This window comes from Rathayibacter sp. AY1H2 (genome assembly GCF_002931985.1).
GTDB lineage: Bacteria > Actinomycetota > Actinomycetes > Actinomycetales > Microbacteriaceae > Rathayibacter.
This window is the reverse complement of sequence record NZ_PSUV01000002.1, coordinates 223,279-306,628: the sequence shown is the minus strand read 5'-3', so window position 1 is coordinate 306,628 and position 83,350 is coordinate 223,279. Positions and strand designations below refer to the sequence as shown.

Sequence of the window (83,350 nt, the reverse complement as noted above, 5' to 3'; positions counted from 1 at the left end):
GACGCCGGTCCGACGCTCAGCCTCTGGAAGAGGTCGAGGTGCATGCCGAGCGCGTCCGCGAGGATCGCCTTGATCGTGTCGCCGTGGCTGACCGCCGCCCACACCGCGCCGGCCCCGTGCTCCTCCGCCACCGCCGCGTCGTGCCGGCGGATCGCCGACACGGCCCGGGCCTGCATCGCGAGCATCCCCTCGCCGCCGGGGAACACCACCGCGGAGGGCTGGTTCTGCACCGTCGCCCAGAGCGGCTCCGTCGCGAGATCCCGCAGCGAGCGCCCCGACCAGTCGCCGTAGTCGCACTCGGTGATGCCCTTGTCGATCACCGTCGCCGGCGATCCCGTCTGCCGCTCGAGGACGAAGCGCGTGGTCTGCCGGCACCGCTCGAGCGGGCTCGACACCACGGTCGCGAGCTCGACCGCCGCCAGCCGCTCCCCGGTGCGCGCCGCCTGCGTGCGTCCGACGTCGTCGAGCCGCACTCCGGCGGTGCGTCCGGCGAGGATCCCCGCGGTGTTCGCGGTGGTGCGTCCGTGCCGGACGAGGAGGAGCGTGGGCATGGGGCCAGCGTAGGCGGCCGTGCTCCGCCCCGCCCCGTCGAGCCGCCGGGGCCGCGCCGGTGCGTTCCGCGCGACTCCATCGCGGGACGGATGCCCCGACCGCAGCGCCTGCCTAGGGTGGAGGAGCGGCCGCCCACCGCGGCCCGGAAGGGACACACATGGACGGGACGACGCCCCCCGGCATTCCCCAGGACGGCACGGACACCGAGAGCCCCGCCGCGCGCACCGCCGCCGACGGCACCGACTCCGCGCACACCGACTCCGCGCACACCGACTCCGCGACCCCCGCGTGGGCCGCCCCCGAGGCCTTCGGCCGCCACGGCGAGGTCGCTCTGCGGATCCGCGGCCTCCGCAAGCGCTTCGGCGACAAGGAGGCCGTGAAGGACATCGACCTCGACGTCCCCGCCGGCTCCTTCTTCGGGCTCGTCGGCCCCAACGGCGCGGGCAAGACGACGACCCTCTCGATGGCCACGGCCCTGCTCCGCCCCGACAGCGGCGTCGTCACGATCCACGAGGTCGACGTCTGGAAGGACACCCTCGAGGCGAAGCGGCTGATCGGCGTCCTCGCCGACGGCGTCAAGCTGTTCGACCGCCTCACCGGTCTCCAGCTCGTCACCTACTACGGCCTGCTCTGCGGGCTCGAGCGCTCCGTCGTCGTCGAGCGGACCGACGACCTCCTCGCCCTGCTCGGCCTCGATCCGGCCGACCGCACGCTCGTTGTGGACTACTCCGCGGGCATGACCAAGAAGATCGCGCTCGCCTGCGCGCTCGTGCGCGCCCCGCGCCTCCTGGTGCTCGACGAGCCGTTCGAGTCGGTCGACCCGGTCTCGGCGGCGAACATCCGCGACATCCTGACCGGCTTCGTCGCGTCGGGCGGCACGGTCATCGTGTCGTCCCACTCCATGGACCTCGTCGAGCGGATGTGCGACCGGGTCGCCGTCATCGCCGACGGCCGCGTGCTCGCCTCCGGCACCCTCGAGGAGGTCCGCGCCGGCTCCAGCCTCGAGGAGCGCTTCGTCGAGCTGGTCGGCGGCCGCACCCACCAGGAGGGACCGGCATGGTTGCGCATCTCCTGAGGCTGCGGCTGCTCCTGCTCCGCAACTCGCTGACGCGGAACGTGTGGCAGCTGATCGGCGTGATCCTCGGCGGTCTCTACGCGATCGCAGTGCTCGGTCTGGTCGCGGCCGGCCTGGTCGCGCTCGGAGGCACGGACCCGGCGTTCGCGAACGTCGCGATCGTCCTCGGCGGATCCGCTCTGATCCTCGGCTGGGTGCTCGGGCCGATCTTCCTGTCCGGCTCCGACCAGAGCCTCGACCTGCCCACCCTCGCGACGTTCCCGATCCCGCTGCGGACCCTCCTCCTCGGGCTCGCCGCCGCGGGCCTCGCGGGCATCCCCGGCGTGGTGACCACGCTCGGGGGGCTCGCCTCCGCCGCCGCCTGGTGGAGCCGTCCGATCGGCATCCTGCCCGGCCTCGTCGCCGCGGTGATCGGCGTCGCGACCTGCGTGGTCGCGTCCCGCCTGATCGGCGCGCTCACCACGGGCCTGGGCTCGAGCCGCCGCTACCGCGAGGTGATCGGCGGCGTCGTGCTCGTCGTCGTCATCCTGCTCGGACCTCTCTTCTTCGGCCTGACCAACGTGATCCGCGACGGCCTGGACATCCTGCCCGTGATCGCGGGCGCCCTCGGCTGGTCGCCGCTCGGCGCGATCTGGGCCGTCCCCGGATCCGTCGTCGCGGGCGACTGGGTCGCGGCGATCGCGCGCCTGCTGATCGGGCTCGCGACGCTGGCCGTCCTCGTCTGGGCGTGGGCCCGGGCGCTGCGGCACGCGCTCGCGGAGCCCGCCGCGTCCGGCGCGCACTCCGCCTCCGGATCCGCGGGCCTCGGCCTGTTCGGGCGCTTCCCCGGCACCCCGACCGGCGCCGTCGCCGCGCGTGCCCTCGGATACTGGTGGCGCGACCCGCGCTACAGCCGCGGGCTCCTCGTCATCCCCGCCGTCGTCGTCCTCGCGGTGTTCTACTCCGCGATCGGCAGCGGCGGCGATACCTTCGTGCTGCTCTCGGCCGTGCTCGTCGGCCTGATCTTCGGCGTGACCCTCTGCGCCGACGTGTCGTACGACGGCACCGCCTGGGCGGCGCACGTCAGCTCCGGAGTGACGGGGTCGGCCGACCGCGCCGGTCGCGTCGTCGCCGCCGCGATCATCGGCATCCCTGCGGTCGTCGTCGTGGCGGTAGGCACCGCGCTGTACGCGGGACGCGCCGACGCGATCCCGGCCGTGCTGGGCATGGCGCTGGCCCTCGTGCTCAGCGGGTTCGGAGTGTCGAGCGTCGCCTCGTCGCTCGTCGTCTACCCCGTGCCCGGGCCGGGGGACAGCCCGCTGAAGACGCCGCCGGGCTCCGGGATGATCTCGAGCGTCGTGATGCTGGGGAGCATGGCCGCGACCGGCCTGCTGGCGCTCCCGTCGATCGTCCTCGGCGCGATCTCGCTCATCGGCGGCGACCCGGCCTTCGGCCTGATCGGACTGGCGGCCGCCCTCGTGCTGGGCACCGTCTTCGCGCTGGTCGGCATCCGCGTCGGCGGTCGGATCGTCGACCGCCGAGCGCCGGAGCTGTTCGCCGCCCTCGTGACGATCGGCTGACGCGGGTGGCGGGGCGCGGGTGGGCGGTTCCCGCCCGCTCCCCGTCTCCGCCCCGCTCCTCGCCCCCGCGAGTGCGCGAAAGTTGTCGCACTCGAGCTCGAGTGCGACAACTCCTGCACACTCGCGGGAGCCGGCGAGGACCGCGCGCACCCGCGAGTGGCCGCGCGCCCGCGAAGGCCCGCACACGGGAGCCGCGGCAGAATGTGGACATGCGCAGCCTCGAAGTCCTCCTCGATCCGGAGTCGGAGGCTCGCGTCCGCGGCCAGTGGGAGGCGCTCGAGGCGGCCGGCATCCCGAGCCTCGCGCTGCACACGTCCGCCAGCAACCGCCCGCACCTCACCCTCGTCGCCGGGCCGGAGCTGACCGCCCCGGAGCCGGGCGCGCTCGGTCCGCTGCCGGCGACGGCCGACCTCGGTGCTGTCCTCCTCTTCCCGCACGCCGGGCGCTTCGTCCTCGCCTGGGGAGTGGTCCGCTCGCCCGCCCTCGACGCGCTGCACGGCCGTGCCACGCGCCTCGTGCCGGGCGGCGTCGACACCTCGCTGCCGGACGCCTGGACGCCGCACATCAGCGTCTCGCGCCGCCTCCGCGCCGAGCAGCTCGGCGACGCCGTCCCCCTCCTCGGCGAGCCGTTCACCGTCGGCCTCGCGGGCGTCCGCTTCTGGGACGGCGACACCCGCACCCTCACCGACCTCTGATCCGGGCGCCGCAGAAGCCCCCCGACGCTCCTTGCAGCCGCCTCCCCAGGTCCCTCCCTGCAGCCCTTCTCCACAGTTCCCCGGACCCCCGGGGCGGCGTCGGAGGCGGCGGGTAGAGTTCCCCGGGTGACAGAGCCCACCGCGACAGCCCTCCCCGCCCCGCCGCTCGCCGACCCCTCGGCGGAGTCCCGCGGCGGCGTCCGGAGCGATGCGGCGAGCGGCGCCCCGGGATCCGGATCCTCCGAGGCGCAGGCGATCCTCGAGAAGGTCTTCGGCTACGGCTCCTTCCGCGGCGAGCAGCAGGCCATCGTCGAGCAGGTCATCGGAGGCGGCGACGCCGTCGTCCTGATGCCCACCGGCGGCGGCAAGTCGCTCTGCTACCAGATCCCCGCCATCGTGCGCCCCGGCACCGGCGTGGTCGTGTCCCCGCTCATCGCGCTGATGCAGGACCAGGTCGACGCCCTCCGCGCGAACGGCGTCCGCGCCGAGTTCCTCAACTCCACCCAGGACGCGGGCGAGCGCAGCCGCGTCGAGCGCGCCTACCTCGACGGCGAGCTCGACCTGCTCTACGTCGCTCCGGAGCGCCTGGGCAACGAGGGCATGAAGCAGTTCCTCGCCCGCGGCCGGATCGCCCTCTTCGCGATCGACGAGGCCCACTGCGTCAGCCAGTGGGGCCACGACTTCCGCCCCGACTACCTCGCACTGGGCGAGCTCGCCGAGCGCTGGCCCGACGTCCCGCGCATCGCCCTCACCGCGACCGCCACCGAGGCGACGCACCGCGAGATCACGTCGCGCCTGCACCTCGGCGCCGCCCGCCACTTCGTCTCGAGCTTCGACCGCCCGAACATCCAGTACCGGATCGTCAACAAGGTCGAGCCGCGCAAGCAGCTGATCGACTTCCTGCGGCGCGAGCACGCGCACGACGCGGGCATCGTCTACGCCCTCTCCCGCAAGAGCGTCGAGGCGACGGCCGAGGCGCTGCGATCGGCGGGCTTCGACGCCGTCGCGTACCACGCGGGACTCGACTCGCGGGTGCGCGCCGCCGCCCAGTCGCGGTTCCTCCGCGAGGAGGGCGTCATCGTCTGCGCGACCATCGCCTTCGGCATGGGGATCGACAAGCCGGACGTGCGGTTCGTCGCGCACATCGACCTGCCCAAGTCGGTCGAGGGCTACTACCAGGAGACGGGTCGCGCCGGCCGTGACGGACTGCCGTCCACCGCCTGGCTCGCCTACGGCCTGCAGGACGTGGTGCAGCAGCGCCGGATGATCGACGAGTCGCCGGGAGACCTGGCGCACCGTCGGCGGATGTCCGCGCACCTGGACGCGATGCTCGCGCTCTCCGAGACGGTCCAGTGCCGCCGGGTGAACCTGCTCGCCTACTTCGGCCAGGAGAGCACCGCCTGCGGCAATTGCGACACCTGCCTCGAGCCGCCCGCCTCCTGGGACGGCACGGTCGCGGCGCAGAAGTTCCTGTCGACGGTCGTCCGCCTCAAGCGGGAGCGCAACCAGCAGTTCGGCGCCGGTCACATCATCGACGTCCTCCGCGGCAAGACCACGCCGCGCACCACCCAGCACCAGCACGACGGCCTCGCCACCTGGGGCATCGGCGCCGAGCTCAGCGACACCCAGTGGCGCGGAGTCGCCCGCCAGCTCCTCGCGCAGGGCCTGCTCGGCGTCAACGACGACGGCTTCGGCACGCTCGTGCTCACGCCCGCGTCCGGCTCCGTCCTCGGCGGCGAGCGGAAGGTCGAGCTGCGGCAGGAGCCGGAGAAGCCGGCCCGCTCCAGCGGATCCTCCCGCTCCGGGCGGTCCACGGTCGCCGAGTTGTCGGGCGAGGCTCAGCCGCTGTTCGAGCGGCTCCGGGAGTGGCGCGCCGCGCAGGCCCGCGCGCAGGCGGTCCCGGCCTACATCGTCTTCAACGACGCGACCCTCCGCGAGATCGCGACCGCCGAGCCGGCGACGATGGACGCGCTCAGCATCATCGGCGGCGTCGGCCAGAAGAAGCTGCTCACCTACGGCGAGGCCGTTCTCGCCGTCGTCGCGGGGGAGAGCCCCGAGATCGCCGTCCCGGAACCCGGTGAGGAGGCTCCCGCTCCCCGCCGCGCGCCGGCCGCCCGTGGCGGGTCGTCCCGCTCGCAAGGGGCGAAGCCCTCGTTCGGCCGCGAATCGTCCGGTCCGCCGGTGTCCGCCGCGCAGCCGCCGGAGGACGACTGGGTGCCGCCGGACGAGCCCGACTGGGAGCCCGGCTGGGACAGCTACTGATCCATCGCTGAGGCGCGCGGTTCACCGCCCGCGACGGAGGCGGGCGCCGGCGCGAGCGATCGTGTTCCGGCGCCCGCGTCGGTGATCGTGCCCACCTCGGCACCGACGCGAGCGTCCTCGGTCCGAGGCGCCGGCGAGCGCCCTCAGCCGCCCGCGCCCGTCGACGCCATCCACCCGCCGAGCAGCGTGCAGCAGAACGACACCGCGAGGCCCGCCACCGGCACCCAGAACGCGATGCGCCGCCGCACCAGCAGCACGATCGAGACGACCAGCGCCGCGACGAACGGGACCCACACTCCTCCCGCGGCGAGGACCATCCCGCCCTCGATCATGCCGATGTCGCAGGCGTTCGATCCGCCGCACGAGTCGCTGGCCATCGCGAAGAACAGCCCGAAGAACGACAGCAGCAGCGTCACCGCGGAGGCCACGAGGATCAGCACGATCGTCAGCACCAGATCCCAGACGCGGACCGGACGGCGATGCGGCACCCCGGATCCCGGCGCCCCGGATCCCGGAGTACTGGTTTCCGGCACCCGGTATTCCGGCGCGGCCGGAGGCCCGGGAGGCGCTGCCGCGACGTCCGAGGGCGGCGCACCCGGAGTCCCGAGAGGCGCGGGCGAGCCGACCACGGGTGGCCCGGCCGCCGGCTGTCGGGCGGGCGGAGGGGGAGGCAGCGGCGGCTCGCTCATGCCGAGAGACTAGCGACGCGTCCTCCGATGAGGCGCCCTCCTCGGCAGAAGCAGCCCGTTCAGCACACGGACGGGCCGTCCCCTCCTCCGCTCCCGTCGGCAGGGACAGCCCGTCCAGCGCACAGACGAGGCGCCCCGTCTCCGCCTGGTCGGTTCCGACAACGCGCTTCCGCCTCCGCCCGGCGCCGTTTGTGCCCGGGCGACGGAACGTTTCCGCCGCGCCGCCGCGCGACCTACCGTGCGAGGACCGCCTCCGCTGCCGCGCCCGTCGGCGCACGACGCACCGGAAGCGGCCCGAACCGCAGACGGTCGAAGGGACACGAACACCATGGTCAGCACCGCTCCCCACCCCCGCTCCGCCGCCGACGCCGCCGACCGGGCGGCCACCGGGCGCACGCGGGCCCGGCGCTCCCGCTCGGGCTCCATCGCGCCCACGCCGCCGGTGGACTCCCTCGGCTCCGAGGTCGACGCGCGCCTGGACGAGGACGGCGCCCCCTCCGTCGACGTCGCCGCCCTCGGCGAGACCCTGCTCGGCGCCTGGCGCGAGCAGCGCCTCGCCAGCCGCGCCCTGACCGCCCGCCCCGAGCTGCACCGCACCGACGGCCTCCCGATGAAGGAGCACCGCCTCCGCGTCTCGGAGCAGATGCGCGTGCTCGCGGCCGAGGGCGGCGTGCACCGTGCCTTCCCGATCGACCTCGGCGGCGAGGCCGATCACGGCGGCAACATCGCCGGCTTCGAGGAGCTGGTCACCGCCGACCCCTCGCTGCAGATCAAGTCCGGCGTGCAGTGGGGGCTCTTCGGCGCCGCGGTCCTGCACCTGGGCACCCGCCCGCACCACGAGAAGTGGCTGCCGGGGATCATGAGCCTCGAGATCCCGGGCGCTTTCGCGATGACCGAGACCGGGCACGGATCCGACGTCGCGTCGATCGCCACGACCGCCACCTACGAGGACGGCGAGTTCGTGCTGCGGACGCCGTTCCGCGCGGCCTGGAAGGACTACCTCGGCAACGCGGCGGTGGACGGGCGCGCGGCGGTCGTCTTCGCGCAGCTGGTCACCCGCGGGGTGAACCACGGCGTCCACGCCTTCTTCGTCCCGATCCGCGACGAGCAGGGCGCGTTCCTGCCCGGCGTCGGCGGGGAGGACGACGGCCTCAAGGGTGGTCTGAACGGGATCGACAACGGCCGCCTCCACTTCGACGGCGTCCGCGTCCCGCGCGAGAACCTGCTGAACCGCTACGGCGACGTCGCCGCCGACGGCACCTACTCCTCGCCGATCGCGAGCCCGGGCCGCCGTTTCTTCACCATGCTCGGCACGCTGGTGCAGGGCCGCGTCTCTCTCGACGGAGCCTCGGTCGCCGCGGCGAAGATCGCGCTGACGGTCGCCGTCACCTACGGCGGCCAGCGCCGCCAGTTCACCGGCGGCGGCGAGCGGGAGGAGGTGCTGCTCGACTACCAGCGGCACCAGCGCCGCCTCCTGCCGCGCCTGGCCACCACCTACGCCGCCGCCTTCGCGCACGAGAAGCTGCTGACGGCGTTCGACGAGGTCTTCTCCGGCGCGAACGACACCGAGCAGTCGCGGCAGGACCTCGAGACCCTCGCCGCGGGGCTGAAGGCGCTCTCGACCTGGCACGCTCTCGACACGCTGCAGGAGGCGCGCGAGGCCTGCGGAGGCGCGGGCTTCCTCGCGGAGAACCGGCTCACGCAGCTGCGCGCCGACCTCGACGTGTACGCGACCTTCGAGGGCGACAACACCGTGCTCCTCCAGCTGGTCGCCAAGCGCCTGCTGACCGACGTCGGCCGCCGCTTCAAGGGCGCCCAGCCCGCGGAGCTCGCGCGGTACGCCGCCTCGCAGGTCGCGGGGGCGACCGTCGACAACTCGGGTCTGCGCCGTCTGGCCCAGGTCGTCGCCGATCGCGGATCGACGGCCCGCTCGGTCGGCCAGCTGCGGGAGGACGAGCGCGAGCTGCTCACCGGCCGCGTCGAGAGCATGGTCGCGGGGATCGCCTCACGGCTGCGCCCGGCGTCGAAGCTGCCCTCCGACGAGGCGGCCCGCCTGTTCAACGCGCACCAGAGCGAGCTCATCGAGGCGGCGCGCGCGCACGCCGAGCTGCTGCAGTGGGAGGCGTTCACGGAGGCGCTCGCCGGCGTCGAGGACGCGGGCACGCGCACCGTCCTCACCTGGCTCCGCGACCTGTTCGGCCTGGGCCTGATCGAGAAGCACCTCGACTGGTACCTCATCCACGGGCGCCTGTCGTCGCAGCGAGCGGTCGCGGTGACGTCCTACATCGACCGGCTGCTCGCCCGCATCCGCCCGCACGCCGCCGACCTGGTCGCGTCGTTCGGCTACGGGCCCGAGCACGTGCGCGCGGCGATCGCGACCGGCGCCGAGGCGGAGCGCCAGGAGGAGGCGCACGCCTGGTATGAGGCCGCCCGCGCCTCCGGCACCCTCCCCACTCCGGAGAAGCGCCGCTGAGCCCCTCCTCGAGATGCCGCTCCGGTACGCGACACGTCGCGCGAGGCGCACCGGAGTGGCATCCCGTGGCGACAGGACGGGGAGGGGCGCGTCAGGACGCGAGGAACGCCAGCGCCTGGTCGCGCTCGGCGCGCAGCTCGAGCACGGACTCGTCGATCCGCGCGCGGGAGTGCGCGTCGATCTCGAGCCCCTCGATGATCCGCCACTCGCCGTCGACGGAGCGGACCGGGAACGAGGAGATCAGCCCCTCCTCCACCCCGTAGGAGCCGTCCGACTCGACGGCGGCCGAGGTCCACGACGTGCCGTCGACCCAGTCGCGCACGTGATCGATCGCGGCGGAGGCGGCGGACGCGGCCGAGGAGGCTCCGCGGACCTCGATGATCTCGGCGCCGCGCTTGGCGACCCGCGGCTCGAACTCCGTGTGCAGCCACTCCGCGTCGACCAGCTCGGGCACCGGCCGTCCGCCGACGGTGGCGTGCGTCGCGTCGGGGTACTGCGAGGCGGAGTGGTTGCCCCAGATCGCGACGCCCTCGATCGCGTCGACGGGGGCGTCGAGCTTCGCGGCGAGCTGCGCGACCGCCCGGTTGTGGTCGAGGCGCGTCATCGCGGTGAAGCGGCCGGCGGGGATGTCCGGGGCGCTGCGCCGCGCGATCCAGGCGTTGGTGTTGGCCGGGTTGCCGACGACCAGCACGCGGATGTCGGAGGCGGCGTGCGCGTTCAGCGCGGCGCCCTGAGGCCCGAAGATGCCCGCGTTCGCGGCGAGCAGGTCGGCGCGCTCCATGCCCGCGCTGCGCGGCCGGGCGCCCACGAGGAGGGCGACGCTCGCGCCGTCGAACGCGGCGGCCGGGTCGTCCGTCGCCTCGATCCCGCGGAGGAGGGGGAAGGCGCCGTCCTGCAGCTCGAGCGCCGTGCCCGCGGCCGCGCGGAGGCCGGAGGGGATCTCGAGCAGGTTCAGGCGGACGGGGACGTCCGGCCCGAGGAGCTGACCCGAGGCGATGCGGAAAAGGAGCGCGTAGCCGATGGCGCCTCCCGCTCCCGTGACCGTGACCGTGACCGGAGTGCGCTGCTGGTTCATGCGCCGAGCGTATTCCCGCCGGCTGGGGGAGGGGGAGGAGTCAGCCGGACGGCGGGCCCTCGGCGGGAGGCGCCGTCGACCCGCGGAGCACGAGCTTGTTGCGCAGCCGCACGTGCTGCTCGGCCACGCTCCCGCCGTCGATCAGCGTCAGGAGCGCCCGGGCGGCCGCGCGCCCCACGCGGTGCAGCGGCTGCCTCACCGTCGTGAGCGCGGGGACCACCCGGGAGGCGTCGGGCACGTCGTCGTAGCCCACGACCGAAAGCTGCCCCGGCACCGAGAGGCCCAGCGCCCGGGCCGCCTCGATCACGGCGATGGCGGAGGCGTCGTTCGCGGCGAGGACCGCCGTCGGGCGGTCGGGCAGCAGCAGCAGCTCGTGGGCGGCGGCGAGGGAGGGGTCGTGCCGGTAGTAGCCGACCCGTACGAGCGCGGGGTCGTAGGGGAGGCCGGCGTCCGCGAGCGCCCGCTGGTAGCCGGCGCCGCGCCGGTGCGACGACTCCAGGTCGGGGCGGCCCGCGACGAAGCCGATGCGGCGGTGGCCGAGCCCGATCAGGTGGCTGGTCGCCAGCTGCGCTCCGCCGAAGTCGTCGGTCGCCACCGAGTGCAGCTCGGTCTGCGCGGTCAGCGGATCCACGACGACGAGCGGCAGGTCCGACGGGGGGATCACGCCGGAGGGAGTCACCAGGATCGCTCCCGCTACGTGCGCCTCGGTGAGGCGCCGCAGGGACTCCTGCTCCCATCCCGCCCGGCCCCGGCGGCTCGCCCCGCTGCCGGCGAGGAGGTCGAACCGGGTCCCCCGGAGCGCCGTCGCCACTCCCTGCAGCACCTCCGTGCCGAACGGCTCGAAGTCGCCCAGGAGCACGCCGATGACGCCTGAGCGCTCCGCGCACTCCGTCGTCACGACCTCCTGCTCGGCCTCCGCCGTCGCCGCCCCTGCGGACATCCTCGTCCCCTCCCGCCGTCCCCGCCCGGCCGCGGCGGAACGCGGTGATCGCCTCGCTGCGCTGCTCCGGACGGTTGAGAACACGTCCTTGCAATCGGGAATGTTCCCGGTAACATTGCCCGCAAGACTAGCTGAGGGAAAGCTCAGCAGTCGAGAGAGACGAGTATCGGGCAGCCTTTCTCCCCTCAGTGCTGAGGGGGTCGAGAGCTGGAGCTCGCGTGGCCACGCTGTGGAAGCCGCCGCGCACGAGCCGTCCGCCGCTCTCCGCGCGTCCTGCGCTCCAGGCGCGGCCGAACGCCCCTCGGGCTGCGCCGCGCTCCGTCCTCTCGCGGCCTCGGGCCGCGCCACCACTCCGCGCCGTCCGGCGCTCGACCTGATCGGCGACGATGCCGATCGAGTGAGGAACACCATGTCCACGCGACGCACCCCCCGACCCCTCTGGCTCGTCCGCTCGGGCGCCGCTCTCGCCGGCTGCCTGCTCCTGTCCGGCGTCGCCGCCGCGGCCGCGGCCGCCGACACCGAGTACGGCTCCGACGACGTCGACGTGAACGTCAGCATCGAGGAGCTGGAGCAGCCCGGCGCCCTCTCGATGTCGATCGACGGCACCTCCGCCACGCTCACAGAGGAGGGCTCCACCCCGACCGTGCGCGCGTTCACCGGGCAGCTGCCCGACGTGACCGTGACGGACACCCGGACCGTCGACGAGATCCCGGCCGGAGCCGGCTGGTACGTCCTCGGCTCGGCGAGCGCCTTCACCGGCGACGCGGACCAGGAGGACATCTCCTCCGACCACCTCGGCTGGACGCCGGTCCTCGTGGACGGCGGCGAGTCGGGCCTCGTGTCCGAGGGCGACCCGGTCGACACGATCCTCGACGAGGGCGCCGACGCCGTGGGGCTGTTCGACCAGGAGCTGCTCGCGCTGTCGCTCGACTCGCAGGAGACCGCGACGGACGGGTCCTGGACCGTGTCCGCGGGCCTCACCCTGAAGACCGAGGCCGACGTCGCCCCCGGCGACTACTCCTCCGTCCTGACGCTGTCGCTGTTCGAATGACCCCGATGCGCGCAGTCGCCTCCACGGCGATCGGCGCCCTCCTCGCGGCGGGCCTGCTCGCCTCCGGCGCGGCTCCGGCGACCGCGGCCGGCGCGTGGTCGCCGAAGGCCTCCTACACGTCGACGGACCGCGGCGACGGCACCTACTCCGTGCCGCTGCTGAACGCCGACGTGCCCGACGTCAGCGTCGAGCGCGTGCCCGCGTCCGAGAACGACGAGGGCCGCGACATCTACTACATGATCAGCACCACGATGCACCTGAGCCCGGGCGCCCCGATCATGAAGTCCTACGACCTCGTCAACTGGGAGATCGTCAACTACGTCTTCGACCGGCTCGAGATCGGCGACCGCTTCTCGCTCCGGAACGGGCAGAACTCCTACGGCAACGGCCAGTGGGCCTCGTCGCTGCGGTACCACGACGGCCGCTACTACGCGGTCTTCAACACCAACAACCTCGGCGGCTCCTACCTCTACTCGACCGACGACATCGAGGACGGAGCCTGGACCCGCACGGCCCTCGGCCGCGCCTTCCACGACCCGTCGCTGTTCTTCGACGACGCGGACGGCGGCACGCCGTACATCTTCTACGGCTCCGGATCCACCAGCGCCGTGAAGCTGAGCGAGGACCTGACGACCGTCGTCGCCGAGTACCCGAACATCCTCCGCACCTCGGACTACCCGGGAGCCGGCTACCTCGGCGGCCTGTTCGAGGGCGCGCAGGTGCAGTACATCGACGGGCAGTACTACATCGTCATCATCACCTGGCCCTCGGGCCAGGGCCGCCAGGTGGCGCTGTTCCGCTCGTCCGAGCTGCTGGGCCGCTACGCGACCGCCGACGGCAGCAACCCCTACGAGGGCAGGGGCGTGCTGAACTCCAGCGGGTTCGCCCAGGGGAGCCTCGTGCCGATCGCGAAGGAGGACGGCTCGACCGCCTGGCACGGCATGTTCTTCCGCGACAGCTTCCCGACCGGCCGCATCCCCGGGCTCATCCCGGCGACGTGGAAGGACGGCTGGCCGTCGTTCGGGACGAACGGCTCGGTGCCGGTGGGCGGGAGCTTCCCGAAGCCGATCCGCCTCAGCCCCGAGGAGGAGCTGTTCGAGCGGCAGAAGAGCATCGTCGTCTCGGACGACTTCGACAACGACGCCCCGGCGAAGGCCTACCAGGACGAGTCGTGGACGATCCCGCCCGCGCCCGCCTACGACGCGTCGCTGCTCGGCGTGCAGCTGCTCCAGAACCCGGGAGCGGAGTCGGGGACGGCGCCGTGGGCCGGCCAGTTCGGCGCGACGCTGTCGGCCGACACGACCGACCCGGCGTCCGGCACCGCCGCGCTCCGCGTGGGCACCCGCACGCTCAACGGCTCAGGCCCGAGCCAGGTGCTCGCGAACAAGCTGCAGCGCGGCGTGACCTACACCGTGTCCGCGAAGGTGAAGTACACGACCGGCCCCGCGTCGGTCCGCTTCAACCTCTGCGCCGACTTCGGCGCGGGACCCGTGACGATGGCCTCCGCCGCCGTCACGCAGGGGCAGTGGACGACGATCACGGGGACCTACACGGTGCCCGAGACCGCGAACGTCGGCAGCGTGAAGTTCGCCGTCGAGACGCCGTGGGGCAATCCGCAGCCGGCGTCCTCGAGCACCGAGTACCTGCTCGACGACGTCTCGCTCGTCGGTGCCGCTCCCACCCTCGAGCGCCCGACGGCCGCCGAGATCGAGCCGAACGGCTCGACCCTCGCCCTCCCCTGGCAGTGGAACCACGCCCCCGACAACCGCTACTGGTCGCTGACCGAGCGCGAGGGCTGGCTCCGCCTCACCAACGGGAAGGTGCTCAGCGGAACGGCCGCGCACACGCGTCTCTCGGGCTCGCCCGAGATGACGTACCTGGAGGAGGCGCGCAACACGCTCTCCCAGCGCATCGTGGCTCCGAAGCAGTCGGCGGAGGCGGCGTTCGACGTCTCCGGGATGAAGGACGGCGACGTCGCCGGGCTCGCGGCCTACAACCGCGGCTTCTCCTACGTCGCGGTCAAGCGCGTGGACGGCGTCACCACCGTCGGCGTCGTGAACCGCAGCCAGCCGTTCGCGACCACGTTCGATCAGGCGGCCGTCGAGTCCTTCCTCCCCGGCACCACCGCCGCTCTCGGTGACGCCTCGCAGGTGCGCCTGAAGGCCGATCTCGAGCTCTCGGCCCCGGCCGGACAGCTCTGGACGACCTTCTCGTACAGCCTCGACGGGACGAGCTGGACGAAGCTCGGCAGCCGCGTCGGCCCGCAGACCCTCGACGGTCAGCTCACGCACTTCATGGGCCACCGCCTCGGGCTGTTCAGCTACGCGACGAAGACCGCCGGCGGCCACGTCGACGTCGACGAGTTCCTCCTGAGCGACACCCTCTCCTCGGAGGGGAAGGCGCTCGACCGCTCGCAGCTCGACGCGGCCGTCGCTCACGCGGCGACGCTCCGCTCCGACGACTACCCGGCCGACGCCTGGTCCGACCTCCAGTCGGTCCTCGCGAAGGCGCAGGCGGTCGGCACCGCGGGAACGCAGAACCAGATCGACGCCCCGGAGCGCGCGCTCAGCTACCAGCTTGCCCGCCTCGGGACGCTGAAGGAGGCGTCGCTCGATGTGACCGCCGCCGCCGCGACCCGCTGCATCGCGGGGAAGGTCGTCGTGACCGTGCGGGCGACCAACGCCGACGACGTGCCCGTCGCCCTCCGGATGGAGAGCGCCTCCGGCACGAAGACGGTCGCCGCGCTCGCACCCGGCGCCACGACGAGCCACGCCTTCACCACGCGGGCGGCCTCGGTCCCCGCCGCCGAGGTGGTCGTGACCGCGACCGCCACCCTCGACGGCGAGCCGGTGACGACCACGGTGAGAGCGCCCCACCCGGCCGCGTCCTGCGGCTGAGCACTCCGGGGGCGGCCCGCGCGGCCGCCCCCGCCCCCGAACGCGTCAGCGGCACCCGTCGCCGACGATCTCCTGCACGACACGATCAAGGAGGATCCGTGAGATCACCACAACGAGAAGCCGCTCCGAAGGGGCGGTTGCGGCTGAGGCTGCTGGCCACGGCCGCGCTGACCGCGCTCCTGGTGGCCCCCTTCGCCGCCCAGACCTCGTCCGCCGCTGAGGCGGAGCTCATCGTCAACGGCGGCTTCGAGAGCGGCATCAGCAGCTGGTTCGTCAACAACGGCAACGCCGCCGACGCCGGCACCATCGCGACGACCACGGATGCGCGCACCGGCACCGCCGCAGCGCTCGTCACCGGCCGCACGACCACTGGCGCGGGCGCCATGCAGGACCTCAGCGGCAAGGTCGTCGCCGGCCAGACCTACCAGGTCAAGGCGCAGATCAAGTACGAGAACGCCGCGAGCCCCGCGACCAAGCAGTTCTTCGCCACCATGCACTACGGCGGAGGCACCTACACGAACCTCGCGAGCGTCACCGCCACGAAGGGGCAGTGGGCGACGATCAACGGATCGTTCACCATCCCCGCCGGGCAGAGCGTCGCGACCGCGCGCCTCTTCTTCGAGACGCCGTGGACCGCGACTCCCTCGGCCGCGCCCGAGACGCACCTCATGGACTACAAGCTCGACGACGTCTCGCTGGTCGGAGCGGCGCCGCCCGCGCCCGCCTCGCGCACCATCGAGGTCGTGGGCAAGATCCCGGGCGACCACAACCCGCTCATGGGCTGGAAGTTCGGCGCCGACGGCTTCGGCTTCGTCGAGAACGGCCGCGTGTACATGTACATGACGAACGACACCCAGGGCTACGCTCCGAACCCCGCCACGGGCGTCTCGGCGGGCATCGACTACGGCAAGATCAACCAGATCACCGTGATCTCCTCGGACGACCTCGTCAACTGGACCGACCACGGCGAGATCCAGGTCGCCGGCTCCACCGGAGTCGCGCCCTACACCGGCAACTCGTGGGCTCCCGGCATGGCGAAGAAGACCGTGAACGGCGTCGACAAGTACTTCCTCTACTACGCCAACGGCGGCGGCTCCAGCAACGTGATCACCGGCGACTCGCCGGTGGGTCCGTGGACCAGCCAGCGCACCTCCACGCTCATCAACGCGTCCACCCCGGGCGCCGAGGCGGTCGCGTGGAAGTTCGACCCGGCACCGCTCGTCGACGACGACGGCCAGGGCTACCTGTTCTTCGGAGGCGGACCCGCCTCGACCGCGCTCCCCGCGGCCGAGCGCTTCAACAACCCGAAGAACATCCGCGTGATCGAGCTCGGCGACGACATGATCTCGACCCAGGGCACTTCCGCCGTCGTGGACGCGCCCGTCGCGTTCGAGGCGGCCCAGGTGTTCAAGCGCCAGGACAAGTACTACCTCTCGTACTCGTCCCACTTCGGCGGCAACGACTTCGGCGGCAACCAGACCCGCGAGCCCGGCTACCCGGGCGGCGGCGAGATCGGCTACATGATCTCGGACGACCCGATGTCCTGGCCCAAGGAGAACTACGCCGGCGTGATGTTCCCGAACCAGAGCCGCTTCTTCGGAGCCGGCACCGGCGGCAACAACCACCAGTCGGTCTTCGAGCTGGGCGGCAAGTACTACTTCACCTACCACGCGCCGACGCTCAACAAGCGGATCAACGGCGACACCACCCAGGGGTACCGCAGCCCGCACATCCAGGAGCTGCAGTTCAACGCCGACGGCACGGTGCAGCAGGTGGTCGGCGACTACAAGGGCGTCGACCAGGTGAAGGACTTCGATCCGTACCGCACCTTCCCGGCCGAGACCATCGGCTGGAGCAAGGGCATCGCGACGGCGCCGCTCGGCACCCCCGCCGCGGGCGCGACCCAGAACCTCGTGCTGAAGGACCTCGACAACGGCGACTGGACCGCGCTGTCGGCCGTCGACTTCGGGGACACCGGAGCCGCGACGTTCACCGCGAAGGCCAAGGCGCTGCAGGCCGGCGGCACCGTCACCGTCCGCCTCGACTCCGAGACCGGGCCCGTCGCGGGCACTGTCGCGGTGAACGGGACGACCGGTGAGTGGAAAGACGTCAGCGCAGCGCTGACCGGAGCGACCGGAGTGCACGACGTGTTCTTCAGCTACTCCGGACCCTCGGGCGACCTGTTCGAGCTCGACACCTTCGCCTTCACCGAGGGCGAGGCGGCTCCGGCGCTCGACATCACGGCGAGCGCGGCGACCCGCTGCATCGCGGGCAAGGCGATCGTCACCGTCCAGGCGAGCAACGGCTCCGACGTCCCCGTCGGCGTGACCTTCACGTCGACGTCCGGCACGAAGTCGTTCACCTCGGTGGCGCCCGGCAAGACCGTGTCGCACGCCTTCACCACCCGTCAGGCGAACCTGCCCGCCGGTGCGGTGACCGTCGAGGCCACGGCCACGATGAACGGCGCCCCCGTCGAGACGGAGGTGAGCGCTCCGTACGCGGCGCGCCCGTGCTCGTAGCGCACGGCTGAACCACCGGGGAGCGCCCCCGGCCCTGCGGGGCCGGGGGCGCTCCTGCGCGTGCGGGGGGATCTCGATACGCCCCTCCGGGGCTGCTCGATCAGCGTGTCCGCCGTCCTGCTGGTCGAGCAGCCGCGCGGCGGCGTCTCGAGCCCCCCGTTCTGTCAGCGGCTGTCGGCCAGGCGCATCGTGCCGCCGGCCTGGGCGGCGAAGGCGCGGGCGGTCGCCGCGATGGTGCGCTGCATGACCCGCGCCGCGGCGGTCGGCGCGAGGTCCGCCGGGCGCGCGAGGCTGATCGTCCGGGTCAGCGTGGGCTTCTCGAGCGTCGGCTCCTCGATGCGGATCGAGCGCAGCCCCGGGCGCCCCTGCAGCACCATCGCCGGGACGACCGCGACGCCCAGGCCCCGCTCGGCGAAGCGCAGCACCGCGTCCATCTCGGCGCCCTCCAGCACCACGTCCGGCTCCAGGCCCGCGGCGGCGAACGCGGCGTCGGTCGTGCGGCGCAGGTCGTAGCTCGAGTTGAAGACGATCTGCGGGAGGCGGGCGACCGCGGCCAGGTCGAGCGCGCCGGTCGCGGCGAGGGGAGGCTCCGCGGCGGAGGAGACCACGACGAGCTCCTCGACGAGCAGCGGCGTCACCGTGAAGGCGCCGGGAGCGGCCGCGGTCGAGGTCGTCACCAGCGCCAGGTCGAGCTCGCCCCGTGCCAGCCGGTCGAAGAGGCTCCGCGACCCGTCCTCGGCGAGGTGCAGCTCCACGGCGGGATGCGCGGAGTGGAACGCGTGCAGCACCTCCGCGACGAGGCTGATGCAGAGCGTCGGCGTCGCGCCGAACCGCACCCGGCCGCGCTCGAGTCCCGCCAGCTCGGCCAGCTCGCGGCGCACCGATCCGGCGTCGGCGAGCATGCGCCGGGCGAGCGGCAGCAGCAGCTCCCCGGCCGGTGTGAGGGTGCTGCCGGAACGCGCCCGGTGGAAGAGCTCGGAGCCGAGGTCCTGCTCCAGCGCGGCGATCCGGCGGCTCAGCGAGGGCTGCGCGAGATGCAGCTCCTCGGCGGCGCGGGTGAAGCTGCCGAGGCGGGCGACCTCGACGAATCCGGTGAGCTGCTCGAGATCCACATGCATACCCTATGCGCATGGCCGTGCCCAGCATTATGCATTGGAGTAATCGAAGCGCCGTGCCTAGCGTGGAGGCATGACCACTTCAGAGACCACCGCACCGGAGCGTCGGATCTCCACCTCCGTCCTCGTCATCGGCACCGGCGGATCGGGCCTGCGCGCCGCGATCGAGCTCGCCGAGGCGGGCGTGGACGTCCTCGCGCTCGGCAAGCGCTCGAAGTCGGACGCGCACACCTCCCTCGCCGCCGGCGGCATCAACGCCGCCCTCGCCACGATGGACCCCGACGACAGCTGGCAGCAGCACGCGGCCGACACCATCACCGAGTCCTACCAGCTCGCCAACCCGCACACTGTCGAGATCGTCACCTCCAACGCCGCCCGCGGCATCCAGGACCTCGAGCGCTACGGCATGCCGTTCGCCCGCGAGGACGACGGCCGCATCTCGCAGCGCTTCTTCGGCGCGCACACCTACCGCCGGACCGCCTTCGCGGGCGACTACACCGGCCTCGAGATCCAGCGCACGCTCGTCAACCGGGCCGCCCAGCTCGAGATCCCGATCCTGGACACCGTGTACGTCACGCGGATCCTCGTCAACGAGGACGGAGCCGTGTTCGGCGCCTACGGCTTCGACCTCGTCGACGGCACCCGCTACCTGATCCACGCGGATGCGGTGATCCTCGCCGCGGGCGGGCACAACCGCATCTGGCGCCGCACCTCCTCCCGCCGCGACGAGAACACGGGCGACTCGTTCCGCCTGGCCGTCGAGGCCGGCGGTCGCCTGCGCGACCCCGAGCTCGTCCAGTTCCACCCGTCGGGCATCATCGAGCCCGAGAACGCGGCCGGCACGCTGATCTCCGAGGCCGCGCGCGGCGAGGGCGGCATCCTCCGCAACGGCCTCGGCGAGCGCTTCATGGGCAAGTACGACGCCGAGCGCCTCGAGCTCTCGACCCGCGACCGCGTCGCCCTCGCCTGCTACACCGAGATCAAGGAGGGTCGCGGCACGCCCAACGGCGGGGTCTGGCTCGACGTCTCGCACCTGCCGCGCGAGACGATCATGACCCGGCTGCCGCGGGTGTACCAGACGATGCTCGAGCTGCAGATGCTCGACATCACGAAGGACCCGATCGAGATCGCGCCCACGGCGCACTACTCGATGGGCGGGGTCTGGGTGCGCTCGGACGACCACAGCACCGACGTCCCCGGGCTCTACGCGATCGGAGAGGCCTCCAGCGGACTGCACGGCGCCAACCGCCTCGGCGGCAACTCGCTGATCGAGCTGCTGGTGTTCGGCCGGATCGTCGGGCAGGCGGCGGCGGAGTACTCCGCCTCGCTGACCGCCCAGACCCGCTCGGCCGCGTCCGTCCAGGTCGCCCGCGACGAGATCGCCGGCCTGCTCGCGGCCGACGGCACCGAGAACGTCCGCGCCCTGCAGCGCGCGATCCGCAACACGATGACCGAGCACGCCGGAGTCGTCCGCGACGAGGAGGGCCTGCTCGCCGGGCTCGCCGAGCTGGACGCGATCGAGGCGCGCATCGCCGACATCGGCGTGCACCCGGACATCGCCGGCTTCCAGGACCTCGCCCACGCCTTCGACCTCAAGTCGGCCGCGATGGCCGCGCGGGCCACCCTCGAGGCAGCGCTCGAGCGCCGGGAGAGCCGCGGCTGCCACAACCGCAGCGACTACCCGGACATCGACCCGGCCCTCCAGGTGAACCTCGTCTGGTCGCCCTCCACGGGGATCACGCGCGAGGAGATCCCCGCGGTGCCGGAGGAGATCCAGGCGCTGATCAGCGGCGAGGTCGCCACCGCGGGCAAGCTGCTCGAGTAGCCGGAACCGCGACGGCACGACGCCGGTCGCCCTCACCGTCTGCTCGCCGGGCACCACCGGAGCCCAGGCGCCCCCCGGGATCCTCCTGGGGACCACGGACAAGGTCACCGCCCTGGATCCCGCCGGCTCCTGGGACCTCGGCTCGGCGACGCTGCAGAACCAGGTCTTCTCCTGGCTGCTGACCTCCGCCCCCGGATCGACGGATCCCGTCCCGGACCTCGCGGCCTCGGCCGAGTTCACCGACCCCACCCACTACCGCGTCGCCCTGCGCGAGGACGCCGCCTTCGCCAACGGCAATCCGCTCACGGCCTCGGACGTGGTCTTCACCTTCGAGCGCCAGGTGGCGATCGCCGCTCCGAACGGCCCCTCGTCGCTGCTCTCGGACATGGTCTCGGTCGAGGCGGAGGACGACTCCACCGTCGTCTTCACACTGGCCACCCCGGACAACGCCCTCTGGCCCCAGATCCTCACCAGCCCCGCCGCCGCGATCGTCGACGAGGACGTCTTCTCGGCCGACTCCCTCACCACCGACGACGACATCGTCGCCGGCGACGCCTTCAGCGGGCAGTACTCCATCACGAGCTACACGCTGAACTCGCTCGTGCAGCTCACCCGCAACGACTCCTACGACGGCCTCCTCGGCGCCGCCGCCAACGAGTCCGTGATCGTCCGCTACTACGCGGACGAGAGCAACCTCAAGCTCGACATCCAGCGCGGCGAGATCGCGGTCGCCTACCGCACGCTGAACGCGACCGACACGGAGGACCTCCGCGGCGAGGAGGGCCTGACGGTGCACTCCGGTCCCGGTGCCGAGATGCGCTTCCTGGTCTTCAACCCCGAGACCATGCCCTACGGCTCCGCCACCTCCGAGGCCGACGCCGACAAGGCGCTCGCCGTCCGCACCGCCGTCGCCGACCTGATCGACCGCGACGAGCTGTCGGACCAGGTCTACAAGGGCACCTACGCGCCGGTCTACTCGATCGTCCCCAGCGCCCTGACCGGATCGACGCCGGCGTACGAGCAGGCCTTCGGCGACGGGAGCGGCGGTCCCAGCGCGGACGAGGCCGCCGCCGCGCTCCAGGCGGCCGGGATCACCGGTCCCGTCGACCTCAAGCTGCAGTACAACACCGACCACTACGGCTCCAGCACCTCGGACGAGTACGCGCTCATCAAGAACCAGCTCGAGCGCAGCGGGCTGTTCACGGTCGACCTGCAGTCGACGGAGTGGACGCAGTACGTGAAGGAGAAGTCGACGTCCTACCCGCTCTACCAGCAGGGCTGGTTCGCGGACTACCCGGACTCGGACAACTACCTGAACCTGCTCTACGGCACCGACGAGGCCCCCTCCATCCTCGGCACCGCCGTGAAGGACGACGCCTACAACGAGGTCGTGCTGCGCGAGCGGAGCCTGGCCCCGGCGACGAGCGCACCGCGGCGATCGAGGAGGCGCAGCGCCTCGCGGCGGAGAAGGCGATCACCGTGCCGCTCCTCGAGGGCACGGAGACCGTCATCGCCTCCTCCACGATCTCGGGCATCGACGACACGCTCGACGGCTCCGGCCGATTCCGCTTCGGGCTGCTCCGGAGCGAGTGATCGGGGCGCGCTGATCGGCCGGACGGGCCGCAGTGCCGCAGGAGGGGAAGACCCTCGGCGGCCGCTGCGGCCCGTCCGCGCGTCCGGGTACGGCTCTGCCAGGACGCGGCACCCGGGTCAATCAGCGCGCCAGCGCCGCCAGCTCCGCCCGGGTGCGGGCCCCGGCCTTGCGCAGCAGGTTCGACACGTGGAACTTCACCGTGTTGCCGCTGATGCCGAGGTGGTCCGCGATCCGCTGGTTCGAGGCGCCGAGCGTGATCAGGTTCAGCACCTCCCGCTCGCGCGCACTGAGCTCGGCGAGGTCGAGCCCGTCGGGCTGCGCCGGCGGATCGAGGGGGAGGCGGATCGACAGGGTCGACCCCCAGCCCGCGGTCGACGCGACCGAGAGCTCCCCGTCGAGCCCGCGCACGCGCTCGGCGATCGGGCGCAGGGCGTCGTCGCGGGTCGTCAGCTCGCCCCGGCCGTCGTCGCGGATCTCGATGAGCAGGTTGAGCCCGTCGCAGTCCCACTGGATCCGCACCCGGCGCGTCTGCTCCGACTCCACGAACGCCAGCACGGCGCTCCGCACGATCGCGCGGGCCGCGTGCGCCACCTCGCCGGGGAGGGCGCGCCCGGTGGCGGGCGGCTCGACGAACTGCACGTCGAGGTCGCCGAAGCGCACGAGCGGGCGCAGGTCGCTCCGGAGCCGCGCGAACGCGCCCACGACGGGCTCCAGCATCGCGCTGCGCTGCTCGTCCGAGGCGGTGCGCAGCTCGACCAGGGCGTTCGCGGCGATGTCGATCGCGACGGTGCGGGCCGCACGGTCGTCGAGGCGCTCGGCGCGCAGGGCGGCGAGCACCGACTCCAGCGCCACCGCGTGCCGGTCGGCCTGCTCGGCGACCGTGCGGGCGTGCTGCTGCAGCAGGGTGCGGGAGGCGGGGGACTCGGCGGGATCCATCCCCCGAACCTACCCGTCCTACCCGCGAGTGGCACCGCTCACCCGATCGGGTAGGTGGGCCTCCTCGATCAGGTGGCGCGCGGATCCGGTCGCCGGGCGCACTGTGGACTCATGCCCGCTGACGACCGCACCACCGACCCCGCAGAGGCGCTCGCCGTGATCGCCGCCGAGGTGTCCGCCGCGACCTCCTCGCTGACGACCGACCGCCTCGAGCCCGTCCTCGAGCTGCTCGCCGGCGCCGACCGCGTCTTCATCCACGGCGCCGGCCGCTCCGGCCTCGCCCTGCGGATGACCGCCATGCGCCTCATGCACCTCGGACTCGTCGTGCACGTGGTCGGCGACGTGACGACCCCGGCGATCCGCGGCGGCGACGTGCTGCTCACCGCGAGCGGCTCCGGCACCACCGGGGGCATCGTCCGCGCCGCGCAGGCCGCCGTCGACGCCGGAGCGCGGGTCGCGGCGATCACGACCGCCGCCGACTCCCCGCTGGCCGGGCTCGCCTCCGCCGTGGTGGTCGTGCCCGCCGCCGACAAGCTCGACCGCTCCGGGGCCGCCTCGGCGCAGTACTCCGGCGGGCTCTTCGAGCAGGTCGTCGTGCTCACCGGCGACGCCCTGTTCCACGCGCTCTGGCAGCGCCGCGGCGACAGCGCCGACGAGCTCTGGCCGCGCCACGCGAACCTCGAATGACCCGACTCCCCACCTCGACAGGAAGAAGAACCCCGTGAAGCTCCAGTTCGCCATGGACACCCTCAGCACCGACGCCGCCCTCGAGCTCGCCGCTGCCGCCGCCCCGCACGTCGACATCCTCGAGCTGGGCACCCCGCTCATCAAGAGCGCCGGCCTCTCCGCCATCACCGCCATCAAGGAGGCGCACCCCGACAAGACGGTCTTCGCCGACCTCAAGACGATGGACGCGGGCGAGCTCGAGGCCGACATGGCCTTCGCGGCCGGCGCCGACCTCGTGACGGTCCTCGGCGTCGCCGGCGACAGCACCATCGCCGGCGCGATCGCCGCCGGGAGGAAGCACGGCAAGGGCGTCGTCGTCGACCTCATCGGCGTGCCCGACAAGGCCGCCCGCGCCCGCGAGGTCGTCGCCCTCGGCGCCGAGTTCGTCGAGATGCACGCCGGTCTGGACGAGCAGGCAGAGGAGGGCTTCACCTTCGAGACCCTGCTGCGCGACGGCGAGTCCTCCGGCGTGCCGTTCTCGGTCGCGGGCGGCGTGAGCACCGCCACCATCGAGTCGGTGCAGCGCGCCGGCGCCCTCGTGGCCGTCGCGGGCGGGGCCATCTACGGCGCCCCGGACGTCGGCGAGGCCGCCGCGGCCCTCCGCGCCGCCATCGTCTGACCCGTCGGCGCCGCCGCCCCCGAGGCCCGCTGATCCGGGTCGCGAGGGCGGCGGCGCCCGCGTCCGCGCGGGAGGCGGCAGCGCATCCCCGCCGGACGCCCGGCCCCTCTCGACTCGCCGACGGCGCGGTCCTACAGTGGCTGCGACGACCCTCGACTCCCGCCGCGGGACCGACGGCGCCGTCGCGAGCGGAGGGAAGCCGTGTCCTCGACCGCCCCCGTGCCCGGACCCGCCGTCGACGCCTCGACGAGGCTCCGCGACTTCCACCAGATCCTCCTCAACACCGCCGTCGCGAACGTGACGACGAGCTTCCTCTGGTTCGCGCTCACGTTCTGGGTGTACCTCGAGACGCGCTCCGTCCTGGCGACCGGGATCATCGGCGGCGCCTACATGCTGCTCGTCGCGGTCTTCGCGATGGCCTTCGGCACGATCGTGGACCGGCACCGCAAGTTCCGCGTCATGGTGTTCGCCGGCGCGGTCACGCTGGTGTCCTTCGGCGTCGCGGGCGGTCTCTTCCTCGCGCTGCCCGAGGCGGCGCTCCTGGACTTCCGCGCCCCCTGGTTCTGGGTGTTCTCGGGCACGATCCTCTTCGGCGCCGTCATCGAGAACATGCGCAACATCGCCCTGTCCACGACGGTGACCCTGCTGGTCCCGGTGGAGGGGCACGCCCGCGCGAACGGCCTCGTCGGCACGGTCCAGGGCCTCGCCTTCGTGGTGACGAGCGTCTTCAGCGGCCTCGCCATCGGCCTGCTCGGCATGGGGTGGACGCTGGTGATCGCGATCGGCCTCTCCGCCGCCGCGCTCCTGCACCTCCTCTTCCTGCGCATCCCGGAGGACCGGCCCGCGCCGACGGGGGAGAGGGCGCCGCTGATCGATCTCCGCGGCAGCATCACCGCGGTGCGGGCGGCGACCGGGCTGTTCGCGCTCATCGTCTTCTCGACGTTCAACAACCTGATCGGCGGCGTCTACATGGCGCTGATGGACCCGTACGGCCTCGAGCTGTTCCCGGTCGAGCTGTGGGGCGTGGTGCTCGGAGTGACGGCGACCGGCTTCGTCATCGGCGGTCTGCTCGTCGCGAGGTTCGGCCTCGGGAGGAACCCCATCCGGACGATGCTGCTGCTCGTGATGGCGATGGGCCTGATCGGCGCGGTCTTCACCCTCCGCGACTGGTGGTGGCTCTACGCCGGCGGCATCTGGATCTACATGACCCTGATCCCGGCGGTCGAGGCCGCCGAGCAGACGGTGATCCAGAAGGTCGTCCCCTTCGAGACCCAGGGGCGCGTCTTCGGCTTCGCGGCGGCGTTCGAGTCGGCCGCCGCTCCGATCACGTCGTTCCTCATCGCCCCGATCGCCGAGTTCGCGCTCATCCCGTACATGGAGTCGCCGGCCGGGCGCTCGGCGTTCGGCGGGCTGCTCGGCGACGGCATCGGCCGGGGGATCGCGCTGGTGTTCCTGGTCGGCGGAGTCGTCATGATCATCGCGGCCGGCGCGGCGATGCTCACCCGCTCCTACCGCGTCATGTCGGCGCAGTACCTGCGGGAAGCCGCGGCGAGCGGGGAGGCGGAGCCCGTCGGCACGGAGGCGCCGGAGACGCACCGGACCGCGCCGAGCACCGTCGAGCAGAACCGCTAGCGCCCGCAGACGCCGCCGTCATGCGCCTCTGGGGGGTCCGGCGGACCGGACGGCGCGGACACGAGGAAGACGTGCCGGACGCCCCCTCCCCAGGGTGCGGCGTCCGGCACGTCGGCTGCGACCACCCGGTCGAGGGGCCCTCCTCGACTCCCGAGCGCTCCGCTGCCCCGCGCCTCCGGAGGGAGACATCGGGGCATGCGGCGCCGGCGGGGGGGGGAGGGCTCTGGTTCCCCGCCCCGCCGGCGCCGGCCGCCCGCGAGGGGCGGCGAGGATGCTCGTTCGGGCGTGCCTCGAGTGACGGCTACATGCCGTCACTGAGCATGGACTGCACCAGCTTCACGTGGCGATCGAGGTTCAGCTGGCTGAACTCGCTGTTGTAGTTGAGGCCGTAGTTCAAGATGTGACCCGGGGTGCACTGGATTGTCGCGTCCGGTCCGTCCCAGGTGCGCAGCAGTGCCAGGGCCGAGTCCCAGCTGCTGTTCTCGCAGTTCGTGTTGAAGGTGGTCGACGTGCCCAAGCCCACGGTGTGCGAGATCTCGTGCATGGCGGTGCCCTCCACCATGTAGACGCGCTCCTTGCCGAAGCGGATCTGGCCGTAGATGTTCGCATCGGCCGTCGGGGTTCCGGGGCTGTACGAGACGGTCAGGGAGCGGGAGATGTTGCTGAGGCGGTTGTAGCGGGCCACGGCGCGGTCCATCGCGTCGGTGATGCGGGCGTAGGCGTCGGCCTCGTCAGCGGTCGGGCTCGCGACGCGGTTCAGCGTCCAGGTGATCTTCTGCACGGTCGGATCGGTCAGTGCCCAGCGCTGGGCCTTGGAGCCGGTGCAGGTCCACTGCTGAATGGGGGAGCCGTCGAGCTGGCGGAAGTCGTTATTGTCGAGGCAGAGGTCGCTGTGCCGATTGGCGATCTCGGCGTAGCCTCCGCCGACGGAGGTGATCCGCCACTGCTGGGCGGTGCTGCCGTTGCAGCTCCACTGCCGCACCTCCGAGCCCGGGGTGGTGCCGAAGTCGAAGTTGTCGAGGCAGAGGTTGCTGAAGGTGTTCTTGATCTCGGCGTAGCCTGTGCCGAGGTCGGTGACCTGCCAGCGCTGGTTGCTCCCCTCGGTGCAGCTCCACTGCCGCACCTCGGCTCCGGGCTGAGTGCCGAAGTCGAAGTCGTCGAGACACATGCTGCTGTGCTGGTTGCGGATCTCCTGCGCCGATCCGAGGCCGACCGGGGCGGTGGCTGCAGAGGCGGGCGAGCTGATGCCCAAGGTCGTGATGCCGACGACGGCCGCGATCAGGGCGCCGATCAGGCGCTTGGAGGGGTGGGACTTCGTTGTCCGGGACATGGGTGCCTTTCACAGACATCCGGCGTCCCCGAAGGGACGCGGGTGAGGGTCGCAGGAAGGAGCCGTGTCCGAAGGGGTCGGAGCACGGCAGAGGATGCGCCGGAGCGACCGGGATGGTGATCCGGTCGTCCCGCCGCGGGACGCGTCAGCGCCGACGCTCCGAGTGGGATGGGAAGCTGATCACGACCTGCATGTTGACGTGGACAACCATCGACCGGTCGCCGAGCCGGTGTCAAGTGCCGGTCTCGAGCGGATCCGGTCCGAGCCCCGCCGGGCGAGGGTGATCCGTCCACGCGGATCCCCGTGCTCCCAGGGAGAGAGCGCTCACACCCGCCGTCGCTGCGGCATCGCCCGGGAATCCGCCATTGTTACCGTTAACAAAAGTCGGTACGGTGTCACCTGAAGTGGGCAAGCGCGTCCTCGCGCCTCGCGTCCCACTCCGACCGGTTCGAAGGCGAACCTGAGAGGAACGTCGATGATGACGACAGCACCACCCTCCCGCCGCACCCTCCCGCCGCAGGCCCACGCCCGGCCCCGATGACTGTCGGCCCGGCCGACACCTCCCACGCGGTGACCGCGGTCGGCGCCCGCAGCGCGCGACGTCTCGTCCTCGCACCCACGTCGACCTCCGCCTCCCGATCACGGGTCGCCAGGCCCGCGTCCCGGGCCGCCTTCCGGCGATTCCCTCCCCGCCAGACGGACGCCGGACTCACCACTCCGCCGGCCGATCGCGCGGGCTCCGTCCTCCCCCTCCGACCCCTCACCTGAAGGACCCCCCATGTCACGAACCCCCCGGCAGGAGCGCACCCGGCGCTCACGCCTCCCCCGAGCGGGCGCCGCGCTGACGCTCGCCATCGCCTGCCTCGGCGGCGTCCTCGGACCGATCGGCGCCGCCGGCGCCGCAGAGACCGTCCCCGCTCCCGCGCTGCAGTACTCGTTCGACGGCATCGGCGCGACGCTCGCCAACGGAGCCGTCGTCGCCGACTCCGCTCCGGGCAACCACCCCGGCACCCTGATCAACTCCGGCGCGACCAGCGTCGCGGGCCCCTCCGGCGCCTCCACCGACCGCGCTCTCTCGCTCCCGGGCGGATCGAGCACGTCGGCCGCGCCGCACGTCCGGATCGCCCCGGGCCTGATCCCCGCCGGCACGCAGGACGTCACGATGTCCGCCTGGCTGCGCTGGAGCGGTGCTCCGGACTGCACCTGGCCCTTCACGCTCGGCTCCAGCGTCGACTCCCACGTCCTCTCCACCACGAAGTGCGGACCGGCCGGCTTCGGCGCGATCAAGAGCGGCTCCGAGGTGCGGGCCGCAGGCAACACTCCGGTCGCCGCGAACCGCTGGGTGCACATGGCGGTCGTCGTCAAGGGCGGCCAGTCGGTCTCGACCTACTTCGACGGAGCTCTCGTCGGCCAGGGCAGCACGACCTTCACCGCCGCGTCCGCGATCGGCACGTCCACGTTCTCCGGCTTCCTCGGCAAATCGTTCTACGGCGCGGACGCCTACTGGGCCGGTGCCATCGACGACATGCAGGTCTGGACCTCCGCGCTCACCGCCGGCCAGGTGCAGCAGAGCGCCGCATCCGTGCACTCGGTGCTCGCGAACCAGGACGCCGCCGTCTCGCTCGGCGACACCTCGAACGTGACCTCGAACCTCGCCCTCCCCACGACCGGCGCCAACGGATCCACGATCACCTGGACGTCGAGCGCCCCCGGCGTCGTCAGCACCAGCGGCGTCGTCACCCGGCCCGCCGCGGGCAGCCCGGACGCCACCGTCACGCTGACCCCGACCGCCGTCCACGGCGGCATCACCGTCGTCGGCCGTGCCACCACCGTGTTCGTCCCGGCGTACGCCGCCGGTGACAGCGCCGAGGCCGAGCTCGCCCGGGCCGTCGCCGACGGCATCAGCAACGATCCCGCTCTCGCCGGACCGGTGCGCGGCAGCCTGAACCTGCCCTCGACCGGAGCCGACGTCGCCGCCACCGCCGCGCGCGCGAACAGCTCCAGCGCCGTGGTCAGCTGGACCTCGTCGAACGAGGCCGTCATCACCTCCGCCGACAAGGGCACCGCGCCGAACGTCGTCGCGAAGGGCTCGCTCACGCGTCCGTCCGCCGACACCACCGTCACCCTCACCGCGACGGTCACGGTGCCCGGCACCACGCCCCTCGTGCGGACGCTCACGCGCACCGTTCCGGCCGCGGCTCCCGTGGCCGCGAGCGACCTCGACGCGTACCTGTTCGCGTACTTCACCGGCGACAGCATCGAAGGCGAGAAGATCCGCTTCGCGACCTCCGACGGCAACGACTCGCTCACGTGGAAGACCCTGAACGACGCCCAGCCGATCCTCACCTCCACCATGGGCACGAAGGGGCTGCGCGACCCGTTCGTCTTCCGCTCGAAGGAGGGCGACCGCTTCTTCCTGATGGCCACCGACCTCTCCGTCGGCACCACCGGCTTCGGCGGATCGACCAACCGCGGCAGCCGCTACCTCGAGATCTGGGAGTCCACGGACCTCGTCAACTGGGGCCAGCAGCGCCACGTCGAGGTCAACCTGCCCAACGCGGGCATGACCTGGGCACCGGAGGCCACCTACGACCCCACCATCGACGCCTACGTCGTCTACTGGACCTCGGCCCTCTTCACCGACAGCACGCGCAACGTCGAGGACGGCAACGGACCGCAGATCCTCACGTCCACCACCCGCGACTTCCGCGACTTCACCACCCCCGAGGTCTGGTTCAAGGCCGCTGACGTCCCCTCGCTCAACAAGAGCAACGGACTGATCGACGCCACGATGCTCAAGGACGGCGACACCTACTACCGCTTCACGAAGGCGACCCAGACCAGCGGCTGCCCCTCGCCCGACATCATCGGACAGAAGTCGACGAACCTCCGCGCCACCACCGCCTCCGGAGCGTGGAGCCTCATCGACACCTGCATCGGCCGCACCGCCGGAACGCCGGAGGTCGAGGGTCCCGAGATCTTCAAGACCAACGAGGGCGACCGGGCGGGGTACAAGTACTTCCTCTGGACCGACAACTACGGCGGACGCGGCTACATCCCGCTCGGCACGAACTCGCTCGAGGGCGACATCCAGTGGACGATCCCCAGCAGCTTCTCGCTGCCGACGTCGCCCCGCCACGGATCCGTCGTCTCCATCACTGCGAAGGAGCGCGACGGGCTCGCCGCGAAGTGGAACCCGTCGCTCCTGGTGACCTCGATCGACGCCGTGGCGCGGACCGTTCAGGCCGGATCGACCACCGTCGACCTGCCCGCCACGGTGGGCGCGACGTTCAAGGACGGCCACCGCGAGACGGTCGCCGTGACGTGGGCGACCGCCGATCTCAGCTCGCTGAAGAAGGCGGGCGACACCGTGCAGGTGCGCGGACAGCTCGCCAACTCGGCAGCGACGCCGGCCATCGCCACCATCACCGCCACGGCTCCTCCCGGACCGTCGCTGACGGCCTCGGCCGCGAGCCGCTGCGTCGCCGGCAAGGTGACGGTCACCGCGACCGGCACCAACACGAGCGGCTCCACGGTCGAGATGACCGTCGGCTCGCAGTGGGGGAGCAGGACCTTCGCCGGGGTCGCTCCCGGCAAGTCCGTGTCCGCCGCCTTCACCACCCGGGCGACCTCGGTCACCGCGGGCGAGGTGAGCGTCGCCTCGAAGGACGCGAACGGCACCAGGACGGCCACCGCGCCGTACTCGGCGCTCACCTGCCGCTAGGCCGGTGACAGGGGAGGGGCGGCGTCCAGCCGCCCCTCCCCTGACCTCCTCCGTTCCGGGGCCTCCGGCCACCGGAGCAGGGGAGCATGGACCCTGGGTCCGTGCTCCCCGCATCCACCTCTCCCACGGAAGTAGACGAACAATGCGGTTCCGACGCACGACGGCCCTCCTGGTCGCCGCGAGCCTGACAGCGGGAGGGGCTGCGCTCGGCGCGGCACCCGCACAGGCCGCGGTGCCCAGCCCGGTCCTCTCCTACGACTTCTCCTCGTCCGCCGCCGTCGGCTCCGCCGTGGGCGCGGGCACGACCCTGACCGACTCCGCTGCCGGCCGCTCCGCCACCGTGCGCGGGACCGGAGCGACGACCGTCGCCGGTCCGCGCGGCGGCACCGACCGCGCACTCCGCCTCCCCGGCGGCGCCGCAGGCAGCTCCGCCGCCTACGCCGAGATCGCGCCGGGACTGACCACGGCGGCCACCACCGACGTGACCATGTCGGCCTGGCTGCGCTGGGAGGGGAACCAGAACTGCAGCTGGGCGTACGCGCTCGGGCAGTCGACCGAGCGGTACCTCTTCACCACGCCCCAGTGCGGAAGCAGCCTGATCGGTGCCGTGAAGAACGGCTCGGAGCAGCGCGCGGCCGACTCCGGTCCCGCCGCCACCGGCCGCTGGAGCCACGTCGCCGTGGTCCTGCGCAGCGGCGTCAGCGTCTCGACCTACGTCGACGGCCGGCTCGCCCAGACCACCCCGACCTCCGCGACCGGAGCGGCGACTGTCGGCACCTCCGCCTTCTCCGGCCTCCTCGGCAAGTCGTTCTACGGCCCCGACCCTCTCTTCGCCGGGGCGATGGACGACGTGCACGTCTACTCCTCCGCACTGACCCAGGACCAGGTGCGCGAGGACGCGGCTCCGGCCGCTGCCGCGATCGCTGCATCGGACGCCGCCGCGGCGACCATCGCCGTGACCGGACCCGTCACCAGCGACCTCTCCCTCCCGACCCGCGGCGCGGGCGGCTCCGTCCTCACCTGGGCGAGCAGCGACCCCGCGGTGATCGGCACCGACGGCTCCGTGCGCCGCCCGGCACCCGGCTCGGCGAACGCCACCGTGACCCTGACCCCGACCGCGACGTTCGCCGGATCCGCCGCCACCGGCACCGCGCGAACCGTCACCGTCGCCGCCGACACCGAGGCCGACGCCACGGCGCGCCTGCGCACCGCCCTCGTCGTCCCGCCGACCGTCGCCTCCGGAACCGCTCTTCCCACGGTCGCCGGCTACACCGTGTCGTGGAGCGCGGACGGTGCCGGCCTGTCCGGCAGCCGCCTCGTGAACGACTCGGCGACCGACCGGGCACTCGCGCTCACCGCCTCCGTGAAGGTCGGCGCCACCACGCTGACGAAGACCTTCCGCACCACCGTCCTCAGCGCCTCCACGGCGAAGACCGTGGTGTCGTACACCCGGACGCCGACCGGCGAGGACAAGGCGAACCAGGACACGATCGCCCGCGGCCTCCACCTGGCACTCGGCTCGTCCGTCGCCGACGCAGCACCGCTCTCGGGCAACTCGGGAGTCCTCTTCGCCGACGGGGTCTTCCTCGGAACCGACAAGGCCGACAACCGCGGCCTCGCGAACCCCTCGCTGTTCACCTTCGCCGACGGCACCGTCGGCGTGATCGCCACGCGCGTCCTGCAGTCGGGCGCGTCCGACGGCACCGGGGCCTCGAGCGCTCTGATCTTCAAGGCCACGGACGCCACCGCGTCCGACTTCACCGAGCTCGGCCTCATCGACCTCGGCACCACCGGCGGCGTCGTCGCGCCGAAGGCCGTCTTCGACACGGACCAGAACCGCTACCTCGTCTCCTGGACGGACTCCTCCGGGGCGGCGAAGTACACGACCGTCACGGACCTCGCCCGCACCGAGCTCCGCGCGCAGGCGTTCTGGCCGAAGGACGGCGGCCGTCGCAGCGTCGTCGTGACCGACGGGAACCGCGGTGCGGTCCTCGGAGGAAGCCCCGCCACCGTCGCCGCTCCCGACCTCTCCGGAGTCCCGGGCCGCGTCGCCGACGCTCTGCCGGGCGGCGCGCTGACGGTCTCCGGCTCCGTCGCCGACTCGCTCGTGAAGAGGTTCGGCCGCACGGTCAACACCGGATCCTCGGTCGCACCGCAGACGATCGATCAGGGCGATACCTCCGCCCTGTCCGGAGTGAAGGCGCAGCTCTCCTACAACGACGGCTCGACCGGCAGCCTCGGCATCGACTGGAACCAGCAGCAGCTCGCCGACCTCGCCGCGAAGGGCCCGGGAACGTACGACCTCTCCGGGACCGTCCGCCAGCGGCAGTACAACGAGCCGTTCGCCTACAACCGCGCGGATCCGACGATCTACCGCTACGAGCGCAACGGGAAGACGCAGTACCTCTTCACCGCCACGGACGACACGAACAACAACAACGTCGCCTCGCAGCACCTGCCGATCCGGGTCGCCGACAGCATCGACCAGCTCAGCGACGACAACGGCGGACGGGCCCGTGAGGTGGACCTCCTCAACCGCACCACGCGGATGGACCGCACCGCCGAGGGCAAGGTGATCGCGGGCTGCTACTGGGCCCCCGAGATCCACGAGATCGGCGGCAAGCTCTCCATCCTGTTCGCCCCGTGCTTCAACCCGGACAACGACCAGTCGAACCAGAACGGTCAGTGGTTCACGGTGCAGGCGCACATCATGCAGCTGCGCGACGGCGGAGACCCCGCGAACCCCTCCGACTGGAGCGCGCCGCGCGCCGTCGTGAAGAGCGATGGGAGCGCCCTCGGACGCCCCGGCACGGGACGCAACATCAGCCTCGACATGACCTACTTCGAGTCCGGTGGAACTGCGTACTACGCCTGGTCCCAGCGCTACGTCGACAACGGAGTGAGCGACCCGGCGACCTGGATCGCCAAGGTCGATCCCGCGAACCCCACCCGCGTCATCGGCGAGCCGACCCCGATCATCGTGCCCTCGCTGACGTTCGAGGACCACCTGTCCGAGGGAGCGTTCGCGATCCAGCGCGACGGGAGGATCACGCTCGTCTACTCCAGCAGCGGCGTCAGCCCGAAGTACATCGTGGGCGGCGCCTGGGCGAAGGAGGGCAGTGACCTGACCGACATCGCGAGCTGGACCAAGTACGACGCCCCGCTCCTGCAGAGCGTTCCTATGCCCGACGGCGTCCTCGACTACCGCACCTACGAGCAGGGTCCCGGCCACGGAGCCGTCACCCAGGACGAGGACGGCAACGACGTGTACGTCTACCACACCTGGGGCAACGGAGTCGGGGGTGACGGCCGCGACACCCGTCTCGCCCGCATCCACTACGCCGCCGACGGCCGGCCGGTCTTCGACCTGACGCCGACGGAGGAGGTCGCACCCGCGAACCGGACTGTGACCGCCAAGGTCACCGTCACGTCGCCCCTGACCGTGACCGCCACGGCGTCGACCCGCTGCGTCAGCGGGAAGGTCGTCCTGACCACTGTGGTCAAGAACGACAGCCGCTCGATCATGGACATCACGACCGTCACCGCCTTCGGCTCGAAGACCGTGACCGGAGTCGCTCCGGGATCGTCCGCGTCGAGCGCCGTCACCACCCGAGCGGTCTCGATCCCCGCGGGGTCGGTGGCCGCGACAGGAAAGGCCGTCGTCGACGGGAAGACGGTCAGCACGCAGACGAGCGTCGACTACCCGGCGCGCAGCTGCCGCTGAGACGGTGAGGGAGCGGGCGCCACGATCGCCCGCTCCCTCGTCGCCCCGCCCCCGACCGGCACTGCGCCGCCCTGCAGTGCCGCCACCTCAGAAGGACGACCGACGAGATGCACCACAGAGTGAGAACCGGGACGGTCCCGACCATCGGGCCCGTGCTGACGAAGGTCGCGCAGTCGCACACCCTCACCGAGGAGAAGGACGACGGAGCGGCCGGCAGCGCAGCTGCGGTCGGAGGACACGACCTCCTGCTGATCAACGGCAACGCCCTCCCTCTCTCCTGAGCTCCCCTGCGCCGTACGGACGGGTCCTCGACCCTGATCGCCCGACGATCCCGCCGCGGCGGCATCACCACCGGCTGCGGACCGGGGCGGCGATCGGGCCGTATCCTGCTGTCCGGACCGATCGCTGATGTGCGAACCTCTCCTGAGCGGACTCCCGGATGCGGGCCGACCGTGACCGGTCCGGCCCGTTCCTCTCGTTACAGCAGGAGACCGCCGTTCCCCAGGAGACACCCGTGATGCGCCTCGATCGATTCCTCGTGTCCCTGGCACGCTCTGCGCGGTGCACGAACCGCTGCGGAGCCTGCGGGCTCGACTGCAGCACCGACGTCTTCATCCTGATCGCGCTCGCGACCGGCGAGAACCGCGGCGAGTCCCGCCTCCGAGAGGTTCTCGACCACCGCTCCGGTGACCGTGTCGATGTCGTCGAGGTGCGCAAGCGCCTCCTGCGGCTCTCCCGCCGGGGTCTGGTGCTCCTCGAGAGAGGCAGGAGGACCCCGCTGCAGCGCATCGAGCGCTTCTCGATCACGCGCGACGGCCGGGCCTTCCTGGCGTCCCACGCCAGAGCACTGGACCTCCTCGCCGAGGAGATCCACGTCGCGCTGCTGTCCCGCTGACGAGCCGAGTGCCTGTGCGGGCGCACGCGGGACGTCTCCTGGTCGGCCGTCGTCGGACCGGTCGTGTCGGTGACGCTCCACGTGGCGCGACTTCGACATGGACGTCGCCTCCGGCTGCGTCCTGGGCGCTCCGGGGCAGCACGAGGCGTCGCCGACCATCCTGGGCGCCGCGTTCGCGACCGTGCTGCCGTGGCGCGACGCGATGGCGGCGCTCCTCGAGGAGGCCGTCCCTGCTGCATCCTCAGCAGTGTGAGGCGGGCGGGGGACCCGCCTCACGCCGGAACGCGCCCTTCGTGCATCACCCCGTGCTGGAGAGCTGGACGATCTCGGAGATCACCGCGGCTCGAGTGTCGTCCGGTATCCGATCGCCTCCGAGGGAGTGGTGCGACCACAGGCCGTCAGCCGCAAGGCAGGCGATGAACTGGCGGAGAGCGATCGGATCGGTCGCGGTCTCCTCTGCGGAGGGCGTCCACCTTCGGCGCACCTCCGCTACCGGCGCTCGGAGAGCGGTGTCGCTGCCCGTGGCCTGGAGGAGTCCGATCTGCATGTGCGTCGACGGCGTCAGGGCGACGGTGACGTAGGCACTCACGCGCTCCGTCAAGGTGGCCTCGTCCGCGGTCTTCCCCGCGACGTCGATCAGCTGGGCTTCCCAGCCGGCCGCGACGTGCTCCTGGAGAGCATGGGCGAGATCGGCTCGATCGCGGAAGTGGTACATCATTCCACCGCGTGTCAGCCCAGCCTCTTCGGAAGTCGCTTCGAGCGTGACGCGAACAGAACCTTCCCTCGCCGCGACACGGACCGCTGCGTCGAGGATCCGAGTCCGGTTGTTGGGTCGCGTCGCGCGAGGAGACGTCCGAGGAGAAGCCAGGACCCCCTCACCGCTGGGCGGGTTCGGTTCCATGTCGTGATCGATTCCGCCGCTCCCTCGGTCCGAGTGAGCGGCTAGGGACGGCGGGTGCTGAGGCGCCCGGAGGGTGTCGACGCGTCACCGCACGAGCGGGTGCGACAGCGTCGGCCGCCAGTCTGCCATCCTCTCCTGCCGACGTCGGAAGGTGAGGCTCGACCCCATCGGTGTCGAGCCGTCCTGACGACGGACTACAGCCGGAGGGACGGCTGTCACGGTCGACGAATCAGAAAGCAACTGTACATTCATGATTGTACAGTTGTGGTACTGTAACGGCCTGCCCAGCTTCGGAGCTGCGGGCGGTCAGATGCACTGCCGGTGCGGGATCCGAGGCTGAAAACCTCCAGCGACTTCATTCCTCAGAAGCCTGGAGGTTTCTTCATGTCCAGAATCGCGGACAAGCCGAACGCCCGCTGGTGGGCGCTCGCCGTTCTCGCCATGACCCAGCTCGTCGTCGTCCTCGACACGATGATCGTCACCATCGCCCTGCCTCAGGCCCAAGTGGATCTCGGGATGAGTGACAGCCTGCGCCAGTGGGTCGTCACCGCCTACGCCCTCGCCTTCGGAGCACTTCTCCTTCTGGGCGGTCGGATCGCCGATTACTGGGGCCGCAAGCGCACCTTCATGGTCGGAATGATCGGCTTCGGAGCGGCCTCGCTCTGGGCCGGACTGTCGCAGAGCGGCATGGAACTCGTCATCGCTCGCGGCGTCCAGGGCGCCTTCGCGGCACTGCTCGCCCCCGCCGCACTCGCCATGCTCACCGTGACGTTCGCCCACGGCAAGGAGCGCAATCTCGCCTTCGCCGTCTTCGGCACGGTCGCCGGATCCGGAGCCGCAATCGGCCTGATCCTGGGCGGCGTGCTCACCGAATTCACCGACTGGCGCTGGTGCCTCTTCGTCAACCTCATCTTCGTCGCCGTCGGCCTCGTCGGCGGGGCTCTCGTGCTCCGCGAGAGCAAGGCGGAAGGAGACAACCGCTACGACGTCTGGGGAACCGTCACCGTGACCCTGGGACTGGGCGCGATCGTCTACGGGTTCACCCGAGCCGAGCACGGATGGGGCGCGATCGACACCGTCGCCTTCCTCGCACTCGGCATCGTCCTGCTGACCGTCTTCGTGCTCATCGAACGCACGGTCGACCAGCCGTTGCTGCCGCTGCGCGTCATCCTGCGTCGTGTGCGAGGCGGCGCGATCCTGATCCAGGCCGCCAATGGCGCCGTGATGATCGGGGCCATCCTCTATCTCGCGTTCTACTTCCAGATCGTGCTCGGAATGGGACCGCTGATGGCAGGACTCGCGAACCTCGCCATGACCGTCGCGATCATGGCGTTCTCGCCCGTCACCACGAAGATCCTCAACACGTTCGGCCCCCGACCCCTGATGATCGTCGGGCCGCTCGTCTCGGCAGCAGGGCTCTTCCTGCTCCTCGGCATCACCCCGGACGGGAACTACTTCCTCCAGGTCCTGCCCGCCCTGGTCGTGCTCGGAATCGGACTCTCCATGCTCTTCGTGCCCGTCCAGAACCTCGCCCTTCTCGGGGTCGAGAACGAGGACGCCGGAGTGGCCTCCGCCGTCGTCAACTCCGTCTTCCACATCGGCGGGTCCATCGGTCTCGCGGTGTTCACCGTGTTCTACGCGAGCACCGCGGACTCCGCCATCGCGTCCGGAACGGCCGAGCTCACCGCATTCACCGACGGCTATAAGGCCGTGTTCCTGGCCGCAGCAGTGACCATGGTCGCGGCCTCTCTCACCGGCTTCCTCCTCATCCGAGGGAAGAAGGAAGTCCTGAACCCCGCCTGGGACGAGGCGGAGGCCGCCCTCGTCCACTGAGACGATGCCGAAGGGGCGGGCCGGTTCGTGCAGCAGCGGCAGACCGGCTCGCCTCTTCCCGTCCGACTCACGACACCCCGTACGTCGCCGACCGACGACCTCCCCTCGACGGGGAGTCGTTCGTGGATCGCAACGGTCCGGTCGTCCGACGCGGCCGCGTCATCCGGTGGGTCTTCTCCCGCGATGCCGGCTGCACCGCCGAGATCATCGAGGGTCGCGACCCGGTCGCCCGGCACATCACCGCAGACCGGAACGACGACGCCCGGCCGCCCTCAGGTGAGAGGCGGCCGGGCGTCGTCGGTCGGAGGACCCGGTCAGGTCAGCCGCAGCGGAGCGCCGGGTAGGCGGCGCTCACGGGAGCGGAGGCGCTGCCGACGGTGGCGACCCCCTGGACGGTGCCGGCGGCGACCGAGGCGGCCCGCGTGGTCACGGCCAGCGAGGCGGTCCGGCCCGCATCGATCTGTTGCGTCTTCGCGCCCCACAGGGTGTTCCAGCGGAGGTCGGCGGTCGACGCGGCCTTGTTGACGGTGGTCAGCGTGACCACCACCTTGCCCGCGACGCAGCGAGCCGCTGCAGTGGCGGTGACGGGCACAGCCGGCGCCTTCACGGTGATCGTCGCCGTGACGGTGCGGTTGGCCGAGGCCACCTCCTGCTCCTTCGAGAGCGAGAGGTCGAGCCGGCCGCTCGCGCGGATGTTCACGCCCTTGAACCAGGTGTTGCGGTCCGAATCGAACAGGCCGCCCGCGTTCTGCGGATCGGTCGCCGTGTGCGGGTCCGGGTAGGGGCGGGCGTGGTAGGCGAGGAGCAGGTTGCCCGACTCGTCCTCGACGAACGAGTTGTGCCCGGTGCCGGCCTGCTGGCGCGAGAAGTACTGCGTCTCGTCCGCGCCGAGGCGGCCCAGGTAGGTGTCCTCGGTGTCCAGCACGGGGAACGCGGTCTGCGTCCACGTCGCGGGGTTGAGGAGGTCGGCACTCGCGTCGGCCGTGAGCAGGCCGAGCGAGTAGTACTTGTCGACCGTTCCGCCCGAGTAGGTGAGGTACATGCGTCCTCCCTTGGACACGATGAACGGCGCCTCGACGACGCCCTGGTCGTTGCCCTCGGTGGTGTCGGACGGGGTCGGCGAGCGCTTGCCCGACTCCCACGGCTGGCTCTCGCCGTAGATGCGGGTGACCGCACCGGTCACCAGCGGGACGGTGCCCTTGGGCCCCATGGTCGCCTTGGCGAGGGAGAGCGTGTTGCCGTTGGGCAGGACCCAGTAGCCCTGGGTGGCGCCGTTCTCCTGGCGGTCGATGTAGCTGACGTCGAAGGCCGCGCCCTCGAGGACGACCGGCTCGCCCCACTTCGTCTGGTCGAGGAATCCGCCCTCGGCGATCGAGGCGTCGGTCCCGGTGTAGGGGATCAGGACGGTGTTGTCGCACCAGCCGCCCACAGGCGCGTAGCCCTTGTTCATGCCGGCGACGATCCACCAGGTGCCGTTGATCTTGTGGAACTCCTGCGCCCAGATGTATCCGCCCCAGCCGTAGAAGGTGTTCGGGTACTGGCTCTGGCGACCGGGCGTGCCGGCGTCGGGGTCGATCACGATCTGCTCGGGAGCGGAGTCGAGACCGGCGATGGTCTTCGAGCGCTTGAGGCCGATCTTGCGGTAGCTGGAGCTCTCCTCGATCGGGCCGAGCGAGTCCTGACCGTAGTGCGAGCCCGTGAGGTAGTAGTAGCCGTCGTCCTCGTTGAAGAAGACGTGCGGATCCGCGCGGGCCTCGTTGACCATCGCCTCGGGGTCCTGCTGGACGGAGCCGGTGACCCGGTAGGTCCCGGGACGCGAGGTGTCGACGGCGGTGGTCAGATCGTCCTGCCAGTCGACGTTGAGCGACTTGGTCGAGCCGTCGTTGTACTCCATCACGGCCTGCCCCGGGAGCGCTGCGGCGATCGCAGCGGATCCGGCGCCGGAGTCGACGGAGCCGCTGAGCGACTTCACACCGGTGTTCTTCAGGTCGACGTATTCGCGGTAGAACGTGCTGAACTCGGTCGAGGTCAGCGCCGTCTCGCCGGCCTGGCCCTGGGTGAACCCGGCGGGGAGACCCGAGCCCTGGACACCGGGGACGCGGGCGTCGGCGCGGGTGGTCGCTCCGGGAGCGGTGCCGGAGGCGAGGTCCGTGAACAGCGTCACGCGGCCCTCGGTGGTGAGCAGATCGGTCCAGAACAGCTTGTAGACGCCGAGGGCGGAGTCGAAGACGATCCGCGGGTCGGTCACGACCGAGCCCGGCGCGACCCGGAGGACGCGCTGGTCGCGGAACGTGCGGCCGTCGGCGGAGCTCCAGAGGTAGACGGAGTCCGTGGCGTTGTTCTGCGACGAGACCGCGCCGAGCGAGCCGTCCTTCGAGCGGAACAGCAGCGGCGAGCCCATCTGGGCGTTCGGGCGCTGCGCCTGATCGCCGTCCTTGAGGACGGAGAGGATCGACTGCGAGCGGTTCAGCGGCTCCCAGGTGGCCGCGCCGGCGGGCAGTGCGGCCGTGAAGAGCGAGTCCGCGCGGCGGTCGTCGTTGTACGCCAGCGGGTCGTCCTTCACTCCGTTCGTCGTGGTGACGGTCTTGACGGAGGTGGCGATGCGCCCGCCGGGCACGGCGAGGGTGCTGTCCCACGCGTAGGTCTGCCCGGCGACGGCTGCCTGGAGGCGGACGGCGACGGGAGCGGTGAGGCCCGAGAGGTTCACGGCGCCGGTGGAGGAGACGCGCGCGGCGCCGGCGCCGGAGGCGGTCCACGTCACGGTGTTCCCGAGGACCTGCGCGGGCAGGTCGCCGAGCACGGTCGTGGGGACGTCGAGGGCGGCGCGCAGGTCGGTTGCCACGGTGCTGCTCGTCGCGCCCAGCTCGGCCCCGGTCAGGGCGCGGTCGTAAACGCGCAGATTGTCGAGGAGTCCGGCGAAGTACTCCCCGCCGCCCCAGTTGGCCTTGCCGACCTGAAGGACTCCGCCGGTCGATCCGAGGACCGTCGCGAGGGAGGGGCCGGCCGTCGTGACGGCGACGGGCTTCGCGTCGACGTAGAGGCGGGCGGTGCCGGCGCTCAGCACGAGATCGACGTGCTTCCACTCCGTGCTGCTCGGGCCGGTGAGGTTGCCCGAGGAGTCGCGGGCGCCGCTGTTGGCGTACCGCTCGACGGTGATGCCGTTCGTCCTGTCGAGGACGCCGACGTACTTCTCCTGGGCGTAGTCCTGGGTCGCGGCCGAGCGAGCGGCGAAGACCGACCAGCCGACGTTGTCCGCGGCGGCGGGCTTGGAGTCGTACGACAGAGTGACGGAGTCGCGACCCTTCAGCAGCGGCTGCCCGTCGGTCGCAGTGAGGTCGAGCCAGAACGAGGACGACAGCGAGACGGCGCTGCCCTGCCCGGTGCGGCCGGCGACGAGGGTCGGCGTGCCCTTCACGGCGGCGCGGGTCGACCTGTCGGTGAAGGCGCCTCCACTCGGGGCGGTGTCGAAGGTGAAGTCCGCGAGCAGGCTCTGCGCGGGAGTGGTCGCCGCTGTCGCGGCGACGGCGACCGGCACGGCGGCGCCGGCGGCGAGGGCGATCGTCGCGGATGCGGCGAGGGTGGCGGCGAGCAGGCGCGAGGGCCTGCCTCCGCCCGGGGGTCGTGACGTCATCGTCGACGTGTCCTCTCGGGTTCTGCAGCGAACCGGTGGGCGGACGGGGGATCCCGCCAGCGGTATGGTCTTCGCACGGTACCGGCGATTGTTCACGGTAACAAGGGAGCACGACCATCGGTTGCGAAACTCCCACACCCGTCGGACATCCGGGCGAGCAGAACGCCGAAGCGGGAGGGCCGGCAGCCTCTGCCCCCGCCCCGCCCGGTCAGTGCCCGCGCGCGATCCACTCCTCGCGGTGCGGCGCCTCCGCTCCGATCGTGGTCGAGTCGCCGTGGCCGGTCCGGACGACCGTCGCGGCGGGCAGCGTCAGCAGGCGCTCCGTGATCGAGTCGATGATCGTCGGGAAGTCGCTGTAGGAGCGGCCGGTGGCTCCCGGCCCGCCCTGGAAGAGCGTGTCGCCGGTGAACACCGTGCCGAGCGCCTCGGCGACGAAGCAGACGGCGCCGGGGGTGTGGCCCGGGGTGTGCCGCACCTCGAGCTCGACGCCGGCGACGGGCACGATCCGCCCGTCGACCAGGGCGCCGCTCGGGGCCGTGCCGGGGTGCACGGCGTCCCACAGCATCCGGTCGGCCTCGTGGAGCAGCACCGGGGCGCCGGTCGCAGCGCGGACTCCCTCGACCGCGTCGAGGTGGTCGTCGTGCCCGTGGGTCAGCAGCACGGCGAGGAGCCGGCGCTCGCCGACGGCCGCGAGGATCGCGTCCGCGTCGTGGGCCGCGTCGATGACGACGCACTCGGAGTCGTCGCCGACGATCCACACGTTGTTGTCGACGTCCCAGGTGCCGCCGTCGAGGCTGAAGGTGCCGCTCGTGACGAGCTGCTCGATCCGCGCGCCCATCAGAGCACCACCACCGAGCGGAGCACGTCGCCGCCGGCCATCGTGGCGAAGGCCTCCTCGATGTCCTCGATCCCGATCCGCTCGCTCACGAACTCGTCCAGGGGCAGGCGGCCCTGGAGGTAGAGGCCGGTCAGCATCGGGAAGTCCCTCTCCGGCAGGCAGTCGCCGTACCAGCTCGACTTCAGCGAGCCGCCGCGGCCGAAGACGTCGAGCAGGGGGATCTCGAGCGTCATCTCGGGAGTCGGCACCCCGACCAGCACCACGGTCCCGGCGAGATCGCGGGCGTAGAACGCCTGGCGCCAGGTCTCGGGGCGGCCCACGGCGTCGATGACGACGTCCGCTCCGAAGCCGTTCGTCAGGGCCTGCACGGCGGCGACGACGCCCGCCTCGTCGAGGCCGCTGGAGTCGATGACGTGCGTGGCGCCGAGCTTCTCGGCCGCGACCAGCTTCTTGGGGTCCCGGTCGATCGCGATGACCGTGCCGGCGCCCGCGAGAGCGGCGCCGACCACGGCGGCCGTGCCGACTCCTCCGCAGCCGATGACCGCGACGGAGTCGCCGCGCGTCACGTTCCCGGTGTTCATCGCCGCACCGAGGCCGGCCATGATCCCGCAGCCGAGCAGGCCCACCGCGGCGGGGTCCGCCTCCGGATCGACCTTCGTGCACTGCTTCGCGTGCACGAGGGTCTTCTCGGCGAAGGCGCCGATCCCGAGGGCGGGGCTGAGCTCGGTGCCGTCCTCCAGGGTCATCCGCTGCGTCGCGTTGAAGGTGTCGAAGCAGTACCAGGGCTCGGCCCGGGTGCAGGCCCGGCACTCGCCGCAGACCGCGCGCCAGTTGAGGACCACGAAGTCGCCGACCGCGACATGGGTGACTCCCTCTCCGATCGCGCTGACCCGTCCGGCCGCCTCGTGACCGAGGAGGAAGGGGAAGTCGTCGCTGATCCCGCCCTCGCGGTAGTGGAAGTCGGTGTGGCAGACACCGCAGGTCTCGATGTCGACCACGGCCTCGCCCGGGCCCGGATCGGGGACGACGATGTCGACGAGCTCCACGGAAGCGCCCTTCGACCGGGCGATGACGCCGCGCACAGTGGTGGGCATGGGGGCTCCTTCGACGGGGGCGTGCAGGTCCGATCCACAGTAACGACCGCGGGGGGCGGGTGCGCCGGGTGGACGCGGGCGCTCCCGCCCACTCCGGGGCCGGGCCGCCCGCCTCGCGGACCGCGACCCTGACAGTCGGTAGGGTGCGGGCCATGCGCACTCTGTACCCCGAGATCGAGCCCCACGACTCCGGCATGCTCGACGTCGGCGACGGCCACTCGCTCTACTGGGAGGTCTCGGGCAACCCCGAGGGCAAGCCCGTCGTGTTCCTGCACGGCGGCCCCGGAGCCGGCACCTCGCCCGCCCACCGGCGGCTGTTCGACCCCGAGAAGTACCGCATCGTGCTGTTCGACCAGCGGATGTGCGGCCGCTCCACCCCGCACGCCGGCGAGCCGGAGGCCGACCTCTCGACCAACACCACCTGGTACCTGGTCGCCGACATCGAGCGCCTCCGCGAGCACCTCGGCGTCGAGCGCTGGCTCGTGCTCGGCGGCTCCTGGGGCTCGACCCTCGCCCTCGCCTACGCCGAGACCCACCCCGAGCGGGTCAGCGAGATCGTCCTCCGCGGGATCTTCACCCTCCGCCGCGCCGAGCTCGAGTGGTTCTACGAGGGCGGCGCCGCCGCGGTCTACCCGGACCTCTGGGAGGGCTACACCTCCGTTGTCCCGGCCGGCGAGCGGGGCAGCCTCATCGAGGCGTACTACCGCCTGCTCCACGACGCGGACCCCGCCGTGCACGGCCCCGCCGGCGTCGCCTGGACCACCTGGGAGGCGTCGACCATCACCCTCGTGCAGAAGCCGGAGCTGATCGCGGACTGGTCCGATCCCGTCTTCGCGCTCGCCTTCGCCCGCATCGAGAACCACTTCTTCGTACACAGGGGCTGGTTGGAGGAGGGGCAGCTGATCCGCGACGCCGGCGTCCTCCGCGACATCCCGGCCGTCATCGTGCAGGGCCGCTACGACATGTGCACCCCGGCCTTCACGGCCTGGGACCTGCACCGGGCCTGGCCCGAGGCCGACTTCCGGATGATCGCCGACGCGGGCCACGCCTTCGACGAGCCGGGGATCCTCGACGCGCTGATCGAGGCGACGGACCGCTTCGCGTCCTGACGGGCGGGGCGGTCCGCGCCTCGCGGCCGGGATGCCCGGGCGCCCGTGCCTGAGCGTCCCGCGCCCGGTGCCGTCGTGTCCCGGGAGCGGGTCTACCCTGATCAGATGCGCGCGGACGACGCCTCCGGGATGGAGGACTGGCCCACCGGCCGGCTGCTCTCCACCGCCTCCAGGATGGTCGAGCACGCCTGGCACGGCGCCCTCGCCGAGATCGGCCTCACCCACGCCGGCCTGATCGTGCTGCACCTCCTGCAGGCGGGTCCCGTCGCGCAGAAGGAGCTGGCCGCCGCGGCCCACGTCGAGGTGCAGACCATGTCGCGCACCATCGAGCGCCTCGAGCGCGAGGGCCACGTCTCGCGCACCACGGATCCGTCGGACCGCCGCCGGCAGCTCGTCGCGCTCACCGACGCGGGCGGCGAGGCCTGGCGCCGGGCGCACCGCCTCGAGGTCGACATGTTCCCGGGCTCGCTCGAGCACGGCCCCCTGCGCGAGGCGCTGCTCGAGATCATCCGCTCGGCCAGCGAGTCGCGCTGGGGCTGACCGCAAGCCCGAGCGGAGCCCGTCCGCGGAGCGCTAGCTTCGTCGGCATGACCTTCAACGACGACTCCCAGCTCAGCGGCGGCAAGGTCCGCCGCCGCGGCCGCACCACCGGCATCGCCGTCGGCGGGGGTGCGGTGGGCGTGGTCGTGCTCGCGCTGCTCTCGCAGCTGCTCGGCGTGAACCTCTCGGGCCTCGGCGAGGTGTTCGGCGGAGGCGGGTCCTCGCCGGAGGGCGTCACCTCCACCGCGGTGGCCTGCGACAGCGGCGCCGACGCGAACACGCAGGTCGACTGCCGCCTCGAGGGTGCGGCCGAGTCGCTCGACCGCTACTGGGGCGAGCAGACTCCGACCCTCGGAGTCGCCTACACGACCCCGACCGGCGTCGACCTGTTCGAGGACAGCACCACCACCGGCTGCGGGAGCGCGACCGCCGCGGTCGGCCCGTTCTACTGCCCGCCGGACCGGACGATCTACCTCGACACCGACTTCTTCGACGAGCTGCGCACCCGGTTCGACACCTCGGGCGGATCGCTCGCGCAGATGTACATCCTCGCCCACGAGTGGGGCCACCACATCCAGAACCTGACCGGCGCGATGGAGTCGGCGGACCGCTCCGGCACCGGCCCCGAGTCGGACTCGGTGCGCCTCGAGCTGCAGGCCGACTGCTTCGCCGGAGCCTGGGTGGGCGACGCCTCGACGGTGCCCGACGAGACCGGCACGCCCTACCTCAAGCCGGTGACGGCGCAGGAGTACCAGGACGCGCTCGGCGCCGCGGCCGCCGTCGGCGACGACCGCATCCAGGAGCAGGCCACCGGCACCGTCGATCCGGAGGGGTGGACGCACGGCTCGGCCGAGCAGCGCCAGCGCTGGTTCCAGGCCGGCTTCGAGGGTGACGCCACCAGCTGCGACACCTTCGCGGCCGCGCAGCTCTGACCGGGCGCCGCTGAGGGCTCCTCGCCGCTCCCTGGGGACCCGCGCGGGTCAGGACACGGAGTCGGCCGGCTCCTCCATGTACCACTCGGTGAACGAGCGCGCCCGCCCGTCGGGGGCGAAGCGGATGACCCAGAGGTTCAGGTAGGTGCGGTCGCCCGGGTAGACGGTGCGCCCCTCCACCACCGCGGTCTCCTCCGTCAGTGCGACCAGGCCCCACGCGAAGGTCGGGTCGGCGGGCTCCTCCTCCGCCAGCCACCACTCCACGATCGCGTCGCGCGGAGTGATCGCGTCGCGGTGCGGCGCCGTGAAGTACTCGGCGTCCTCGGTGAACAGTGCGGCCACGTCTGCCGCGTCGTCCGTGGCCCAGGCCTTCTCGTAGCCGGTGATCCAGCTCTCGATGTCGATCATCCGCCCATCCTCGTCCTGCCCGACGCGCGCGGGAAGGAGGAGGAGGGAACAAAGCGGCGGCCCGAGCTGTTGAGACCCGAGCCGGTCGAAAGCAGAGCCGAGCGATACGATCCCGCCGACGACGGCCCGCCCGCCGCTGCGGTCCGGGTGCGCGTCCGCCGCCGACACGAAGGACAGCCGTGCCCGACTCCGACAGACGCTCCCTGACCCGCTCGCCGGACCCGCGCCTCATCACCGCCGTCCTCGCCTTCGCGGGGATGAGCGCCTCCTTCATGCAGACGCTGGTCGTCCCGATCCAGTCCGAGCTGCCGACGCTGCTCGGCGCCGACCGCACCGAGACCGCGTGGGTGATCACCGCGACGCTGCTGAGCGCCTGCATCCTCACCCCGGTCTCGGGCCGCCTCGGCGACCTCTACGGCAAGCGGCGGATGGCCGTGGCCGCGCTGGTCGTGCTCGTGATCGGCTCGATCGTGTGCGCCTTCGCGGGCGACGTGTGGACGCTGGTCGTGGGCCGGGCCCTCCAGGGCGCGGTGATGGGCGTCATCCCGCTCGGCATCTCGATCCTCCGCGACACCCTCCACCGCGACCGGCTCCCCGGTGCGATCGCCCTGGTCAGCGCGACCCTCGGCATCGGCGGCGCGCTCGGCCTGCCGCTCAGCGCCCTCATCGCGCAGAACACCGACTGGCACGTCCTGTTCTGGATGTCCGCTGGCCTCGGTGTCCTCGACATCGTCCTCGTCCTCCTGGTCGTGCCGGTGTCGACGCTGCGCTCGCCGGGCACCTTCGACGTGGTCGGCACGATCGGCCTCGCCCTCGGACTGAGCGGCGTGCTGATCGCCGTCTCGCGCGGCAACGACTCCGGCTGGACCAGTCCCGCGATCCTGGGCTCCGGCCTCGGCGGCATCGCCGTCCTGCTCCTCTGGGGCTGGTACGAGCTGCGGCAGGAGAGCCCGCTCGTCGACCTCCGGGTGGCCGCCCGCCCCGCCGTCCTCTTCACCAACCTCGCCTCGGTGGCGGTCGGCTTCGCGTTCTTCGGCGCCCAGATCACGCTGCCGCAGCGCCTCGAGCTGCCGACCGCGTCCGGCGTCGGCTTCGGCCTGAGCCTGATCGTGGCGAGCCTCGTGCTCGCGCCCTCGGGCCTGGCGATGATGGCGACGTCCCCGCTCGCCGCCCGCCTCTCGGCGCAGTCCGGGCCGCGGCTCGTGCTGATCGCCGGCTCCGGGCTGATCGCGGTCTCGTACCTGCTGATCCTCCCGTTCGGCGGCGAGGTGTGGCAGATCCTGGTGATCAACGCCCTCATCGGCGTCGGGCTGGGCCTCGCCTACGCCGCGATGCCGACGCTCATCATGCACGCCGTCCCCGCCTCGGAGACCGCCGCCGCGAACGGGCTGAACTCGCTGATGCGCACCCTCGGCACGACGCTCTCCTCCGCCGTGACCGCGGGCGTGCTCGCGCAGCTGACCGTGTCGGTCGGCGACGTGCAGCTGCCGAGCTCGCAGGGCTTCGAGACCACGTTCGTGATCGGCGCGATCGGAGCGCTGGTCGCCGTCGCCCTCGGCCTGCTCATCCCGCGGGCGCCCCGCCCGGAGGCGCGACCCGCTCTGCCCTGACCGGTCCGCGCGTCGTCGGCCGCGAGTGCTCCTCGCCGAGGAGACCTGGTCGCGGCCGGCGACGCGCGGCCCGCTACTCGTCCTCGAGCAGCATCCGCTCGATCTGCAGCTCGCGCAGCCGCGTCGAGGCCTGCAGGTTCTCGCGCGCGGCGAGCACCAGGCGGCACAGCAGCACCAGCAGCACGATCGCGAGCACCGCGACCGCCGTCACGACGACTCCGTACAGCGCGGTCAGGACTCCCCAGGTCTGGATCATCCCTCGACGCTACGGAGCCGCACCCGCCCTCGCGTCCCCCGCCCGACGGAGTGCGCGGGGCGGGGCGAGCGGCCCGTGCAGGGGCAGCGGACGCGCAGAGCCCTGCCCGCAGGGGGTCAGCCCGCGAACGCCCCGCGGTACGCCCGCGCCGGGTGCGTCGCCGGCAGCTCGTCCGTCCCGAACAGCTTGCGGCGCAGCGTCCCCTCGGCGTACTCGGTCTGCGCGAGGCCCCGCTCCTGGAGCACCGGCATCACCCTGTCGACGAACTCCTCGTAGCTGCCGGGCAGGATCCAGTTGACGACGTTGATCCCGTCGATCCCCGCGTCGCGCCAGCCCGCCAGGTGGTCGGCGATCTGCTCCGGAGTGCCGACGACCCGTCCGCGCAGCTTCGCCGAGAGCCGGGCCAGATCGCGGACGGTCGGCTCGCGGTCGGGGGAGGCGTCGCGGATCCACTGCAGGTGGCTCTGGCCGGCGTAGGTCTCGATCGCCGAGAGCGGCAGGTCGGGGTCGAGCTTTTCGCCCGTCGCCGGGTCGAAGCCGAGGTTCGAGTGCACGAGGAACGCGTCCGAGGAGAGGTACTCGTCGATCTCGCGCTCGGCGCGGCGCGCCTCCTCCTCCGTGTCGCCGGTGATGAAGGAGAGGCCCAGGTAGAAGGAGGGCGCACCCGCTCCGCGACCGGCCGCCGCGGCGAGGGCCCGCGTGTCCTCGATCAGCTCGCGGGTCTTCTCCGGCGACCCCGAGAACACGAACTGCGCCTCCGCGTTCCGCGCGGCGAAGCGCCGGCCCGCGGGGGAGGAGCCGGCCTGGAAGAGCACGGGCGTGCGCTGGGGCGACGGAGCCGAGAGGTGCGGCCCCTGCACGCGGTAGCGCTTCCCGACGTGGTCGATGCGGTGGATGCGCGCCGGGTCGGCGAAGGAGCCGCTCTTGTCGCGCAGGAGCGCGCCGTCGTCCCACGAGCCCTCCCACAGCTTGTAGACCACGTCGAGGTACTCCTGCGCCCAGGCGTAGCGCTCGTCGTGCTCCTCGAGCCGGTCGTAGCCGAAGTTGCGGGCCGCGCCGTCGAGGGCGCTGGTGACGATGTTCCAGGCGATCCGCCCCTTCGAGAGGTGGTCGAGGGTCGAGACCTTCCGGGCGAAGTCGAACGGATGCGACTGCAGCACCGAGCTCGTGAACGCGAAGCCGAGGTGCTCGGTGCTCACCGCCAGGGCCGAGAGCAGCACGGACGGGTCGTTGCTGGGCAGCTGCAGCCCCTCGCGGGCGTTGACGTCCCAGTCGCCGTCCGCCGGACCGTAGAGCCCCGCCACGTCGGCGAAGAACATCGCGTCGAAGCGGCCGCGCTCCAGCGTCCGGGCGAGGTCGATCCAGAGCTGCACGTCGTCGAACTCGTGCTGCCGGGCGTCGGGGTGGCGCCAGAGGCCGTGCTGGATGTGGGAGGCGGTGTTCATGACGAACGCGCAGAAGCGCAGCGGGCGGGGCTCGGTGATCACGCTCCCAGGCTAGGCCGGGCGCCTCCCACCGGTCTCGAACGACTCCGCGCGTAGGGTGTCCGACTGTGGAATCCCGCATCCCCGAACCCGCGCACGCCGTCCCTCCGCTGACGGACGCCGTCGCCGAAGCGCTCGACGCCACCACCGTCGCCGAGATCCGCGCCCTGCGCGACGACTTCGCGCGCTTCATGCTCCAGTACAAGTTCGGGATGGACGAGATCGTCACGAAGGTGTCGATCCTGCAGGAGGAGTTCCGCGAGCTGCAGGAGTACAACCCGATCGAGCACGTCACGAGCCGGCTCAAGTCGGCCGACAGCCTGATCGAGAAGATCGAGCGCAAGGGCTGCGAGACGACCTTCGACGGCATCGCCGACGCGATCACCGACATCGCCGGCGTGCGGATCACCTGCAGCTTCGTCTCGGACGTCTACCGCGTCTTCGACCTGCTCACCTCGCAGTCCGACGTGACGGTGCTCGAGGTGAAGGACTACATCGCCGAGCCGAAGGAGAACGGCTACAAGAGCCTGCACGCGATCGTCGAGGTGCCCGTGTTCCTCTCCGGCGGATCGGTCGACGTCTGCGTCGAGGTGCAGTTCCGGACCATCGCGATGGACTTCTGGGCGAGCCTGGAGCACAAGATCTACTACAAGTACGACCGCCAGGTCCCGCAGGAGCTCCTCGACGGCCTCGCCGACGCGGCCCGCACCGCCGCCACCCTCGACGCCGACATGGAGCGCCTCCACCGCCAGGTCCGCGGCCCGCTGCCCGGGGCGCGCACCTACGACGTCTGACGCGCCACCCCACGCCCCCGATCGGGCCGCCCCGACTCCTGCCGATCGAGCAGCCCGCGCAGCGGGCGTCTCGAGATCCCCCCTACGGAGTCAGCAGCGGCAGCAGCGCCAGCAGCAGCACCGCGGAGCCGTTCAGCGTCGCGTGCGAGACGATCGCCGCTCCGAGCCGCCCGGTGATCGTCGCGATCCAGCCGTGCGCGAGTCCCGCGGTGACCGTCGTCACGCCGAGCGTCACGATCGTCGCCGGGTTCACCATCTGGTGCCCGTGCAGCAGGGCGAAGACCGCCGTGGACGCCAGGATGCTGAACACCATCGCCCAGACGCGGCGGCCGCGGGTGGGCGGCGCCGACTCCGCGGAGCCCCGGAGCATCCGGTTCCGCACCGCGCGCATCACGACGCCGCGGCAGAGGACCTCCTCGACCAGCGGCGCGACGACGACGGGGATGAGGACCGAGCTCAGCACGAACCATAGCGGATCGGGGTCGATGTCGAGGTTCCCCTGCGCGTCCTGGAGGAGCGGAGCGAACGCGGCGAGCACGAACAGGATCACGACGCGCACCGCGATGCCGAGCCCGATCCCGATGGGCACGTCGATCCAGCGGAACCGCAGCCCGAAGTCGGCCGCCATCGTGCCCAGCCCGCGCAGCCGAGACGCCGCGAACGGGACGATCAGCGCGACGAGGTAGCTCGCGAGCGCCCCCGCGAAGGCGAGTCCGGCGGAGTAGGGGAGCACGCCGAACCCGAACAGCAGGATGAGCACGGCCAGCGGCAGGACGATCCCGACGATCGTGAGCACGGCGGTCGGCAGGCCCCAGCGGACCCGAGGATCGGGCAGGTAGAGGAGGGAGGAGTAGGGCGCGTGGACCGAGGGGAGGGGCTCGGCCGGCCACGACGTCGTCGCAGCGGAGTCGGGCGCGAGCGTCGCGGGATCGGGCGGCGGGAAGGCGTCGGGTTGCATGGCCGGGCCAGCCTACGCAGACCGCCTGGACGGGATCCGGGCTGCCGTCACTGCTCGGCGCGGTCCGGATCGGCAGGACGGGCGCACGTAGCGGATCGCGGCGGCGGGAACCTCCGGGTACGAAGAAACCCCCGCCATGTAGAAGCTAGGCGAGGGTTCCAGTGGCTCCGACGGGCGTCGATCCCGTGACCTCACGATTTTCAGTCGTGCGCTCTACCAACTGAGCTACAGAGCCGTTGCGACGTGATGTCGCTGGAGAGGTGATCTCCTGAAAAAGGCCCTTCCTCTCGGAAGGGCCTCTTTGCGACCCTGACGGGACTTGAACCCGCGACCTCCGCCGTGACAGGGCGGCACGCTAACCAACTGCGCTACAGGGCCTCGTTGCGAAGACAAGCATACTGCCTTCGAGGCTGTTCTATTTTCACGCCCCGACCCTCTCGAGCCGGCGCACTTTCCGGTGGTGCTGGTACTTCTGGTGGTGCTGGTAGTACCGACCCATCCGTGACCCCAACGGGATTCGAACCCGTGCTGCCGCCGTGAAAGGGCGGTGTCCTAGGCCACTAAACGATGGGGCCGGAGACTCGCGGGGCGACCCTGCGGCCGACCCCCCATGACTACCGACACGCAAGCATAGAGGGCCGCGGCGCAGGATGCAAAATCGACGGTTCCGCAGGCGACGTGCACCCCGTCCGGGGTTGACCCGGGTCTAGGAGATCGGGCAGGGCCGCGGTTAGGGTGGGGCGGAATCGCTCTTCCCCCCACCCGCGCGCCGGAGCCGCACCGCCGCGGAGGGAGGGCCCCCTATCCCCGAGGTCCCATGCCCCACTCCCTGCGCCGTCCGCGTTCCGCTCGCCTCCCCGGCGCGCCGCGACTCGGGCGACTCCGAGGTGCTGCCCTGGCCTCCGCCGTCGTCGCGCTCGTCGCCGGCCTGCTCGTCGCCACTCCCGCCCAGGCGGTCGAGTACCCGTCGTGGGCCGACGTCGAGGCGGCGAAGGGCGACACCGCCGCCGCGGCCGCTCAGGTCGACCGGATCACGTCCCTGATCGGCGACCTCCAGAGCGAGGTCGCCTCCGCTCAGCAGCTCGCGCAGCAGCGCGGCGACGAGCACTTCGCCGCTCAGCAGGCGTTCGACGAGGCCTCGGACCAGTCGAAGAAGCTCGAGGACCGGGCCGCCGCCAGCGCCGAGGAGGCCGACAAGGCCTCGCAGCAGGCGGGCCTGCTCGCCGCGCAGCTCTACCGCAGCACCGGCACCGACCTGTCCGTCAACATCTTCCTCGACCAGAAGGCCGGCCAGGCCGACCAGCTGCTGTCGAAGATCGGGAGCATGACCAAGCTGGTCGAGCGCTCCTCCGCGATCTACGAGCAGGCCAGCACCGCCCGCAACACCGCGTCCTCCCTCGCCGACCAGGCCGAGGTCGCGCAGACGGAGCGCGAGCGCCTCCGCGTCGCCGCCGAGCAGAAGCTGGCCGAGGCGACCGCCGCCCAGGAGGCGTCCGAGGCCGCGCTCGCCGAGCAGCAGGAGCAGAGCGTCGTGCTCGAGCAGCAGCTCGCCGCGCTCCGCGACACCGAGTCGAAGACCGTGGCCGAGTACGAGGCCGGCGTCGCCGCCCGCGAGGCCGAGCGCCTCCGGAAGCTCGCCGAGGAGGAGGCCGCCCGCCAGGCCGCCGCCCAGGCCGAGGCCGCGCGCCGCGAGGCCGCCCGGGCCGCGGCCGCGTCCAGCGGCGGCAGCGGCGGCGGTGGCGGCGGTGGCGGGTACGTCGCCCCCTCGGGCGGCGGCGGCTCCAGCGCCGTCAGCGACTCCGGCTGGGTCCGCCCTGCCGGAGGCCGCATCACAGGCACCTTCGGCCCGCGCGACAGCATCTCGACCGGCGGAGGATCCTCCGGCTCGTACCACCGCGGCACCGACCTCGCGGGCGGCTGCGGCATCCCGATCTTCGCGGCGCACAGCGGCACCGTCTCCTACGCGGGCCCCAACGGCACCTACGGCAACTGGGTTCTGATCGACCACGGCAGCGGCATCAGCACCGGCTACGCCCACATCATGTCCGGCGGGATCTACGTCCGCGTCGGCCAGCAGGTCCAGGCGGGCGAGCAGATCGCCGCCGTCGGCTCGACCGGCGCCTCCACCGGCTGCCACCTGCACTTCGAGACCCGCGTCAACGGCTCCGCCGTCGACGCCCAACCTTTCATGGCCCAACGAGGAGTCACCCTTGGCTGACGCACAGACGACCGCACGCACCTTCACCCCGGCACCCCGGGAGCGCGCCTGGAAGGGCCGCCTCCCGCTCGTCATCTCCGCCGCCTTCGCGGTCACGGCGGTCACAGCGTCCCTCGGCATCACCCCGGCCCTCGCCGACGACGCGAAGTACCCCTCGTGGGACGACGTGCAGAACGCCAAGAAGGACGAGGCGAGCAAGCAGGCCGAGATCGACTCGATCACCGGCCTCATCGCGAGCCTGCAGACCGCGGTCGACGAGAAGTCGATCACCGCGATGAAGAAGGCCGAGGCCTGGCGCCAGGCCAAGGAGGCGCTCGACGCCGCTGCGAAGGCCGTCGCCGACCTCGAGGAGAAGGCGACCACCGCCTCCGCCAAGGCCCAGACCTCGAAGATGCGCGCCGGCCTGCTGGCCGCGCACCTCTCTCGCGCCGCCGGCGGCGACCTCTCCGCCAGCCTCGTGGCCAAGGGCAAGGACGCGGGCGACCTGCTCTACCAGCTCGGCGCGATGTCGCAGCTCTCGGAGCAGTCGCAGAAGGTCTACGCCGACGCCCTCGCCGACAAGCAGAACGCGGAGTCGCTCGGCGATCAGGCCGACCGCGCCGTCACCGAGCACCAGGCGCTCTCGGACGAGGCCGACGCCGCGCGCAAGGACGCCGACGCCGCCGCCGAGTCGGCCCGCGCGTCGCTCTCGGCGCAGGAGGAGAAGTCGCAGGAGCTGGTCGCCCAGCTCGCTCTGCTGAAGGACTCCTCGGTCGAGGCCGAGACCCAGTACCTCGCGGGCGAGCAGAAGCGCCAGGCCGACGAGGCCGCCGCCCAGGCTCAGGCCGAGGCGGAGGCCGCCGCTCAGGCGCAGTCCACCGCCCGCTCCGCCCAGCAGCAGTCCTCGGCGCAGGCCGACACCGCCGCCCCGTCGCGTCAGACCGCGTCCCTCCCGCAGCCCGCCGCTCCGCAGCCCGCGCAGCAGCAGCCGGCTCCGGCTCCGGCTCCGGCCCAGCCCGCTGCTCAGCCGATCGCCGAGCCGGCGGCTCAGCCGCTCCCGCAGCCGGTCACCGCTCCGGTCCTGGTGCCGACCAGCGGCGCCGTCGAGAACGCGATCTCGTACGCGATGGCGCAGCTCGGCGAGGAGTACGTCCTCGGCGGCATGGGCCCGGACCAGTGGGACTGCTCGGGCCTCACCAAGGCCTCCTACGCGTCCTCGGGCATCTACATCGGCACCCACTCGGCGACGAACCAGTACAACACGATGGCCGGCGCCGGCAAGCTCGTCCCCTACAGCCAGCGCCAGCGCGGCGACCTGATCTTCTGGGGTGGCGGCGGGGACTACTACCACGTGGCCATCTACCTCGGGAACAACCAGATCATCGAGGCCGCCGACTACGGCAAGCCCGTGCGCATCTGGAACACCTGGGGCACGCCCGCCGGCATGGTCGGCCGCCCGGCCGCCTGAGCCGCGGCCGCACAGCACAACGAGAGAACCCCCTCCTGTCGAGACGACGGGAGGGGGTTCCTTCGTTGATGCGAGGGGTCAGTGACCCTCTTCGGCCAGCTTCTTGATGCCGTCCTGGACGATCTGCTCCGCCTCGGCGGCGTCGCCCCACGCGTCGACCTTGACCCATTTGCCGGGCTCGAGGTCCTTGTAGCGCTCGAAGAAGTGCTTGATCTCGTTCTTCGTCTGCTCCGGGACGTCGCCGATGTCCTGGATGTGCTGCCAGCGCGGGTCCTTCGCGGGGACCACGATCACCTTCGCGTCGGAGCCGGCCTCGTCGCTCATGTTGAGCACGCCGACCGGGCGGACGGAGACGCCCACGCCCGGGAAGACGGGGTACTCGAGCAGCACCAGCGCGTCGACGGGGTCGCCGTCGAGGCCGAGGGTGTTCTCGAAGTACCCGTAGTCCGTCGGGTAGACGAAGGAGGTGAAGAGCACGCGGTCGAGGTAGACGCGACCGGTCTCGTGGTCGACCTCGTACTTGTTGCGGCTCCCCTTGGGGATCTCGACGACGACGTCGTATGCGGCCATGCTCTCTCCTTGAGTCGGTGGCGCCGTGAGCGGCGCATCGGCGGACGGATCGGCCTCCGGAACGCTCGCGCGGGTGCGCGCGCGGGAGGGGCGGATCGCTGGCATTACGTTACTTGATGTGCCCGATCGCCCCCGCCTGACCCCCGCCGTCGCCGATCTGCGGCGGGCGGTGCGCGAGAGCCTCGACGGGCTCGACCCCGGAGCGCTGGTGCTGGTCGCGCTGAGCGGGGGAGCGGACTCGCTCGCGCTCGCGGCGGCGGTCGCCTTCGAGGCCCCGCGGGGCGGGAGGCGGGCCGGCGCGGTGATCGTCGATCACGGGCTGCAGGAGGCGTCGGCCGAGGTCGCGCGGCGGGCGGCGGAGCAGGCGCACGCGCTGGGGCTCGCGCCGGTGCTGCGCGAGGTGGTGACGGTGTCCGCCGAGGGCGGTCCGGAGGCGGCCGCCCGCAGCGCGCGCTACCCCGCCTTCGACGACGCGCTGACCGCGACGGGCGCCGCCGCGATCCTCCTGGGCCACACCCTCGACGACCAGGCCGAGACGGTGCTGCTGGGGCTCGCCCGCGGAGCCGGTGCGGCCTCGCTGCACGGGATGGCGCCGGTCAGCGGGCCGCTGAGGCGGCCGCTCCTGGGCCTGCGGCGCGAGACGACCCGCCTCGCCTGCTCCGACCAGGGGCTCGTGCCGTGGGACGACCCGCACAACGACGACCCCCGCTACTCGCGGGTCCGGGTGCGGAACCGCGTGCTGCCCGTGCTGGAGGACGAGCTGGGGCCGGGAGTGGCCCAGGCTCTGGCGCGCACGGCCGAGCAGCTGCGGGAGGACGGGGACGCGCTCGACGCGCTCGCCCTCGACTGGGCGCTCGAGCTGGTGGGCCAGGACGAGGCGGGGCACGTCACGGTCGACGCGCGCGGGCTCGCCGCGGACCCGCCGGCGCTGCGGCAGCGGATCATCCGCCTGGTCGTGGCGAACGAGTTCGGAGTCGCGCTCTCGCGCTCGCAGACGCTGGCGGTCGCCGCGCTGGTCACCGACTGGCACGGCCAGAAGGGCGTCGACCTCCCCGGCGTCCTCGCCACCCGCCGCGGCACCACCCTCGTCTTCGCACCCGCGGCCCCTCCCCGCGAGACGCCGCTCCGGCACGCGACTCGCCGACGGAGGTGTACGAGAGCGGAGTCTCGCGGAGGGGAGACGGGGGCCGGTCACCCGTAGAGTGGCCGGGTGGAAGCAGCCGACATCGCCGACGACATCACCGAGGTCCTCTACACCGAGGCCGAGATCCACGAGCGGATCCGCGACCTGGCCCGCGCCATCGAGCGCGACTACGCGGGCGAGAACCTGCTCATCGTCGGGGTGCTGCGCGGCGCCGTGATGGTGATGGCCGATCTGGCCCGCGAGCTCAAGCTCGACATCGTCATGGACTGGATGGCCGTCTCGTCCTACGGGAGCGGCACCAAGTCCTCCGGCGTCGTGCGGATCCTGAAGGACCTCGACTCCGACATCACGAACCGCAAGGTGCTGATCGTCGAGGACATCATCGACTCCGGCCTCACGCTCTCGTGGCTGCAGGGCAACCTCCGCAGCCGCGGCGCCGAGTCCGTCGAGATCTGCGCGCTCTTCCGCAAGCCCGCGGCCGCCAAGGTCGAGGTCGACGTGGCCTACGTCGGCTTCGACATCCCGAACGAGTTCGTGATCGGCTACGGGCTCGACTACGCCGAGCGCTACCGCAACCTCCGCGATGTCGCCGTCCTCGCCCCGCACGTCTACGAGTAGCCCCGCGGACACCGCGCAGGAGAGCCTCGAGCGGCTCTTCGCGGTGCCCCTGCTGGGCTACCACATGAGCTACCCGACCTCGCTGCGGGCCGACCTCGAGTTCAACTACTGGTGGCTCGCGCACGCGATCGACGCGGCCGTCGACGCCTTCGAGCGCACGGGCGACGAGGCGCACCTGGAGCGGGCCCGGCGGATCCACCGCGCGATCCGCCTCCGCAACGGCGGGCGCCTGGTCAACGGCTACTTCGACGACATGATGTGGCTCGGTGGCGCGCTCGCCCGCCTCGGGGAGGCCTCGGGCGACCCGCGTTTCCTCGAACGGGCCGACCGCCTGTGGCGCTTCGCCGTCGCGAAGGGCTGGAACCTCCGCCACGGGGCGAGCCTCGCCTGGCGCCGCCGGCAGCTGGACTACAAGAACGCGCCCGCGAACGGCCCGTTCGCGATCCTCGGCGCGCGCCTGGAGCGGCTGCGGCCCGACGGCCGGGAGGAGCTCTCGCGCGCCGCCCTCGACTGGATGCACGTGCGCCTCCGCGACGACGACACCGGCTTCGTCGCAGACGGCATCGGCCGCGAGGGAGGCTCCGCGCGCGACGACTGGGCCTTCAGCTACAACCACGCCGTCTACATCGGCGCGGCGCTCGCCCTGCACCGCCTGCGGCCCGACCCCCGCCTGGTCGCCCACGCCTCCCGCACGGCCGAGGACCTGCTGGACCGGCTCGCCCCCGACGGCGTCTTCGTCGACCAGGGATCGGGGGACGGCGCCCTGTTCGGGGGCATCGCCTACCGGCACCTCGTCGACCTCGCCACGACGGCCGGAGTCGCGCCCGCGGTGGCGGCTCGCGTCCGCGGCTTCGTCGCCGGCAGCGTCGCCGCACTGCAGAGCTCGAGTGTCCGCCGCGGGGTGCTGCTGGCCGGGCCCCGCTGGGACGCGCCTCCGTCGCTGCCCGCCACGCTCTCGGCCGAGATCGGCGCCGTGCTCGCCCTGGAGGCGTCCGCGCGACTGGACCGGTCGCCGGTGCCGTCAGACTGACGGGGTGAAGGCACCCGAGAAGCGCACCGTCGCCGTCGTGATCAACCCGAGCAAGTTCGACGACGTCGGCGCCGCGGAGGACCTGGTCGCGACGATCGCGCGCCGCCACGGCTGGAACGAGCCGCTCTGGTTCGAGACCAGCCCGGGCGACTCCGGTGCCGCCGCGGCCCGCGCCGCACTCGAGGCGGGCCCGGACCTGGTCTGCTCGATGGGAGGCGACGGCACCGTCCGCGCCGTCGCCACGGTGCTGCGGGGGACCGGCGTCCCCTACGGCCTGCTGCCCAGCGGCACGGGCAACCTCCTCGCGCGGAACCTCGGGATCCCGCTCGGCTCGCTGCCCGAGGCGGTCGAGATCGCCCTGCTCGGGCAGGACCGCGCGATCGACGTGGGCACGGCCGCGTTCGACGACGGCGAGGAGCGGGTGTTCATGGTGATGGGCGGGGTGGGCCTGGACGCCGAGATCATGGACAAGACGGACGAGGAGCTGAAGAAGCGGGTGGGCTGGGGCGCCTACTTCGCGGCGGGGGCGCCGGCGATGTTCAAGGCCGGATTCGAGGTGACCCTCACGATCGACGGCGCTGAGGAGCCTCCGCAGCGCTGCTTCATGGTGCTGGCCTGCAACTGCAGCTCCGTGGTCGCGAACATCGAGCTGGCCGCCGGAGCCGTGCTCGACGACGGCGACCTGGAGCTGGTGCTGCTGCGTCGGCGCTTCGGCCTCGCGCTGGACGTGGCGACCGGCAACCGCAACGGGCTCGCCTCCCTCCGCCAGTGGCCCGGTCGCGAGTTCTCGTTCGAGCTCGACCAGCCGGTGCTCGCCGAGCTGGACGGCGATCCGGTCGGCCGCACCCGCTCCGGGCGCTTCGGCGTGGATCCGGGCGCCCTGCTCGTGCGCCTGCCGGTGCCGACGCCGCGGAGCCCGGGACTGACTCCGCACGATTCGGTGATCGTCGACACGTCCGCCATCGCGACGCTGCTCCCGGAGCCGCCCTCCTCCTGACGCTTGCGCGCTCTTCTTTACGGTTGTAAGTTATATGACGGACGTAAAGAAGGCGCTTCTCGCGCCGGGAAGTAGGACCCCGTGACCGATCCGCGGCTCACCCGCTCGCGCGAGCTCCTGCTCACCGCGATCACGAGTGCCCTCGACCGCCCGGGCGACGACCAGCCCTCCATCACGGAGCTCTGCGGCGCCGCGGGCGTCAGCCGCCCCACTTTCTACCAGCACTTCGGCGATGTGCCGTCCCTGATCGAGGCCGCCGCGGTGGAGCGGATGCACGCGCTGTTCGGCGACGTCGCTCCCGGCACCGCCCCCGCCGACTGGGAGGGCGCGGTCCCCCGCATCGTCCGCGGGCTCCTCGAGGGCCTGCTCGTGCACGCCGACTTCTACCGCCGCGTGCTGAGCGGAGGCACGGCCCGCGCCGTGCAGGAGTCGGTCGTCGCGTTCCTCGCGCAGCGGCTCCTCGCCTTCTCGCCCCTCGCCGAGCGCGGATCGGGCGGCGGCGACCACGCCCGCGTCGAGCGCTTCGCCGTCCTCCTTGCCGCCGGCACCACCTGGCTTGTCGTCGGCTGGCTCCTCGACGGCGACGCCCGCCGTCCCGCGGCCTCGGCCTCCGCCGACATCGCCGAGCTCCTCGTCACCGGAGTCGCCTCGCCGCGGCTCGCCGCCCTGCACTCCACGAAGTAGAAGGACCATGACCACCTCCCCGCTCCGCCGCGCCCTGCGCGCCGTGAACCCGCGCCTCGTCGTCGTCTTCGCCGCGATCGCGCTCATCCCGCTGATCTACGCGGGACTGCTGACCTCGGCCAACCTCGATCCCACGCACCACCTCGACACGGTGCCCGCCGCGATCGTCAACGAGGACACCGGCGCGACCGCCTCGGACGGCTCCGCGCTCGCCCTCGGCGACGACCTGACCGAGCAGCTCACCACCGACACCTCCGGCTCGGACTTCGCCTGGACGGCGACCGGTGCCGACGAGGCGTCCCGCGAGCTCGCCTCCGGCGACGTCCTCGCCGTCCTGACGGTGCCGGCCGGCTTCTCGGCCGACGTCGCCTCCGTCGGCGGCGATGACCCCGCCGCGGCCGTGCAGGCGAAGCTGTCGATCGAGACGAACGACGCGGCCAACCTGATCGTCGGCAACATCGCCTCCACCATCGGCACCACCGTGACGAAGACGCTGGAGGAGAAGGTCGGCGCGACCTACCTCGAGAACGTCTACCTCGGCTTCACCGATGTGCACTCGAGCCTCGAGCAGGCGGCCGACGGCGCCGCTCAGCTGGCGGACGGCGCCGGGACCGCCGCGTCCGGCTCCTCCGAGCTGGTCGTCGGGCTAGCGCAGCTGCAGGACGGCACCGCGCAAATGGCGACCGGCGCCGACTCCCTCCGCTCGGGCGCGGGGAGCGCGGCCTCCGGAGCGTCCGACCTCTCGTCGGGACTCCAGCGGATCGCGAGCGGGACCGGGCAGCTGCCCGACCAGGCGGCGGCGCTCGACACGGGAGCCCGCACGGTCGCCGACGGCGCCCAGCAGCTCGACGGCGGAGCGGCGTCGCTCGCCTCGGGCGCCACCGACCTCGCCGCGGGGACGTCGACCCTGAAGGACGGCGCGTCCTCGGCGGCGTCCGGCGCCGAGGCGCTGGCCACCGGGTCCGCCTCCCTCTCCGACGGAGCGGGGAAGGCCCTCGCAGGAGCCCAGCAGCTCGCGACCGGCGCGGGAGCGCTCGCGACCGCCACTCCGCAACTCGCCACCGGGGCGACCGGCGTCGACTCCGGCCTCGCCTCCCTGCTCTCGCGGTACGACTCGCTGTCCGACGCCCAGCGCGTGGCCGAGCTGACCGCCCTCGAGCAGGGTGCGGCCGCTCTCGCGGGCGGAGCCGCCTCGGCGGACGCGGGCGCGCAGACGCTCGCCTCCGGTGCGACCGCGCTCGTCGGCGACGACGGCAGCGGACTGACGGCGCTCGCCGCCGGTGCCGCCACGGTCTCGGGCGGAGCCGCCGACCTCGCGACCGGCACCGCCGCTCTGTCCACCGGGGCGACCTCCGCCGCCGACGGCGCCCAGAAGCTGCAGACCGGTGCGCAGGCCCTCGCCCAGGGAGCTGCGACCCTCGACGGCGGAGCCGCGCAGGTCGCCGGCGGAGTGGACACCCTCTCCGGCGCGGTCGGCCCGCTCACCAGCGGAATCGCCTCCGCGGCCGCCGGCGCCTCCGACCTCGCCTCCGGGACGGCCGCCCTCGCGACGGGCGCCTCGGACCTCGCGGACGGCGCCGAGACCGCCGCGACCGGCTCGGCCGACGCGGCCACCGGTTCGCAGGACCTCGCCGACGGGATCGACTCGCTCGCCTCCGGATCGCGCACCCTCGACACGAAGCTCTCGGACGGCGCGGACGACGTGCCCACCTACACCGGCGAGCAGGCTCAGGAGCTCAGCGCCGTCGCGGCCGCCCCGGTCGGGATCGACGCCGAGCGGATGAACCGCGTGCCGTCCTACGGCTACGGCCTCGCCCCCTACTTCATGGCGCTCGCGCTCTGGGTCGGCGCGCTCGCCTTCTACCTGATGAGCGCCCCGCTCAGCTCCCGCCTCCTCGCCGCGCGCCGGCCCGCCTGGGTCATCGCGCTGCGCAGCTACCTGCCCGGCGCGCTGATGGCGGTCGCCCAGGGCGTCCTGGCCGCGCTCGTCATCCGCTTCGGAGTGGGCGTCGAGGCGTCGAACCTGCCCGGGCTGATCGGGATCGCCGTGCTCACGAGCCTCACCTTCGTGGCGATCAACCAGGCGCTGATCGCGCTGCTGGACGCCCCGGGCCGGTTCCTGGCGCTGCTGATGATCGTGCTGCAGCTGTCCTCGGCTGGAGGCACCTACCCGGTCGAGACCGCGCCTGCCTTCTTCCAGGCGATCCACGGCGTGCTGCCGCTGACCTGGACGGTGGAGGCGTTCCGCTCGCTGATCGCCGGCGGCAGCATCGGAGTCGCGCACGCGGTCCTGGTGCTCGTGCTCTGGCTGGTCGGGGCGCTCGCCGTGACCGTGCTGGCCGCCGCCCGCCGCCGCCGCGGCCTCGTGCCCGTCCTCCGCGACCCGGAGCCCCTCCTCGAGTCGGCCTGACGCGGGCCGGGCGGGCCCGTCCGTCCGTCCGCGCCTGCTGCCCCTCGTCGCGGCACGCCCCGCCCGGACACCTTCGCCCCCCCGAGACCGCAGTAGTTGTCGCTGTCGAGCTCGAGTGCGACAACTCCTGCGCTCTCGCGGCGCGCCCCGCTCGAACACCTTCGCCTCCTTCCCGAGACCGCAGTAGTTGTCGCTGTCGAGCTCGAGTGCGACAACTCCTGCGTTCTCGCGGCGCGTCCTGCTCGGACACCTTCGCCTCCTTCCCGAGACCGCAGTAGTTGTCGCTGTCGAGCTCGAGTGCGACAACTCCTGCGTTCTCGCGGCGCGCCCCGCTCGAACACCTTCGCCCCCCCCCCGAGACCGCAGTAGTCGTCGCTGTCGAGCTCGAGTGCGACAACTCCTGCGTTCTCGCGGCGCGTCCCTACCGCCGAAGCGCCGATCCCCGCGACCTCCACCCACAATGCAGAGGACGCGGACCGGGAAACGCGTGTCAGCGTTTCCCGGCAGTCCGACGAGACCCGCTCTGCGGAACGCACCACCTCGCGAAGCCGACCGCGCGCGGCGATGCGGCCCGCCGCATCCCCGCCAGACCACACAGCCCGCGGCCGTTCGGCCCACGGCGAACGCGTGGGCGGCGCTCAGAGTGCGGGAGGTAGCCTGGCAGGCACAATCTCCTCGTCAGAAAGGCGCCGGGTGTCGCACCCGCAACAAGCATGAACGTGAAGCGCATCTTCCGGGGTCCCATCCTCTACGTCGTCCTGGCGATCGTCGCGGTGTGGATCGGCTCCTCGCTGATCACCATGTCCGGCTTCCGGCCGGTCACGACGCAGGAGGGTCTCGACCTCCTGAAGGACGGCAAGGTCGATTCGGCGAAGATCGTGGACGGCGAGCAGCGCGTCGATCTCACGCTCAAGCAGGCCGACGGCGACAACGGCACGCAGGTGCAGTTCTACTACGTGGCCCCTCGCGGCGCGGAGGTCGTCGACGCGGTGTCCGCGGCCGATCTCGGCAGCACCGGCTACAACGACGAGGTCCCGCAGACCAACTGGTTCCTCTCGGCTCTCGGCTTCCTGCTCCCCATCCTGCTGATCGGCGCGTTCTTCTGGCTGATGCTCTCGGGCATGCAGGGCGGCGGCAACCGCGTCATGCAGTTCGGCAAGTCGAAGGCGAAGCTCGTCTCGAAGGAGTCGCCCAAGGTCACGTTCGGCGATGTCGCCGGCGCCGACGAGGCGATCGAGGAGCTGCACGAGATCAAGGAGTTCCTCAAGGAGCCCGCGAAGTTCCAGGCCGTCGGCGCCCGCATCCCGAAGGGCGTCCTGCTCTACGGCCCTCCCGGCACCGGCAAGACCCTGCTGGCGCGCGCGGTCGCGGGCGAGGCGGGCGTCCCCTTCTACTCCATCTCCGGATCGGACTTCGTCGAGATGTTCGTCGGCGTCGGCGCGAGCCGTGTCCGCGACCTGTTCCAGCAGGCGAAGGAGAACTCGCCGGCCATCATCTTCGTCGACGAGATCGACGCCGTCGGCCGCCACCGCGGCGCCGGCATGGGCGGCGGTCACGACGAGCGCGAGCAGACCCTCAACCAGCTGCTGGTCGAGATGGACGGCTTCGACGTCAAGACGAACGTCATCCTGATCGCGGCGACGAACCGCCCCGACATCCTCGATCCCGCGCTGCTGCGTCCGGGCCGCTTCGACCGCCAGATCGGCGTCGACGCCCCCGACCTGCTCGGCCGCAAGCGGATCCTCGAGGTCCACGGCCGCGGCAAGCCGCTCGCCGGGGGAGTCGACCTCGAGGTCGTCGCCCGCAAGACCCCGGGCTTCACCGGCGCCGACCTGGCCAACGTCCTCAACGAGGCCGCACTGCTCACCGCCCGCTCCAACGCGCAACTGATCGACAACCGCGCGCTCGACGAGGCCATCGACCGCGTCATCGCGGGGCCGCAGCGCCGCACGCGGGTCATGCGCGACAAGGAGAAGCTGATCACCGCCTACCACGAGGGCGGACACGCTCTGGCGGCGGCGGCGATGCGCCACACCGACCCCGTGACCAAGGTCACGATCCTTCCGCGCGGTCGTGCCCTCGGCTACACGATGGTGCTCCCGCTGGAGGACAAGTACTCCACCACCCGCAACGAGCTCCTCGACCAGCTCACGTACGCGATGGGCGGCCGCGTCGCGGAGGAGATCGTCTTCCACGACCCCACCACCGGAGCGTCGAACGACATCGAGAAGGCGACCTCCATCGCGCGCAAGATGGTCACCGACTACGGCATGTCCGCGAACGTCGGAGCGGTCAAGCTCGGCCAGTCGTCGGGCGAGATGTTCCTCGGCCGCGACATGGGCCACCAGCGCGACTACTCCGAGCAGATCGCCGAGACGGTCGATGCCGAGACGCGCCAGCTCATCGAGCAGGCGCACGACGAGGCGTGGCAGGTCATCAACGACAACCGCGACATCCTCGACCGCCTCGCGATGGAGCTGCTCGAGAAGGAGACGCTCGACCACGACCAGCTGGCCGAGATCTTCAAGGACGTCCGCCGCATCGACGAGCGCCCGCAGTGGCTCTCGAGCGACAAGCGCCCCCTGTCCGACCTGCCGCCCATCGCGGTCCCGGTCGCCAAGGCGCCGATCGACTCGGGTGCGACCGACGGGGGAGTCTCCTCCGCCGGTGCCGACGAGGTCGCGCCGAAGCGCCCGCCGCTGATCAACCCGCGCCCCGCGACGGCGTAGCGCGCGCGTGCCCGTCGACAAGGCGCGCATCGAGGCGGCCGTCGCCGAGATCCTCGCGGCCATCGGGGACGACCCGGGCCGCGAGGGACTCCTCGATACGCCGCGGCGGTTCGCCGAGGCGTACGAGGAGTTCTTCGGCGGGTTCGACGACGACGCCGCAGCCCAGCTGACCGAGACGTTCGCGGTGGTCGAGGGCGGCCAGGAGTCGCCGCTCGACCAGACGGTGATCGTGCGCGACCTCGCCTTCCGCTCCGTCTGCGAGCACCACCTCCTGCCGTTCCTCGGCGTCGCGCACATCGCCTACCGGCCGCGCGAGCGGGTCGTCGGCCTCGGCCGGCTGCCGCGCGTGGTCGAGACGGTCGCGTCGCGACCGCAGATCCAGGAGCGGATGACCGAGCAGATCGCCGACGCGCTCGAGCAGGGCCTCGCTCCCGAGGGAGTGCTCGTCGTGGTCGACGCCGAGCACGGCTGCGTGCGGATGCGCGGGCCGCGCCAGACCGCGAGCTCGACCGTGACGGTCGCCGCCCGCGGCTCCCTCGCCGACCCGGCCGCACGCGCCGAGATCATCGCGCTGATCGGCGCCGCGCGGGGGGAGTGACGTGGCCACCACCGTCGCCGACCTCACGCCGACCGGCCGCGCCGCGCTCCTCGGGATCCTCAACGTCACTCCGGACTCGTTCAGCGACGGCGGCCGCTGGCTGTCCGTCGACGACGCCGTCCGCCACGGCCTCGACCTGACCCGGCCCGCCGGGGACGGACCCGCCGCGTTCGGCGCGGACCTGGTCGACGTCGGCGGAGAGAGCACCCGCCCCGGTGCGGCGCGCGTCGATTCATCCGCCGAGCAGGGCCGCGTGCTGCCCGTCGTCCGCGCCCTCGCCGCGGAGGGGGTGCGCGTCAGCATCGACACGATGAGCGCCGCCACAGCGGAGGCCGCTCTGGACGCGGGCGCCGTCGTCGTCAACGACGTCTCCGGCGGCCTCGCCGATCCGCGGATGCTCCCGCTCGTCGGCGAGCGCGGCGCCGTCTACATCGCGATGCACTGGCGCGGGCACAGCGCGGGCATGACCGCTCTCGCGTCCTACGGCGACGTGGTGGCGGACGTCCGCGGCGAGCTCGCGCGCCGCGTCGACGCCGCCCGTGAGGCCGGGATCCGGGACGACCGCCTCCTGCTCGACCCGGGTCTCGGCTTCGCGAAGGTCGGCGCGCACGACTGGGCGCTGCTGGCAGGGCTCGACGCGATCGTCTCGCTGGGCTTCCCGGTCCTGGTCGGCCACTCGCGCAAGCGGTTCCTCGCTCCGTTCGCCCCCGCCGGCGCCCCGGCCGCCGAGCGCGACGAGGTCTCCGCCATGCTGAGCCTCGTCGCCGCCGAGCACGGCGCCTGGGGCGTCCGGGTCCACGACGTCCGCTCGTCCGCCCGCGCCCTGGCCCTCGCCGCCCGACTCCAGGAGGAGACCCCGTGACCGCGATCGACCCCGCCGCCCTGGCCGTGCGCGACTCCATCACCCTCACCGGGCTGCGCGTGCGCGCGCACCACGGCGTCTTCGACTTCGAGCGCGAGAACGGCCAGGACTTCGTGATCGACGCGACGGTCTGGCTCGACACCGCGCCGGCGGCCGAGGGCGACGCGCTGGCCGAGACGGTGCACTACGGCGAGCTCGCGATCGCCCTGGCCGACGCGGTGACCCGCGACCCGGTCGACCTCATCGAGACCCTGGCCGAGCGCCTCGCCCGGGTGGCCCTGGGCTTCGCCGCCGCCGACGTCGTCCGCATCACCGTCCACAAGCCGGACGCGCCGATCCCGCTGCCGTTCGAGGACGTGGCCGTGCAGATCACGAGGACCCGCTCGTGAGGCCGCGCCAGGAGCGCGTCCGCCCGGTGCGCCACGTCGTGCTCGCGCTCGGCAGCAACCTCGGCGACCGCCTGGCGCACCTCGAGGAGGCGCTGCGGGCCCTCGCCACGACGCCGGGCCTGCGCATCGAGGCGGTGTCCAAGGTCGTCGAGTCGCCCGCGTGGAAGCCCGAGGGCGTCGACGAGGACGCGCCCGGGTACCTCAACGCGGTCGTGACCGGCTCGACCGTCCTCGAGCCCGACGACCTGCTCGCGGCGACGGCGGCGATCGAATCGGCCGGCGGCCGGATCCGCGGCGAGGGCGAGGAGCGCTGGGGCGACCGGACACTCGACATCGACGTGATCGCGGTCGGCGGCGTGCTCCGCGACGACGCGCATCTGACCCTCCCGCACCCGCGGGCGGCCGAGCGGGCGTTCGTGCTCGAGCCCTGGCTCGACGTCGAGCCGGCGGCGGTCCTTCCCGGGGCCGGACCCGTGGCCGAGCTGCGCGCACGGGCGACCGACCGCGTGACCGACCACCCGGCCGGGTTGACCTGGCCGGGGCGCGACTCCGCCCGCGGCAGCACCGCCGACCCCGAGAGCAGGACCCCGTGAGGCGCACCCGCATCAGCACCCTGCTCGGACTCGGCCTCGCCGGGGCCGTCGCGGGGTTCCTCCTCGACCTCGCGATCGCCGCCGCCGGCCGCCCCGTGCTCATCCCGCCGCTGACGGTTCCGCTGACTCTGATCGTGGTCGCGGCCCTCGTGCTCGGCTTCGCCGTCCCGATCCACCGCGCCACGAAGGGCACGCTGCGCCGGCCCATCGATCCCTTCCAGGCGATGCGCGTCGTGGTGCTGGCGAAGGCGTCCAGCCACGTCGGTGCTCTGCTGCTCGGAGCCTCCGGCGGCATCCTGGTGTACCTGCTGAGCCGTGCGATCCCTTCGCTAGGCTCCGTGTGGCAGGACGTCGCGACCATCGTGGGTGCGCTCGTCCTGCTGGTGGCCGGCCTGGTCGCCGAGCACCTGTGCACCATCCCGCCGAGCGACGACGACGACAGCGCCGTCGGCGAGGTGAACCACGCCTGACGCCGACGCCCGGATCGCCGCGGGCAGTGAGGACGACGCCATGCCCGCCGAGCCCGAGGACGCGTCGCCGACGACCCGCCGCGACGCGAGGGGACGCCGGCGGGACCGCCTCGACATCACGGGGGAGTGGCGCCGCGTCTCGCCCCGGTACGTCGCGGTCGAGATCGTGTCGGCCGTCGTGTCGAGCGTGCTGCTGCTCGCCGTGCCCGTGGTGCTGATGCTGATCGGCCTGCCGTGGGGCTGGATCCCGATGGCCGCCGCGGCCGCCCTCGCGGTGACCCTCCTGATCGTGGCCCCGCGCCGTGCGCGCGCCTACGGCTACCTCCTGCGCCAGGACGACCTCCTCTTCCGCCGCGGCATCATGTTCCAGCGCTTCGTGTCGGTGCCGTACGGGCGGATGCAGCTCATCGACGTCAACCGCGGGCCGCTCGCCCGGGCGCTCGGCCTCGCCGACCTCCGCTTCGTCACCGCCGCCGCGGCGACCGGCGTCAGCATCCCGGGCCTGGCCGAGCAGGACGCGGAGGAGCTCCGCGACCGCCTGGTCGAGCTCGCCGAGTCGCGCCGGGCCGGCCTGTGACCGAGCTCCGCGCCGTCGAGACGGACCTCGCCGACGGGGAGTGGCACCGCCTCCATCCCGCGACCCCGGTCCTCAAGGGCGGGATCGGCCTGCTGGTCGTCCTCGGCATCGTGATCACGAACCTCCGCGAGCGCCTGGTCGAGCTGTTCCTGCCCGGGCCGGAGGGCTTCGAGAGCGGCGATCCGGTCGACGAGCTGCTGCGCCGCGGTCTCGTCGGCTGGGCGCTGCTGGCGGTCGCGGTGGGCCTGGCGGTCGCCGTCTTCGCGTTCTGGCTGTCCTGGCGGATGCACACCTTCCGCATCACGGACGAGCTCGTCGAGGTGCGCTCCGGCGTGCTCTTCCGGACCAACCGGCGGGCGCGGCTGGACCGCATCCAGGGCATCGCGGTGCAGCGTCCGCTGTTCGCGCGGCTGTTCGGGGCCGCGAAGCTCGAGGTGAGCGTGGCCGGGCAGGACGCGAACGTCCAGCTGTCGTACCTCGGCTCGCGGCTGGTGGACGCCCTGCGCCGCGACATCCTGCGGCTCGCCTCCGGGGTGCGCGAGCGGGAGGCGACGGTCGACGGTGCGGCTCCGGCGGGCGGGTTCCTGGCGCGCCGGCTGGAGGAGTTCGGCGAGCCTCAGGACGAGACGCCGCCCGAGTCGGTCGTCTCGATCCCGCCGGGCCGGCTCCTCGGCTCGCTCGTCTTCAGCGGCTTCACGCTGTTCCTGGCCGCCTCGGTCGTCGCCGTGGTGTTCGTCGCCGTCTACGGCTCGCCCTACGTGCTCTTCGCGATCCTGCCGGGCCTGATCGGCTCGGGCAGCTACTACGTCCGACAGTTCGTGCGCTCGCTCCGGTACTCGATCGCCGCGACGCCCGACGGCGTGCGGGTCGGCTACGGCGTGCTCTCGACCAGCAGCGACACGATCCCGCCCGGCCGGATCCACGCCGTCGAGATCACGCAGCCGCTGCTCTGGCGCCCCTTCGGCTGGTGGCAGGTGCGGATCGACCGCGCCGGCCACGCGGCCTCCCGCGGGGCGAACGGCGAGCCGAACACCACGATCCTGCCCGTCGGCGACCTCGCCGCGGTCGAGCGCGTCCTCGCCCTCCTGCTGCCCGGACCGGCTGAGGGAGCGGAGTCGACGCCCGTCGGAGACGCGCTTCGGCACCGCGACGCGGCCGGCTTCACCCGGGCGCCGCGCTCGGCGGTGTGGCTCCGCCCCTTCTCGTTCCGGAGGACCGGGTACCGGCTGACGGACGAGGTCGCGATCCTGCGCAGCGGAGCGGTCTGGCGGCGGGTCGCCGTGGTGCCCCTGGCGCGGATGCAGAGCGTCGGGGTCCAGCAGGGACCGCTCCAGCGCCTGCTCGGGCTGGCCTCGGCGCGCGTGCACACGGTGGCCGGCCCCGTCACTCCGCTCGTGCCGGTGATGAGCGCGGCCGACGGACTCGCCTTCTTCGAGAGCCTCGCGACGGCCGGAGTGCGGGCCGCCGACCGCGACGCGAGCCACCAGTGGGGGCGGCGCGCGGCCGCACCCGCCCTGCCCGACTGGCCCGCTCCGGAGGGGGAGCCGCATGCCTGAGAACCGCCGCGACGGACGCCTGGGCGTCGGCGTGATCGGTGCCGGACGCGTGGGCCCGGTGCTCGGTGCCGCGCTCGCCGGGGCCGGCCACGCCGTGATCGGTATCGCCACCACCAGCGAGAGCGGCCGCGAGCGCGCCGACGCGCTGCTCCCCGGAGTCCCCGTGCTCGCGATCCCCGAGCTCGTCGAGCGCAGCGAGCTGGTGATCGTCGCCGTCCCCGGGAGCGAGATCGCCGCCCTGGTCGCGGGGCTCGCCGCGACCGGAGCGTGGCAGCCCGGCCAGCTGGTGCTGCACACGGCGCCTGAGCACGGCTACGGGGTGCTCGCTCCGGCGCTCGCCTCCGGGGTCATCCCCCTGGCAGTCCACCCGGCGATGGCCTTCAGCGGCACCAGCCTCGACCTGGCGCGCCTCGCCGAGACCTACTTCGCCGTGTCGGCACCGGGCCCGGTGCTGCCGATCGCGCAGGCGCTGGTGGTCGAGATGGGCGGGGAGCCGGTCTCCGTGGCGGAGTCGGACCGCGCCGCCTACGCGGAGGCCGTCTCGACCGCCACGACCTTCTCGACCGCGATCGTCGACCAGGCGGCGGGACTGCTGGCGGGCATCGGCGTCGAGAAGCCGGGCTTCTTCCTCTCCAGCCTCGTCCGCTCCTCCGTCGACGACGCCCTGCGCCGCGCGGCGGGCTGACGCGCGGTGCCGCTCGTGACGCCGCTCCCCGGGTGGGACGCCGCTCGGGAGGCGGTGCCTCGCGGAGGAGCACGGCGTCTCGGTGCCGAGGGCCCGGGCGGCCGTGGGACCGCCGGTAGCATCGTCGGGTGATCAGCACCGTCCACCGCATCGGCGACCTCCGCGAGCGGCTGCAGGAGGCGCGGCGGGCCGGTCGGCGCATCGCGCTCGTGCCGACGATGGGCGCCCTGCACGCCGGGCACCTCGCCCTCGTCGAGCGGGCGCGCGAGCTGGCCGACGTCGTCGTCGTGTCGGTGTTCGTGAATCCGCTGCAGTTCGGTCCGACCGAGGACCTGGACCGCTACCCGCGCGACCTCGAGGGCGACACCGCCCTGCTCGACGCGGCCGGGGCCGACCTCCTCTTCGCTCCGGGAGTCGCCGAGATGTACCCCGACGGGCCGTCCTCCACGAGGGTCGTCGCGGGCGAGGTCGGCGGCCTCTACGAGGGGCGCGCGCGGCCGGGGCACTTCGACGGGATGCTCACCGTCGTCGCCAAGCTCCTGAGCATCGCCCAGCCGGACGTCGCGGTCTTCGGGCAGAAGGACGCGCAGCAGCTGTTCCTCGTGCGCCGCATGGTCCGCGACCTCGACCTGCCCGTGGACATCGACGGCGTCGGCATCGTGCGGGAGGAGGACGGGCTCGCCCGCTCCAGCCGCAACCGCTACCTCGACGAGGAGCAGCGCCGCGCGGGCCTCGTGCTGCCGCGCCTCCTCGCGGCCGCCGCGGGAGCCGCGGACCGCGGTGCCACCGCGGCGATCGAGGCCGCCGAGGCCGTCGCGCACGCCGAGCCGCTCGTTAAGCTGGACTACCTCGTCGTCGTGGATCCCGCGACGCTCCTCCCGGTCGACGCCGACCACCGCGGCCCGGCACTCGTGCTCGTCGCCGCGATCGTCGGCACCACCCGCCTCCTCGACAACGCCCCGATCCTGCTCGCCTGATCGCGGCCGTCCGCCCCCAACCGAAAGCACCGCGACCCCTCATGGCCGACACCCCCGACGTCCCCGAGTCCACGACCCCCGCCGCCGAGCAGTCCGACTCCGAGCAGGCCGCCGCCGAGCGGGCCGCGCAGCAGGAGGCCTCCGAGCAGAAGGCCGTCCGCCTCGCCAAGCGCGAGCGCCTGCTCGAGCTCGCGGGCGACGACCTCGGCGCCGGCGCCTACCCCGTCGCGGTCGGAGTCACCGACACCATCGCGGCCGTCCGGGCGCGCCACGAGGGCATCGAGCCGGACGTGAAGACCGGCGAGCGCGTCGGCCTCGCGGGCCGCGTGGTGTTCCAGCGCAACACGGGCAAGCTCTGCTTCGCGACGCTGCAGGCCGGCGACGGCGAGCGGATCCAGGCCATGGTCTCGCTCGGCGACGTGGGCGAGGAGTCGCTCGCGGCGTGGAAGGAGCTCGTCGACCTTGGCGACCACCTCTTCGTCGAGGGCGAGGTCGTCTCGAGCAAGCGCGGCGAGCTGAGCGTGTGGGTGTCGGAGTGGACGATCGCCGCGAAGGCGATCCTGCCGCTGCCGAACCTGCACAACGAGCTCGGCGACGAGACCCGGATGCGCCAGCGCTACCTCGACCTGATCGTGCGCCCCCAGGCCCGCGAGACGGTCGTCACCCGCGCCCGCGTGAACGCCTCCCTCCGCGACACCTTCGCCTCGCACGAGTTCCTCGAGGTCGAGACCCCGATGCTGCAGGTGATGCACGGCGGCGCCTCCGCCCGCCCCTTCGCCACGCACTCGAACGCGTTCGACACCGAGCTGTACCTGCGCATCGCGCCCGAGCTCTACCTCAAGCGGGCGGTCGTCGGCGGCATCGACCGGGTCTTCGAGATCAACCGCAACTTCCGCAACGAGGGCGCCGACTCCACCCACTCGCCCGAGTTCGCGATGCTCGAGGCCTACCAGGCGTACGGCGACTACAACTCGATCGCCGACCTCACCCAGGAGCTGATCCAGAACGCGGCGCAGGCCGTCGCGGGCTCGCACGTGGTCACCTGGGCCGACGGCACCGAGTTCGACCTCGGCGGCCGGTGGGACCGCATCTCGATGTACGAGAGCCTGTCGCTCGCGGCCGGAATCGCGATCACGCCGGAGACGGAGCTCGCCGAGCTCGAGACCCTCGCCGCGCGCGAGGGCGTCGAGGTGCACGTCCCCACGCACGGCAAGTACGTCGAGGAGCTGTGGGAGCACTTCGTGAAGGGCGGCCTGACGCGTCCGACCTTCGTGATGGACTTCCCCGTCGACACCTCGCCGCTCGTGCGCGCGCACCGCAGCATCCCGGGCGTCGTCGAGAAGTGGGACCTCTACGTCCGCGGCTTCGAGCTGGCCACCGGCTACTCCGAGCTGATCGACCCGGTCGTGCAGCGCGAGCGCTTCGTCGAGCAGGCCCGCCAGGCCGCCGCGGGCGACGACGAGGCGATGCGCCTGGACGAGGACTTCCTCCGCGCCCTCGAGCACGGCATGCCCCCCACCGGCGGCATGGGCATGGGCATCGACCGCCTCCTGATGGCGATCACCGGCCTCGGGATCCGCGAGACGATCCTGTTCCCGCTCGTCAAGTAGGGTCGCAGGAGCCGAGGGGGAGACATGGTCAGGGCATCGAGCATCGTCGCGGCCGTCGCGGCGGGCGTCCTCACGATCGCGCAGTTCGGAGTGGGGACCGCGGTCGCCGCGAGCGTCCTCACCTCCTCCGGCGACGTCGGCACCGCGCTGGCCGACCGGCGGGCGGCCGAGGCGTTCACGCCCGACCCCACGATCGCCGGCTTCGCGGAGCGGACCGCCATGTCCGACCGCGGCCGCGCCCTCTACTACGCGTCGAGCCCGTCGGTCGAGCCGACCGCCGGCTTCAACGACCTCTGCGGCTACGGCGCCTCCGACGACATCGTCCTCGGCTGCTACACCGGCACCAGCATCTACATCTCGGACGTCGCCAACCCCGACCTCGACGGGATCCGCGACGTGACGGCGGCGCACGAGATGCTGCACGCCGCGTGGGTGCGGCTCGACGCGGAGGAGCAGGCCGAGCTGGGCGACGAGCTCGAGGCCGCGTACGAGACCCTCCCGCAGGATGGCACGATCGCCGAGCGCCTCGAGCTGTACCGCACCGGCGGCCTCGGCGAGCGCGTCAACGAGCTGCACTCGATCCTGGGGACCGAGGTGGCCGACCTGCCGCCGGCGCTCGAGGCGCACTACGCCGAGTTCTTCGACGACCGCTCCGTCGTCGTGGGCCTGAACGCCCGCTACGAGGCGGTCTTCACCGATCTCGAGAACCGCATCGAGGACCTGGTCTCCCGGATCGAGACGATGTACGCCGACCTCACGGCGCGGATCGATGCGAACAACGCCGAGTACGACGCGCTCAACGTCGAGATCGACGACTTCAACTCGCGCGCCGACAGCGGCGACTTCGGATCGACGGCCGAGTTCGAGACGGAGCGCGCCGATCTGCTCGCCCGCAGCCAGGCCGTCGACGCCACCCGCGCCGCCATCGACGCGGACATCGCCGTGTACGACGGCCTGCGCTCGGAGCTGGAAGGCCTCAACTCCGATGCCGCGGCGCTGAACAAGTCGGTCGAGAGCCAGTAGCGCCCAGCGCCCGCGAAGGCCGCTGGGCGCACGGGCCTCCGGGCTCACGGCTCCCGCGCCGGTGCCGCGGGTAGGATCGCCGCATGGACTGGGAGCTGTGGAACCAGGGGCTGTGGGCCCTCGTGCCGACGATCACGGTCGGAGCCATCTTCTGGTTCGTGATGCGCGCCCTCATCCGCTCGGACCGCAACGAGCGCCGAGCGTACGACCGCATCGAGGCCCGCGAGCGCGAGCGCCGCGGCCTGCCTCCCCGCGACGCCTCCTGACCACCGCCGCCGCGCGGGTGCCTTCCACGCCCGCTGAGCGGCTCCGCACGACGAACGAGGAGGCGCGGTGCCCGCACCCGACTGGGCGGTGATCCTCCCGATCGCGGCCGTCGTCGTCGAGCTCGTGGTCCGCGTGATCGCCGTGATCGTCGTGCCGCGGAACCGCCGTCCGACCACCGGCCTCGCCTGGCTGATGGCGATCTTCCTCATCCCGTACGTCGGCATCCTGCTGTTCCTCTTCATCGGGAGCTACCGGCTGCCGCGCAAGCGCCGCCGGAAGCAGCAGGAGATCAACCGGTTCATCCTGGAGTCGACCGACGGCATCGACCGCGTCGCTCGGGAGCACCCGTGGCCGCAGTGGCTGGAGTCGGTGGTCACCCTCAACCGCAACCTCGGCGCGATGCCGCTGGTCGGCGGGAACGACGCGCGCCTCCAGGGCGACTACGAGCAGACCATCCGCGCGATGGCCGCCGAGATCGACCGCGCCCGCCGGTACGTGCACTGCGAGTTCTACATCCTCGCCGCCGACTCGACCACCGCGCCCTTCTTCGACGCGCTCGACCGCGCGGTGGCGCGCGGGGTGCGGGTGCGGATCCTCCTCGACCACATCGCGTCGATCCGCGTGCCCGGCTACTACAGCGGCACCCATCGCCGGCTGCGCGCCCTCGAGCGGGCGGGCGCCTCGTGGTCGTACATGCTCCCCGTGCGGCCGTGGCGCGGGCAGTACCAGCGGCCGGACCTGCGCAACCACCGCAAGCTGCTGATCGTCGACGGCAACGCGGCCTTCATGGGCTCGCAGAACGTCGTCGACTCCAGCTACAACAAGCGCGGCAACATCCGCCGCGGCCTGCACTGGCACGACCTGATGGTGCGCCTCGAGGGGCCGGTGGTGCAGGGCATCAACGCCATCTTCATCACCGACTGGTACAGCGAGACCGACGAGCTGCTCCTGCGGGAGTCGGAGCCGATGGAGGCGCTGCAGCAGCGCGACACCATCGACTGCCAGGTGGTGCCGAGCGGCCCGGGGTTCGAGGGCGAGAACAACCTGCGCCTGTTCCTGACGCTGCTCTACTCGGCGCAGAAGTCGATCATCATCACCAGCCCGTACTTCGTGCCCGACGAGGCGATGCTCTACGCGATCACGACGGCGACCCGGCGGGGCGTGCACGTGGAGCTCTTCGTCTCCGAGATCGGCGACCAGGCCGTGGTCTACCACGCCCAGCGCTCGTACTACGAGACGCTGCTGACCGCGGGCGTGCGCATCTGGATGTACCGCAAGCCGACCATCCTGCACGCGAAGCACTTCACGATCGACGACGACGTCGCCGTGATCGGCTCGAGCAACATGGACATGCGCTCCTTCACGCTCAACCTCGAGGTCTCGCTGATGGTGCGCGGCTCGGAGTTCGTCGAGGATCTGCGCCAGGTGCAGCAGGACTACCGCGAGCACTCCCGCGAGCTGACCCTCCGCGAGTGGCGGCAGCAGCCGCTCCGCTCGACCCTGCTCGACAACCTGGCGCGGCTCACCTCGGCGCTGCAGTAGCGCGGCTCCCGTCCGCCCGCCTGCGGAGGATGCGCGGCCCCGACTCGTCGCGCAAGTCCCTGTGCGGGCCGCCGCGCCCCGCGTAGCGTCGGAGCGTCCTCAGCACCATCCGGTTCCGCCTGCCCGGCGCCGGGTTCGAGAAGGGAACGGACATGACGGCATCCCGTACGACGCGCATCCTCATCCTCGGCGGCGGCTACGTCGGCCTGTACACGGCCTGGGGCCTCGAGAAGAGGCGGGGGGAGGCGCCGATCGACGTCACCGTCGTCGAGCCGAACCCCTACATGACCTACCAGCCGCTGCTGCCCGAGGTCGCCGGCGGGCACGTCCAGCCGCGCCACGTCACGGTGCCGCTGGTCTCCGCGCTCAAGCGCACCCGCGTGATCCGCGGCGCGATCACCGGCGTGAGCCTCGCCGAGCGCAGCGCCACCGTCGCCGCGATGGACGGCTCCACCCGCACGATCGAGTTCGACCAGGTCGTCTTCGCGCTCGGAGCCGTCACCCGCACCTTCCCCACGCCGGGTCTCGCCGAGCACGGCATCGGCTTCAAGACGGTGGAGGAGGCGGCGCACCTGCGCGACCGCGTCATCGAGAACATCGCGAAGGCGGCGCTCACCACCGATCCCGCCGAGCGTCGGCGCCTGCTCACCTTCGTCTTCGTCGGCGGCGGCTACACCGGCGTCGAGGCGCTGAGCGAGCTGCTCGACCTCAGCCGCAAGACGCTCGCCGCGCAGCCCTCGCTCTCGATGGGCGACGTCACCTGGCACCTCGTCGAGGCACTGGACCGGGTCGCCCCCGAGGTCGGTCCCGAGCTCTCGAAGTGGACGCTCGACCACCTCCGCTCGCGCGGCGTGCACGTGCACCTGAAGACGACGATGCCCTCCTGCGAGGACGGCGTCGTGGAGATCTCCTCGGGCGAGCGCATCCCGACGGCCACGATCGTGTGGACCGCCGGCGTGAAGCCGAACCCGATCCTCGACGCGACCGACGCGCCCCGCGGGCCGAAGGGCCACGTCATGGCGGATGCGCGCCTGCGGGTCATCCGCGAGGACGGCGAGCCGGTGGGCGGCGCCTGGGCGGCCGGCGACGGCGCGCAGGTGCCGGACCTCACCAGCGAGAAGCAGCCCGCGTACTACCCGCCGAACGCGCAGAACGCGGTCCGGCAGGCCAAGCTCCTGGCGCGCAACATCATCGCCGACCTCACCGGAGGCACTGTGGAGGAGTACCGGCACGCCTCCGTCGGGACCGTCGCCGAGTACGGGATCGGCAAGGGCGCGGGCCTGATCAAGGGCGTGAAGCTGCGCGGCCTCCCCGCCTGGCTCGCGCACCGCGCCTACCACGGAGCGGCGATGCCGACTCTGGACCGCAAGTGGCGGATCATCACGGGCTGGCTCGTCGACGCCGTCACTCCGCGCGACCTCTCGCCGATGAGCGCGCTGCAGGATCCTCGCCGCGCCTTCCGCGAGACGGCCGAGGCCACCGACCGCGAGGCAGCAGCGAAGGCCGCCGCGAAGAAGGAGTCGGACGCGTCCCGAGCCGGTGAGAGCGCGGGAGTCGCGGTGGTCGAGCGGGATCATCGCGACTCCCGCGCTCCCGAGTCGTGGGCCCCGCCTCGAAGCGCCTCTGCCTGACGGTCTCGGCTCAGGCCCGGCGGCGCGGCTTGAGGCGCACGGTCGGCAGCACGGGCGCGGGGAGCGCGCGTCCGCCGTACCCGTCGACGGTGCCGAACGGTCCCGCGGGATCCGCCCCGGCGATCACGTCGGACTGCCAGCGCTCGCGGGCGGCCGCCACGTCGTCGTGGCTGCGGCCGACGAAGTTCCACCACATCACCAGCTCCTCGGCGAACGGCTCGCCGCCGAGCAGCACCACGCGGGCTCCTGCGTCCCCGGCGGTCAGCACCAGGTGCGAGCGGCCGGGCGTCAGGTAGGCGAGGTCCGAGCGCGGGACGTCCGCACCCTCGACCGCCACGGGGCCGGCGTCGACGAGCACGCCGTACTCCCAGGACTCCTCGACCGGCAGCTCGACCCGGGCACCCGGCTCGAGGTCGATCTGCGCGGCGACCAGCGGAGTGAAGGTGCTCGCGGGCACCGACGCGCCCAGCATCCCTCCGACGAAGACGCGGACCAGCGCGCCGGGCAGCTCCACGGGAACGCCGCGGTGGTGCTCGAAGAACGGATCGACGAGCCGTGCCTCCTCGGGCAGCGCGACCCAGAGCTGCACCCCGTGCAGGACGGGCGCGCCCCCGGTCGAGACCTCCGAGTGCGAGATGCCGCGTCCGGCCGTCATCAGGTTGAGCTCGCCCGGGCGCACCACGGCGAGGCTGCCGACGCTGTCGCGGTGCTCGATCTCGCCCTCGAAGAGCCAGCTCACGGTCTGCAGGCCGGTGTGCGGGTGCGGCGGGACGTCCATCCCGGCCTCCTCGCCGAGCCGCACCGGGCCGTAGTGGTCGGCGAAGCACCATGCGCCGATGGTCGAGCGCGAGCGCTGGGGGAGGGTGCGGCGCACCTCGATCGCGCGCGGACCGCCGAGCGGGACGAGCCGCGCCTCCAGGATCTCGACCGCGCCGGGCTCGCGAGGGACCGGCTCCGCGGCGACGGGGAGCTCGTCGGGATGCTCCTCCAGGTTGCTCATGCGGGAAGTGTATGCCTTCGCATGGACCGGTGGACGGGACCGCCGCCCGCACCCCTCCCGGATCGCGTGCACGCCCAGGGCGAACAGGCCTGCTCACCGGGGGGAGCGCTGGTTACAGTCGACGTATCGGAGCCCACCCCTGCGGGTTCTGTAGGGAGTGACAGCATGTTCGAGAGATTCACCGATCGCGCGCGGCGCGTCGTCGTCCTGGCCCAGGAAGAGGCCAAGATGCTCAATCACAACTACATCGGCACGGAGCACATCCTGCTCGGCCTGATCCACGAGGGCGAGGGAGTGGCCGCCAAGGCGCTCGAGTCCCTCGGGATCTCGCTCGACGCTGTGCGCGAGCAGGTGCAGGACATCATCGGCCAGGGGCAGCAGCAGCCGACCGGCCACATCCCCTTCACGCCTCGGGCGAAGAAGGTCCTCGAGCTGTCCCTGCGCGAAGCGCTGCAGCTCGGCCACAACTACATCGGGACCGAGCACATCCTGCTCGGCCTCATCCGCGAGGGCGAGGGCGTCGCCGCTCAGGTGCTGGTCAAGCTCGGTGCCGACCTGAACCGCGTGCGCCAGCAGGTCATCCAGCTGCTCTCCGGCTACCAGGGCAAGGAGCAGGTCGCCGTGGGCGGTGAGCAGCAGCAGCCTCAGGGGGGATCGCAGATCCTCGACCAGTTCGGACGCAACCTCACCCAGGCGGCACGCGACAACAAGCTCGACCCGGTCATCGGGCGCGAGAAGGAGATCGAGCGGGTCATGCAGATCCTCTCCCGACGCTCCAAGAACAACCCCGTCCTGATCGGCGAGCCCGGCGTCGGCAAGACCGCCGTCGTCGAGGGCCTCGCCCAGGCGATCGTGCGCGGCGACGTGCCCGAGACGCTGAAGGACAAGCAGCTCTACACGCTCGACCTCGGCTCGCTCATCGCTGGGTCCCGCTACCGCGGTGACTTCGAGGAGCGCCTGAAGAAGGTCACGAAGGAGATCCGCACCCGCGGCGACATCATCACCTTCATCGACGAGATCCACACCCTCGTCGGCGCAGGGGCCGCTGAGGGCGCTATCGACGCCGCCTCGATCCTCAAGCCGCTGCTCGCCCGCGGCGAGCTGCAGACCATCGGCGCGACCACGCTCGACGAGTACCGCAAGCACTTCGAGAAGGACGCCGCTCTCGAGCGCCGCTTCCAGCCGATCCAGGTCGCGGAGCCGTCGCTGCCTCACACGATCAACATCCTCAAGGGCCTGCGCGACCGCTACGAGGCGCACCACAAGGTGTCCATCACCGACGGCGCGATCGTCTCGGCGGCCAACCTGGCCGACCGCTACATCAGCGACCGCTTCCTCCCCGACAAGGCGATCGACCTGATCGACGAGGCAGGCGCACGCCTGCGCCTCTCGATCCTCTCGGCGCCGCCGGAGCTGCGCGACTTCGACGACCGCATCGCCGTGGTCCGCTCCGCCAAGGAGGCCGCGATCGAGGACCAGGACTTCGAGAAGGCCGCGTCGCTCCGCGACGAGGAGAAGCAGCTGCTCGGTGAGCGCCTGCGCCTCGAGAAGCAGTGGAAGTCGGGCGACGTCAAGGCCACCGGCGTGGTCGACGAGGGCCTGATCGCCGAGGTCCTCGCCCAGGCGACGGGCATCCCGGTCTTCAAGCTCACGGAAGAGGAGTCCTCGCGGCTCGTCTTCATGGAGAAGGCCCTGCACCAGCGCGTCATCGGCCAGGAGGAGGCCATCGCGGCACTCTCGCGGACGATCCGCCGCACCCGCGCGGGCCTCAAGGACCCCAAGCGCCCCTCGGGCTCGTTCATCTTCGCCGGCCCCACGGGCGTCGGGAAGACCGAGCTGGCCAAGGCGCTCGCCGAGTTCCTCTTCGACGACGAGAACGCGATGATCTCGCTCGACATGTCGGAGTACGGCGAGAAGCACACCGTCTCGCGGCTGTTCGGCGCCCCTCCCGGGTTCGTCGGCTTCGAGGAGGGCGGCCAGCTCACCGAGAAGGTGCGCCGCAAGCCGTTCAGCGTGGTCCTCTTCGACGAGATCGAGAAGGCGCACCCGGACATCTTCAACTCGCTCCTCCAGATCCTGGAGGAGGGTCGACTGACCGACGGCCAGGGCCGTGTCGTCGACTTCAAGAACACCGTCATCATCATGACCACCAACCTCGGTGCTCGTGACATCGCCGGTGGTCCCGTCGGGTTCCAGATCGAGGGCGACAACGCCACCGGCTACGACCGCATGCGCGGCAAGGTCAACGAGGAGCTCAAGAAGCACTTCAAGCCCGAGTTCCTCAACCGCGTGGACGACGTCATCGTCTTCCCGCAGCTGTCGAAGCCCGAGCTGCTCCAGATCGTCGACCTCTTCATCAAGCGCCTGGGCGACCGCCTGCTCGACCGCGACATGACGGTGGAGCTGACGCAGCCGGCCAAGGAGCGCCTGATCGAGGTCGGGTTCGACCCGGCCCTCGGTGCGCGCCCCCTGCGCCGCGCGATCCAGCGCGAGATCGAGGACCAGCTGTCCGAGCGGATCCTGCACGGCGAGCTCGGCGCCGGAGACCACATCCACGTGGACTTCGCCGACAACAAGTTCGTCTTCACCACGACCCCGCGCCTGATCTCGATCAGCGCCGGCGCGTCCACCGGAGCGGCCACGGCCGGCCCGGCGACGCCCGACCTGATGTCGTAGCAGGCTGCCGGACGACGACGTGCCCGTCCCCTCTCGCGAGGGGGCGGGCATGTCGTCGTCCGGGGGTGGGCGCCTGCTCGCAGGATCCCGCGCCCGGTGCGGCCTAGGCTTGTCGAATGGCCGATTGGAAGTACCCGGTGCGCCGCGCGCGCACGAGCGATGTCCCCTTCATCCAGGAGCTCAGCGAGCCGCTCGTGAACGAGCGCATCCTCCTGGGCAAAGACCGCGTGGTGCTCTACGGCGCCGTGCAGGAGTTCCGCATCGCGGAGGACGGCCACGGGACGGCGATCGGCTGCGGTGCGCTGCATGTGATGTGGGACGACATCGCGGAGGTGCGCACCCTCGCGGTCGCGCAGGACTGGCTCGGGAGGGGTGTGGGCCACCACATCCTGGAGCGCCTCGAGAACGACGCGCGCGAGCTCGGCCTGAAGCGCCTGTTCTGCCTCACCTTCGAGGTCGACTTCTTCGCCCGCCACGGCTTCGAGCCGATCGGCGAGAAGGTCGTCGACCCCGAGGTCTACGCCGAGCTGCTCCGCTCTCCCGACGAGGGAGTCGCCGAGTTCCTCGACCTCGCCCGGGTGAAGCCGAACACGCTCGGCAACACCCGCATGCTGAAGACGCTCTGACCGCCGCCACGTCGTAGCCTGTCCCGGTGACTCCGCCGCCCCGCCGCCTGCCCTCCCGGGTCTACCGGCGACGCCGCGCCGGAGTGCTGCTCGCGCTGGTCGTCATCGTCGCGGGCCTGGCGGTGG

66 protein-coding genes, 3 tRNA genes and 1 pseudogene (1 of these 70 cut by a window edge) are annotated in these 83,350 nt (G+C 72.3%); 50 read left to right on the top strand and 20 right to left on the bottom strand.

The window, feature by feature from the left end; translation table 11 throughout:
• Nucleotides 1-551: MSMEG_4193 family putative phosphomutase (locus C5C29_RS03625; protein ID WP_104307954.1), on the bottom strand; the 551-nt coding region annotated here is incomplete at its 3' end.
• Nucleotides 552-709: 158 nt separating this feature from the next.
• On the opposite strand from C5C29_RS03625, the gene C5C29_RS03620 reads away from it, so the two are divergent.
• From C5C29_RS03620 to recQ, 4 genes are all read left to right on the top strand, one after another.
• The gene (locus C5C29_RS03620) at nt 710-1,627 is read left to right on the top strand and encodes an ABC transporter ATP-binding protein (RefSeq protein WP_104307953.1); all 918 of its coding nucleotides are present in this window, start codon (nt 710-712) and stop codon (nt 1,625-1,627) included.
• Entirely contained in the window at nt 1,609-3,186 is a 1,578-nt protein-coding gene (locus C5C29_RS03615; RefSeq protein WP_104307952.1) for a transporter, read from the top strand. The genes C5C29_RS03620 and C5C29_RS03615 overlap by 19 nt, the downstream gene beginning before the upstream one ends.
• A 209-nt stretch (nt 3,187-3,395) precedes the next feature.
• Nucleotides 3,396-3,881 carry a hypothetical protein gene (locus C5C29_RS03610; RefSeq protein ID WP_104307951.1) on the top strand — a complete coding sequence of 162 codons (486 nt, stop codon included), beginning with the start codon at nt 3,396-3,398 and terminating at the stop codon, nt 3,879-3,881.
• A gap of 126 nt (nt 3,882-4,007) precedes the next feature.
• Nucleotides 4,008-6,143, top strand: coding sequence for a DNA helicase RecQ (gene recQ, locus C5C29_RS03605; protein WP_181067822.1), 2,136 nt, complete (start codon nt 4,008-4,010; stop codon nt 6,141-6,143).
• A 143-nt stretch (nt 6,144-6,286) separates the two neighbouring features.
• On the opposite strand, the gene C5C29_RS17285 is transcribed toward recQ, so the two are convergent.
• A complete protein-coding gene (locus C5C29_RS17285; RefSeq protein ID WP_219813761.1) occupies nt 6,287-6,832 on the bottom strand; it encodes a DUF6264 family protein in 546 nt (181 codons plus the stop codon).
• Nucleotides 6,833-7,160: 328 nt separating this feature from the next.
• Here C5C29_RS17285 and C5C29_RS03595 point away from each other — a divergent pair, with 328 nt between their 5' ends.
• The gene (locus tag C5C29_RS03595) at nt 7,161-9,305 is read left to right on the top strand and encodes an acyl-CoA dehydrogenase (protein WP_104307949.1); all 2,145 of its coding nucleotides are present in this window, start codon (nt 7,161-7,163) and stop codon (nt 9,303-9,305) included.
• Between the two features lie 91 nt (nt 9,306-9,396).
• Here C5C29_RS03595 and C5C29_RS03590 read toward each other — a convergent pair whose 3' ends face one another.
• Entirely contained in the window at nt 9,397-10,380 is a 984-nt protein-coding gene (locus C5C29_RS03590; protein ID WP_104224379.1) for a malate dehydrogenase, read from the bottom strand.
• Between the two features lie 40 nt (nt 10,381-10,420).
• The gene (locus tag C5C29_RS03585; RefSeq protein ID WP_104224380.1) at nt 10,421-11,320 is read right to left on the bottom strand and encodes a LacI family DNA-binding transcriptional regulator; all 900 of its coding nucleotides are present in this window, start codon (nt 11,318-11,320) and stop codon (nt 10,421-10,423) included.
• Nucleotides 11,321-11,729: 409 nt separating this feature from the next.
• Between C5C29_RS03585 and C5C29_RS03580 the strand changes: the two genes are divergently transcribed.
• From C5C29_RS03580 to C5C29_RS03570, 3 genes are all read left to right on the top strand, one after another.
• A complete protein-coding gene (locus C5C29_RS03580; RefSeq protein ID WP_104224406.1) occupies nt 11,730-12,371 on the top strand; it encodes a hypothetical protein in 642 nt (213 codons plus the stop codon).
• A gap of 5 nt (nt 12,372-12,376) precedes the next feature.
• Nucleotides 12,377-15,268: a family 43 glycosylhydrolase gene (locus C5C29_RS03575; protein WP_258062340.1), complete on the top strand. Its 2,892-nt coding sequence runs from the start codon at nt 12,377-12,379 to the stop codon at nt 15,266-15,268.
• 98 nt (nt 15,269-15,366) lie between these two features.
• Nucleotides 15,367-17,787 (top strand): family 43 glycosylhydrolase, encoded by a 2,421-nt coding sequence (locus C5C29_RS03570; protein WP_219813760.1) that lies wholly within the window; start codon nt 15,367-15,369, stop codon nt 17,785-17,787.
• Nucleotides 17,788-17,951: 164 nt separating this feature from the next.
• Here C5C29_RS03570 and C5C29_RS03565 read toward each other — a convergent pair whose 3' ends face one another.
• Nucleotides 17,952-18,905, bottom strand: coding sequence for a LysR family transcriptional regulator (locus C5C29_RS03565; RefSeq protein ID WP_104224383.1), 954 nt, complete (start codon nt 18,903-18,905; stop codon nt 17,952-17,954).
• Between the two features lie 70 nt (nt 18,906-18,975).
• Between C5C29_RS03565 and C5C29_RS03560 the strand changes: the two genes are divergently transcribed.
• Together C5C29_RS03560 and C5C29_RS03555 are read left to right on the top strand one after the other, a co-directional pair.
• Nucleotides 18,976-20,727 (top strand): L-aspartate oxidase, encoded by a 1,752-nt coding sequence (locus C5C29_RS03560; RefSeq protein WP_104224384.1) that lies wholly within the window; start codon nt 18,976-18,978, stop codon nt 20,725-20,727.
• 79 nt (nt 20,728-20,806) lie between these two features.
• Nucleotides 20,807-22,006, top strand: a pseudogene (locus tag C5C29_RS03555) (ABC transporter substrate-binding protein); the annotation flags it as partial.
• 435 nt (nt 22,007-22,441) lie between these two features.
• Here C5C29_RS03555 and C5C29_RS03550 read toward each other — a convergent pair.
• Nucleotides 22,442-23,038, bottom strand: coding sequence for a LuxR C-terminal-related transcriptional regulator (locus C5C29_RS03550; protein ID WP_258062344.1), 597 nt, complete (start codon nt 23,036-23,038; stop codon nt 22,442-22,444).
• A gap of 330 nt (nt 23,039-23,368) precedes the next feature.
• Between C5C29_RS03550 and hxlB the strand changes: the two genes are divergently transcribed.
• The 3 genes from hxlB to C5C29_RS03535 all read left to right on the top strand — a co-directional run bounded on the left by hxlB (nt 23,369) and on the right by C5C29_RS03535 (nt 26,234).
• Nucleotides 23,369-23,944, top strand: coding sequence for a 6-phospho-3-hexuloisomerase (hxlB, locus tag C5C29_RS03545; protein ID WP_104224386.1), 576 nt, complete (start codon nt 23,369-23,371; stop codon nt 23,942-23,944).
• A gap of 34 nt (nt 23,945-23,978) precedes the next feature.
• Complete coding sequence (gene hxlA, locus C5C29_RS03540) at nt 23,979-24,602, top strand: 3-hexulose-6-phosphate synthase (protein ID WP_104224387.1); 624 nt, start codon at nt 23,979-23,981, stop codon at nt 24,600-24,602.
• Between the two features lie 201 nt (nt 24,603-24,803).
• Complete coding sequence (locus C5C29_RS03535; RefSeq protein WP_104224388.1) at nt 24,804-26,234, top strand: MFS transporter; 1,431 nt, start codon at nt 24,804-24,806, stop codon at nt 26,232-26,234.
• 301 nt (nt 26,235-26,535) lie between these two features.
• Here the strand turns inward: C5C29_RS03535 and C5C29_RS03530 are convergent, their stop codons facing one another.
• Nucleotides 26,536-27,564, bottom strand: coding sequence for an RICIN domain-containing protein (locus C5C29_RS03530; RefSeq protein ID WP_104224389.1), 1,029 nt, complete (start codon nt 27,562-27,564; stop codon nt 26,536-26,538).
• 778 nt (nt 27,565-28,342) lie between these two features.
• Between C5C29_RS03530 and C5C29_RS03525 the strand changes: the two genes are divergently transcribed.
• The 5 genes from C5C29_RS03525 (at nt 28,343) to C5C29_RS17025 (ending at nt 36,160) form a co-directional block, all read left to right on the top strand.
• Nucleotides 28,343-31,288: an immunoglobulin-like domain-containing protein gene (locus C5C29_RS03525; protein WP_104224390.1), complete on the top strand. Its 2,946-nt coding sequence runs from the start codon at nt 28,343-28,345 to the stop codon at nt 31,286-31,288.
• Nucleotides 31,289-31,430: 142 nt separating this feature from the next.
• A complete protein-coding gene (locus C5C29_RS03520) occupies nt 31,431-35,012 on the top strand; it encodes a family 43 glycosylhydrolase (protein WP_104224391.1) in 3,582 nt (1,193 codons plus the stop codon).
• Between the two features lie 119 nt (nt 35,013-35,131).
• Nucleotides 35,132-35,293 (top strand): hypothetical protein, encoded by a 162-nt coding sequence (locus C5C29_RS17030; protein WP_181067898.1) that lies wholly within the window; start codon nt 35,132-35,134, stop codon nt 35,291-35,293.
• Nucleotides 35,294-35,526: 233 nt separating this feature from the next.
• A complete protein-coding gene (locus C5C29_RS03515) occupies nt 35,527-35,907 on the top strand; it encodes a hypothetical protein (RefSeq protein ID WP_146076480.1) in 381 nt (126 codons plus the stop codon).
• 97 nt (nt 35,908-36,004) lie between these two features.
• Nucleotides 36,005-36,160 carry a hypothetical protein gene (locus C5C29_RS17025; RefSeq protein ID WP_181074973.1) on the top strand — a complete coding sequence of 52 codons (156 nt, stop codon included), beginning with the start codon at nt 36,005-36,007 and terminating at the stop codon, nt 36,158-36,160.
• 45 nt (nt 36,161-36,205) lie between these two features.
• Here the strand turns inward: C5C29_RS17025 and C5C29_RS03510 are convergent, their stop codons facing one another.
• Nucleotides 36,206-36,808 (bottom strand): TetR/AcrR family transcriptional regulator, encoded by a 603-nt coding sequence (locus C5C29_RS03510; protein WP_104224393.1) that lies wholly within the window; start codon nt 36,806-36,808, stop codon nt 36,206-36,208.
• Nucleotides 36,809-37,192: 384 nt separating this feature from the next.
• Between C5C29_RS03510 and C5C29_RS03505 the strand changes: the two genes are divergently transcribed.
• On the top strand, nt 37,193-38,641 hold the full coding sequence (locus C5C29_RS03505) for an MFS transporter (RefSeq protein WP_104224394.1): 1,449 nt from the start codon (nt 37,193-37,195) through the stop codon (nt 38,639-38,641).
• Between the two features lie 319 nt (nt 38,642-38,960).
• Here the strand turns inward: C5C29_RS03505 and C5C29_RS03495 are convergent, their stop codons facing one another.
• The 3 genes from C5C29_RS03495 to C5C29_RS03485 all read right to left on the bottom strand — a co-directional run bounded on the left by C5C29_RS03495 (nt 38,961) and on the right by C5C29_RS03485 (nt 44,204).
• The gene (locus C5C29_RS03495) at nt 38,961-42,272 is read right to left on the bottom strand and encodes a family 43 glycosylhydrolase (RefSeq protein ID WP_104224395.1); all 3,312 of its coding nucleotides are present in this window, start codon (nt 42,270-42,272) and stop codon (nt 38,961-38,963) included.
• Between the two features lie 208 nt (nt 42,273-42,480).
• Nucleotides 42,481-43,110, bottom strand: coding sequence for an MBL fold metallo-hydrolase (locus tag C5C29_RS03490; RefSeq protein WP_104224396.1), 630 nt, complete (start codon nt 43,108-43,110; stop codon nt 42,481-42,483).
• Nucleotides 43,110-44,204 (bottom strand): S-(hydroxymethyl)mycothiol dehydrogenase, encoded by a 1,095-nt coding sequence (locus C5C29_RS03485; protein ID WP_104224397.1) that lies wholly within the window; start codon nt 44,202-44,204, stop codon nt 43,110-43,112. Before C5C29_RS03485 ends, C5C29_RS03490 begins: the two co-directional genes overlap by 1 nt.
• A gap of 152 nt (nt 44,205-44,356) precedes the next feature.
• Between C5C29_RS03485 and pip the strand changes: the two genes are divergently transcribed.
• The 3 genes from pip to C5C29_RS03470 all read left to right on the top strand — a co-directional run bounded on the left by pip (nt 44,357) and on the right by C5C29_RS03470 (nt 46,785).
• A complete protein-coding gene (pip, locus tag C5C29_RS03480) occupies nt 44,357-45,313 on the top strand; it encodes a prolyl aminopeptidase (RefSeq protein ID WP_104224398.1) in 957 nt (318 codons plus the stop codon).
• Between the two features lie 105 nt (nt 45,314-45,418).
• Nucleotides 45,419-45,853 (top strand): MarR family winged helix-turn-helix transcriptional regulator, encoded by a 435-nt coding sequence (locus C5C29_RS03475; protein WP_104224399.1) that lies wholly within the window; start codon nt 45,419-45,421, stop codon nt 45,851-45,853.
• Between the two features lie 47 nt (nt 45,854-45,900).
• Nucleotides 45,901-46,785, top strand: a complete 885-nt coding sequence (locus C5C29_RS03470) for a neutral zinc metallopeptidase (protein WP_104224400.1) — start codon at nt 45,901-45,903, stop codon at nt 46,783-46,785.
• 48 nt (nt 46,786-46,833) lie between these two features.
• Here C5C29_RS03470 and C5C29_RS03465 read toward each other — a convergent pair whose 3' ends face one another.
• Nucleotides 46,834-47,193, bottom strand: a complete 360-nt coding sequence (locus C5C29_RS03465) for a nuclear transport factor 2 family protein (RefSeq protein WP_104224401.1) — start codon at nt 47,191-47,193, stop codon at nt 46,834-46,836.
• Between the two features lie 179 nt (nt 47,194-47,372).
• On the opposite strand from C5C29_RS03465, the gene C5C29_RS03460 reads away from it, so the two are divergent.
• Nucleotides 47,373-48,803, top strand: coding sequence for an MFS transporter (locus C5C29_RS03460; RefSeq protein ID WP_258062342.1), 1,431 nt, complete (start codon nt 47,373-47,375; stop codon nt 48,801-48,803).
• A gap of 73 nt (nt 48,804-48,876) precedes the next feature.
• Here C5C29_RS03460 and C5C29_RS03455 read toward each other — a convergent pair whose 3' ends face one another.
• Both C5C29_RS03455 and C5C29_RS03450 read right to left on the bottom strand, forming a co-directional pair.
• Nucleotides 48,877-49,059, bottom strand: coding sequence for a hypothetical protein (locus tag C5C29_RS03455; RefSeq protein WP_104224402.1), 183 nt, complete (start codon nt 49,057-49,059; stop codon nt 48,877-48,879).
• A 116-nt stretch (nt 49,060-49,175) separates the two neighbouring features.
• Nucleotides 49,176-50,504, bottom strand: coding sequence for an NtaA/DmoA family FMN-dependent monooxygenase (locus tag C5C29_RS03450; protein ID WP_374953130.1), 1,329 nt, complete (start codon nt 50,502-50,504; stop codon nt 49,176-49,178).
• A gap of 230 nt (nt 50,505-50,734) precedes the next feature.
• On the opposite strand from C5C29_RS03450, the gene C5C29_RS03445 reads away from it, so the two are divergent.
• Nucleotides 50,735-51,337: a GTP pyrophosphokinase family protein gene (locus tag C5C29_RS03445; RefSeq protein ID WP_104224409.1), complete on the top strand. Its 603-nt coding sequence runs from the start codon at nt 50,735-50,737 to the stop codon at nt 51,335-51,337.
• Nucleotides 51,338-51,419: 82 nt separating this feature from the next.
• On the opposite strand, the gene C5C29_RS03440 is transcribed toward C5C29_RS03445, so the two are convergent.
• The 4 genes from C5C29_RS03440 to C5C29_RS03425 form a co-directional block, all read right to left on the bottom strand.
• Entirely contained in the window at nt 51,420-52,295 is an 876-nt protein-coding gene (locus C5C29_RS03440) for a CPBP family intramembrane glutamic endopeptidase (RefSeq protein WP_104224403.1), read from the bottom strand.
• A gap of 162 nt (nt 52,296-52,457) precedes the next feature.
• Nucleotides 52,458-52,530 (bottom strand) — tRNA-Phe (locus C5C29_RS03435).
• Between the two features lie 69 nt (nt 52,531-52,599).
• Nucleotides 52,600-52,673, bottom strand: a tRNA-Asp gene (locus C5C29_RS03430).
• Nucleotides 52,674-52,797: 124 nt separating this feature from the next.
• Nucleotides 52,798-52,870: transfer RNA gene (locus tag C5C29_RS03425), tRNA-Glu, on the bottom strand.
• Nucleotides 52,871-53,112: 242 nt separating this feature from the next.
• Here C5C29_RS03425 and C5C29_RS03420 point away from each other — a divergent pair.
• Nucleotides 53,113-54,513 (top strand): peptidoglycan DD-metalloendopeptidase family protein, encoded by a 1,401-nt coding sequence (locus C5C29_RS03420; protein WP_104224404.1) that lies wholly within the window; start codon nt 53,113-53,115, stop codon nt 54,511-54,513.
• Nucleotides 54,506-55,960 carry a C40 family peptidase gene (locus C5C29_RS03415; RefSeq protein WP_104224405.1) on the top strand — a complete coding sequence of 485 codons (1,455 nt, stop codon included), beginning with the start codon at nt 54,506-54,508 and terminating at the stop codon, nt 55,958-55,960. Before C5C29_RS03420 ends, C5C29_RS03415 begins: the two co-directional genes overlap by 8 nt.
• Before the next feature lie 78 nt (nt 55,961-56,038).
• Here the strand turns inward: C5C29_RS03415 and ppa are convergent, their stop codons facing one another.
• Nucleotides 56,039-56,530: an inorganic diphosphatase gene (ppa, locus tag C5C29_RS03410; protein WP_068255683.1), complete on the bottom strand. Its 492-nt coding sequence runs from the start codon at nt 56,528-56,530 to the stop codon at nt 56,039-56,041.
• A gap of 118 nt (nt 56,531-56,648) precedes the next feature.
• Between ppa and tilS the strand changes: the two genes are divergently transcribed.
• The 21 genes from tilS to C5C29_RS03305 all read left to right on the top strand — a co-directional run bounded on the left by tilS (nt 56,649) and on the right by C5C29_RS03305 (nt 78,922).
• Nucleotides 56,649-57,731 (top strand): tRNA lysidine(34) synthetase TilS, encoded by a 1,083-nt coding sequence (tilS, locus tag C5C29_RS03405; protein WP_104307947.1) that lies wholly within the window; start codon nt 56,649-56,651, stop codon nt 57,729-57,731.
• A 9-nt stretch (nt 57,732-57,740) separates the two neighbouring features.
• The gene (gene hpt / locus C5C29_RS03400) at nt 57,741-58,292 is read left to right on the top strand and encodes a hypoxanthine phosphoribosyltransferase (RefSeq protein WP_104224109.1); all 552 of its coding nucleotides are present in this window, start codon (nt 57,741-57,743) and stop codon (nt 58,290-58,292) included.
• Nucleotides 58,258-59,322, top strand: a complete 1,065-nt coding sequence (locus C5C29_RS03395) for a glycoside hydrolase family 76 protein (RefSeq protein WP_104224108.1) — start codon at nt 58,258-58,260, stop codon at nt 59,320-59,322. Before hpt ends, C5C29_RS03395 begins: the two co-directional genes overlap by 35 nt.
• Nucleotides 59,323-59,326: 4 nt before the next feature.
• Complete coding sequence (locus C5C29_RS03390) at nt 59,327-60,319, top strand: diacylglycerol kinase family protein (RefSeq protein WP_104234307.1); 993 nt, start codon at nt 59,327-59,329, stop codon at nt 60,317-60,319.
• 81 nt (nt 60,320-60,400) lie between these two features.
• Nucleotides 60,401-61,003 carry a TetR/AcrR family transcriptional regulator gene (locus C5C29_RS03385; protein WP_104224106.1) on the top strand — a complete coding sequence of 201 codons (603 nt, stop codon included), beginning with the start codon at nt 60,401-60,403 and terminating at the stop codon, nt 61,001-61,003.
• A 7-nt stretch (nt 61,004-61,010) separates the two neighbouring features.
• Entirely contained in the window at nt 61,011-63,413 is a 2,403-nt protein-coding gene (locus C5C29_RS03380) for a YhgE/Pip domain-containing protein (protein WP_104224105.1), read from the top strand.
• A gap of 713 nt (nt 63,414-64,126) precedes the next feature.
• On the top strand, nt 64,127-66,142 hold the full coding sequence (gene ftsH / locus C5C29_RS03375; RefSeq protein WP_104224104.1) for an ATP-dependent zinc metalloprotease FtsH: 2,016 nt from the start codon (nt 64,127-64,129) through the stop codon (nt 66,140-66,142).
• Nucleotides 66,143-66,149: 7 nt separating this feature from the next.
• Nucleotides 66,150-66,740, top strand: coding sequence for a GTP cyclohydrolase I FolE (gene folE, locus C5C29_RS03370; protein WP_104224103.1), 591 nt, complete (start codon nt 66,150-66,152; stop codon nt 66,738-66,740).
• Nucleotide 66,741: 1 nt separating this feature from the next.
• Nucleotides 66,742-67,602 carry a dihydropteroate synthase gene (gene folP, locus C5C29_RS03365; RefSeq protein WP_104307946.1) on the top strand — a complete coding sequence of 287 codons (861 nt, stop codon included), beginning with the start codon at nt 66,742-66,744 and terminating at the stop codon, nt 67,600-67,602.
• Nucleotides 67,599-67,991, top strand: coding sequence for a dihydroneopterin aldolase (folB, locus tag C5C29_RS03360; RefSeq protein WP_104347803.1), 393 nt, complete (start codon nt 67,599-67,601; stop codon nt 67,989-67,991). Before folP ends, folB begins: the two co-directional genes overlap by 4 nt.
• Entirely contained in the window at nt 67,988-68,584 is a 597-nt protein-coding gene (gene folK, locus C5C29_RS03355; protein ID WP_104248066.1) for a 2-amino-4-hydroxy-6-hydroxymethyldihydropteridine diphosphokinase, read from the top strand. Before folB ends, folK begins: the two co-directional genes overlap by 4 nt.
• Nucleotides 68,581-69,054, top strand: a complete 474-nt coding sequence (locus tag C5C29_RS03350; RefSeq protein ID WP_104307945.1) for a DUF3180 domain-containing protein — start codon at nt 68,581-68,583, stop codon at nt 69,052-69,054. Before folK ends, C5C29_RS03350 begins: the two co-directional genes overlap by 4 nt.
• Nucleotides 69,055-69,094: 40 nt before the next feature.
• Nucleotides 69,095-69,631, top strand: a complete 537-nt coding sequence (locus tag C5C29_RS03345) for a PH domain-containing protein (RefSeq protein WP_104238408.1) — start codon at nt 69,095-69,097, stop codon at nt 69,629-69,631.
• A complete protein-coding gene (locus C5C29_RS03340) occupies nt 69,628-71,187 on the top strand; it encodes a PH domain-containing protein (RefSeq protein ID WP_104238409.1) in 1,560 nt (519 codons plus the stop codon). The genes C5C29_RS03345 and C5C29_RS03340 overlap by 4 nt, the downstream gene beginning before the upstream one ends.
• Nucleotides 71,180-71,872, top strand: a complete 693-nt coding sequence (locus C5C29_RS03335; protein ID WP_104291745.1) for a Rossmann-like and DUF2520 domain-containing protein — start codon at nt 71,180-71,182, stop codon at nt 71,870-71,872. The genes C5C29_RS03340 and C5C29_RS03335 overlap by 8 nt, the downstream gene beginning before the upstream one ends.
• A gap of 128 nt (nt 71,873-72,000) precedes the next feature.
• Entirely contained in the window at nt 72,001-72,849 is an 849-nt protein-coding gene (gene panC, locus C5C29_RS03330; RefSeq protein WP_104224096.1) for a pantoate--beta-alanine ligase, read from the top strand.
• 41 nt (nt 72,850-72,890) lie between these two features.
• A complete protein-coding gene (gene lysS / locus C5C29_RS03325; RefSeq protein ID WP_104224095.1) occupies nt 72,891-74,459 on the top strand; it encodes a lysine--tRNA ligase in 1,569 nt (522 codons plus the stop codon).
• 24 nt (nt 74,460-74,483) lie between these two features.
• Nucleotides 74,484-75,482, top strand: a complete 999-nt coding sequence (locus C5C29_RS17020) for a hypothetical protein (RefSeq protein ID WP_104249707.1) — start codon at nt 74,484-74,486, stop codon at nt 75,480-75,482.
• A gap of 83 nt (nt 75,483-75,565) precedes the next feature.
• The gene (locus tag C5C29_RS03315) at nt 75,566-75,748 is read left to right on the top strand and encodes a hypothetical protein (protein ID WP_104224094.1); all 183 of its coding nucleotides are present in this window, start codon (nt 75,566-75,568) and stop codon (nt 75,746-75,748) included.
• Between the two features lie 67 nt (nt 75,749-75,815).
• Nucleotides 75,816-77,291 (top strand): cardiolipin synthase, encoded by a 1,476-nt coding sequence (gene cls, locus C5C29_RS03310; RefSeq protein ID WP_104224093.1) that lies wholly within the window; start codon nt 75,816-75,818, stop codon nt 77,289-77,291.
• A gap of 152 nt (nt 77,292-77,443) precedes the next feature.
• A complete protein-coding gene (locus tag C5C29_RS03305) occupies nt 77,444-78,922 on the top strand; it encodes an NAD(P)/FAD-dependent oxidoreductase (protein WP_104307944.1) in 1,479 nt (492 codons plus the stop codon).
• A 10-nt stretch (nt 78,923-78,932) separates the two neighbouring features.
• Here C5C29_RS03305 and C5C29_RS03300 read toward each other — a convergent pair whose 3' ends face one another.
• A complete protein-coding gene (locus tag C5C29_RS03300; RefSeq protein WP_104224091.1) occupies nt 78,933-79,922 on the bottom strand; it encodes a pirin family protein in 990 nt (329 codons plus the stop codon).
• A gap of 165 nt (nt 79,923-80,087) precedes the next feature.
• Here C5C29_RS03300 and C5C29_RS03295 point away from each other — a divergent pair, with 165 nt between their 5' ends.
• From C5C29_RS03295 to C5C29_RS03285, 3 genes are all read left to right on the top strand, one after another.
• On the top strand, nt 80,088-82,598 hold the full coding sequence (locus C5C29_RS03295; RefSeq protein ID WP_104224090.1) for an ATP-dependent Clp protease ATP-binding subunit: 2,511 nt from the start codon (nt 80,088-80,090) through the stop codon (nt 82,596-82,598).
• Between the two features lie 116 nt (nt 82,599-82,714).
• The gene (locus C5C29_RS03290) at nt 82,715-83,224 is read left to right on the top strand and encodes an amino-acid N-acetyltransferase (RefSeq protein WP_104224089.1); all 510 of its coding nucleotides are present in this window, start codon (nt 82,715-82,717) and stop codon (nt 83,222-83,224) included.
• Nucleotides 83,225-83,250: 26 nt separating this feature from the next.
• Nucleotides 83,251-83,350, top strand: the 5' portion of a protein-coding gene (locus tag C5C29_RS03285) for a hypothetical protein (RefSeq protein ID WP_104224088.1). The gene runs 518 nt beyond the window's last position; 100 of the gene's 618 nt are visible here — the first part of the coding sequence; it begins with the start codon at nt 83,251-83,253; the stop codon falls past the right edge of the window.

Coding starts and splice junctions, on each gene's coding strand:
- C5C29_RS03620 (WP_104307953.1), top strand. CDS start 710: ATGGACGGGACGACGCCCCCCGGCATTCCCCAGGACGGCACGGACACC.
- C5C29_RS03615 (WP_104307952.1), top strand. CDS start 1,609: ATGGTTGCGCATCTCCTGAGGCTGCGGCTGCTCCTGCTCCGCAACTCG.
- C5C29_RS03610 (WP_104307951.1), top strand. CDS start 3,396: ATGCGCAGCCTCGAAGTCCTCCTCGATCCGGAGTCGGAGGCTCGCGTC.
- C5C29_RS17285 (WP_219813761.1), bottom strand. CDS start 6,832: ATGAGCGAGCCGCCGCTGCCTCCCCCTCCGCCCGCCCGACAGCCGGCG.
- C5C29_RS03595 (WP_104307949.1), top strand. CDS start 7,161: ATGGTCAGCACCGCTCCCCACCCCCGCTCCGCCGCCGACGCCGCCGAC.
- C5C29_RS03590 (WP_104224379.1), bottom strand. CDS start 10,380: ATGAACCAGCAGCGCACTCCGGTCACGGTCACGGTCACGGGAGCGGGA.
- C5C29_RS03585 (WP_104224380.1), bottom strand. CDS start 11,320: ATGTCCGCAGGGGCGGCGACGGCGGAGGCCGAGCAGGAGGTCGTGACG.
- C5C29_RS03580 (WP_104224406.1), top strand. CDS start 11,730: ATGTCCACGCGACGCACCCCCCGACCCCTCTGGCTCGTCCGCTCGGGC.
- C5C29_RS03575 (WP_258062340.1), top strand. CDS start 12,377: ATGCGCGCAGTCGCCTCCACGGCGATCGGCGCCCTCCTCGCGGCGGGC.
- C5C29_RS03565 (WP_104224383.1), bottom strand. CDS start 18,905: ATGCATGTGGATCTCGAGCAGCTCACCGGATTCGTCGAGGTCGCCCGC.
- C5C29_RS03560 (WP_104224384.1), top strand. CDS start 18,976: ATGACCACTTCAGAGACCACCGCACCGGAGCGTCGGATCTCCACCTCC.
- C5C29_RS03550 (WP_258062344.1), bottom strand. CDS start 23,038: ATGCTGGAGCCCGTCGTGGGCGCGTTCGCGCGGCTCCGGAGCGACCTG.
- hxlB (WP_104224386.1), top strand. CDS start 23,369: ATGCCCGCTGACGACCGCACCACCGACCCCGCAGAGGCGCTCGCCGTG.
- C5C29_RS03530 (WP_104224389.1), bottom strand. CDS start 27,564: ATGTCCCGGACAACGAAGTCCCACCCCTCCAAGCGCCTGATCGGCGCC.
- C5C29_RS03525 (WP_104224390.1), top strand. CDS start 28,343: ATGTCACGAACCCCCCGGCAGGAGCGCACCCGGCGCTCACGCCTCCCC.
- C5C29_RS03520 (WP_104224391.1), top strand. CDS start 31,431: ATGCGGTTCCGACGCACGACGGCCCTCCTGGTCGCCGCGAGCCTGACA.
- C5C29_RS17025 (WP_181074973.1), top strand. CDS start 36,005: ATGGACGTCGCCTCCGGCTGCGTCCTGGGCGCTCCGGGGCAGCACGAG.
- C5C29_RS03510 (WP_104224393.1), bottom strand. CDS start 36,808: ATGGAACCGAACCCGCCCAGCGGTGAGGGGGTCCTGGCTTCTCCTCGG.
- C5C29_RS03505 (WP_104224394.1), top strand. CDS start 37,193: ATGTCCAGAATCGCGGACAAGCCGAACGCCCGCTGGTGGGCGCTCGCC.
- C5C29_RS03495 (WP_104224395.1), bottom strand. CDS start 42,272: ATGACGTCACGACCCCCGGGCGGAGGCAGGCCCTCGCGCCTGCTCGCC.
- C5C29_RS03490 (WP_104224396.1), bottom strand. CDS start 43,110: ATGGGCGCGCGGATCGAGCAGCTCGTCACGAGCGGCACCTTCAGCCTC.
- C5C29_RS03485 (WP_104224397.1), bottom strand. CDS start 44,204: ATGCCCACCACTGTGCGCGGCGTCATCGCCCGGTCGAAGGGCGCTTCC.
- pip (WP_104224398.1), top strand. CDS start 44,357: ATGCGCACTCTGTACCCCGAGATCGAGCCCCACGACTCCGGCATGCTC.
- C5C29_RS03475 (WP_104224399.1), top strand. CDS start 45,419: ATGCGCGCGGACGACGCCTCCGGGATGGAGGACTGGCCCACCGGCCGG.
- C5C29_RS03470 (WP_104224400.1), top strand. CDS start 45,901: ATGACCTTCAACGACGACTCCCAGCTCAGCGGCGGCAAGGTCCGCCGC.
- C5C29_RS03465 (WP_104224401.1), bottom strand. CDS start 47,193: ATGATCGACATCGAGAGCTGGATCACCGGCTACGAGAAGGCCTGGGCC.
- C5C29_RS03455 (WP_104224402.1), bottom strand. CDS start 49,059: ATGATCCAGACCTGGGGAGTCCTGACCGCGCTGTACGGAGTCGTCGTG.
- C5C29_RS03450 (WP_374953130.1), bottom strand. CDS start 50,504: ATGAACACCGCCTCCCACATCCAGCACGGCCTCTGGCGCCACCCCGAC.
- C5C29_RS03445 (WP_104224409.1), top strand. CDS start 50,735: ATGCTCCAGTACAAGTTCGGGATGGACGAGATCGTCACGAAGGTGTCG.
- C5C29_RS03440 (WP_104224403.1), bottom strand. CDS start 52,295: ATGCAACCCGACGCCTTCCCGCCGCCCGATCCCGCGACGCTCGCGCCC.
- C5C29_RS03420 (WP_104224404.1), top strand. CDS start 53,113: ATGCCCCACTCCCTGCGCCGTCCGCGTTCCGCTCGCCTCCCCGGCGCG.
- ppa (WP_068255683.1), bottom strand. CDS start 56,530: ATGGCCGCATACGACGTCGTCGTCGAGATCCCCAAGGGGAGCCGCAAC.
- C5C29_RS03395 (WP_104224108.1), top strand. CDS start 58,258: ATGTCGCCGTCCTCGCCCCGCACGTCTACGAGTAGCCCCGCGGACACC.
- C5C29_RS03380 (WP_104224105.1), top strand. CDS start 61,011: ATGACCACCTCCCCGCTCCGCCGCGCCCTGCGCGCCGTGAACCCGCGC.
- ftsH (WP_104224104.1), top strand. CDS start 64,127: ATGAACGTGAAGCGCATCTTCCGGGGTCCCATCCTCTACGTCGTCCTG.
- C5C29_RS03345 (WP_104238408.1), top strand. CDS start 69,095: ATGCCCGCCGAGCCCGAGGACGCGTCGCCGACGACCCGCCGCGACGCG.
- C5C29_RS03335 (WP_104291745.1), top strand. CDS start 71,180: ATGCCTGAGAACCGCCGCGACGGACGCCTGGGCGTCGGCGTGATCGGT.
- lysS (WP_104224095.1), top strand. CDS start 72,891: ATGGCCGACACCCCCGACGTCCCCGAGTCCACGACCCCCGCCGCCGAG.
- C5C29_RS17020 (WP_104249707.1), top strand. CDS start 74,484: ATGGTCAGGGCATCGAGCATCGTCGCGGCCGTCGCGGCGGGCGTCCTC.
- C5C29_RS03315 (WP_104224094.1), top strand. CDS start 75,566: ATGGACTGGGAGCTGTGGAACCAGGGGCTGTGGGCCCTCGTGCCGACG.
- C5C29_RS03305 (WP_104307944.1), top strand. CDS start 77,444: ATGACGGCATCCCGTACGACGCGCATCCTCATCCTCGGCGGCGGCTAC.
- C5C29_RS03300 (WP_104224091.1), bottom strand. CDS start 79,922: ATGAGCAACCTGGAGGAGCATCCCGACGAGCTCCCCGTCGCCGCGGAG.
- C5C29_RS03295 (WP_104224090.1), top strand. CDS start 80,088: ATGTTCGAGAGATTCACCGATCGCGCGCGGCGCGTCGTCGTCCTGGCC.
- C5C29_RS03290 (WP_104224089.1), top strand. CDS start 82,715: ATGGCCGATTGGAAGTACCCGGTGCGCCGCGCGCGCACGAGCGATGTC.